The sequence below is a fragment of the Arthrobacter crusticola genome (assembly GCF_004357995.1).
GTDB classification, from domain to species: Bacteria; Actinomycetota; Actinomycetes; order Actinomycetales; family Micrococcaceae; genus Arthrobacter_D; species Arthrobacter_D crusticola.
Window position 1 is genome coordinate 398,857 of the sequence record NZ_SMTK01000001.1, and the last position, 113,419, is coordinate 512,275.

A 113,419-nucleotide genomic window follows, 5' to 3' on the forward strand; every position below is an offset into this window, starting at 1 on the left:
TCGGTCTCGTAGAAGAATTCGTACGGAAAGCCCAGAGGGTCCTCGACGCGGACGGAGTCGCCGATGCCCTTGGTGAACCCTTCGGTCCGGCGCTCGGTGCGGCAGCCAAGCTCCTTGTAGTAGGCCTCCGCGGCGTCCACCTCGGCAGGGGACTTCACGCGGTAGGCGAAGGCGGCGACGGCCGCCACCGGCCCCTGCCGCAGGACGAGGTTGTGGTGGATGAACTCCTCGAGGGAGCGCAGGTAGATGGTGCTCTCGTCCTCCTCGGTGACGTGGAGGCCGAGGACGCCGACGTAGAACTCCCGGGACCGCGCGAGGTCGGTGACAACGATCTCCATGTAGGCGCAGCGGACAATGTCGGGCGCCGGGAGGGTGGGGGTGGGGACGAAGTCGGTCATTGAGGTTCTCTCTTCTTCGAGCAGGTGAGGGAGGTGCGGAAGGTTCCGGGTTCAGCCTTCGTTGGCTGCGGAGGCCTCGATGTTTCCGAATTTTGGGGTGTGGACGGTGCCGAGGCTGATGTGGACCGCCTGCTGGTCGGTGTAGAAGTCGATGGAGCGGTAGCCGCCCTCGTGGCCCAGCCCGGAGGCCTTCACCCCGCCGAAGGGGGTGCGCAGGTCGCGCACGTTGTGGCTGTTGAGCCACACCATGCCGGCCTCGACGTTCTGGGAGAAGGTATGCGCCCGGGTGAGGTCCTGTGTCCAGATGTAGGCGGCGAGCCCGTACCGGGTGTTGTTCGCGAGCTCCAGGGCCTCGGCGTCGGTGTCGAAGGGGGTGATCGCGACCACCGGGCCGAAGATCTCCTCCTGGAAGATCCGTGCCTCGGGGGACACGTCGGCGAAGACTGTGGGGGCGATGTAGTTGCCCTCCGGCAGGTGCTCGGGGCGCCCGCCGCCGGCCAGCAGCCGGCCCTCGGTCTTGCCGACCTCCACGTAGGAGGCGACCTTCTCGAAGTGCACGGGGTGGACCAGGGCGCCGACCTCGGTCTTCGGGTCGTGTGGATCGCCTACGACGATGTTCCTTGCGCGGGCGGCGAACTTCCCGCAGAACTCTTCGTAGACCGGGCGTTCGACGAGGATGCGCGACCCTGCCGTGCAGCGCTCGCCGTTGAGTGAAAAGACGCCGAAGAGCGCCGAGTCGATGGCGGCATCGAGGTCGGCGTCGGCGAAGACGACGCAGGGGCTCTTGCCGCCGAGTTCCATGGACAGGCCCTTGAGGTTGGCGGCTGCGTTGCGGAAGATCGTCTGCCCGGTCGTGGTCTCACCGGTGAAGGAGATCAGCGGAACGTCCGGGTGTTTCACGAGCGCGTCCCCGGCCTCCTCGCCGAGGCCGTTGACGAGGTTGAACACCCCGTCGGGCAGCCCTGCGTCCCGAAAGATCTGCGCCCAGAGTGAGGCCGAGAGCGGCGTGAACTCGGCCGGTTTGAGGACGACCGTGTTCCCGGTGGCCAGGGCCGGTGCGAGCTTCCAGGATTCGAGCATGAAGGGGGTGTTCCAGGGGGTGATGAGGCCGGCTACGCCGATCGGTTTCCGGTTCACGTAGTTGAGCTGGGAACCGGGAACCTTCATGGCGTCGTCGAACTGTGCCACGACGAGGTCGGCGAAGAATCGGAAGTTCTCCGCTGCGCGCAGTGCCTGTCCCTTGGCCTGGGTGATCGGCAGCCCGGTGTCGAAGGTTTCGAGTTCGGCGAGGCGCGCTTCCTGCGCCTCGACCGCGTCGGCGATCCGGTTGAGGACCCGGGCGCGTTCGCGGGGCTTCATCGTCGGCCACGGGCCGTCGAGGAAGGCCTTCCGGGCGGCGGTGACGGCCCGGTCGACGTCCTCCTGCTGGCCAGCGGCCGCGGTGGCGTAGGTGCTGTTGGACACCGGGTCCAGAACGTCGAAGGTCTGCCCGCCGAGCGAGTCGACGAACTCACCGCCGATGTAGTGCTGGATATGCGAGGGCAGCCCTTCCGGGACGTGCCGGCCGAGTGCTGTGCTGCTGGAGGTCGTCATTGGGGTTCCTAACTGGAATCGGCGGCAGAGGACTGCGCGAGGTAGGCGTCAAGGGTGGCACTGCGGTGGAGGCGGGCGGCCTTCTCGATGGCGTCGGCACCGGCTTGCGACTCGATGAGCCTCAGCAGCGCTTCGTGCTCATCGACGGACTCGGTGGCGCGGCCGGGAACGAAGCGGAAGGTCGAGGAGCGCAGGGAGGCCAGCCGGTTCCAGCCGCGGTGCACCAGGTCGAGGATGTGCGGGTTGGGGCAGCGTTCGAAGAGGACGCTGTGGAACTCCTGGTTGAGCCGGGTAAAGCGTACCGGGTCGAAGTCCTTCAGGCAGGTGCGCATCTCCTCGTTCACGCCCCGGGCCCGGGTGATGTCAGCGGCCCCGAGCAGGGGTGAAGACAAGGCGGTGGCCGCGCCCTCGACGATGCTGAGGGTCTGCATCGTGTAGAGGTACTCGGTGGGGTCGATTCCCGCCACGGTGGCACCAATATTGCGCTCGAAGGTCACCAGGCCTTCGGCCTCGAGCCGGCGGATCGCTTCGCGGATCGGCACAACGCTCACCCCCAGGTCCCCGGCGATCCGCGCGAGCACCAGCCGGTGTCCCGGGGAGTAGGTGCCCTCGACGATGCGGGCCTTGATGAGCGCGTAGGCCTGCTCTGACTTGCTGCCGGCGGGCGCCGCAGGAACGGTTTCAGCCACGCTCGGCCGCCCACTGGTCATACCGGGCGCGCCAGGCGGCGTTCAGGGGGTAGAGCCCGTCGACGCTGTGGCCCTGTTCGACCATTTCGGCGATGAACGCCTCCTCGCGCTCCTGGGCGATTGAATCGTCGGCCAGTTCCCCGGCGAGCGCCGGGGGGATCACCAGGATGCCGTCAGCGTCCGCGACGATGATGTCGCCGGGCTGGACCGTGGCGCCGCCGCAGGCGATGGTGATGTCGGTGTCCCACGGGATGTGCCGGCGGCCGAGGACGGCGGGATGGGGATTCGCGTAGTAGGTAGGCATGTCCAGGGCGGCCACGGCGGAGACATCCCGGACCCCGCCGTCGGTGATGATCGCCGCGGCGCCCCGGACCTGAGCGCGGAGGGCCAGGATGTCGCCGACGGTGCCCGTTCCCTTTTCCCCGCGCGCCTCCATCACCAGGACCTCGCCCTCGTTGACGGAGTCGATGGCCCGCTTCTGCGCGTTGTAGCCTCCGCCATGGCCCGCGAAGAGATCCTCCCGGTTGGGCACGTACCGCAGGGTGCGGGCCAGCCCCACAATCCGCCGCCGGGGGCGGGTGGAGGTGAGACCGTCGATGCTGACATTGTTGAGGCCGCGCCTGCGGAGCTGTGAGGACAGGGTAGCCGTGGAGACGCTTTCGAGGGCTGCCTTCAACGCCGGGGTGAGGACCGGTTCCGGTGCCGGCAGGCCGGCGGCTTCGCGGGAGCCATATGCTTCCTCCCGCTGGAGGTCATCGGCTCGGGGGAGAGCACCGAAGTCCGCGAAGGAAACCGATCCCTGCTCGACGCGGGTGAGCAGCCGTCCGGAGGTCGGCCCGGTGCTCCCGTCCGCCGTCCGGGCGTCTGAGACTTCGACCTCGACGACGTCGCCGGGCGCGGCGACCGAGGCCCCCGCGGGGGTGCCGGTGAGGATGATGTCGCCCGGCTCGAGGGTCAACAGCTGGGACAGGTCGGCGATGAGCCGCGCGAAGGGAAAGAGCAGGTCCGCGGTGGTGTCGTCCTGGACCAGGGCACCGTTGTGCCAGGTGCGGATGCGCAGGGAGGCCGGATCGACCGAGTCCGCAGGAATGAGGCCGGGGCCGATTGGGGTGAACCCGTCGCCTCCCTTGGAGCGCAGGTTGGAGCCCTTGTCCGCGTACCGCAGGTCGTAGACGCCCAGGTCGTTGCTGGCGGTGACCCAGCCGACATGGTTCCAGGCGGCGTCGATGCCGACGCGGCGTGCCGGGCTCCCGATGATCAGCGCGATCTCGCCCTCGAAACCGAGGAGGTCACAGCCGGCCGGGCGTTCTACCGGGGATCCGCTGAGCGCCAGGGAGGACGGCGGCTTCAGGAAGTAGGAAGGCTGCTCCGGCCTGCGTCCCCGCTGGGCGGCCCGGCTCGGATAGTTCAGGTGCACGGCAATGACCTTGCGGGCCGCGGCCAGGGTGGATTCGGTGGCCAGTTCCAGGGGGCGCTCCTCAGGGAAGTACGAAATCGTATACGAAGCGTAGGAGGAGTCGAAGGGCGCGTCAAGGGGTGCGTCTGTTCCCGTCCCTCAGAATCGGCAGGGTCAAGGCCCGGGGCCGGCGTCCGGACCCCGGGCGTGCCGGTAGAACCGGGCCCTTGTCCGCCCACCGGCCCGGCAGTAGCATCAGCCGTACGATAGTCGAACGAGGCGTTCGATAATCGGACATTCACCACAACGAAGTGAGGAAGCCCGTGCAGTTCCACCACCACGGATACGTCTCGGGGGACCCCCGCATCCAGCCCGCGGCCGGCACCGGCATCGACCGCCCCGAAGAACTTCCCGATCAGGTCGACGTGCTGATTGTGGGCTCCGGCCCCGCCGGCATGATCACCGCCGCCCAACTGTCCCAGTTTCCCGGCATCACCACCCGGATCGTGGAGCGGCGGGACGCCCGGCTCGCCATCGGCCAGGCCGACGGCATCCAGGCACGCAGCGTCGAGACCTTCCAGGCCTTCGGCTTCGCCCAGCGGATCACCGAGGAGGCGTACCGCATCGTCGAGATGGCGTTCTGGAAGCCGGACCCCGCCGACCCGGCTCGCATCATCCGCACCGCCCGGCCCGAAGACGACCCGACGGTGATCAGCGAGTTCCCCCACCTCATCGTCAATCAGGCGCGCGTGCTCGACTACTTCGCGGAGTTCATGAGGAACTCGCCGACTCGAATGACCCCGGACTACGGCTTCGAGTTCGAAGACCTTGAGGTGACGGGCGACGGGGAGTACCCGGTGAAGGTGACGCTGACGCACACCGCGGGGGAGCTGGCGGGCACTCCACGGACCGTGCGGGCGAAGTACGTGGTCGGCGCAGACGGTGCCCGCAGCCGGGTGCGCCGGGCCATCGGCTGCACACTGGCCGGCGACCAGGCCCGGCATGCCTGGGGTGTCATGGACGCGCTCGCGGTCACCGACTTCCCCGACATCCGCCTCAAGTGCGCGATCCAGTCGGGTGGGGGCGGCAGCATCCTGCTTATTCCGCGAGAGGGCGGGCATCTGTTCCGCATGTACGTCGATCTGGGCGAGGTCCCGCCGGACGACAACGGCGCCGTGCGCCGGACCACCCTCGAGCAGATCATCGCCAAGGCCAACACGATCCTCAGCCCCTACACGCTCGATGTCCGCCACGTCGCGTGGCACAGCGTGTACGAAGTGGGCCACCGTCTCAGCGACCGGTTCGACGACGTCCTCCCCGACGAGGTGGGACTCCGCACGCCGCGGGTCTTCATCACCGGGGACGCATGCCACACACACAGCGCCAAGGCCGGCCAGGGCATGAACGTATCGATGCAGGACGGATTCAATCTCGGCTGGAAGCTCGGGCACGTGCTGGAGGGGCGCAGCCCCGAGGCCCTGCTGTCGACCTATTCCGCGGAGCGTCAGGTCGTGGCGAAGAATCTCATCGAGTTCGACAAGGAGTGGTCGACGCTCATGGCCAAGAAACCGGAGGAGTTTGAGGACCCGTCCGAGCTTGAGGACTTCTATGTGCGCACCGGCGAATTCCCAATGGGCTTCATGACCCAATACTCGCCGTCTCTCCTGGTCGCCGAACCCGTCCACCAGCACATCGCTTCCGGATTTCCGATCGGCAAGCGGTTCAAATCCGCGCCCGTCGTGCGGGTGTGCGACGGCGTTCCCCTGCACCTCGGCCACCAGGCGACCGCTGACGGCCGCTGGCGGATCTACGTCTTCGCCGACACGGCCGCGCCCGGGGCCGAATCCGGCGTGGCGGCGCTCGCCGACTGGATGGCCAATGCGGCGGAGTCCCCGCTCGCGGCCACCCCGCAGGGCCTCGACCCCGACGCGTGGTTCGACGTCGTGGTCATCCACCAGCAGAAGCACACCCGGATCGACATCGGGGACGTGCCGGGCGTCTTTCGGCCCCCGGTGGGGCCGTTCCGGCTCACCAACTACGAAAAGGTCTACGCGACGGACCCGGCAGCGGACATCTTCGACCTGCGGGGCATCGACCGGGCCGGTGCGGTCGTCGTCGTCCGCCCGGACCAGTACGTGGCGAACGTTCTACCGTTGGCGGCCACCGCGGAGCTGGCCGCGTTCTTCGCACCCCAGCTCCTGGCCCGCCCGGTCGGGAGCGCGTGAGCCGGATGGTCATCCGGGAGCCGGCGGTGTCCCCGGGCGTTACCGCCCCGAAGGCCGCGGCGTCGTCCACCTCCCAGACCCTCGCGCGCGGCATTCGGGTTCTCGAAGTGCTTGCCGATTCCACCTCCGGCATGACCGTTGCCGAGATCGCCGGCTGCCTGGGGGTCCACCGCTCCATTGCCTACCGGATTCTGCGCACCCTCGAGGACCACTCCCTTGTGTTCCGGGACGACGGTGGACGGTTCCGGTCCGGGCCGGGGCTGGCGGCCTTGGCCAGGGGGGTGGCGCGGAAGCTGCAGAGCGCGGCCCTGCCCGAGCTGACGGCCCTGTCGGCCTCCCTGCAGATGAGCGCCTTCATCGCCGTGTGGGACCGCCGCCAGTGCGTCACCCTGGTGGCCGTCGAACCGCCCCACGGCGAAGGAGCACTCGTGCAGCGGCCGGGCACCCGGCATTCCTTCACTGCGGGTGCACCGGGCATCGCGATCCAGTCGGCTCTGACCGAGGAGCAGTGGGAGGAACTGGCGCCCGGGGAGCCCTACCGGAAGGAGTCCCGGACGGCGGCGCGTACCGGCTTCGCCTACAGCCGGGACGAAGTGATTCCCGGCGTCAGCTCGATCGGGGCCCCGATCCGCGTCCAGGGGCAGCTTCCCGCCGCCCTCGCGGTTGTCTACCTGAGCAGCGAGGTGCCGGCTGAGCAGATCGGCGTCCGCGTCTCGGCTGCCGCGGCCGCCATCGAGAGCATTCTGAGGTAACCGACGTGCCGCCGGGCCCTGCGGGTCCGACCCGGACATCGAGGGAGGAACGCGGCAGTGGATCGACGCCGGGGAGATATCCGCGGGAACGCAGCCCGGCTTTGCCTTCCCGAAAGCAGGAATACCGCATAGGGAAAGTCGGTTTTCCATGGAAACCGGCCGGCTGGAGTCCTGTATTTCTCCTCGGATTTCCCTAGGCTAACGAATATGGCCATCCTTCACAGAGCAACGCTGCGCCCGACCAAATTGGAACTCCTCGCCGACTGGCTGCCCGCCCAGCCCTGGTGGAGGAACAACAGTGTCACCGACCTGCAGAAGGTCGCCTCGTTCCGGTTCGACGACCCGGACGGCGAGGTCGGCGTGGAAACCCTCCTCATCACCACCGGCCGGGAGGTGGTTCAGGTTCCCCTGACCTACCGCTCGTCACCCCTCGCCGGAGCGGAGTCAGGCTTCGTCGGTGCCATGGACCATTCGGTCCTGGGGCAGCGGTGGGTCTACGACGCCTGCGTCGACCCGGTCTACAGCGCAGTGGTGTCGGCGGCGCTGCTCGGCGGCCCCGGCCAAGCGGATGAGTTCGTCGACGCCGACGGCCGCCTTGAGCCGTCCCCGCTGTCCGCCAGCGTCACCGTACTCCGCGGCCTGCCCGTGGCGGATTCCGGCGCCCCCGACGTCGGCGGAGCAGGGATGAAAACCCATGTCCCCGGACGGGAATTCGACCTCATCCTGTTCCGGGTGCCCGACCTCTCCGGGCGCATGCAGGGACCAAACGCGCTGCTGGGCACCTGGCCCGGCCAGGAACCGCCCGTGCAGTTCCTTGCCGGCACTCCCCGCACGGGCTGATCCCGGGCGCGGCCCGGTCCATGCCCTCCTGCGGGATGCCCGGGGGAATGGATCTGCTCAATTCCTCGGCCGGGAAAAGGACGGGAAACAGGCGCCGTTACGGGTGGGACTGGACGCAATTGCTATATTGGCGGGCCTTCTGTACTTTTGGACGCACAGCGGTCTTCCGGGTGAAACTCAGACGATTCCCAGTTCTCTTTGAGTCCTTGCGCATCAAGACCGGTGGCCACTCTTTCGATCGGCGTCGGCGGGCTTTGCAACGCCCGTTTTTGGCGGCGCCGAATGGAGGGTGCCGCACGCTGGCACCGCGGGGTCGGCCCGCGGGGCATTTCCGGCTTCAGGAGAAAAAACAGTGATGACTTCAAGGAAATGGGCCGCAGCGGGCTCCGCGGCCGCCGTCTTGACCGGAGGGCTTTTCTTCGGCGCACCGGCGGCCACGGCCGCGCCGGGCGACGCCGGATGCCTAACGGCTGCGGGCGTCTTCAACTCGGCGCTGGCCGGGGCGGGAATCACCGCGGGGTCGGTGGCGCGGCTCGAAGCGGCTTCCGCTGCCATCGCGCAGGCAGAGGGGGCCTATTCCGCACTGGTCGAGGTCGCTGCGGCGGAAGCCGGGCCGGCCCTGGAAGCCGGTTTCCTCGAAGTCGACGCCGCCGTGCTGGCTCTTGAGGACGCGGAGGTGAAGCTGGCAGCGGCCGTGAAGTCCGCGGACCCCCAGGCGATCCTCGACGCTGAGGCCGCCGTCACTGTCGCCAAGGATCGCTTGGGTCTGGCCGAACAGGCCATTCCCGGCCTCGAGGCGGCCTTTGCGGCCTCAATCGATACTCCGGAGATCGCAGCGGCCCAGGTGGTCCTCGACCAGGCGTTCGCCGAGTTCGAGGTGGCCCTTACCGGGATCGACATCAGCGAGGCGACCATGACGACGCTCCTTGCTCACTTCAAGGCTTTCCTCGCCGCCTGTGAGGGTCAGACCGGCCTGCCGCCCGTCGTGGTCCCCCAACCGGTCCTTGCTCCGGCGGCTCCACCCGCCGCTGCGCCCGCTCCCGTCAGGACCAACGTCGGGTTGAACATCCAGACCGCCGCGGTCTCGACCCCCGAAGACAACGCAGGCACTGCCCTGCTGGCGGGCCTGCTCGCCGCGGGCATCGTCGTGCCGGCGGCTGCGGCCCTGCGGATCCGCAGCCTGAAGCGCAACAGCTAGCCTCAGCGCCGTCCCGGTGCCCGTGCTGGCACCGGGATGGCCTGGGCATTGCAGCTCCGCAGATGCCCGGCGTTTCAGCGGCTTCGGTGCTCCTTGATCGCCGCCTCGGCCGCGCCGATCAGCTGTCGAGCCGAGCGGTCCCAGGTGTAGGTGGCGGCCTGGGCCAGTCCGTCCGCCGAGGCCCGTGCCCACCGCCCGGCGGAGCCCAAGGAGCGGACGGCGTCGGTGAGGGCCGCAGGGTCGTCCGGGTCGACCAGGAGTGCCGCCCCGCCGCCCACCTCCCGAAAGATTGGGATGTCGCTGGCGATCACCGGGGTTCCCGCCGCCATCGCCTCGATCACCGGCAGCCCGTAGCCCTCGGCCTTGGACAGCGTAATCAGCGCCGTTGCGGTGGCCAGAAGCCGGTCGTACTCTTCATCGCTGACGCCATTGTGAAAAACGACCGTCGCGCCGGCCGGGACCAGTGCCTCAAGTTCGGCCCGGCGTTCGCTGGTGATCCTGCTGAGCAGGTGCAGCGTGTACTCCCCGAGCCCGGCCATTCCCGCGAGGATCGTTTCGACGTTCTTGTAGGGCATGAACGAGCCCATGTAGAGGAGGGATTTCTCCGGCTCGACCGCGGGATCGCGGACGACGGCGGCCTCCTGCGGGGCGTTTCCGACAATGTGGACGGGCCGCCGGGTCAGGGCGTACTCCCGGATCAGCGAGGCGGTGGTCTCCGAGATGGTCGCCACGACGTCGGCGCGGTTCAGCAGCAGCCGCTGCGGCCAGTAGGCCAGGTGGTAAAGGCGCCACAGCGCCCGCACCGGCAGCGGAAGGAAGGGCGGGGGCGCGGGATTGGTGTAGTAGATCAGGTCGTGAAGGGTCAGGATCAGGGGGTACTTCCGGCCCCAGGTCCCCATGGTCTGCAGGGGACTGACGACAACGTCGGGGCGCAGGCGGTTCACCGTGCGGGCCACCAGGAGTTCGGCGGGGGAGAGCGGGCTGTTGGCCAGGACGTAGGGCACCTCGGGAAGCAGTGCCAGCTGCCGCGGATCGCTGATGAGCATCGTGACCTCGGCCAGCTTGGCGACCGCACCGATCAGGCTTGCCCCGTAGCGGCTGATCCCATCGTGGTGGTCGGTCCGCGTGAAGCGCGCATCGATGAGGATTTTCACTGCCGGCCCTCCGTCAGGAAGGCCGTAATCAGGGCCGCTGCTTCGAGTGGTTTTTCATAGTGGACGAGGTGTCCGGTGCCGGCAAGAACCTCCAGCCGTGACCCCGGGATCATCGCCGCGAGGCGGCGCTGCCCTTCGAGGGACCCCAGGTCGTCAAGTTCGGCGGCGATCAGCAGGACCGGGCCCGTCAGGGCGGCGGCGCTGTCGCGCACCGTGGCGCCGATCGAGGCCCGAAAGGCCTCGAGGACCACCCTGCGCTCCGCGAAGGCGCTGAAGTAGCGGGCGTGCTGGTCGTGGATGTACGCGCGCAGCGCCCGGTCCCGGGTCTTGGCCATGAAGATGCTCATGACGCGCACGATCAGTGGGTTGGTCAGGAGTGCCAGGCCCGGCCGTTCGGGCAGGCGGGCACCGGCGGCGTAATACAGTTCCGCTGCCCGGGACGCCAGGCGGCTCGATCCCTCGAGGGCGGGTTCGCAGATGGGGTTAACCAGGATCAGGGCGGCGGTGCGGCCCGGGTTGTCCGCGGCGAACCGTGCCGCGATGACCGAACCGAAGGAGTGCCCAAGCAGGACCGTTGAGGGCCCGAGTCCCAGCGCCTCCAGGCTGTGGCGGACGAACCGAACGTAGGCGGAAACGTCGTGGGGACCGGCCAGTGCGTCCGAGGCACCGAAGCCGGGCAGGTCGGGCACGATCACGCGGTAGCCGGGCAGTCCCTCGACGATCCGCAGCAGCCCGTGGTGGTCGCCCCGGAAGCCGTGAACCAGGAACATCACCGGTGCCGCCTCATCCTCGGCGGCGGCCGGCCGGCCGGCGGGCCCGAGCGGTGCGAAGTCCCAGTACCGCTGGAGCTTTCCCTCCCAGGGCACTGTCCGTACCTGTGCGGTCCGCGGGGCAGCCGCCGCGGCCGGTTCGGCCGCGGCGGGCCCGGTCCCGGCATCAGGTCCGCGGCGCCTCACGAGTTCACCCGGTCGGGGTGGGAGCCGAACCGGTGGCCCCGCTCCAACCCGTCGAGGGCCGCCCGGCGGTCCGGGGTGAGGATGAAATCGAAGAGGTCGAGGTTGCCCTGAATCCGCTCGGCGCTGCTCGCCTTGGGGATGACGAGGTTTCCGCCGTCGAGGTGCCAGCGCAGGATCACCTGGGCCGGCGTGCGGTCCAGGTCCGAAGCGATACCAGTGATGACCGGGTCGGTCAGCACGTGGCCCCGCCCCAGGGGACTCCATGCCTGGGTGGCAATGCCATGTTCCGCGTGGAAGGCCCGGAGCTCGCGCTGCTGCAGGTAGGGGTGCACCTCGATCTGGTTCAGCGCAGGCACCACCCCGGTTTCGTCGAGGAGCCGCTCGAGGTGGGGCCGCTGGAAGTTCGACACCCCAATGGCCCGCACCCTGCCGTCCCGGTAGAGCTGCTCAAGCGCCCGGTAGGTCTCGACGTACAGCCCGCGCTCGGGCAGGGGCCAGTGGATGAGGTAGAGATCGAGGTACTCGAGGCCGAGGAGTTCGAGGGAGGAGTCGAAGGCCCGGAGCGTCGAGTCGTACCCCTGGTCCCTGTTGAAGACCTTCGTGGTGACGAAGATGTCGCTGCGCGTCAGTCCGCCGGCCAACGCCCGGCGCACCGCTTCGCCCACCCCTGCCTCATTGCCGTACATGGCGGCGGTGTCGAGGGTGCGGTAGCCGGCTTCGAGCGCCAGCGTGCAGAGGTCGGCGGTGTCGGCGGGGGGCACCTTGTAGACGCCGTACCCCACGGCATCGATCTCTACGCCGTTGTTCAGGGGAACTTTGGGGGCTCGTTGCATGGAACGACTCTACCGATCGGCGCGGGACGTGCCGGCCAGCCGCGCTGGAGCGCCGGGCTGCTCGTCGGCGGCGAGCTGCACCAGCCGGCGGGCGGAGGCCTCATCGAGGATCAGGTCCGTGGCGAGGCCCGCGGCCAGTGCCCCCCGCAGGCCATTGATCTTCGTCTCCCCGGACACCACGCAGATCCGGCGCCGGACCTCCCGGAGGCGGTCGAGGTCGGGCCCGGTGCTGCGCTGGTTGAGCAGGATGTCGCGGTGGCTGCCGTCCTCCCGGAAGAACATCGTGGCCACATCGCCCACCACCTCGTCCTCGGCGAGCTGCGCGAGATCCTCGTCGTCGAGGTATCCGCCGCTGTAGACGTGGCTGGGGATGCCGGCGTCGATCGAGCCGACGCCGAAGACCGCCACCGTCATCCGGTGCTGGAGGTCAAGGATGCGCCGCACGCTGCGCTCGTTCCACATCGCCCGCTTGGTTTCGGCGTGGTCGAAGAAGGCGGGCACGGGAAACTGCTCAACGCGGGCGCCGTAGGCCTGGCCGAAGCGCCGCAAAATCTCACTGGCATAGGTGATGCCGGTGGTCTGGGTGTTTCCGGCGCCGTTGAGCTGCACGATCGTGCTGTCGTGGATGTCCTTGCGGGTCAGGTGGTGGCTGACCGCGCTGAGGGTGGAGCCCCAGGCGACGCCGATGATCGCGTTGGAGTCCATCAGCGGGCTGATGGTGCGCGCCGCCTGGATGGCCACGCGCTCCAGTGCCTCGGAGTCGCTCACGCTGTCCGCGACCGGTACCACGTGCGCCTCCACACCGAAACGGCGGCGGATCTGCTGCTCAAGGACGGGCGCGCGCTCGGTGGGGTTGTTGACCGAGATCTGCACCAGGCCGGTCTGGCGGGCCAGAGACAGCAGCCGGGAGACAGTGGAGCGGGAGGTCCGCAGTTCCCGGGCGATGGCGTCCATCGTCAGGTCCTGCAGGTAGTACATCTGGGCCGCACGGAGGGCGTCCCTGGACCGGTGGCCGGCGCCCTCTTTGTCGGTGGAGGTGCGGCGGCGTCGGGAGGAATCACGGGATGGCACGTGTCCATTCTCACCCCCTTTCTGCACGTTTGTGCAATCTGGTTGACTGCTATTCCCAAACTTCAAAGAATAGGTCGGGCAGTCCCCCATCAGCAGCAATCTTTACGGTTACGGAGTAGTGCCTTAATGAATACCGTCGACAGCAACAGTGCCACCGGCAATGTCAGCGAACCGCGGACCGAGGTGAAAAAACTCCAGGAGCGCCCCCGAGCCTCGGTGCTCATCATCGGCGGAGGGATCAACGGCGTCGGCACCTTCCGCGACCTCGCGCTGCAGGGCGTCGACGTCGCCCTGGTCGAGCGCGGCGATTACTCCCAGGGGGCCTCGGGCGCCTCCTCCCACATGATCCACGGCGGCATCCGGTACCTCGAAAACGGGGAGTTCAGGCTGGTGCGCGAATCCGTCGTTGAACGCAACCGCCTCCTGCGGGTCGCGCCCCACTATGTGAAGCCCCTGCAGACGACCATCCCCATCTTCAGCACCTTCTCGGGCATCCTCGCGGCCCCGATGCGCTTCCTCACCCACAAGCAGGGAAAGCCCACCGAGCGCGGCGCCTTCCTGATCAAGGTCGGACTGAGCCTCTATGACTCCTTCTCCCGCGACGGCGGCTCGGTACCCCGCCACAAATTCGTCGGCCGGAAGAAGTCGCTGGCGCTTATGCCGGACCTGCGCCCGGACGTGAAGTACACCGCCACCTACTTTGACGCATCCGTTCACAACCCCGAACGTCTCACCCTCGACGTCCTGCGCGACGGCCAGCTGGCCAACCCGACAGCCCGCGCCACGAACTACGTCAACGCCATCGGCGCCTCCGACGACGGCGTGCTGCTGCGCGATGAACTCACCGGCGCCACGTTCACCTTCGAGGCCGACGTCGTCATCAACGCCACCGGTGCGTGGGTCGACGGCACCAACGCGGCCCTCGGCGCGGGAAGCTCCTTCATGGGCGGCACCAAGGGATCCCACATCGTCCTCGACTCCAAGGCGCTCCTCGAGGCAACCAACGGCCGTGAGATCTTCTTCGAGCACACCGACGGCCGCATCGTGCTGATCTACCCCATGGGCGACCGCGTGCTGGTCGGAACCACCGACGTCGACGCCGACATGAGCGTGCCCGCGGTGACGACCGACGAGGAGATCGACTACTTCTTCGACCTGGTCCACCATGTCTTCCCCACCATTCAGGTCGGCCGGGAGGACATTGTGTACAGTTTTTCCGGCGTCCGGCCGCTGCCGCGCCACGACGACACCTCGCCCGGTTTCGTGTCCCGCGACTACCGCATCGAGAAGCGCGAAGAGCAGCGCGGCGGCCGCAAGGTGACCACGCTGAGCCTCGTAGGCGGCAAGTGGACGACGTTCAGGGCGCTTTCCGAGCACCTCGCCAATGACACCCTTGCGGTGCTGGGGGCTGCCCGGAAAACGTCCACGGCCAACCTCGCCATCGGCGGCGGCAAGGGCTTCCCGGCCGGTGAACAGGCGGAAAAACAGTGGATTGCCGCCGCGGTCCGGCCCGGGTACGACGAGGAACGCGTCGGGGTTCTGCTCACGCGCTACGGCGCGCGTGCCACCGACGTGCTCGAGTTTGTTGCGCAGGGACAAGATTCCGTGTTCAGTTCCACTAAGGAACTAAGTTCGCGGGAGGTGGAGTACATGGTGCGCAACGAGCAGGTCGGTCATCTGATCGACATTCTGATCCGCCGCACCTCGCTTGCCTTCCGCGGTCTGGTGACCGCCGAACTCCTGGCCGAACTGGCCGCGGTGCTCGCACCGCTGCTGGGCTGGGACAAGGAGGCCGCGGCCGCCGAGATCCGCCACGCCGAGGCAGTCCTTGCCGACGCGCACCGGGTCGAGGTTCGAAGCTTGATCGCCTAGCGGAAGGTCCGCGGGGGATCGGCCCCACCGCCCTTGGGCGGTGGGGCCATCCAACGGCAGGTGTTGCCGGGGGAAGGGGGCCGCTCAGGCGGCGGCGCCTGCACACAAGTAAATACATACGAGGAGTCAAAGATGTCTCTTGAAGTATTTGTTGCCGAAACGTTCGGCACCATGATTTTGCTGTTGCTCGGTTGTGGTGTCGTAGCCAACGTCGCCCTGGCAAAGACAAAGGGCAATAACGGCGGGTTCCTCATGGTCAACTTCGGCTGGGGGCTCGCTGTCTTCGCAGGCGTCTTCGTCGCGGCCCTGTCCGGTGCCCACCTGAATTTCGCCGTCACCGTGGGCCTGTGGGTGAACGGGGACGTCGAGTCCTTCGCCTCGGGGGTCGACAAGAACTTCGGCAACGCGCTGGGGTACCTCGCCGCACAGATGATCGGCTCCATCCTCGGCGCCGTCGTGGCGTGGCTGGCCTACAAGCAGCACTTCGATGACGAGCCGGATCCCGCCAACAAGCTGGGTGTCTTCTCCACCGGTCCCGCCATCCGCTCCTACGGCTGGAACCTCGTCACCGAGATCATCGGTACCTTCGTCCTCGTCTTCGTGATCATCGCCTTCGGTTCGACGCCGAACGGGCTTGGCCCGCTGGCTGTGGCGCTCCTCGTCGTTGGCATCGGCGCCTCCCTTGGCGGACCCACCGGGTACGCCATCAACCCGAACCGCGACCTCGGCCCCCGCATCGCCCACGCCATTCTCCCCATCAAGGGCAAGGGCGGCTCCGACTGGGGCTACGCCTGGGTGCCGGTGGCCGGCCCCATCATCGGCGGCATCCTCGCCGGCCTGGTCGTCCAGCTGGTCGAGTTCCCCGCCCTCCCGGCGTAGGGTCACCGCCCGCCCGGTGCCGTCCGCACCGGGCACCATCCGACATCATCTCAACAAAGGAGTAGGAAATGTCGCAGTACGTTATCGCTATTGACCAAGGCACGACGTCGAGCCGGGCCATCGTGTTCGACCACAAGGGGGACATCGTCTCCTCGGGACAGAAGGAACACGAGCAGATCTTCCCGAAGGCGGGGTGGGTCGAGCACGATCCGGCCGAGATCTGGGACAACACCCGTGAGGTCATCGGCAGCGCCCTGTCCAAGGCGAACCTGACCCGCCACGACATCGCCGCGGTCGGCATCACCAACCAGCGCGAGACCGCCGTGGTGTGGGATAAGACCACCGGCAAGGCGGTCTACAACGCCATCGTGTGGCAGGACACCCGCACACAGAACATTGTCGATGAGCTTGCCTCAAACGGCGGTGTCGAGCGTTACAAGGAGAAGGTCGGCCTGCCCCTGGCCACCTACTTCTCCGGCACGAAGATCAAGTGGATCCTCGACAATGTCGATGGCGCCCGCGAGAAGGCCGAGGCAGGAGACCTCCTCTTCGGCAACACCGACTCATGGGTCACCTGGAACCTCACCGGCGGCACCGACGGCGGCGTGCACATCACCGACGTCACCAACGCCTCACGGACCCTGTTCATGGACCTGGAGACTCTCTCCTGGGACGAATCGATCCTCGCGGACTTCGGGGTTCCGCTGTCGATGATGCCCGCCATCAAGTCCTCCTCCGAGGTCTACGGCAAGGTCCACGGTTCCCAGCTGCTGCGCGAGGTTCCGGTGGCCGGCATCCTCGGCGACCAGCAGGCGGCGACCTTCGGCCAGGCAGCCTTCGCCAAGGGCGGTGCGAAGAACACCTACGGCACCGGCAACTTCATGATCGTCAACACCGGCGAGGAGATCGTCCACTCCAAGAACGGCCTGCTCACCACGGTCTGCTACCGCCTCGGGGACGCCAAGCCGGTCTACGCGCTCGAAGGATCGATTGCAGTCACCGGGTCCCTCATCCAGTGGCTCCGCGACAACCTCGGCCTCATCAAGAGTTCTCCCGAGGTGGAGCAGCTCGCGACGACGGTGGATGACAACGGCGGCGTGTACATCGTCCCGGCATTCTCCGGCCTCTTCGCCCCTTACTGGCGTGCGGACGCCCGCGGCGCGATTGTGGGGCTGACCCGCTTCGTGAACAAGGGACACATCGCCCGTGCGGCACTGGAGGCCACGGCCTTCCAGACCCGGGAGGTGCTGGACGCGGCCAACGCCGACTCCGGGGTGGACATGGAGGACCTCCGGGTCGATGGCGGCATGGTCGCCAATGACGCCCTGATGCAGTTCCAGGCAGACATCCTCGGCATCCCGGTCATCCGGCCCAAGGTCACCGAGACCACCGCGCTCGGTGCCGCCTACGCCGCGGGCCTCGCCGTCGGTTTCTGGAAGGACACCGACGAGCTCGCCACCAACTGGTCCGAGGACAAGCGCTGGAACCCCTCAATGGACGACGCCGAGCGCGACCGCCAGCTGCGCCTGTGGAAGAAGGCCGTCACGAAGACGTTCGACTGGGTCGACGAGGACGTTTCCTAGCCCGGGATCCCCGCGGCAGCGCAGGCGCCCGTCCACCAGCGGTACCGGTGGACGGGCGCTTCTGTGCTCCTGCAGCGAAACCGCCGGGAAGCCCACGGTTCTGCGCTAGAGTTGTTTCATGTCAACTCGGCGACTTCTTCCCTAGCCGCACGCGATTCACGTGCGGCGGCCCCTCCCTGGACGAGGGGCTTTTGTGTGTCCGGGCCGGAAACCGCGGCGGCCGGCATGCGGGAACAGACGACGATGCGGCAATCGCGAAGAATGACAGGACAGGGTCAAAGACAGTGAGCACACCTATCGAGGCTGGACAGCCCGACGAGAACACCTACGACTTCGCCGCTCTGGAGGCCCGCTGGCCGGCGGTGTGGGATGAGCTGGAATTGTTCAAGCCGCTCGACGATGGCTCACGCGAGCGCCGGTACGTACTCGACATGTTCCCCTACCCCTCCGGTGACCTGCACATGGGCCATGCCGAGGCCTTCGCCATGGGCGACGTCGCCGCCCGCTGGTCCCGCCTGCAGGGCTACGACGTGCTGCACCCGATCGGGTGGGACTCCTTCGGGCTCCCGGCCGAGAACGCGGCCATCAAGCGCGACGCGCACCCTGCCGAGTGGACCTACGCGAACATCGAGACGCAGGCCCATTCCTTCAAGCGCTACGCGATCAGCGCCGACTGGTCCCGGCGGATCCACACCTCCGATCCCGAGTACTACCGCTGGACCCAGTGGCTGTTTACCCGGTTCTTCAACAAGGGCCTTGCCTACCGGAAGAATTCGCCGGTCAACTGGTGCCCCAAGGACCAGACGGTGCTCTCCAACGAGCAGGTCATCAACGGGGCCTGCGACCGCTGCGGGACAATGGTCACCAAGAAGGACCTGAACCAGTGGTACTTCAAGATCACCGACTACGCCGACCGCCTGCTTCAGGACATGGACCAGCTGAAGGGCCACTGGCCCGAGCGCGTGCTGGCGATGCAGCGCAACTGGATCGGCCGTTCCGAGGGTGCCACCGTGCGCTTCTCCATCGAGGCCGCCGATGACCGGCCGGCTCACGACGTGCCGGTGTTCACCACCCGCCCGGACACCCTCTACGGGGCGACCTTCTTCGTCGTCGCCGCCGACACCCAGCTCGCCCTCGACCTGGTCACCGCCGAGCACCGAGGCGCTCTCGAGGAGTACCGGGAGCAGGTCAAGCAGCTCTCCGAAATCGAACGGCAGTCCACCGAACGCGAGAAGACCGGCGTATTCACCGGCCGGTACGCCGTGAACCCCCTCAACGGAGAGAAGCTGCCCGTCTGGGCCGCCGACTACGTGCTGGCCGACTACGGCACCGGCGCGATCATGGCGGTTCCCGCCCATGACCAGCGCGACCTCGACTTCGCCCGGGCGTTCAACCTGCCGGTGCGCACGGTCGTCGACACCGGCGCCGAGGACCCGGCGGCCACCGGAACCGCAACCGCCGGTGAGGGCGTCCTGGTCAACTCCGGAGAGCTGACCGGCCTGGACAAGCCCGCCGCCATCGCCCGCGCCATCGAACTGCTTGCGGCGCAGGGCACCGGCGAGCGGACGGTCAACTTCCGGTTGCGCGACTGGCTGCTCTCGCGCCAGCGGTACTGGGGAACCCCGATCCCCATCATCCACTGCGCCACCTGCGGCGAGGTCCCGGTGCCCGACGAGCAGCTGCCGGTCACCTTGCCCGAGGGCCTTCACGGCTCCCAGCTGAAACCGCGGGGCGTATCGCCGCTGGCCGCCGTCGAGGACTGGGTCAACGTGTCCTGCCCGTCGTGCGGCGGGCCCGCCAAGCGGGACACCGACACCATGGACACCTTCGTCGACTCCTCCTGGTACTTCCTGCGGTTCATCACCCCGGACCTGGAGACAGCGCCGTTCGACACCGACGCCGTCAACCGGTGGATGCCCGTCGGCCAGTACGTCGGCGGCGTCGAACACGCCATCCTGCACCTGCTCTACAGCCGGTTCTTCACCAAGGTGCTCTTCGACCTGGGCCTGGTGAACTTCACCGAGCCGTTCTCTTCCCTGCTGAACCAGGGGCAGGTCCTCAACGGCGGCAAAGCCATGAGTAAATCCCTGGGCAACGGGGTGGACCTCGGGGAGCAGCTCGACAAGTACGGGGTGGACGCCGTGCGCCTCACGATGATCTTCGCCTCCCCGCCGGAGGACGACGTCGACTGGGCCGATGTGTCGCCGTCGGGCTCGGCGAAGTTCCTGGCCCGCGCCTGGCGGCTGGGTGCCGATGTCGCCAGCGCCCCCGGCATCGACTTCGCCGCCGGGGACCGGGCGCTGCGCTCGGCCACCCACCGCACCCTGGCCGACGTGCCCGAGCTGATGGGCGCCAGCAAGTTCAACGTGGTCATCGCCCGGCTGATGGAGCTGGTCAACGCCACCCGCAAGGCCATCGACTCCGGCCCGGGCGGCAGCGACCCGGCCGTCCGTGAGGCGGCCGAGGCCGTGGCGGTGCTGCTGGGCATGTTCGCCCCGTACACCGCCGAGGATCTGTGGGAGCGGCTGGGCCACACCCCCGGGGTGGCCACCGCGTCCCTGCCGGCCGTGGAGCAGGACCTGCTTGCGCAGGAGTCCGTCATCGCCGTCGTGCAGGTGCAGGGCAAGGTCCGCGACCGGCTCACCGTTTCCCCGGACATCACCGAGGACGAGCTGCGGACCCTGGCCCTCGCCAGTGAGCAGGTCTCCCGGATCCTCGACGGCAGGGGCATCCGCACGGTCATCGTGCGGGCGCCCAAGCTGGTCAACATCGTGCCCAGCTGAGGATGGCCAGCGACGGACTCCCGGCCGCGGTCGTGACCGACTCGGCGGCCGGGTTCCCGCCGGGCTGGCTCGACGGCCAGGGGCGCGCCGGGGGAGTCACGGTGGTTCCCCTGCCGGTCCTGATCGCCGGTCAGATCTACAGCGACGGCGGCGACTCACTCGTCGAGCCCCTGACCATCGCGCTGGCGCAGGGCTCGGAGGTGCGCACGTCCCGGCCGTCGCCGGGCCAGTTCGAGCGCGCCTATCGGGCCCTCGAGGCCGAAGGCCATTCGGGCATCATCTCCATTCACCTCTCCGGGGCCCTGTCCGGCACGGTTGACGCAGCACGCCTGGCGGCCTCCTCGGTCGGCGTTCCCGTCGAGGTGATCGACAGCCGCACCGCCGGGATGCCGCTGGGCTACGCGGCCGTGGCCGCGCTGCAGTCCCTGCAGCAGGGGGCGAGCCTTGAGCGCAGCGCCGCCGCCGCGGCCATCGTCTGCCGCACCTCGGAGCTCTATTTCTACGTGCCGAGCCTTGACCAGCTGCGCCGCGGGGGACGGATCAGCGCCGCCGCGAGCTGGCTGGGCAATGTCCTCTCGGTGAAGGCGCTGCTGAGGATTCAGGACGGGCGCGTGGTCCCCGTGGAGAAGGTGCGCACGGCCGATCGGGCCCTTGACCGGCTCCTGGAAATCGTCCAGGGTGCCGCTGCGGCCCGGCCCGGTGGCAGCGAGATCACGGTGCACCATTTCGGGAACGACGACGAGGCTGCCGGGTTCGCCGCCCGGCTGGAATCCTGCCTGCCAGGGACGCCCGTTTCCCTGGCCCGCTGTCCGTCGGTCCTGGCGGCGCATGCGGGCCTCGGAGTGATGGCCGTGGCCGTGGTTCCCCGCCCCTTGTCTTCATAGCGCCAGCGCGGCCCCGTGTTCGGCCCAAGCACTCCCTTCCTCGGAGCTGGACTCGGCCGAGTCCCACTACCAGGTCGCGCTGATGGCACGAGAATTCAGTCTCAACAAAAGCTGATTGAGGAGCGACACCTCCTTGGAACCTCGATCACAGAATCTGGAGCGTCTGAGATTGGCAGGCCATCACTTTCACATCCTGGATTTTGGATTTTGGGTCGATCTTCCGGGTGAAACTCACAATGCGTCGGCTTTTGGTCATTGTTGGGGCCCGCTATCTCAGAAAATCTGCAGGCCTGCGCTATTCGAGTAGCCAAGCTTCTGAAAATCGTCCCGTGGCGGGGTTCGACTCGGAAGAGGCGACATGTGACAGCACTGGCCTAAGCTTTCCAAGGCGGGAATTAGATCTTCGGTGGCCTCTTGGATGCTCCGTGGTCTCTTCCGACAAAAAGGGTTGTGCTGCGGACCTGTCTGGGTGTTGTGCACACATTTAGGACCGGAGGCCATAGACCCGACGACCTAGATCGGTTTTCTGCCATGCACGCGTCGAGCGGCCACAGTGATGGCGTACCGGATCGTGACTACCACGCCGATGATTATTATTGAGACCGCAAGACCACGGGCCATGGCGGGTGACCACATCGACGGAAGAACGCTCAACGGGGCTGAGTCCATGCTCGCCAACCAGAAAACAGCCACTCCAAGGGCGCAAAGGCCCAAGCTCAAAGGGCCGGCGATGAACACCTTTGCAGGCCCGGTGACGGGGTCGACCAAACACAGAATTGTGCTCGGGGCCGCCCAGCAGCCCACTGTCGTCAATATCCACAGGAAATTAGCCTGGAATGCAGCTTCGGCTGTAGTGGTGGAACCGATGAACAGAAGCTGCGAGACCAGAAAGACGCTCCCCGCAAGTCCTGCCGCCAAGCCCAAAAGCAACGGAAATCTGAGCGTGTCGCCCTTCGCAGGAAGCGCGGGGCTCGAGGACGTGGCCGCGGGTGAAGGGTTCGGGAAATACATCCAGTCCCGAGGGACGCGTCGACGTGCCCTTGGTCCCAGGAGCGAAGCGAGGAAGGCCACGACAGTCAGCAACACTGCCAAACCAATTCCTGGCACTTCGTCGTAGCCATACTGGATCCACAGGTAGGCCCCCGGCCACCCCGCTTCCGTCAGCGCTAAGTCCAGACTGTCCCCGATCCAGGTTGCCACCAGAAAGATTGTGACGTTGAGCAGTACGGCGGGAAGCCAAAAGTGCCATGGACGAGTCACGAAAAGCGCTAGGGGTAGGCAGAGTGCTCCGAACGCGGCACATAGGAAAACGGTGCCGAGCCCTGCAATCATTGGGGCAAGCAACGTCATAGGGTGGAAGGAGGCGGCGACGTCCTGACCGATCCCCGCCAACGAGACAAGTTGTCCAAGTGTTAGGCCCACCGACACACCTACTGCCGTTTTGAAGGCTTTGCGCATCGTCCGCGAGCCGGCACCATCCGTTCCATGAGCCAAAGAATCAGCGAACTGAGATCTCCAGACATCCAGACCGACCGTCAAGCCCAACAGCGACCCCGTCACCGCCGCTGAAGTCCAAATTCCACCTAGTATCAGACCCGTTCCGGACAGGAATGGTGTCGCACTGAAAACCACAAGTGGACCCAGAACTCCAGCATGGAATCCCGCGGAAAGCGTTTGGAGTAGGCTGCTATCCGCTGCCAAGTGTGGCGACTCAAGGATAGCGAGCCGTTCGGACCGCATCGGGTGACGCATGCGCAAGCCTTGAAGCCAGTTGCGAGAAGTGCCGGCGCTCAGCAGGCCAAGACTGGACCTGACGGCGTCGAGTGATGTTGGCTCCGCCGCAGCTCGAAGATCCGCGTCGTGCTCGCGTGACCTGAGCAGGGCGGCCGCTACGATCTCCACAACGACCGCAAGCAAGGCCGCTCGCCAAAGATAGTGGGGGAGGAGGGAAGGGCCTTCCCACAGGGCCCCCAGTACTGGGAACAGAAGGACCAGCAGCGCGACATACCAAGCGCTACGCGCCATCCAGGCCAGTTCGACGTCCCGGTGCCGGATGTGCGCAAACTCGTGGAGCACTACCCCATCCGCTGGCCCTGGCCTTACCAACATGCCCACGACCTTCGGTGGAAGCGCCATGGCGGGGGAGCCGGGCCTTCCGAATGAAAAGGCATCACCCATCCTGGCGGGTCCGATGTACAGCCTCGGCATCCGGGGCAAACCTGCGAGCGAAGCCAACTGGGTGGACCGCTCCACCACCGCCCGATGCTTCGGCATCGGCAACTCAAGCGAACGACGGCGTTTGATCAAAGAGGGGAGAGCATACAGGACCGAGATGGCGAGCCCTGCCACCAGGACGGCGCCGGCAAATGACCACGAGCCGCGCCTGAATTCCACAGGTGCCATGCATATTTGGAACTGAACAACATCCACGGCTGAACAGCTGTTAAGAGCCTGAACCCACTGTCTCCCCAAGAATAGATTGTGCATCCATGAACCCACGAATAGTCCAACGGCGAGGAGGGCGGCAATGAGGAGGAAGTACAACCCCGTGGTCGGTGCCGGAAATGCAAGGAGATTGACACGGCGAGCCGTGACCATTGATGCTGAAGGCTTCTTTTCCACACTTTCACCCCTTCAATAGGGTTTCCAGGCTAAAGAAGAGCTATTTGCCAAGCACCCCAATGATGGCGCTGCCCAACAAGACAGCTTTGTCCTCGTCGAGCCCCAATCGGGTGGCCTGCTCCCTAGCAGCCGCAAAAATTTGAGCCCGTTGTTCCTTCGTAAGCTCCACACCATCAGGTGGAGAAGCCTGGTCGGTACCTACCCGCAACATTCTTTTCAGGGCCCCCGAGATCGCGGGGCTGGCCACATCTTTGGCCACGTCGCGCAGCAGGTCGCCGATCAGGTCAACGACAAATTCGGCCATTGCCAAGGCGAAGGGGGTCAAGAGAGCCAGTTCAAGGCCGAACCCTACTGCTTCATCCTTCTTATTAAGCATTAGGGTCGTTTGTGGATCCTCGTAGTATTCCTCGGCGACCTCGTCGAAAGTCAGCAACTCATCGGGGGCCGCACGATCAATGACGAGCCGAGCCAACTGCGTACTCAACTCGCGTAGTTCTTGGGTTTGCTGGTCCGTTCGTGGCTCTCCCATGGGTACTCCCTTGATGAGATTCAGCCAGCCTGTAGGCATCTATAACAAGAGCTATCCTCCCGCTAATAGGGAGTGACTACAAGTAATTTGGGAGGCCCTCTGCACGCGCCGAGGAGCTGGGGCGGGCCAGGTATGCATGACTCGCAGCCTATCCTTTTGAACCGGTCATCGTTCTGTCTTGTCAGACAATCTCCAGCGAGCTGTGGGCGGTCTGGGTAGCCTCGTCCATTACCCTGTTCCCCGAGACCCGCCGGTGGGCAGGGATGGGACCAGGACCCAGTTCTATTGGCATCCGTCCCTGGTGCGGGCTGTTCCCCTCTGCTCGCCTTTAAGAGCCACCGGCACCGACCGAGGTGGCGTTCGTTCATGGATTTACTCCCGCCACCAGGCGTTCAGATGGGAAACTTACCTAACGAGGTCTCGGACTGGTTCCAGGCAAAGGACGGCCGTCAGGTGGTGGGCGCGAGTTGATGAACACAAGCGCCTAACGGTATCCGCGTCAGGGTATAAGCCAACCCGACTACGGATCGTGTATCCAGCTGCTCTTGTAGCGCCTACCTGGAGCCGAGCACCGTGCGAACGCAGGAGAGTAGCTAACAAGGGCCGCTTTGAGATTCGAGGCCAGGGAAATATGTAACTGGAAGAACCCCCTAAGTGAGGCGCTTACAGGGGTAAGGGGTCGTTCAAGGGGGAGCACTGATGGCAGCACATATGGAGTACATCCAGACGGACAACGGCAGGAACCTCACAGACCAGGTAAACCGGCTAATCCGCAGATTTGAGACTGGCCAAGTCAGCGTCCAAGTCGTCACTACTGTGGTGTCCGACCCGCGCACCCAGGGCGGAACCAAGCTCATCTACGAGGCTTACATTATTCATCCGGCCTAGGGTAGTGAGCAATCTCTTCTAGATCCCCGTTGTGCCACCTCTTCCAGCGGGTACCGGCCGAGTCGGTAAAAGTCGCATACGCGCCATCGACCTTATCCGCTAGGTGGCGAAAGCTGTCAAAGGTGTGGGGCAGAATTGACTGGAAGTACTTCTGGCCGACCTCCCGGCGGGTCCTGTCGAGTACAACTGCGGCTATGCCGAAAACAGCGAGTTCTCCGTCATTGCGGACCTCGATTTGTACGCGGTCCGGAGGGTTTGTTCCTGGAGCCACATAAGCTGGCTTGAAAGGAACTATCCGGACCGTCACAGCTTCCGCTTGCGCACGGCGCTTGGATTCCAATTCGGCGTGCCTGTCACGTACTTGCCGCTGGTACGTCAAGGCTGCAATCAGAAGCGCGCCGCCTGTCAGCGCCGCGCCGAGCGCTGTAGCCACAGCTCCCCAGAACGTCGAGATGGCACTTAGCCACTCCGCTGCATTTGCCTGTCCTGCCGTTGGACCTTGCAGCAGAGCTGATATGGAAGCTACGCCGGCGATAATGCCCAGCATGACGGCAACGCTGCCCAAGACAAGGGCCATGTTCTTCCACTTTAGAAAACGGCTCCAATGCCCTTTGAGAGTCTTCTGCAACGCCCTTAGCATGGACTCGGCGGGTGGCGTATCGGCTTCAGTCATCTACCGGCTCGTGGACTTGAGGAAGACATTCCAGCTCTTGTCATTTCCCTTGATTGAAGAGCAAGCGAACTGCATGGGGATGGTGTCGCCCTTGTCCGGGTTCGTGTATACGCCCGTGGTGTCGAAGCTGCCATCAGATTCCTTATACGTCGAGACTGTCTTAGCTGCTTTGACAACGGCCGTCGGGAGCTTCTGCTTTAGCCGCTGTTCGCAGACGTCGTTCGCATCCTCGGCGTCCGTTTCCAACTGGTTGGCTACGGCTTGTTCGGCAGCCGCGGCAATCTCCGCCTTCTTCGAGGCCTCGGCGACGGCTGACGCTTCCGCAGCGGCCTCCTCGCTTGCCCGGATGGCCTGGGAGGACACGGCGATGGCGATGATGGCCAGGAGGACGACTATCACGGAGCCAGTGATGATGAGCAGCTTGTTGCGGTTGGCAGGCGGTTTCACTTCAGGCGTGGCTTCAGTAGACATAGGTGCTTCTTTCGAGTGCTAGACGGGCTGAGTATGGGGGCCCAGTCAGCTTTCCCCCAGCAGCGCACCTTGCCCGTAGGTTATACGACCGCCACCAGAAGACGAAGTAGGGCACAAAAGACCACCCGGTGGAGATGGGCGATCAAACCAACGGGTGCCAATGATTTGTATTCACTTTAGCATGATAGGCCGTGATGGAATATGACTGTGCAAATTGCCAGTGCATAAATAGGCTATTTAGAGTCAAAATATGAAACTATGACCACTCCTCGCCCGTGGCTCATAATACGTTCATAAGCAAGGCGATCAACAAGAACCGAACGAAGACGTTATACCAATTCACCCTCCTGGCGTCCTGCCCGCGGGCAGTTGCAGTCCGGGTGGGTGGTCACCGTTGCCCGGGTGGGCAGCACCGCGCCCCTCGCGCAGATGCCTCGGGTGCTGGGGACGTCTGGCGCCCGTGCTCGCGGCCGCGTTGTCCTCACTTGTCGTGGTGGGCGGTGGCTGCAGTGACGCGCCCTCGGGCCTTGGCGTAATGGCCGTGGCCGTCGTCCCCTGTCCGTTGTCCACATAACGCCAGCGCGGCGCTCGTCCGCCCGGGACCCCTGCCTATCGTGGCCTATGCCGAGACACCGCTGGGCCACCGCCGCTCCCTTCCTTCCCCTTCCGCCGCCCCCCGGTGGGGGTGGTAATGCAGTCGGTACCTTTCTGTCGAGCCGAGCGCGGCGCGCGGTCGCTTTCGGTGGAGATGGCACCCCAGAGTCGGGGCCGGTGGCCGGCACCGTGGGGGAGGCGTCGGGCAGCGCGGCGGCCTCGGCCGCCCATAATCCCGCCGCTGTGGTCGATGTCGTCACCACCGTGCCCGATGCTGCTGTCGGTGCTTCTGCCGGCCTGGGCGGCCCGCGCGGCCGCGGCAGCCCGGGCGACCTGGCCGAGGCCGACTTCGAGGCATCCCCGCCAACCCGCCGGTGGGCCGCGGCCCGTGGGGCGTCCTTGGTGTTTTTGGCCCTGGCGCTGACCTTGGGTGCCGGACTGTTTTTCGTCCGCAGCGAGTCTACGCCTCCGGTCGCCACCATCCCGCTCTCGGCCGAGGAGCAACGGTCAGGATCCGGGGTGGAGAGAGAGCGGGGTAGGCAGGCAGCTCCCGGCTCCGCAACGGAATCGACCGCGCCGGGCTCGGAGCCGGCCGACGGGTCTGCGTCAGGGACCGCCGGATCGGAAGGTGATTCTGCCGGCGGCAGCGGGATTGAGATGCCCTTGGAAGGGGGTGACGCGGCTGCCGACCCGGGCGGCGTCTTCGTGCATTTGACAGGCGCGGTGGCGTCGCCGGGGGTGCGGGAGGTTCCGCAGGGTTCGAGACTGTTCCAGGTGCTTGAGCTAGCCGGAGGCGCAACACCGGACGCGGACCTTGCCAGAGTAAATCTGGCCGCCGTCGTGGTGGACGGAGGCCAGGTCCACGTGCCGAGGAAGGGTGAAGCGGTTCCGCTGGGGCCACCGGCCGGCTCTGGCGGTCCGCTCACGGGCGGCCGGACGCCGGGTGGTGGATCGAGTGGAGCGGGCACCGGGGGCACCGGTACCGGGATGCCCGCAGGGACGGTGAACCTCAACACCGCCGACGCACCTGCCCTGGAGTCGCTGCCCCGCGTGGGCCCGGTCCTCGCGGAGCGGATCATCGCGTGGCGGACCGAGCACGGCCCGTTCGCGCGGGCCGAGGATCTCGACGCGGTCCCGGGCATCGGGCCCGCCCTGCTCGAGGCGATGCTGCCCTTCGTGGTGGTGGGGTGACGAAGCGTGCACTTCCGGTACCGCTGGCCTTCCCCGGCATCGACGCATCGACTCCGGACGGTTCCGCCTCTGAAACCCGACCTCCCGACCGACTTCCGCCTGGCCCCGGCCGCCGCCGCGGCATGGACGGCCGCAGCGCTGGCGACCGGGCTGCCCGCGGAGGAAGCCGCAGCCGGGGGAGCCCTGCTCGCCTGTGTCGGACTGATGCTCGGTCTGCTGTGCGTGGCGTACCGCGGGCGGGCCGCCGTGGCGCTGCTGGTCCCACTTCTCCTGCCGCTGGCCGCGGCGGGCCTGGCCATGCTGGCGGCCGCCGGAAGCCTTACGAGGTTCACTGGGGGTCCTGTCGACGAGGCTGCCCGTGCCAAGGCCTTCGCAACCGTCATCCTCCGCCCCTCCAGCGATGCCGTCCCCGTTCGGGGGGACTACGGGGAAGCGCGCTTCGTCCTGCGCGCCATCGTGACCGCGGGTTCCTCCTCCGGGCGCTCCTTCACGGCCGCATCCCCGGTCGTGGTGTTCGGGGACGGGCAGTGGAAGCAGATCGGCAGGGGCGATACGGTGCGGTCGGTGGGGAGGCTGCGCTCTCCGGACCAGCCCGGCAGGGAGGTGGCGGTGTTCCTTCCGGCCGCTCCACCCGTGGTGCAACCTGCCCGGGGCGCGGAGGACTACACGCGGCACCTCCGCCACAAATTCAGCAGCCGGGCCCTCGCCCGTGGAATGGGGGACGGTGGGCTGCTGCCAGGAATGGCAATCGGTGACCGCACGGTGCTCGATGACCGGCTCGGGGAGGCAATGAAGGCCACCGGGCTAACCCACCTGACGGCGGTATCCGGCACGAACTGTTCCTACGTGCTGGCCTTTGCTTTCCTTGCTGCCCGCGCCGCCCGGCTGCCCCGGCCCGCCGCAGCCGGTGCTGCACTCGTCGCGCTGGGCGCCTTTGTCTTCCTCGTCCGTCCGGAACCGAGTGTGCTGCGCGCCGCGGTCATGGGAGCCATCGGGGTTCTCGCTGTCCTGACCGGCCGGGGCCGGATGTCCCTGCCGCTGCTGTTCCTGGCCGTGATCGTGCTCCTGGCGGCCGACCCGTGGTTGCACTCCTCCTATGCCTTCCTGCTGTCGGTGTCGGCCACAGCGGGGCTGATCCTCATCGGGCCGCTCCTTGCATCGCGTTTCGCGGCGGTCCTCCCGGTCTGGGTTGCCCGGCTGCTTGCGGTGCCGGTGGCGGTTCAGCTGGTCTGCACGCCGCTGCTCGTGATGCTGCAGCCGTCCCTGTCCGTCTATGCGGTGCCGGCCAATCTCGCCGCGGCGCCGGTGGTGCCGTTCGTGACGATCGCCGGAATGCTGGCGGTGGCCGCCCTGGCCGTATGGCCGCCGGCCGCGGAACCACTCCTGGCGGTCGGGCAGCTGGGCTCCGGGTGGGTGGCCACCGTGGCCAGGGTGGGAAGCGGCGCGCCCTTCGCGCAGGTGCCCTGGGTTCCGGGGGTGCCCGGCGCCCTCCTCGCTGCCGCGCTGTCTCTGCTGATCGTGCTCGGCGTCGCCGCCAGAGTGCACCCGAAGCGTGCATCCAGGCCGCCCCCGGTGGCCGTCCGGTACGGGCCGCCGCGCTGTGTCTGGTGGCCGGATGCTCCCTGGGGGCCGCCGGAGTGATCCTGCTCAGGCCACCTACGGGCGGTCCGGCGGGCTGGGTGGTGGCCGGATGTGACGTCGGGCAGGGCGACGCCTTCGTCATCAATACCGGGCCCGGGCGCGCTCTGGTCATCGATACGGGCCCCGATCCCGGCGCGATGGATGAATGCCTCTCTGACTTGGCGGTCACGGTGGTGGACCTGCTGGTGGTCACCCACCTCCACGAGGACCATTACGCGGGAGCAGCCGGTGTGTTCGAGGGACGGCAGGTGAAGGGGCTGGGCTATTCATCGGGTGAACCGACCCTGCCCCGTGAACTGGGTGCCCTCGCCCGTACCGCCGGGCTTGAACCGGCGCGCATCGCCGCCGGAGATGTCGGCCGGGCCGGGGGAGTGAAGTGGGAAGCGCTGTGGCCGCCGCCGACCGGGGGTACCTCCGCCGGCGCGCCGGGCGGGACGGGGTACGGCAACGAGAATGACGCCAGCGCCGTGCTCCTCGTGGAGATCCCGGGTCCCGAGCGCCCCGCAACCGCGTTGTTCACCGGCGACATTGAGCAGGAGGCCTCCCTGCGGCTGCTCTCCGGGCGCCCGGAGCTGGCCCGGGCCGGGGTGGACATCCTCAAGGTCCCGCACCACGGCGCCCGGAACGGCGGCACGGCGATCATCAAGGCGCTGCGCCCCGGCCTTGCCCTCATCTCGTCGGGGGAGGGCAACGACTACGGGCACCCGCACCCCCAGGTGGTGGCCGACCTGCGCCGGCAGTCCGTCTACGCGGCGCGCACCGACCGGCTCGGCACCTTCACCGTCGCCCTCGGAACGGCCGGCCTGGAGGTGAGGCCCATGGCCGACTGAGTAATCGACTGGCGGCCGGGGACGGCTTGGACAGCTTTGCCGGAGGTCGGCGGCATGGCACAGTGGGTCGGTACGCAGTTCGAGCAGGAATGAAGGTTTCGTGGCCACCAAGTCAAGCAGCAGCCGCCCCCCGGGGAAATCCCAAACGGTGTCCTGGCGGGAGGCGCGCCCTGCGCCCGTCGTCCTGCTCAGCGGGCCGGAGGACTACCTGGCCTCAAAAGCCTCCGAGCTGATCCGCACCCAGGTGCGCACCGCCCAGCCCGGTGCCGAACTCGTCACCCTCGATGCCGCCGCCTATGGTGCCGGCAGTCTGGGGCTGCAGTCCAGCCCGTCGCTGTTCGGGGACTGGAAGGTCATTGAGGTCGCCGGACTCGCCTCGATGAATGATGACTTCCTTCAGGATGCCCTCGCCTACCTGGCCGATCCGGCGCCGGACGTGGTGCTGGTGCTGCGGCACAGCGGCGGCAACCGCGGCAAGAAGCTCCTTGACGCCATTGCCGCGAGCGGCGGAGTCAGCGTCGACTGCCAGCCGCTGAAGAAGGACGCCGACAAGGCCGACTTCGTCTCGGCGGAGTTCCGGCTCGCCCGGCGCAGGATCGATGGCGATGCCGTCCGTGCCCTGGTCGCAGCCGTTGGGTCGCAGCTCTCCGAACTCGCCGCGGCATGCCAGCAGCTGATTGCCGACACCGTCGGGGATGTCACATCGGAAGCGGTGGAGAAGTACTACGGAGGACGGGTCGAGGCGACAGGCTTCAAGGTCGCCGACGCCGCCCTCGCCGGGCGGACGGCGCAGGCCCTGTCGATGCTGCGCCATGCCCTGGCGACGGGGGCCGACCCCGTCCCGCTGGTGGCGGCCCTCGCCATGAAGGTCCGTGCCGTCGCGAAGGTCCACGGGGCGTCAGGCTCCTCCGCACAGCTGGCGCGGTCGCTGGGCATGGCCCCGTGGCAGGTCGACCAGGCGCGCAGGGAAGCCCAGCGGTTCTCCTCGGAGTCCCTGGCACGGTGCGTGCGCGCCCTCGCCGACGCCGATGCCCAGGTCAAAGGCGGGTCGCGGGATCCGGTGTACGCGGTGGAACGCGCCGTCACCATCATCGCCCTCGGGGACCGCTGAGCGCCGGAGACAGCCCGGCGCAGTCCGTCCGGTAGGACCCCGAAATCCCCCGGCGGCCGCTGTGCCGCGCCGTTATTCGCCGGGGCGGTGACTGAGCAGGACCCGTGGTGGGCCGGACTCCTAGCGGGTCCGACTCTCAGTGGTCAGGGCCGTTAACGACCTGTGGCCGGTCCCGAGGGACCGGCCACAGGTGTAAAAACCTGGGGAACGCTTAGAGCGCGTTGACCTTCTTGGAGATGGCCGACTTGCGGTTCGCTGCGTTGTTCTTGTGCAGCACACCCTTGCTGACAGCCTTGTCGAGCTTGCGGCTGGCAGTCTGCAGTGCGGCCGCGGCGGCGTCCTTGTCAGAGGAATCCAGGGCGGTGGTTACCGCACGGATCGCCGTCTTGAGCTCGGACTTCACCGAGTTGTTGCGCTGCCTCGCCTTTTCGCTGGTGAGGATGCGCTTCTTCTGGGACTTGATATTTGCCACGTATGAGAACTTTCTTTGTATTGCGGACTGGTCGTGAGGGAATTTCGGTCCAACCATGAACTGAGCGGCGTGGGGATACCGTGTGGCGATTGGTCCAAAGTGCCCGTCGACCTGCGCGGACACACAGCTAGCTATCTTAGCAGAGTTCGACCGGTCCTGCGGTGGGCGCGGCCCGGCGGGCCGCGTCAGGTGCGCGGGATGCTCCCGACGACGGCGTCGAAAGCGGCCCTCGGCAGTACGGCGCCGTTGCGCCGGATGGCCGCCGGCTCAATGCGGAGGATCCGGTCCACCCGCACCTCGCTCGGGCGGCGCTTCGGATCCCAGGGTCCGGTGCCGATGTCCACGTACCGTGCGTCGGCGGAGCGCGCGTTGTTGCGGTCCCGCGAGGTCAGGGCCAGGCCCAGAAGGTGCCGTCTGTCCCGCCCGATCAGGAGGACGGGACGGTCCTTGCCCTGGCTCGGGTCCTCCTCGTAGGGCACCCAGGTCCAGACAATCTCGCCCGGGTCGGGTCGGCCATCAGGCCGCGGCGAGTACGTGAAGCGACCCCGGGCAGGAATCCGCCGCGTGGACACGGGGCCGCGCGCGCCCGCCGGCGTCGTCGTGGGGGAGGACGCACGCCGCAGCAGGCGCGCTGCCGCCCGGGACCATCGGAGCAGTGCGAAAGCATCGATTCCCATGGATCCACAGTAGCGGGGCCCGCCGGTTGCCCCGGGTGCCGCGTTCGGCCGGTAAGGACAGGGCGTGGGACACTAGTAGGGCAACGGATACCCGACGACGATCGGTCCCTTGTCAACCGTCCCGCAAGAGTGAGGAACCCACGTGTCACCCATGGCCCGCACCGCTCCGGTGCCCGCCGCCACTGATCCGGCGATCATTCGGAACTTCTGCATCATCGCTCATATCGATCATGGGAAGTCCACGCTGGCGGACAGGATGCTCCAGCTCACCGGCGCGGTGGAGCAGCGTGACATGAAGGCCCAGTACCTGGACCGGATGGACATCGAGCGTGAGCGTGGCATCACGATCAAGTCCCAGGCCGTTCGGCTCCCGTGGGAGGTCGACGGCACCGCCTACGCCCTGAACATGATCGACACGCCCGGGCACGTCGACTTCACCTATGAGGTCTCCCGCTCACTGGCGGCCTGCGAGGGCGCGATCCTACTCGTCGACGCGGCGCAGGGCATCGAGGCGCAGACGCTCGCGAACCTGTACCTCGCGATCGAAAACAACCTTACGATCATTCCCGTACTGAACAAGATCGATCTGCCGGCTGCGCAGCCGGAGAAGTACGCGGCGGAACTGGCGAGCCTCATCGGCGGGGAGCCCGAGGACGTGCTGATGGTGTCCGGGAAGACCGGCGTCGGCGTCGAGGCCCTGATGGACAAGATCGTGCGCGACCTCCCGGCGCCGACCGGGGACCCCAACGCACCGGCCCGTGCCATGATCTTCGATTCGGTGTACGACACCTACCGCGGCGTCGTGACCTACGTGCGGGTGGTTGACGGGAAGCTCAGCCCCCGCGAACGCATCCAGATGATGTCGACCAGAGCGAGCCACGAGCTCCTCGAGATCGGGGTCAGCTCCCCGGAGCCCAAGCCGTCCAAGGGACTCGGCGTGGGCGAGGTCGGCTACCTGATCACCGGTGTGAAGGATGTCCGCCAGTCCAAGGTGGGCGACACCGTCACCAACCTCGCGAAGCCTGCGGCGGAGTCGCTGGGCGGCTACCAGGACCCGAAGCCGATGGTCTTCTCCGGTCTCTACCCGCTCGACGGCACTGACTATCCGGTGCTTCGTGACGCCCTCGCGAAGTTCACCCTCAACGACGCCGCCCTAGTCTACGAGCCCGAGACGTCCGCGGCGCTGGGCTTCGGATTCCGCGTCGGCTTCCTCGGCCTGCTGCACCTTGAGATCACGCGCGAGCGCCTCGAGCGTGAGTACAACCTCGATCTGATCTCCACGGCGCCCAACGTCGAGTACGAGGTCACCCTCGAGGACAAGCGCGTCCTGAAGGTCACCAACCCCAGCGAGTACCCGGCGGGCAAGATCTCCGAGGTGCGCGAGCCCATGGTGTCGGCGACCATCCTGGCGCCGTCGGAATTCATCGGCGCCATCATGGAGCTGTGCCAGCAGCGGCGCGGCGTGCTCGGTGGAATGGACTACCTGTCGGAGGACCGCGTCGAGATCCGGTACCGGCTGCCCCTGGCCGAGATCGTCTTCGACTTCTTCGACCTGCTGAAGTCCAAGACGCGCGGCTATGGGTCGCTCGACTGGAAGGCCGACGGCGACCAGGTGTCGGACCTCGTGAAGGTCGACATCCTCCTGCAGGGCGAGCAGGTCGATGCCTTCAGCGCCATCACCCACCGCGACAAGGCGTACGCCTATGGCGTCATGATGACGGGCAAGCTGCGCGAGCTCATTCCGCGCCAGCAGTTCGAGGTGCCCATCCAGGCAGCCATCGGATCGCGCATCATCGCCCGGGAAAGCATCCGGGCCATCCGCAAGGACGTCCTGGCCAAGTGCTACGGCGGCGACATCACCCGAAAGCGCAAGCTTCTCGAAAAGCAGAAGGAGGGCAAGAAGCGCATGAAGATGGTCGGACGGGTCGAAGTACCCCAGGAGGCCTTCATCGCGGCCCTGTCCTCCGATGAGTCGAAGGACAAAGCCAAGAAGTGATGTTTGGAAACACCCCTTCCACCCGGGGGGGATCCGGTGCCTAGCGCACTGCCCCTCGGACTCCCGGCGCCGGCCGACGGAGTTCTGCCGGAGCAGGCGCGGGAGGGCGCGGCCCAGCGGAATTTCGGACTCTATGTCCACATTCCGTTCTGCGCCGTCCGCTGCGGCTACTGCGACTTCAACACCTACACCGCCACCGAGCTGGGTGGAGGCGGTTCCCAGGACCAGTACGCCGGGACCGTCCACCAGGAGCTCGCCCTCGCAGGCCAGGCGCTTGACGCCTCGGGTGTGCCGCGGCGGCCGCTCTCGACCGTGTTCTTCGGCGGCGGGACCCCGACCCTGCTTCCGGCTGAGGACCTCGCCGGTATCCTCTCCGCGGCCGTGGCGCAGTGGGGCCTGGTCGAGGGCGCGGAGGTCACCACCGAGGCGAACCCCGATTCGGTGACCGAAGAGTCTTTGCGGATCCTCGCGGCGGCAGGTTTCACGCGGGTGTCCTTCGGCATGCAGTCGGCGGTTCCGCATGTCCTAAAGGTCCTCGACCGGACCCATTCGCCCGAACGGGTTCCGCAGGCCGTCGAATGGGCACGGCGCGCCGGCCTGAAGGTCAGCCTTGACCTGATCTACGGCACGCCGGGGGAGTCCCTCGAGGACTGGCGGCATACGCTGACCACGGCCCTGTCCTACGGACCGGACCACATCTCCGCCTACGCCCTCATCATCGAGGACGGGACCAAGCTCGCCGGGCGGATCCGCCGCGGCGAAGTGCCGCCGATCGACGACGACGACCACGCCGAGAAGTACGCCCTCGCGGACGAACTGCTCACTGCCGGCGGCCTTCGGTGGTACGAGGTCAGCAACTGGGCCCGTACCCCCGCTGACGAATGCCGCCATAACCTGGCGTACTGGCGGGGAGACGACTGGTGGGGTGCAGGACCAGGCGCACACTCACACGTCGGTGGCGTCCGCTGGTGGAACGTGAAGCATCCACGGGCCTACGCCGCCGCGCTCACGCCCGGTACGTCCCCAGCCGCTGGCCGCGAGGTGCTGAACGATCACGACCGGTACGTCGAGGACGTCCTGCTGAGGGTTCGGCTGCGCGAAGGACTGGGCATCGACCGGCTCGAGCCGGCGGGACGGCAGGCGGTTGCGGGGCTCATCGCCGACGGCCTCATTGAAGGGGCGGACGCCATCCGCGGCCGGGTGCGCCTGACGGGCAGCGGACGGTTGATGGCCGACGCCGTTGTACGCCGCCTCCTGCCCGACTAAGAGCGCAGGGATCTTCTGATGCCTGACCGTGTGCGCAGCGGCATTTCCTGCGGGCGCTGTGGGGTGGTGCCCGACGCTCCTGCCCACTGACCATCCCTGGTGAGTGGGCAGGTACGGCCTCAGCCAGAAAGCGGAACGCTCAGCGCAGCGGGCGCAGGTTCAACGCGTACCGGTAGGGCCTTCCCCGGTTGACCTGGATGCCGGCAGTCACCGAGAACACCGCAATACCGACCCAGATCAGCGCGTTGACGACGGCGAACACCCCGCCGATAACGGGCAACAGGGAAAGCAGCCATGCCACGAAGGCAAGAATTGTGGGGGGAAGCGTGAAGTTCAGCGCTTCCTTCGATTCCTGGGCGGTAAAGGGGCCGCGGTCCTTGAAGATCAGGTAAATCACGAGCGACGGCACAAACCCGAGAATGCCGCCGAAATGCGCCAGCGTCGCGAACTGCCGGTCCTGGGAGGCCGTGAGGGGCAGGGCCGTGGCGGGCGCCCCTTCAAATGCGGACCGGTTTCCGCCAGTTCCGGAGTTCTGGGGTTGATCGGCAGTGTTTGGCAACGAGTTTCTTCCTTTGCAGCGCGGCGGGTTGACCCCAGGACTTCCTCTAAGGGTACTTGGTGGGGTGTGCCCGCGGCATCAGGATTCGGGGGAGTCGGCGGTGAGGAAATCGATCACTTCCTCGACCCGGCCCAGCAGGGACGGTTCGAGGTCGGCATAGGACTTCACACTTCCGAGAATCCGCTTCCATCCGTGGGCGACGGCGGCCTGGTCCGAGGAAGGCCAGCCGAGACCGGCGAGAATCCCCGTCTTCCAGTCCTGTCCCCGGGGTACCAGCGGCCAGGCGGCGAGCCCCAGCGCACCGGGCTTGACCGCCTGCCACACATCCACATAGGGGTGGCCCACAATCAGGACATTGCCCCGGGCGCCGGGCAGGGCCATCGCCTCCTGGGCGATCCGCGACTCCTTCGTTCCGGGGAGGAGGTGGTCCACAAGGATCCCGAGCCGCCGCTGCGGACCGGGATCGAAGGCCCTCACCGCCCCGGCCAGGTCGTCGACACCGTGGAGGGGTTCGACGACGATTCCCTCGAGCCGCAGGTCCTCGCCCCACACCTTCTCCACCAGCTCGGCGTCGTGCTGGCCCTCGACCCAGATCCGGCTCGCCCGGGCGACGCGGGCCCGGGCGCCTTCAACCTTCACGGAGCCGGAGGCGGTCCGCGTCGGGGGCTTCGCCGGTGCGGCCGTGGGGGCGACGACCTTGACCGGGGCGCCGTCGACGAGGAACCCGTGCCCCAGCCGGAAGGTCCGGCGCTTGTCGCGGCGGTCTTCGAGGACCATTACATGCAGTCCACCGGACTTCTCCACCCGGACGACGGCGCCCACGAAGCCGCTCTGGACGTCTTCGAGGACGAGGCCGGGCTCCGCCGGAACCTCCGGCAGGACGGTGCGTTTGGGGGCAGAGATGTCCTGGGCCCCCCAGGCGAAGTCGGCCACCCTGATCTCGCTTCCGTGTGCGCCGACGCACAGTTGCTGCCGGTCTTTCCAATGCTAACAATCGTCCCGAACGTACTAGACTTAGCACTTAGGTGTGTCGAGTGCTAACCAAGGATGGGGCGCTCCGCCCAATTTCAACGCGACTGCGGAGGTGAACGAGATGAGCGAACCACGACGCCTGGAAGTGCTGCAGGCCATTGTTGAGGACTACGTGCATACCCGGGAACCGGTCGGGTCGAAGGCCCTGGTGGACCGGCACCGGCTCGGCGTCTCCTCGGCGACCATCCGGAACGACATGGCCGTGCTCGAGGAGGAGGGGCTGATCACCGCACCCCACACCAGCTCGGGACGCATCCCCACGGACAAGGGCTACCGCACGTTCGTTGACCGCATCTCCGAGGTGAAGCCCCTCTCGGCGGCCGAGAAGCGGGCCATCCAGACACTCCTTGAGGGCGCCGGCGACCTGGACGACGTCATGGACCGCACCGTGCGGCTCCTGGCGCAGCTGACCAATCAGGTGGCCGTGGTCCAGTTCCCGCGGCTCGGCGGTGCGGCCGTTCGGCATATTGAATTCGTGCTCCTGGCGCCCCGGCAGATCCTCGTGGTGCTGATCGCCACGAACGGCACGGTGCAGCAGCGGGTCGTCCCCGTCTCCTCCCCGATCGAGGAGGCCGAACTGGCCGAGCTCAAGCAGCGGATCCTGTCCCGGGTGGCCGGGGTGGCACTGTCCTCCCTGCCAAAGGAGCTCGCCTCCGCCGCCGCCGTCCTGCCCCCGGCCCTCAGTGCCGCCGGAGCGGCGCTCATCTCCACCCTCGAGAGTCTCGCCGGAATGAGCCGTGAGGACCGCATTGTGATGGCGGGGACAGCGAACCTGGCCCGGTCCACAGTAGACTTTCCCCTCAGTATCGGACCGGTGCTTGAAGCCCTCGAGGAGCAGGTGATCATGCTTCGGCTGCTCTCGGAGATGGAACAGGACGCCCGCGGCATCTCGGTCCGGATCGGCAGCGAAAACCCCTACGGAGGTCTTTCGGAGGCGTCGGTGATCGCCACCGGCTACGGGCCGGACGCCACGGCGAAGCTCGGCGTCCTCGGTCCCACCCGGATGGACTATCCGGGAACGATGGCGGCGGTGCGGGCGGTCGCGAGATACCTGTCGCGGGTCCTCGCCGAATAGCCGAATAGCAAACAAGGCCGGATAACCAGGCCGGAAAGCAAGGGTTGACGACGTCGGCGGGGCCCGGGAGCCGGGCACGGCAGGTGCGTCGATCAGCCGAACAGCGTGTTCTACAGGAAGAGATGTGCAGGAGTGAGTAATCACTATGAGGCGCTCGGTGTGTCGCAGGGCGCGAGCAGCGAGGAAATCAAGAAGGCCTACCGGAAGCTTGCGCGCAAGCTCCACCCGGATGTGAATCCGGGCCCGGATGCCTCCGAGGAGTTCAAGCGCGTCAGCCACGCCTACGAGGTGCTTTCCGACCCGCAGAAGCGGCGGGTCTACGACACCACCGGCAATGAGAACGGAACCGACAATGGCTTCGGCTCGGGCTACTCCGGCTCCGGATTCGCCTTCCAGGACATCTTCGAGACCTTCTTCGGCGGAGGAGGCCCCAGCGGCCCCCCGTCGCGCACCCGCCGGGGCCAGGACGCGCTGATCAACGTGCGGATCGACCTCAAGGACGCGGTCTTCGGCATCAACAAGAAGATCGAGGTCGACACGGCGGCCGTCTGCGGCACCTGTGACGGGACCTGCTGCCAGCCCGGCACCTCTCCGCAGACCTGCGACATCTGCGGCGGCTCCGGCCAGGTCCAGCGGGCCGTGCGCTCGATTCTCGGCCAGGTCATGACGAGCGCGCCTTGCGGCACCTGCCAGGGTTTCGGCACCGTCATCCCCAACCCGTGCCATGAGTGCAAGGGCGAAGGCCGCGTCCGTGCCCGCCGCAGCCTGACCATCAAGATCCCGGCCGGCGTCTCGACCGGCACCCGGATCCAGCTCAGCGGCCAGGGCGAGGCCGGCACCGCCGGCGGCCCGCAGGGCGACCTCTACATCGAGATCCGGGTCAACACCGACAGCACCTTCCTGCGTGACGGCGATGACCTCCACGTCACCATGAGCGTCCCCATGACGGCGGCCGCCCTGGGCACCGCGGTTAACCTCAACACCTTCGACGGGGAGCAGGAGCTGGCGATCAAGCCGGGCACCCAGTCCGGGGAGGTCCTCACCCTCCGCGGCCTCGGCGTGACCCACCTGCGCGGGCAGGGACGCGGGGACCTTCAGGTCCACCTCAACGTGGAGACCCCGCGCAACGTCGACGCCGCGCAGGAGGAACTGCTGCGCCGCCTCGCCGAGCTGCGGGGCGAGGAGTCGACCGAGGGCCAGCTGGCCAGCAGCGGCTCCGGTGTCTTCGCCCGGCTGCGGGAGCGGCTGGGGAACCTGTAGCAGTGACCTATCCGCTGTTCTTCGGTGAGCCCGCCGCCGTGCGGTCCGCCCGCGTGGGCTCGGTCTTCGTCCTCGGCGGCGACGAGGGGCGGCACGCCACCACGGTGCGCCGCCTCGCCCCGGGCGAGCGGGTCGACGTGGCCGACGGCGCCGGCTTCCGGCTCCGGGGCACGGTGACCGACGGGAGTGCGGGCACGCTCGCGGTCCGCGTCGAGTCCGCCGAACAGGAGCAGGCTCCACGGCAGCAGCTGGTGCTGATCCAGGCGCTGGCGAAGGGAGACCGTGATGAGCAGGCCATCGAGGCCGCCACCGAACTCGGCGTCGATGCCGTCGTGCCGTGGCAGGCCGAGCGGAGCATCGTGAGGTGGCGGGCGGAAAAGGCCGTCAAGGGGCAGCGGAAGTGGGAGGCGGTCGTCGCCGGTGCGGCGAAGCAGTCCCGGCGGGCGTGGGTTCCCGAGGTGCATCCGATGCTGGACTCGGCCCGGCTCCCCGCCTGGTCCGCACGCTTCGACCGGGTGTTCGTGCTCTCGGAAACCGCAGGGGAGGGCCTGGCCCGGCTCGCGGCCGGCCCCTCCCAGGGCGGGACGACGGCGGTCATCGTCGGACCCGAGGGCGGGATCAGTGAGCGCGAACTGCTGGCCCTGCAGGAGGCAGGAGCGGCCGCCGCCCGGCTGGGGCCGCACGTCCTGCGGTCCTCCTCGGCCGGCCCCGCGGCGCTCGTGCTGCTGAACCACGTGCTGGGCCGCTGGTAGGGGCGCATCAGCCCCGGTGGATCACTTGATCTCGATGGTCTTGGTGTCGGCGTATTCCTCGGCGCCGCCCGCGTCGAGGCGGAACACCGCGATTTCGTAACGCCCGGGGGGCAGCGCGACCGTGAACTCGTATTCGCCGGTGGTGCCCGGGGAGCTGTCCAGTTCGGCCTTGCCTTCCTTCACCGTTGCCCCCGGCACGCGCTGGCCCAGTGCGGGCATGACCCCGCCCTTGAGCCTGTCGAGAGAGGTGATCCGCCAGTTCAGGGTGGACGAATCCGACCACCCGGAGCCTGACACAACGACCGTCGAGGGGTCACGGACGTCGCCGTCCTGCGGGTTGGTGATCCACACCGGCGCGACCAGGGACGGATCGCGGCGCAGTTCGCCGTCGAGAGCCGCCCCGGCAGGGCCGCTGGAGCCTGCCTTGCCGTCGACGAGCAGCACCACGCTGCTCGTCTCCCCGGCGCCGATCAGGCCGGCATTGGCGGCCGCGGCCGTGGCGGTGAAGACAAGCTGCTGGATGGCCAGATGGGCCCGTGAGCTGTGGAGTCCCGGCCGGAACGCGTCCGCGGACAGGTCGACGGTAATGACGTTCCGCGCGGAGATCGACGTCGTCACCATGGAGGCGGGCTCCCAGAGGCTGTGGAAGTCGGGGTCGAAGGGGCGGCCGGCGGTCATCAGGCGCACCGCGTCGGCGATGGGGTCCCCGACGCTTCCCGGTGCCGCCTCACCGGTGAACTCCCGGTACAGCAGGGCCGATCCGCTGCTGTCTCCCACCCAGTACACCGGCAGGATGCCATCGGATCCGATCTGTTCGCCGGAGCCGCTGCCCGCTTCGGCGGGGGGCCCGGCGGGCAGGACGTTCGAAGACCCGGACTGCGGGGGAGCCGGAGGGTCGGGTGTGCAGGCCGGCAGGAGCAGCACGCTGGTGCACAGCAGGACGCCGGCCGCGGGAACGAGGAGGCCGCGGAGGCCAAGGCGGCTCCGCCGAAGGGGATCCCGTTTATTCATGCTGGGTCCTCCTTCACCGATCGGTATGCCGTGCGCCGTTCCGGTGAAGCCGTTGTGCGGCACGGACTGCGGGTTGCTGCGCCGGTTCCTGCGGGGACGGCGTGTACGTCAAGCGTTGCACAGCGGAAGGCCGCCGATGCCTCTGAGTCGGTCCATTGCGAGGACTGAAACAGGATCGATACCTAGATGTTGTGGAGTTGGTATGTTCGCTCCGGGCGGCGCCCCCGGCGCCCCCGCCCGGCGCGCAAAAAGGCCACCGCCGCCACACCATGACGTAAGATTAGGGGGCGGGCGAGTGTGCTCCGCCGGAGCTGGGACACCGGAACCGGCGGGATGCGGACCCCGCGGCAGGGGCGGAATCCATACAGCGCGGGGCACCAGCAGCCGTGGCGGACGACAGCGACAAGGGGCGATTGAAGGCCGTACGGCCGTACTATGAGCGAATCTTCAACCGGCATAAACGCAGCGGGGCTCGATACGAGGGTGGTGCATTTCGACTCCGGTGAACAGATGGTGCAGGCCCTGGGTACCAACGACGAAGCGCTCAAGCTGATTGAGGCGACCTTCCCCGGGATCAACCTCCAGGCCCGCGGCAACGAACTGTCGATCACCGGACCCGCAGCCGACGTCCTGCGCACCGAACGGCTGATGTTCGAGGTCCGCACCATGGCCCTCAACAACACCGTGGTCAACCCGCAGGTCCTCGAACAGCTCATCACGATGCTTCGAACCCAGAGCGCGGGCCGGCCCTCGGATGTGCTCTCCATGAACATCCTCTCCTCGCGCGGACGGACGATCCGGCCGAAGACCCTGAACCAGAAGAGCTACGTCGACGCCATCGACCGCAACACCATCGTGTTCGGCATCGGTCCGGCAGGCACCGGCAAGACCTACCTCGCGATGGCGAAGGCGGTCCAGGCGCTGCAGCAGAAGGAAGTCAACCGGATCATTCTGACGCGCCCGGCCGTCGAGGCGGGGGAACGGCTCGGTTTCCTCCCGGGAACGCTCAACGACAAGATCGATCCCTACCTGCGCCCGCTCTACGACGCCCTTCACGACATGATGGACCCCGACTCCATCCCGCGGCTCATGGCCGCCGGCACCATCGAGGTCGCGCCCCTGGCCTACATGCGCGGACGGACCCTCAATGACGCGTTCATCATCCTCGACGAGGCGCAGAACACCACCCCCGAGCAGATGAAGATGTTCCTCACCCGACTGGGCTTCGGATCGAAAATGGTCGTCACCGGCGACATCACCCAGGTCGACCTTCCCGGCGGCACCAAGTCGGGCCTGCGCATCGTCAACGACATCCTCCGGGGGGTTGACGACGTGTTCTTCAGCGAACTCGACGCCTCCGACGTTGTCCGGCACCGCCTCGTCGGCGACATCGTCAGTGCCTACAGCAGATGGGACGAAGCGCAGACGGCCGAGCGCGAGGCGGCCGGCGACGGCGCGGCGACCGCGGTGCGCCGCGCGAGGGCGGGGACAAAATGAGCATCGAGGTCAACAACGAGTCCGGTGTCGCGGTCGACGAGGAATCGCTGGTCCGGCTCGGAAACTTCCTGATCGACAGCCTGTTCGTGCACCCCGACGCCGACCTGTCGATCATCCTGGTCGACACCGAGGCGATGGAGCGCCTGCACATCGAGTGGATGGACGAACCCGGCCCCACCGACGTGCTCTCCTTCCCGATGGATGAGCTGCGCCCGGGCACGCCGGGCCGCATCACCCCGGCCGGGGTGCTCGGCGATGTCGTGCTGTGCCCGGAGGTTGCGAAGGCGCAGGCCGCCGCCGCCGGCCACTCCACCCAGGAGGAGCTGCTGCTCCTGACCACGCACGGCATGCTCCACCTGCTCGGGTATGACCACGCCGAACCCGAGGAGGAGAAGGAGATGTTCGGCCTGCAGCGCCAGTTCCTCAGCGACTTCCTCGGCCGGCAGGCTCCCCGGGAGACCCGGGCTTGATCATCGGGATCCTTGCCGTCATGGCGCTGGTTTTCCTGTGCGTGGCGGCGCTCGTGACCGCTGCCGAGGCGGCCTTCACCTACCTGCCGCGGCACGAGGGAGAGGCGCTCGTCCAGGACTCGCGCAGCTCGGCGCTGCGGGGGATCCTCGCCTCGCCCGCTGCACACATGCACGCGCTGCGTTTCTGGCGGGTCTGGTTTGAAATGGCCGGAGCGGTGGCCGTGGCCATCCTCTTTCACGATGTGCTGGACAACGTGTGGCTGGCCGGCCTGCTCGCCACCGCGGTGATGGCCGCCGTCGGGTTCGTCCTCGTCGGTGTCTCGCCGCGCCAGTTCGGGCGCGCCCACGCCACCGCCGTCGTGCAGTTCACCGCCGGTTTCGTGGCCTTCCTCTGCGGTATCCTCGGCCCGGTGCCGCGCTGGTTCGTGGCCATCGGCAGCCTCGTGACACCCGGCGCCCCCCGCGACGAGGCGGCGTTCTTCACCGAGGAGGAGTTCCGCGAAATGCTCACGCGGGCATCCGACGCCGAGATGATCGAGGACAGCGAGGCCGAGCTGATCCATTCGGTGTTCGAACTCGGGGACACCAAGGTCCGCTCGGTGATGGTTCCGCGTACCGACATGGTCTCCCTGGAGAGCGGCTCGAGCCTCGATGAGGCCCTGTCCCTGTTCCTCCGCTCCGGGTACTCCCGGGTGCCCGTGATCGGGGAGGACTCCGATGACATCCGCGGGATCCTCTACCTCAAGGATGTGGTGGCCGAGCTGCACGGCCGGGCCCCGGGGCGGCAGAGCCCCACAGTCGACGGCATCTGCCGGGAGGCGCGCTACGTCCCCGAGTCCAAACCGGTCGGGGACTTCCTGCAGGAGCTGCAGCGGGAGTCCACCCACGTGGCCATCGTCATCGACGAATACGGTGGAACCGCCGGGCTGGTGACCCTCGAAGACCTGATCGAGGAGATCGTCGGGGAAATCGTCGATGAGTACGACTCGGAGGTGCCCGAACAGGAGCAGCTTCCGGACGGGGAATACCGCGTCAGCGCCCGCATGGGCATCGACGACCTGGGCGAGCTTTTCGGCGTCGAACTCGAGGACGAGGAGGTCGACACGGTCGGCGGACTTCTCGCGAAGACGCTGGGGAAGGTGCCGATTGTCGGCAGTGAGGTCACAATTGAAGGTATCGGCCTGCGGGCCGAGCGGCTTGAAGGCCGGCGGAACAGGGTTTCACACATCATCGCCTTCGCGCGGGACGAGAACCGCGGCGGGGAATTGCAGATCGACGAACAGGAAACGGCGGAAGAATATGAGCGGCGATAAGCACCGGGCGGGATTCGTATCCCTGGTGGGACGGCCGAACGCCGGAAAATCAACGCTGACCAACGCGCTGGTGGGGCAGAAGGTCGCGATCACCTCGGCCAAGCCGCAGACCACCCGTCACACCATCCGCGGGATCGTCACGCGGAAAGACTCGCAGATCGTCCTCGTCGACACTCCCGGCCTGCACCGTCCGCGGACCCTGCTCGGCCAGCGGCTCAACGACCTGGTGGCGGACACCCTCGCCGAGGTTGACGCCGTCGGCTTCTGCATTCCCGCCAATGAGAAGATCGGGCCCGGCGACCGGTTCATCGCCCAGCAGCTCGCCCGGCTCAACCGCAAGCCCCTCATCGCTGTCGTCACCAAGACGGACCTCGTCGACCGCGCAGCGCTCACCGAGCAGCTCCTGGCGGTGGCGGCCCTTGGCACCGAGGTCGTGGGCCCCGAGGGCTGGGCCGACGTCGTCCCGGTGTCGGCCGCCGACGGGTACCAGGTCGACACCGTGGCCGACGTTTTCAGCGAGCACATGCCCGAGTCGCCCGTGCTGTATCCGGGCGGGGAGCTGACCGACGAGCCGGAGGCGGTGATGATCGCCGAGCTGGTCCGGGAGGCCGCGCTCGAGGGGGTGCGGGACGAACTGCCCCACTCGCTGGCCGTCGTCGTCGAGGAGATGATCCCCCGGGAGGGCCGCAGCGAGGACAACCCGCTGCTGGACATCCACGTCAACCTCTATGTCGAGCGCCCCTCCCAGAAGGCGATCATCATCGGCAAGGGCGGCGCCCGGCTCCGGGAGGTCGGCACGAACGCCCGGCGCGGCATTGAGGCGCTGCTCGGCACGCGGGTCTACCTCGACCTGCACGTCAAGATCGCCAAGGACTGGCAGCGGGACCCGAAGCAGTTGGTCCGGCTCGGATTCTGACCGGGCACGTCCCGGCCTAATCTCTCGTTGGTCCTGAAAGGACCACTGGTGGCGCACGGCGCCGCCCGTACTATTCTGAGCCCAAGGAGGCTGTATCCGTGAGTGAACAAAGCGGCTCGTCGGCGCCGGGTCCTGCCGGTCCGCCACCCGGCCGGCACCTGCGCCGGTCCACGGGCCGGCGGGCCCTGCAGGCGGCGGCCTTCTCACTTTCCGCGATGCTCCTTGCGGCGGCGGCCTTCGCCGCGGTCCAGGTCTTCCGCCTGCAGTCCAACGTGGAGACGCAGCCGTTGAACCTCGGCGCCGATCAGGAGGAGAAACTGCCCGTCGACCTGAGCACCGACCCCGTGCAGATCCTCGTCCTAGGCAGCGACACCCGCACCGGGAACAGCGGCGAGTTCATCGGGGGAGAGGACCTCTCCTCCGGCAGCGGCAATTCGGACGTGATGCTGCTGGTGAACCTCTCAGCCGACCGCTCGAGCGTCTCGGTGGTCAGCCTCCCTCGGGACCTCCTGGTTCCCCTGCCCAGCTGCGAGGACCCCGAGACCGGTGAACCGTCCCCGGCCATGGATCTGGGCCAGCTGAACTCCGCCCTGGAGTCCGGCGGGCCCGGCTGCACCGTCGCGGCGGTCAATGAGCTCACCGGGCTCAGCGTCGACCACTTCATGAACGCCGACTTCAATGCCGTGAAGGAGCTGTCCAAGGCCGTCGGCGGCGTCGAGGTCTGCGTCACGGAGCCCGTCGAGGACGAATACTCCGGGCTGAGCCTGCCCGCCGGCACCAGCGAGGTGGAGGGCGACCAGGCCCTGGCGTTCCTGCGGACCCGCCACGGCTTCGGCGACGGCGGGGACGAGGGCCGCATCCGCGCCCAGCAGTCATTCATGGCCTCCCTGGCCCGGAAAGTCCAGGAAGAGGGAACCCTGACCAACCTGCCCCGGCTCTACTCGATCGCCGAAACCCTCACGAAGAACCTCACCGTCGACGAGGGTCTGTCCCAGGTCACCGAAATCCTCAAACTGGCCGACCGCGTGAAGAACGTGGACCTGGCCGACATCGCCTTCGTGACCGTTCCCACGATCCCGTGGGATCAGGACCCGAACCGGCTGGTCCTGGATCCCGAACCCGCCGAGGAGCTGTTCGCGGCCCTGCGCGAGGACCGCAGCCTCACCGGCCCGGAACCCACGGCCTCAGCCTCACCGGAGGCCGGGACCGCCCCCGCCGCCCCGCCGGCGTCACCGGCCGCCCCCGAGGCCCCGGCGTCGCCGGAGGCTCCGGCGTTCGACCCGGCCTCGGTGCCCCTGCTGGTGGTCAACGGCACCGACAATCCGGACCGGGCCGCGGAACTGCAGCAGATCCTCCGCGGCGAGGGCTACACGCTGGCCAATACGCTGCAGTCGACCGAAATCCCCTCCACCCAGGTGCTCTACGGGCCGGGGTACGAAGCGGCGGCGGCGGAACTCGGGACCCGGTTCGGCATCGCCGACGTCCAGCTGGTGCCCAGCGCCGCGGTCACCGGCATCGAACTGTCGGTCGGCGCCGACTTCGCCTCAGGGTCGAAGGTCGCCTCGGCGGGCCTCGACAACGGACTGAAGGGCCAGACGGCGGAGCAGGCCACCTGCCAGGCGGCCTCCGGCCTGTAAGTACGCGAGAACGCCCGGTGCGCGGCACCGGCCCCCGGGGCCGGTGCCGCGCACTGTCACCAGATGCGTACCCGCTCCTCCGGCTCGAGCCACAGCCCGTCCCCGGGCCGGACCGAGAACGCGTCGTGGAACTCATCGAGGTTGCGCACCACCTGGTTGCAGCGGAACTCGTTGGGGGAGTGCGGGTCGACGGTGATACGACGGGCCGCCTCCTCCGGGCGGATCTTCTGGCGCCAGCACCGTGCCCATGAGGCGAAGAACCGCTGGGTCCCGGTCTGCCCGTCGATCACCGGGGCGTCCTGTCCGCCGAGGCTCAACCGGTAGGCGGTGTAGCTGATGCCCAGGCCGCCGAGGTCGCCGATGTTCTCGCCGAGTGTCAGCTCCCCGTTGACGTTGAGGTCCGGTGCCTCGGTGGGGGACAGCGCCGCGTACTGGTCCACGAGCCGCGAGGTGAGGGCGTCGAACGCGGTCCGGTCGGCGTCGGACCACCAGTTCTCCAGGGCCCCCCGGCCGTCGAACTGGGAGCCCTTGTCGTCGAAGCCGTGGCCGATCTCGTGGCCGATCACGGCCCCGATCGCCCCGTAGTTGTCGGCGGGGTCGGCGTCGAGGTCGAAGAACGGCGGCTGCAGGATCGCCGCGGGAAACACGATCTCGTTCATCGTCGGCATGTAGTAGGCGTTGACCGTCTGCGGGGTCATCAGCCAGGCTCCACGGTCGATCGGACCGCCCAGCCGGTTCAGCTGGCGGACGTGTTCGAACTCGTAGGCCCGGCACACATTGCCGTAGAGGTCCCCGGCCTCGATCACGAGCGGACCGTAGTCGATCCATTCGTCCGGGTAGCCGATCTTGGTGGTGAACAGTGAGAGCTTTTCCTGGGCCCGGGCGCGGGTCTCATCGGTCATCCACTCCAGTGAGTCGATGCTGAGTTCGTAGGCCTTGATCAGGTTCCCGACGAGCTCAAGCATCTTCTCCTTGGCGTTCCCGGGGAAGTGGCGTTGAACGTACTCTTGGCCGACCGCTTCGCCCAGTGCCCCCTCGACCAGGGACACCGCGCGCTTCCACCGGTCCTTCAGCTGCGGGGTGCCCCCAAGGTGGGTGCCGTAGAAGGCGAAGACGGCATTGACGAAGCGCTCGTCGAGGTAGTCCGACGCGTGCAGCAGCACCCGTGTCGTCAGCCAGTCCTTCCAGGTTGACAGCGGGACCTCGGCGAGGGCGGTCTCAACCGCTGCAAGGTAGGCTGGCTGGGAGACCACCAGCTCCGCGGCCAGGGCCGGATCGCCGGTCACCGTATCGAGCCACGGCCCGGTGAAGGGAGCCAGCTCGGCCGCCCCGGCCAGGGTGGAGAGGTTGTAGGTCTTCTGCGGGTCGCGCCGGTCCACGGTGCTCATCGACGCGGCCGCGAGGCGGGTCTCAAGGGTGAAGACGCCTGCCGCAGCGGCACCCGGGTCGGCGGTGCCGGCCAGGCCGAGCAGCGTCTCCAGGAGCTCCGTGTACTTCGTCCGCGATTCGGCGAAGCGCTCCTCGCGGTAATACGACTCATCGGGCATGCCAAGTGCCGACTGGTAGAGGTGCAGTAGGTAGCGTTCCGGGTTTCCGGCGTCGTTGCTCACGTAGGGCGCGGCCAGGCCCTGCACGCCGCTGCGCGTCAGCTCGGCCGAGAGGCGCACGAAACCGCCGATGTCGGTCACGGCCTCGATCCGGGCGAGCCGCTCCTGCACCGGGGTGATGCCCAGGGCCTCGACCCGGTCGGTGTCCATGAAGTCGGCGTACAGGGTGCCGATCTTCACCAGCGGGCCGTCAGCGTCGGAGGCGGAGGCCGCGGATTCGACAATCCCGCGCACCGCGAGCTCGGCGGCGTCGGCCAGCTGGGTGAAGACCGCCTCCCGCGAGCGGTCTGCGGGTATCTCCGTGTTCCTCAGCCACTCGCTGTTGACGAACCGGAACAGGTCGTCCTGTGCGCGGACGGGGTCCTTTGCGGCGTGTTCTTCGCTGCCGGCGGGCATCATCGCTACTCCCTCTTCTGAATGTCAGGCGGTGCGGCACCTCCGGGGCGGCGGGCCGGCCATACGGCGGCGGAGCCGTTCCCCGGAGGCGCCGGACGCCCCTTAAAGCCATCCTATGCGCCGTGCTATCGTGAGATTGTGCGCGCAAAGACGACTCTTCTTATGTGCCGCGGCGAGGCCTCCTAGGACTTTCGAGCTACAGGCCAACCCTCGCTGCGGTGTCTGTGTTGCCCGGCCGCCAGCCTCTAAACGGTTCAAGAGAAAAGGCCCATCGTCATGCAAAACGCACAGCTGAGTTCGGGAATGCCGTTCTGGAAGTACACCCCGTTCCAGGACCAGATCACCGTCGAACTCCCCGACCGCACCTGGCCGGACAAGGTCATCACCAAAGCCCCGCGCTGGTGCGCGGTGGACCTGCGGGACGGCAATCAGGCCCTGATCGACCCCATGAGCCCCGAGCGCAAGCACAAGATGTTCGACCTGCTGGTCAAGATGGGCTACAAGGAGATCGAGGTCGGATTCCCGTCGGCGTCGCAGACCGACTTCGACTTCGTCCGCCAGCTCATCGAGGGCGACCGCATCCCCGACGATGTCAGCATCCAGGTCCTCACCCAGGCGCGCGAGCACCTGATCGAGCGGACCTACGAATCCCTCGAGGGCGCCGACCGGGCGATCGTTCACCTCTACAACTCGACCTCGATCCTGCAGCGGCGGGTGGTGTTCAACCAGGACCGCGACGGCATCGTCGACATCGCCCTCATCGGCGCGCGGCTGTGCAGAAAATTTGAGGAGAGCCTGAAGAACACGCTGGTCACGTACGAATACTCGCCGGAGTCGTTCACCGGGACCGAACTCGAGTTCGCCGCACGCATCAGCAACGAGGTGGCCGCGGTGTTCGAGGCCTCGGCCGACCGCCAGATGATCCTGAACCTGCCGGCCACCGTGGAGATGGCCACCCCGAACGTGTACGCGGACTCCATCGAATGGATGAGCCGCAACCTGGAGAACCGCTCCAACATCATCCTCTCGCTGCACCCGCACAACGACCGGGGCACCGGCGTGGCGGCGGCCGAGCTCGGCTATCTCGCCGGCGCCGACCGCATCGAGGGCTGCCTGTTCGGCAACGGGGAGCGCACCGGCAACGTCGACCTGGTGACCCTCGGCATGAACCTCTACAGCCAGGGCATCGACCCGCAGATCGACTTCTCCGACATGGACGCCGTGCGGCGCACCGCCGAATACTGCAACCAGCTCTCCGTGCCCGAGCGCTCCCCCTACGGCGGGGACCTGGTGTTCACCGCCTTCTCCGGCTCCCACCAGGACGCCATTAAGAAGGGCTTCGAGGCCATGGATCGCGACGCCGCGGCCGCCGGCGTCAGCGTCGACGAGATCCCGTGGGCCGTGCCCTACCTGCCGATCGACCCGAAGGACATCGGACGCAGCTACGAGGCCGTGATCCGCGTGAACTCCCAGTCGGGCAAGGGCGGGGTCGCATACCTGCTGAAGCACGAGCACAGCCTCGACCTGCCGCGGCGGGCGCAGATCGAATTCTCCGCCGTGGTGCAGCGGCGCACGGAGACCGTCGGCGGGGAGATCAGCGGTTCCGAACTCTGGACGGTCTTCCAGGACGAATACCTGCCGGCCCGGGCCGACGGCGGCACCCGCTGGGGCCACTACGAACTCACCTCCGTCAATACCGACACTGCCGGGGACGGCTCCCTGAAGCTCACCGCCACCCTGATGGTCAACGGCGTGCAGCAGCGTCGCTCGGCCGACGGCACCGGGCCGATCGACGCGCTCCTCGACATCCTCGGGCAGGACGGGGTGGACGTGCGGGTCCTCGACTACACCGAGCACGCCCTGTCGGCCGGCGGGAACGCACGCGCCGCGGCATACGTCGAGTGCGCCGTCGGCGGGCGGGTGCTGTGGGGCGTCGGCATCGACGCGAACACCACGATGGCGGCGCTCAAGGCGGTCATCTCCGCCGTCAACCGCGCCGTGCGGGACAGCGCCTAGGGCCCTTCCTCCCCGGTTGGTGGGAGACTTGGAGTATGTCCAAAATGTCAGCGTCCCGTACCTACCGCGCCGAAGGCGTGGTACTGCGGACCTACAAGCTGGGGGAGGCGGACCGCATCATCGTGCTGCTCACCCGGGAGCACGGGCAGGTGCGGGCCGTCGCCAAGGGCGTGCGGCGCACCAGCAGCAAGTTCGGCTCCCGGCTTGAGCCGTTCATGGCGGTGGACCTGCAGCTGGCCTCCGGGCGGAACCTCGATGTGATCACGCAGGCGCAGACCAAGGGCGCCTACGGGCACGGCATCGCGGCCGACTACGGGCGCTACACGGCGGCGGCCGCCATTGCCGAGACGGCCGAGCGCCTCACCGACACCGACGGGGAGGCCGCCAGCGCCCAGTACGGTCTGGTCGCCGGGGCGTTTTCCGCGCTCAGCCGCGGGCTGCACCCTTCGGAGCTGATCCTCGATTCCTACCTGCTGCGCGCCCTGGCCACAGCGGGCTGGGCGCCGAGCTTCACCGACTGCGCCAGGTGCGGAGAACCCGGCCCGCATTCGGCGTTTTCGGCGCCGCTCGGCGGGGCCGTATGCTCCGCCTGCAGGCCGCCCGGGTCGGCGTCGCCGGCGCCCGGCACCATGGAGCTGCTGGCAGCCCTGCTGTCGGGGGACTGGACCTCCGCCGATGCCTCCGAGAACCCCGCCCGCCGTGAGGCGGCCGGGCTCGTGGCGGTGTATCTTCAATGGCACCTTGAGCGGGCCGTGAAATCCCTTCGACATGTGGAGCGTGTGTGACCCCGAACCGAACCCCTTCCCCCTCGCCGACGGCGCCCTGGCCGCACCCGAGCGGGGCGCGACCCCCGCGCCTGCCCGCCGAGCTGGTGCCGCGGCATGTCGCCATCGTGATGGACGGGAACGGACGCTGGGCCAACGAGCGCGGCCTGCCCCGCACCGAAGGGCACCGGGCGGGGGAGGCCGCGCTGCTCGACGTCATGGCCGGGGCCATCGAGATCGGTGTCCAGCACGTGTCGGTGTACGCCTTTTCCACCGAGAACTGGAAGCGCTCCCCGGAGGAGGTGCGCTTCCTGATGGGCTTCAGCAAGGACGTGCTGCGCCGGCAGCGCGACCAGCTCAACGAATGGGGTGTGCGGATCCGGTGGGCCGGACGGCGACCGCGCCTGTGGCGCTCGGTGATCGCCGAGCTCGAAGAGGCCGAGGAGCAGACCCGGGACAACTCGACGTGCACGCTCACCATGTGCGTCAACTACGGCGGCCGGGCGGAGATCGCCGACGCGGCGCGGGCCATCGCCGAGGAGGTCGCCGCGGGAAACCTCCGGGCGTCCTCGGTGAACGAGAAGACCATCCAGCGCTTCCTTGACGAACCCGACCTTCCCGACGTCGACCTCTTCCTGCGCACCTCCGGCGAGCAGCGGCTCTCGAACTTCATGCTGTGGCAGTCCGCCTACGCCGAAATGGTTTTCATGAACACACTGTGGCCGGACGTGGACCGGCGGACCCTGTGGCGGGCGATCGAGGAGTATGCCTCCCGCGACCGCCGCTACGGAGGCGCCGTCGACGCCGCCGCGGGCATGCCCGCCTGACCCCGCCTGGCCCCGCCTGCCTCCGGCCAGCACGCCTTACCCCGCCCGGCCCTCACCGCCGCGTGGCCGGGCCACCGCACCGCAGCCAGCGGTCGAGTTCGGCATAGACCTCCGCGCGCACCTCCGGGCGGGACAGCAGGACGTCGTGGAGCGCGCCGTCGAACCGTGAAAGAGAGACCCGGCGGCCCAGGCCGGTGGCCCGGCGGACCATCACCGACACGTCGAGGATGCTGTCCGCTTCAAGCATTGCCGCACTCCAGGTGGGGCTGACCGCCGAGCGGGCCGAGGCAAGCACAAGTACCGGCGCCTCTAGGGACAGGCCCCGGGCGACCGCCGCGTGTCCGGAAAGCACCGCGGTGAGCCACCCGGCCCGGATCGGGAAGCCGAACTCCGGGCGCCACCGCCGGTCCAGGTTCCACTCGCCGTCGGCCTCAGCGCTGATGCTCCGCCAGTAGTAACCGAACTCGGGCAGGCGCAGGCGCGCTTTGGGGCGGAACCTCACGAGCGGTTCGAGCAGGCCCTGGGTGGTGTTGCGGAACAGCGCGCTGCCCTGGGTGTCGAGCCAGGGGCTGTTGAGGATCAGGGAGGCGACCCGGCCGGGATGCCGGTCCGCCCACAACACCGCCGTGAGGGCACCGGTCGAGTGCGCCATCAGGTTCAGCTCCACCGCCGCGCCGGGCCCGTGGCGCGCCTGGATCTCCTCCTGCACTGCAGCAAGGGCCGCGTCGAGATCCGAGTCGTACTCCCGGAGGTCGCGCACGTACCCCGGCGTCTGCCACTCCCGCAGGCTCCTGCCGTACTTGCGCAGGTCCAGGGCGAAGAATTCGATACCCCGCTCCGCGCAGAACTCGGCCAGTTCGGTATGGAAGAAGTAGTCGCTCCACCCGTGAAGGTAAAGCAGGGCCGGAATTCGCCGCGGCTCCGCGGGCCGACCGGAGGCCCGGGCCAGCGCCGCCCCGAGGGCCCGGCGGAGGCGGACCACGGGCCGGCGTTCGGGCGCACCGCGGTAGGCGACAAGGGTCGCGCAGCAGGGCCCCTCTTCGTCCGGCTCAAGGTCGAGCGTAAGCCTGCTGTAGGCCGGGCCGAGGTGGTCGGGCTCCCACGTTCTCTCCATTGCCCCCGGTTCTTCCGAAAAGTCCCGCCCGAGTTGTTCGGGCGGCTGTCCTCATGGGAACTTTAGAGCATGCAGATCTATCCGGCCTTCTTCCGCCTCGCCTTCTCCCGCATGGACGCGGAGCGCGCGCACCGGATCGGCTTCGGGCTGATCCGGCTGGCGGACCGGACGCCGGCCGGCTGGCTGGTGCGGCGCTACTGCAGCCCGCACGCCGACCTGCAGACCACCGCCTTCGGCGTCGTGTTCCCCTCACCCTTCGGCCTGGCCGCCGGCTTCGACAAGGGCGGCCACGGCATTTCGGCGCTGACGGCCCTCGGTTTCGGGCACATCGAGGTCGGAACCGTCACCGGCAGGGCCCAGCCCGGCAATCCGAAACCGCGCCTGTTCCGCCTCGAGGCCGACCGCGCGGTCATCAACCGGATGGGCTTCAACAACGACGGCGCGGCGGCCGTGGCCCCCCGGCTCGCCGCGGCACGGACCCGGCTCGAGCGCACCTACCGCTCGAACCGCCCCATCATCGGTGTGAACATCGGCAAGACCAAGGCCGTCGACCTCGCCGACGCCGTCGGCGACTTCCTGCTCAGCACCGAGGCGGTGGCGCCGGCCGCGGACTACCTCGTCGTCAACGTCAGTTCGCCCAACACCCCCGGCCTGCGGCTGCTGCAGAACGTCGAATCGCTGCGCCCGCTCCTGAACGCGGTGCGTGCCAGGGCCGACGAGGCGGCGGGCCGGCATGTACCCCTGCTCGTGAAGATCGCACCGGACCTGATGGACTCCGACATCGACGACATCGCCGCCCTGGCCCTCGATTTGAAGCTCGACGGGATCGTGGCCACCAACACGACCATCACCCGCAGCGGACTCACCACCGATGACGCCACCGTGATGTCCAAGGGTGTCGGCGGGCTGAGCGGAGCGCCCCTGAAGCAGCGCTCCCTCGAGGTGCTCAAGCGCCTCCGTGCCGCCGCCGGGGAGGACCTCGCCATCGTGTCGGTCGGCGGGGTGGAGACCGCCGGGGATGTCCTTGAACGGCTCGACGCCGGCGCCACCCTGGTCCAGGGCTACACCGCGTTTCTCTACGAGGGCCCGCTGTGGGCGGCGCGGATCAACCGCGGGCTCGCCCGGGCCTTCCGCGGCCGCCGGGACTAAACACCGCCCGGATCACACCCAGCCGGGATCAGCCTCCGGTGGGATTGAACCCGCGGCATTAAATGGCGGCGCCCGGCCCCTTCAGGGACCGGGCGCGGGCAGGGGATGCGGTCCGGGCGCTGGGCGCCGGACCGGAACCTGCCGGACTGCCGGCTAGACGGGGTAGTCTCCGCGCTTGACCTGCGGCTTGGGCAGCCGCAGCCGGCGCAGCTGCAGGGCGCGCGTCACCCCGTACCAGAGGTCACCCGCGTTCGGTGCCCCGAACTTGGCCGTGAGGCGCTTCTTCAGCGTGCGGCGCAGGAAGAAGCAGTCGACGATCACGGCCATGATCAGCACCCAGAACCCGAGCAGCACGGCGCTCTGCACTGCGGCGGTCTGGATGAAGCTGAGTACGACGAAGATGAGCGCGGCAATCATGAGGAACTCGCCAAGGTTCCAGCGGGCGTCGACGAACTGCCGGATGTAGCGGCGGTTCGGGCCCTTGTCCCGCAGCGGGAGGTACCGCTCCTCGCCGGTGTTCAGGGCCTCCCGGATCCGCAGGCGCTGCTCGGCGGCGGCGTTGCGGTTCTGGGTGCGCGCCGCCCGGCGGTCCTCGGGAACCAGCGGCCGTTTGCGGGCGGCCTGCTGGACGCTGCGCTTCGGGGTGGGCGCACCCTTGCCGGCGCTGCGCTGGCGGTCCTCCCGCTCGCGGCTCGCGCGGTCAATGACATCCTGGGCCACGGGGGCGTCTTTCTTTCGTCCAAACACCCCCTCAGGATACCTGTCGGAGGGCCCCGACCTGTACGGGCAGCCGCCCACCGGCGCGCACCCGGGGACGTCCGCCCGGGGCTGCGGCGCCGGCAGGAGCGTGTGTAGGGTCGAGACATGACTTCTCCCGAACCGGCCAACCCGCCGTCCTCCCTCTCCGACCACCCGGTGGAGGAGCTGCGCCGCAGCGTCTCCGCAGCCTTTCCCTCCACCGTCGAGCAGCTCAAAGCCCTCGTAGGCATCCGGGGCATCGCCTGGGAGGCCTTTGACGCGAGCGAACTCGACCGCAGCGCCGAGGCGATCGCCGCGCTGATCCGCGACTCCGGCGTCGAGGACGTGCAGATCCTCCGCGTCGACAACGACGGCGTCCCCGGCGGGCCCGCCGTCGTCGCCCGCCGCCCGGCGGCGCCGGGCCAGCCGACGGTGCTGCTGTACGCGCACCACGACGTCCAGCCCCCGGGCGATCCGGACCTGTGGGAGAGCGATCCCTTCACCGCCGTCGAACGCGACGGCCGCCTTTACGGCAGGGGAGCGGCCGACGACAAGGCAGGCGTTATGGCCCACGTCGGTGCCCTGCGCGCGCTCACCGAGGTGCTCGGCGACCGCTTCGGCGTCGGGGTCACCCTGTTCATCGAAGGGGAGGAGGAGGCCGGTTCGCCGACCTTCCGAACCTTCCTTGAGACCCACCGCGACCTGCTGGAGGCCGACGTCATCGTGGTCGCGGACTCAAGCAACTGGAAGGTCGGCGTTCCCGCCCTGACCACCAGCCTGCGCGGCCTCGTCGACGGCACCATCGAGGTCCAGGTGCTCGACCACGCAGTCCACTCCGGCATGTTCGGCGGACCCGTGCTCGATGCGCCCACTCTTCTGGCGCGGCTGATCGCCACCTTCCACGACGACGCCGGCGACGTCGCCATCGCCGGCCTGGCCGGCGGCGACTCCGCCACCGTCGACTATCGGGAGGAGGACTACCGCGCGGACAGTTCCGTCCTCGACGGGGTGCAGCTGGCCGGCACGGGATCTATCGCCTCCCGCCTGTGGCACAAACCCGCCCTGTCGATCATCGGCATGGACATGCCCAGCGTCGCGCTGTCCTCCAATACCCTCCTGCCGCGGGCGCGCGCCAAGTTCAGCCTCCGGCTGGCACCCGGGCAGGACCCGGAGCAGGCGATGCAGGCCGTCCGGGCCCACGTCGAGGCTGCCGCGCCCTTCGGCGCCCGCGTCACCTTTACCCCCGGCGAGACCGGCAGCCCATTCTCGACCGACACCTCCGCCCCCGCGGCGCGGCTTGCCCTCGCCGCGCTGGAGGAGGCCTGGGGCGTGGAGGCCGTGGAGGCGGGAATGGGCGGTTCCATCCCGTTCATCGCCGACCTGACCGAACTGTTCCCGTCAGCCCAGATCCTTATCACCGGCGTGGAGGACCCGGATTCCCGGGCCCACAGCGCCAACGAATCGCTGCACCTTGCCGAGTTCGAGCGGGCTGTGCTGGCCGAGGCGCTGCTGCTCGCCCGTATCAACGCGGGCGGCCTCACCGGCGCCTGACCGGACCGCCCCTGCACCTCCGCCGGACGCACGTGGCTGCGGCGGAGGAGCAGGGGTGTCCCCACTCACGTGGCTCCGGTGTTAACCGCGCGGGATGCGCGGCGTACCATGGAAGGGACTCCAGAACGCCGCAAGCGGTGTTCAGCAACGGATCCAGGCTAGGAGAGACACCATGAGCACCACCACGCCAGAGACCACCACGGCCCCCGACGAGACGACGGCTTCCCTTCCCGAGCACGAAGTGCAGCTCTCCGACGTCGCCGCAGGCAAGGTGCGCAGCCTCCTGGAGCAGGAAGGCCGGACCGACCTCCGCCTCCGCGTGGCCGTCCAGCCCGGCGGCTGCTCCGGCCTGATCTACCAGCTGTACTTCGACGAGCGGGTCCTCGACGGCGATGCCGTCCGCGATTTCGACGGCGTCGAAGTAATCGTTGACAAGATGAGCGTTCCTTACCTTTCCGGTGCCTCGATCGACTTCGAGGACACCATCTCCAAGCAGGGGTTCACCATCGACAACCCGAACGCGGGCGGATCCTGCGCCTGTGGTGATTCCTTCCACTGACCTGCGGTTTTGGGGGGGCCCGTGGTGCGCTGAAAGGCGCGCCACGGGCCCTTTCGCATGTCACACGATGGCTTCGACGGCGGGTAAGCTCTACAGTGAGTAGTAAAACTGGAGGGGCACCCCGAACTGCATCAGATCGCGGGTGGCAACGCACGTAGAAAAGGATGGTCCGTCTGTGAGTTCGCAGGACCGAACCGGCGGCAAGAGCGCCAGGATCGCAAAGATTTCCAGCATTTCGCTGGCCGGGGCGCTGTTGCTGTCCGGTTGTTCAACGGAAGCCCAGAATGGCTGGCTGCCGGGGGACAGGAACACCACCAACCACACCGGGCTGATCACCGACCTGTGGGTGAATTCATGGATCGCGGCCCTCGTGGTCGGTGTCATCACCTGGGGCCTCATCATCTGGTGCATGGTCGCCTACCGGCGCCGGCGCAACGACACCGGCTACCCGCGCCAGCTCAGCTACAACCTGCCGCTCGAGATCTTCTACTTGACCATCCCGCTGTTCATGGTGCTGGTGTTCTTTTACTTCACCCAGCGCGATCAGGGCATCATCGACACCCGCGTTGAGGACCCCGACGTGATCATCGACGTCCGCGGCAAGCAGTGGTCCTGGGACTTCAACTACGTCAAGCAGGACAAGTACTCCACTGGAGTGCAGGCCGAGCTGACCGGCGAGCCCGGCATCCCGGACAAGCTGCCCACCCTCTACCTGCCGGTCAACAAGAGCGTGGAGCTCCAGCTGCGCGCCCGCGACGTCCAGCACTCCTTCTGGGTGCCTGCCTTCCTGCAGAAGCGCGACCTCTACCCGGGCCGCGTCAACTACATCAACCTCACCCCCACCCAGGAGGGGACGTTTGATGGAAAGTGCGCCGAACTCTGCGGCCAGTACCACTCGGAAATGCTTTTCAACGTGGCAGTCGTCTCCCAGGAGGAGTTCGACGCCCGGATGGAAACCCTCGAGGACGGCCAGCTCGGCGACGAGTATGACCGCGACTCCTACCCGGACACCGACCCCGACTTTGACCCTGCCAGGAGCAGCTGATGTCCACCTACGAATACACCCTTGAGGAAGCTGGCACAGTAGCCGCTCCACGCGTCGTACCGCGCTCCAAAGGCCGCATCGTCGTCAACTGGATCACCTCGACCGACCACAAGACCATCGGGTACATGTACCTGATCGCCTCCTTCGTCTTCTTCTGCTTCGGCGGGGTCATGGCGCTGGTAATCCGGGCCGAGCTGTTCGAGCCCGGCCTGCAGATCCTGCAGACCAAGGAGCAATACAACCAGCTGTTTACGATGCACGGCACGATCATGCTGCTGATGTTCGCCACCCCGCTGTTCGCCGGGTTCGCAAACGTCATCATGCCTCTGCAGATCGGCGCACCCGACGTCGCCTTCCCGCGCTTGAATGCGCTGGCGTTCTGGTTCTTCCTCTTCGGCAGCACCGTCGCCGTCTCGGGCTTCATCACCCCGCAGGGCGCCGCGTCCTTCGGCTGGTTCGCGTATACGCCGCTGTCCAGCACGACGTTCTCGCCGGGTGTCGGCGGTGACCTGTGGGTGTTCGGCCTCGCACTGTCGGGCTTCGGCACCATCCTCGGCTCAGTCAACTTCATCACCACGATCATCTGCATGCGCGCCCCGGGCATGACCATGTGGCGGATGCCGATCTTCACCTGGAACACCCTGGTCACGGCCATCCTCGTCCTCATGGCGTTCCCTCCGCTGGCCGCCGCCCTGTTCGCCCTCGGTGCTGACCGCCGGTTCGGTGCCCACATCTTCGACCCTGAGAACGGTGGCGCCATCCTCTGGCAGCACCTGTTCTGGTTCTTCGGACACCCCGAGGTGTACATCATCGCCCTGCCGTTCTTCGGCATCGTCTCGGAGATCTTCCCGGTCTTCAGCCGCAAGCCGATCTTCGGCTACAAGGGCCTCGTATACGCGACGATCGCCATCGCCGCCCTTTCGGTCACCGTGTGGGCCCACCACATGTACGTCACCGGTGCGGTGCTGCTGCCGTTCTTCGCCTTCACCACGATGCTCATCGCGGTGCCAACGGGCGTGAAGTTCTTCAACTGGATCGGCACCATGTGGCGCGGGTCTATCACCTTTGAGACCCCGATGCTGTGGAGCCTCGGCTTCCTGGTGACGTTCCTCTTCGGCGGCCTGACCGGCATCATCCTGGCCTCGCCTCCGCTGGACTTCCACGTCTCGGACACCTACTTCGTGGTCGCCCACTTCCACTACGTGGTCTTCGGCACCGTCGTCTTCGCAATGTTCGCCGGATTCTACTTCTGGTGGCCCAAGTTCACGGGCAAGATGCTCAATGAGCGCCTCGGCAAGATCCACTTCTGGCTCCTGTTCCTCGGCTTCCACGGCACCTTCCTGATCCAGCACTGGCTGGGCGTCATCGGCATGCCGCGGCGTTACGCGGACTACCTGCCCGAGGACGGCTTCACCGCGATGAACCAGTTCTCCACCATCGCCTCGTTCGTGCTCGGTGCCTCGCTGATCCCGTTCTTCTGGAACGTGTACATCACCTGGCGCACCGGCAAGAAGGTCGAAGTGGACGACCCCTGGGGCTTCGGCGCCTCGCTGGAGTGGGCCACCTCCTGCCCGCCGCCGCGCCACAACTTCACCTCGCTGCCCCGCATCCGCTCGGAACGCCCGGCGCTGGACCTGCACCACCCCGAGCTCCAGCAGCAGCACACCGACGAATCCGCCGCCGGCAAGGTGCTCGGCTCCGCAGCCCGGAAGGACGCCACCCAGTGAAAATTGAGACACGCCTCTTCTCCCTCCTTGCGCCGTTCTTCTTCCTGGTCGGGACCGTCTACGGGGTCCTCGTGGAATGGCAGGAACCCGTCGGGTTCCTCGGGCTGTACCTGACCGGTGGCCTGGCGATCATGATCGGGTTCTACCTCGGCTTCACCGGCAAGAGGGTCGGTATGCGGCCGGAGGACCGGCTCGACGCCGAGATCCACGAAGGCTCCGGCGAGCAGGGGCACTTCAGCCCCTGGAGCTGGTGGCCCCTGTTCCTCGGCCTGTCGGCCGCGGCCGGATTCCTCGGGCTGGCAGCCGGCTGGTGGATCCTCTACATCGGCCTTGGCTTCACCGTCATCGCCCTGGTCGGCTGGGTGTACGAGTACAGCCGCGGGGCACACGCCCACTAAGCTCCCAACCCCGCAGAACCCGAAGGACCCGCACCCCGGTGCGGGTCCTTCGGCGTTTCCGGACACCGCCGCCGCGGAGGAATTTCGATAGACTCGGAACCACCTGGCGATCGGCCGCCGGGCCCTGGACCTACCACCATGGAAAGCTGGCGATTGTGGCGGCGACCGCTCCCAAGCTCCTAGGGGTGCCGGCCCTCGATGAGGCCTCACCCGTGGCCAAGCACGTGCAGCTGCGCGAAATCCTGAGGGCCTACATCCTGGAGCGGGCCGCGCCCGGCTCGCCGATTCCGTCCGAGCGCCAGCTGTCCATGCACTTCGGAGTCGCCCGGATGACGGTGCGGCACGCCATCGATGCCCTGGTCGCCGAGGAGGTCCTGGAGCGGATCGTGGGCTTGGGGACGTTCGTGGCCCATGCGAAGGTCGACCTGCAGATGAAGCTCACCTCCTACAGCGAGGAGATGCTCCGCCGTGGCATGGTGCCGGATGCCCACGTGCTCAGCTTCGAGCAGATCGGCGCCACGCCCCTGATCGCGCGGGAACTGCAGCTCGAGCTCGGGCAGCCGGTGGTGCGGTTCCGGCGGCAGCTGCTCGCCGATGGCGAGCCCATGAGCGTCGACGAGAACTTCATCCCGGCGCACCGGGTGAGGGGGATCCTCGACGATCCTCCGCCGGCTTCCCTCTACAACGTCCTGAGCGAGAAGTACGGGCTGGTCATGGAGTGGGGGGAGGACACCATCGAGGCGACGGCGGCCTCACCGTCGATCGCACGCCTCCTGAACGTGGAGATGGGTGCACCGCTGCTTAAGATCCAGCGCCACGCCTACGTGGCCCGAGCCATGGTGGACTACTCCGTGTCCTACTACCGGGCCGACCGCTACAAGCTCTGGGTGCCGCTGCAGCGACCCGGAGCACGCACGCCCCGGGCCTACACCTCCAACAGGCTGCGCTAGGCCTCCATCGCTCTCACGGGGGCTCCTCGCGTCCTCCCGCGGGCTCCTCGCGTTCTCCCAGGGGCTCCTCGCGTCCTCCCGCGGGCTCCTCGCGTTTCTCCCAGGGGCTCCTCGCGTCCTCCCGTGCGCCGGGGACTCCGGGACGCGCCGGGCCGCCAGTCGCGCGTCCTGGCGCCCCGATACTCCCCGCCGAGTTGGCACCTAACCACGCTTAGAACGCGTGGAAGCGTGGTGATCTGCACTTTCGACGTCGTGCGGGCCCATTGGGTAGCAATGAGGGGCTTCGACGTCGTGCACGCTCCTGCGTCGCGGTGTGGGGTTTCGACGTCGCCGGCGTCGGCACCCCGACGTCGGGCGGCGACGGGTCGCGCAGGGGAGCGCTGGCAAAGCAGCATTCCCGCCGAGTTGGCACCTAACCACGCTTAGAACGCGTGGAAGCGTGGTGATCTGCAGTTTCGATGTCGGGAGGACGCAAAAGGGCCCGGACAGCGATTGCTGTCCGGGCCCTCCCAGGCTGGCGGTGCGGCCGGCCTAGTGGCTTGCGATCGACTCCCGGTCCTGGGCGTCTGCAATCTCACCGTGGTGGCCGGCATGCGATGCGTGCAGTTCCGACGGAGTGACCGGGGCGACCCGGTCCTCGAAGAAGAACCGTGAGGCACGGCTGCGCAGCTTCTCCGAGCGGCTGACGTGGCCGTTGGCGTCCGCGACGGGGGCGTAGGCCTCCGGGGACTCGAAGCTGACCAGCTGGTAGCGCTTGTAGTCATCGACCGGCTCGTGCACCTCGATGAATTCGCCATGCGGCAGGCGGACAATGCGTCCGGTCTCCCGGCCGTGCAGGGCGATCTCGCGGTCCTTGCGCTGCAGGGCCAGGGCCACGCGGCGGGCAATCATGAAGCCGATGATCGGGCCGACGACCACGAGGATCCGCAGCCAGTAGGTCACGTCATTCAGGGAGACGAGGAAGTGCGTGGCGATCAGGTCGGAGCTGGCCGCTGCCCACATCGTGCAGTAGAACACGACGCCGGCGACACCGACTCCGGTGCGGGTCGGGGCGTTGCGGGGCCGGTCGAGCAGGTGGTGTTCCCGCTTGTCCTTGGTCACCCACGACTCGATCCAGGGCCAGGCGAGCATCAGCGTGAAGACGATGCCGGCCGGCACGAGCGCCGGGAAGAGCACGTTCAGCGAGAGCGTGTTGACGCCCCAAGGGAAGGGAATGTTGAACTCGAAGTCGAAGTTCGGACCCAGCGTGCCCGGCATCAGGCGCAGCGCGCCGTCGACCCAGCCGATGTACCAGTCAGGCTGTGTACCTGCCGAGACGGGGGAGGGGTCGTACGGGCCGTAGTTCCAGATCGGGTTGATCGTGAACGCTGCGGAGATGGCGGCGATGATGCCGAAGACGATGAAGAAGAATCCACCGGCCTTCGCGGCGTACACCGGGCCGACGGGGTAGCCGACGACGTTGGTGTTGGTGCGTCCCGGGCCGGGGTACTGGGTGTGCTTGTGGATGACCACCATGAACAGGTGGATACCGATCAGCAGCAGGATGACGGCAGGGATCAGGAGGATGTGGAGGACATAGAGGCGTCCGATGATCGCGGTGCCGGGGAACTCTCCGCCGAAGAGGAAGAAGCTGATGTAGGTTCCGACCACCGGGATGGACTTCACCACGCCGTCGATGATGCGCAGGCCGTTCCCGGAGAGCAGGTCATCGGGGAGCGAGTAGCCGGTGAAGCCGGCAGCCAGGCCCATGATGAGAAGCGAGGTGCCGACGACCCAGTTGAGCTCGCGGGGGCGGCGGAACGCACCGGTGAAGAAGACGCGGAGCATGTGCACGGCGTTGGCGGCAACGAACAGCAGCGCCGACCAGTGGTGCACCTGGCGCATGAAGAGGCCGCCGCGGACGTCGAAGGAGATGTCCAGGGAGGACGCGTAGGCCACCGACATCTCCACACCACGCAGCGGCAGGTAGCTGCCTTCGTAGTGGGTTTCGGCCATCGAGGGGTCGAAGAAGAAGGTGAGGAAGGTCCCCGAGATCAGCAGGATGACGAAGCTGTACAGCGCCACCTCGCCGAACATAAAGGTCCAGTGATCGGGGAAGATCTTCCGGCCGAACTCCTTGACCATGCCCGATCCGCCGACCCGTGAGTCGACGAAGTTGGTGACCCGTCCGACGCGGGTTTTTGGTTGGTAGGCGTTGATCGCGCTTGAGCTGCTCATGGTCAGCCTCGCTCCCAGAAACTAGGTCCTACGGGTTCTTGGAAATCGCTCGTGGCGATGAGGTAGCCCTCATCGTCAACATCGATGGGAAGCTGGGGGAGCGGTCGTGCGGCCGGGCCGAAGATGACCTTGCACTCTTGTTCGAGGTCAAAGGTCGACTGGTGGCACGGGCACAGCAGGTGGTGGGTCTGCTGTTCGTAGAGCGCTACCGGGCAGCCAACGTGCGTGCAAATCTTGGAATACGCAACAATTCCGTCGTATCCCCAGTCCTCCCGGCCTTCCGAGGGGTTCAGGGACTCGGGGTCGAGGCGCATCAGCAGGACAACAGCCTTCGCCTTCTCCTCGAGCTTGTTCTCGGCCTCATTGAGGCCTTCCGGGATGACGTGGAAGGCCGAGCCCACGGTGACGTCCGAGGCCTTGATCGGAGTTCCGCTGGGGTCACGGGTGAGGCGCATGCCGGCGTCCCAAAAGGTGTGCTTCAGGGAATTACCGGGCAGCGGGCCGAGGTCGCGGAAGATTGCAATGGCGGGCAGCGGGGCCAGGAGCGCCGCACCGATGAGGGTGTTGCGGATCAGCGGGCGGCGCTTGATGCCGCTCTCGTCGAGGATCGTACCGACGATCTGCTCGGCCTCGGCGCGGTCCTTCTCGTCGGTGACGGCGTGGCGCTCCTCGGTCAGCTCGTGGTCCGGCATGAGCGTCTTGGCCCAGTGGACGATCCCGACGCCGATGCCCAGCATCGCGAAGGCCGTTCCGAGGCCGAGGGCGAGGTTCTGCATCCGCAGCCGCTCGATGGTGTCGTTCAGCGGAATGAAGAAGTAGGCAAAGAAGAACAGGAGCGTGCCGAGTACGGAGATGAAGAACAGGAGGGCAACCTGCCGCTCCGCCCTCTTCTCGGCCCGTGGATCCGTGTCCGCAAGCCGCGGGCGGTGCGGCGGGAGGCCGGGGTTGGTGAACGTGTCGACCCCGCCCTGGCCCGGCGTAGCTACGGTGACCGACGTATCCGGGCTGCCGTGACTATTGTCGGCCATGATCCCTCTCATCCTTCTTTAGATGCTTCAATGTGCAATTCGTGTAAACCGGGGTGCTGGATGGGTCCAGCGGATCAGGACGACCGCGAGGTCAGCCAGACCGTGAAGGCGATGACGACGCCCAGGCCGGCGACCCAGATGAACAGGCCTTCGGAGACCGGGCCCAGGGAGCCGAGGTCGGCTCCGCCCGGGGAACCCTGCTCTTCGATGGTCTTCAGGAACGCGATGACGTCCCGCTTGTCCTCGGGGGAAATGTTCGCGTCGTTGAAGACGGGCATGTTCTGCGGGCCGGTGACCATGGCCTCGTAGATGTGCTTCTCGCTCGAGCCTTCAAGTGAGGGGGCGAACTTGCCGCGGGTCAGGGCGCCGCCGGCTGCCGCAGCGTTGTGGCACATGGCGCAGTTGACGCGGAAGAGCTCTCCACCGTTGGCGGGATCGCCTTCGGAGGCGTCGAGGATTTCCTCGTCGGGGATGGCCGGGCCGGCGCCCAGGGTGGCGACGTAGGCGGCGAGCTGGCGTGTCTGTTCTTCGGTGAACTGAACCGGCTTGACCTGTGCCTGCGGGCCGTCCATCTGAAGCGGCATGCGTCCGCTGCCGACCTGGAAGTCAACCGAGGCGGCACCGACGCCGACGAGGGAGGGGCCCGCCGAGGAGCCCGAGGCACCCAGGCCGTGGCAGGAGGCGCAGTTGGCGGCGAAAAGCTTTTCGCCTTCCTCGGCGTCATTCGCGGAGAAGGACTCGGTCTGGGCCTGCGCCTGGTTGGCTGAGCTTGCCGCGGAGTAGATTGCTCCGACCATGAGCAACGCCATCAGCAGCAGTGCAATTGCTGCTAGGGGGTGGCGCCGCCTCTGAGATAGTGCCTTCACGCGATGGTTCCTGTCTTCTGTGATGCCATGGCTGCTGTGCTTCCTCGTCGAATTCTACCTCTAGTAGAAAAGTCTACCGCAGGAGCCTACTTGAGGAAGTAAATAATGATGAAGAGTCCGATCCAGACCACGTCGACAAAGTGCCAGTAGTAAGAGGTGACGATGGCCGACGTCGCCTCGAAGTGGCCGAAGCGGCGGGCCGCGTAGGCGCGCCCGATAATCAGCAGGAACGCGATGAGCCCGCCGAGCACGTGGAGGCCGTGGAAGCCGGTGGTGATGTAGAAGGCCGAGCCATAGGCGTCCGAGGAAAGCGACACACCCTCGGAGACGAGCTTGGCGTATTCATAGGCCTGCACGGCGACGAAGATGCCGCCAAGGACGAAGGTGAGGAGGAACCACTCGACCATTCCCCAGCGGCCGATGGAGAAGAGCCCTCCGGTGCGGCGCGGCTGCAGGCGCTCGGCGGCGAAGACCCCGAACTGGCAGGTGACGGAGCTGGACACCAGGATGATGGTGTTGATCAGCGCAAACGGCACGTTGAGCTTCTCGGATCCCTCGGCCCACATCTCGCCTGAGGTGGACCGGAGCGTGAAGTACATGGCAAAGAGGCCGGCGAAGAACATCAGTTCGCTCGAGAGCCACACCACGGTTCCGACGGAGACCATGTTGGGGCGGTTGAGCGCGGGATGTGGGGCGGCGCTTGGGGCTTGGGTCGCAGATGTCACGAACTCATTATGGCTCTAAAAGTTCCCACTTCACCAACGCCTGAGGGCTTGCGGCGCGTCCAAATCGGTGTCCAAGGCCGCGTGATCCGCATAACGGCGCGGAAGTAGGAGGGTGATGACTTTCTACAATTCGTAGATAACCTAGGAGTGTGACCACTACTTTGCGCGCTGACGAGGCCAAACAGTCATGGCCGCCGCTGTTCTCAGCCCTCATTTCGGGGAGGGATCTGACCCCTGCGGAAGCTGGCTGGGCGATGGAAAACATCATGTCCGGCGAGGCGACCCACGCGCAGATCGCGGGTTTCCTGCTCGGCCTGCGCGCAAAGGGGGAGTCTGTCGGCGAACTCACCGGGCTCGTGGAGGCGATGCTCGGGCGCGCCCGGCGGATTACGGTGACCGGCCCGGCCCTTGACATCGTGGGAACCGGAGGCGACGGGCTGAACACGGTCAATATCTCCACCATGGCGTCCCTGGTGGCCGTGGGCGCCGGGGCGAAGGTGGTGAAGCACGGCAACCGGGCGGCGTCGTCGTCCTCCGGGGCCGCTGACGTGATCGAGGCGCTCGGCGTCCGGTTGGACCTGAGCCCCGAGGATGTGGCGCAGTGCGCCGAGGAAGCGGGGATCACCTTCTGCTTCGCCCAGGTCTTCCATCCGTCGATGCGGCATGTTGCGGTGCCGCGGCGCGAACTCGGCGTGCCGACCGCCTTCAACTTCCTTGGGCCGCTGAGCAATCCCGCCGGAGTCCAGGCCCAGGCCCTTGGCTGCGCCGACGCGCGCATGGCGCCGCTGATGGCCGGTGTCCTCGCCGCCAGGGGTGTGCGGGCGCTGGTCTTCCGCGGCAGCGACGGCAGGGACAAGCTGACGACGAGCGGGTCCTCAACCATCTGGGAGGTGCGCGGGGACCGGATCACCGAGCAGGTGGTGCATCCCGGGGACTTCGGCGTCGCCGAAACCGGTGTCGACGCCCTCCGCGGCACCGATGCCGCGGGCAATGCGCAGATCGTGCGGCGCCTGCTCTCCGGCGAGGAGGGTCCGATCCGCGATGCCGTGGTCCTCAACGCCGCAGCCGGCCTCGTGGCGCTCGATGAGGACCACGAGGGGCCGCTGGTTGACCGTCTCCGGGCCGCCACCGTCCGGGCGCGCGGGTCCATTGACTCGGGAGCCGCACGGGCCGCCCTTGAACGCTGGGTCGACGTCAGCGCCTCGCTCTAAGCGCCCTCGCCCTCATCAGGGGCAGCGGTCGGCGCGAGGATCTGGGCGTTAACTGATGCGCCCGGGGCGGTGTCAGCTGTCAAAGCCGAGGGAGAAGGCGGCGTCCAGGTCGTGCTTGGAGTAGGACCGGAAGGCGATCTGCGTCGTCGTTGACTCAACTCCCTCAACCTTCGAGAGGCGGTCGGCGATGACGTCGGCGAGGTCTTCATGGCGGGACACCCTGGCCATTGCGATGAGGTCCCATTCGCCGGTCACCGAATACACCTCGCTGATGCCTTCGATTTCGGAAATTTCCTGCGCGCACTCGGGGATGCGCGCGGAATCCGTCTGAATGAGGACAAAAGCGGTGATCATGGTCGGCCTTTCCACTGAGATGGGTACTTCCTCACCGTACCGCCTGGTTTCCGCGGCCGGAGCGGGCACGCCCGCGGCCCCGCACGGCGGCGCTCACCAGCAGCCGCGGCAGGAGCAACAACGAACCCAGCACCACGAGGGTGACTACCTGGAAGCTCAGGGCCACACCGCCCCCGGTGAGGAACCGCAGCAGCAGGCCGCCGGCCGCGGTCGTGATCCAGATTCCAACACCCGTCGGCCACAGGCGCCGCGGCGTCCGCCAGGCGCGCAGGCCTAACCATCCCGCGACGCAGGCGACGACGAAGGGCGCCGCCGTTGCCGCGATTCCCGCCGCACTCAGGCCGTGCTCGTGGGTGCTGCGGCCGGAGACCGCGAAGAGGATGATCGCGGCGACGTCGACCGCCAGCCAGGGCCAGAGCCCTTGCGTGGGTCGGGGTGTCGGATGCTGGGATGCCATAGGACAACTTTAAGGCCTCCTCGGGTCCGGGCAGTGCGCTAACCGGCCAGTCCCGCCAGTGCGAAGATCGCTGCGGCGATGACGAAACCCATCACGCCGATCAGGGTTTCCATGACGGTCCACGTGGCAAGGGTGGTCTTGACGTCCATGCCGAAGAAGCGGCCGACGAGCCAGAACCCCGAGTCGTTGACGTGGGAGACGACCACCGATCCGGCGGCGACGGCGATGACCAGCGCGGCCAGCTGCAGGCCGTTGAACCCCGCATCGGCCACAGCCGGTGCGATGAGCCCCGCAGTGGTGGTGAGGGCGACCGTCGCGGATCCCTGGGCGATGCGCAGGATCGACGAGATCATGAAGCCGGCGACGATGAGGGGGATGCCCACCCCGCCGAGCACGTCGGCGAGGGCCGCGCCGATCCCGGAGGTGCGGAGCACCCCACCGAACATGCCGCCCGCGCCGGTGATGAGGATGACCGAGCAGACAGGACCCAGAGAGGATTCGAGGAGTTTCTCGAGGTTGCTCCCGGTCGTGCCCCGGCGCCGGCCCAGAACGAACATGGCGACGAGGACCGAGATCAGCAGCGCCACGGGAGTCTCGCCCAGCGCGCGGAGGATCTGGTACCAGGAGGCGTCCGCTGCGGAGGCAGGCAGCAGGCCGCCTGCGGCGGCAGTGTTCAGGCCGGTGTTGAGGAAGATGAGCACCAACGGCAGCAGGAGCACGCCGACGACCGTGCGGAAGCGCGGGGGATGGGCGTCGGCCTCTGCGTCCGCGTGGCCGAGCAGTTCCGGAACGGGAAGGACAAGTTTCCGGCCGGTCCGCAACCCGTACAGGTAGGCGGCGACGAACCAGGTGGGAATTGCGGTGATGAGTCCGGCGATGACGACGAGGCCGACGTTCGCTTCGAAGAACGTTGATGCGGCGACCGGGCCGGGGTGGGGCGGCAGGAAGATGTGCATCACGGAGAACGCGCCGGCCGCGGGGAGGCCGTAGCGAAGGACGCCGCCGCCAAGGCGGTGGGCGACGGCGAAGACGACCGGCAGCATCACCACGAGGCCGGCGTCGAAAAAGATCGGGAAGCCGAAAATCAGGGACGCCAGACCGAGCGCGAAGGGAGCCCGGTGTTCACCGAATCTGCCAATGAGGGAGTCGGCGAGCGATTTGGCGCCCCCGCTCGTCTCGACGATCCGCCCCAGCATTGCGCCCAGACCTACGAGCAGCGCGACCGTGCCCAGCGTTGTGCCGAAGCCGTTAATGAGGACCGGCACCACCTGGTCCGCCGGGATGCCCGTGGCAAAGGCGGTTCCAAGGCTGACCAGGATGAGGGCGAGCAGGGCGTGCAGGCGCAGCTTGATGATGAGGAACAGCAGGACCGCGATGGCCGCGGCGGCGATGAGCAGCAGCGGACCTGCGCCGAGTGTTTGGGTCCATCCTTCGATCTCCATGAATTTCCTTCCAATCACCTGAGGCGGGTTGTACCGGGCAGGGCGTGGCGCTGCGGGCCGGATTGAACCGGCAGCCTGCGCGTCGGTTGATCCTACCGTTAGGCAGCCGCTGTCTCCGGCGTATGTCCTGTGTCGGAAAATGCCTGTCCGCCGACGGGAGCGGGCCGGACCAGGGGTCCGAAGCGGGGATGCTCCGGGGGCGGCATCCGATGGCCCATGGCGGGGAAAAGCGAATAGAGCCGGCGAATGTATCTGCGAATGTATTGATGAAGTGCAGGTGCAGGTGTTCAATGATCCCAGTGCTCCACGGTCAGTGGATCCGTCAACGACGACGGCCCTGTCGAGCACCGGCCGGGCCTTACCGCCCGCGCCGACCTCGACCGAAGGAGGCACGATGCTCAATCGACGACTGACCGCCGGGTCAGTGCTCATGACGGCCCTGCTGGCCGTCACCGGCTGCACCGGCTCCGGGGAAACCTCGGAGGACGACGGCGCCCTGATCGTGTGGACGACGGAGGACGTCGCTGAGCGGGTGGCGACCCAGCAGGCGATCATGGACCGCTTCACCGAAAGCACCGGCACGGACGTCGAGCTCGTCGCGATCGCCGAGGACCAGCTCTCATCGGTGCTTTCGTCGTCCGCGGCGGCCGGGGAGCTGCCCGACGTGATCGGAGCCCTGTCCCTGAATGGAATGAACCAGCTGTACACCGACGGCCTGCTGGACACCGGCGCGGCAGCCGACGTCGTCGAGGAGCTGGGAGCCGACACCTTTTCGGCCCGCGCGCTCGAGCTGACGTCCGCCGAGGGCGAGCAGCTCTCGGTACCCAGCGACGCGTTCGCGCAGCTGCTCTACTACCGCAAGGACCTCTTCGAGGAGGAGGGCCTGGACGCGCCCGACAGCTACGAGGCCATCGAAGCCGCCGCCAAGGCCCTCGACGCCGAGGGCATGGCCGGGATCGTGGCCGCAACGGCTCCCGCCGACTCATTCACCCAGCAGACCTTCGAGCAGATCGCCCTGGCCAACGGGTGCGAGCTGGTCGATTCCGAGGGGGAGGTCACCCTTGACAGCAGCGAGTGCGAGGAGGCCTTCAGCTTCTACGGGAACCTCATCCGTGACTACTCCGTTCCGGGAAACCAGGACGCCGACACCACCCGTGCCAGTTATTTCGCCGGCGAGGCGGCGATGACCGTATGGTCCTCCTTCATGCTCGACGAGCTGGCCGGGCTGCGCAACGATGCCCTGCCGACATGCCCCGAGTGCGGGGACAACCCCCGGTTCCTTGCCGAGAACACCGGGATCGTCAGCGCGATCCAGGGCCCGAGCGGTGAAGAACCCGCGGGGTACGGGGAGGTCGTCTCCTGGAACATCCTCAACGACGCCTCGGCCGACGCTCAGGACCTGGTGACGTTCATGATGAGCGAGGGCTACGAGGACTGGCTCGGGGTGGCACCGGAGGGCAAGCTGCCGGTGCGCCTTGGAACCGCCGACGCTCCCACCGAGTACGTTGACGCCTGGCAGTCCCTCGAGGCGGGGGTGGAGACCCGGGCGCTGCTCTCCGATATCTATCCTGCCGAAACCCTGCAGGCGCTGACGGAAAGCACCGACACCTTCAAGCGCTGGGGCATTCCCCAGGGCCAGGGAGCCCTGGCCGCAGCCGTGGGCGGCCAGTTCATCGCCCCCCAGATCGTGGCCCAGATGATCAGTGCGGGCAGCAGCGGCGCGGACGCCGCGGCACAGGCCCAGGAGGAGGCCGAGGGTCTCAAGGCCGACCTGGGTCAGTAGCATGCCACCACCTGCGCGGACGCCGTCCGGTATCCGCCCGCTGTAAGGAGCGCCATGTCCGCACTTCCCCTCAGGCCACCCCGACGACGCACCCTGTCCCAGCGCGACGCCCGCACCGGTATTGCCCTGATGTCGCCCACCCTGGTCATCGTGCTCGCGGTCGTCGTCGTGCCGCTGCTGTGGTCGATCCTGATCGCGTTCCAGCAGCTGAAACTGCTGGAAATCGGCACCGCCAACCCGCTCCGGTCCCTGACCCTGGCGAACTTCGAGCGGGTCTTCGCCTCCGGCCGGCTCTGGGCGAGCCTTGGCACCACGCTCGTCTACACGGCCGGGTCGGTCCTGCTGTCCATCGGCATCGGGCTGCTCGCGGCAATGGCCGTGCGCCGGCCGTTCCGGGGACGGAACTTCGTGCGGGCTGCGTTCCTGCTGCCGTACGTGGCCCCGGTTGTGGCGGTGACCTTCGTGTGGCGCACCATGCTCAACCCTCAGTTCGGCATCGTGAACGAGGTGGGCCAGTCCACCTTCGGGTGGGCCGACCCCATCCCGTTCCTTTCCGAAGCGCAGCGCACGGTGGAGTTCCTCGGAGCGCAGTTTCCGATCCCCACCGCGCTGCTGACCGCCATCGCCTTCGAGGGCTGGCGGTACTTTCCCTTCGCCTTCCTGTTCCTCATGGCCCGGCTTGAGGCACTGTCCTCGGAGTCGGAGGAAGCGGCGCTCGTGGACGGGGCGAGCCCCCTGCAGACCTTCCGTTACATCATCCTGCCCCAGCTGATGCCGGTCATCGCGCTGCTCGCGGTGCTGCGCACCATCTGGACGTTCAATGAGTTCGACGACATTTTCCTGCTGACCGGCGGAGCCGCCGGCACCGGGGTTGCCAGCGTCCGGGTGTATGAGTTCCTCACCGTCCAGCGCAACGTTGGTGCCGCCGCGGCCCAGTCGCTGGTCCTCGCGGTGGTGCTCGTCCTGATGCTGGCCGTCTATATGTTCATGATGCGCAGGAGGGGAGAACGGCTGTGAGCGCACCCACCACACCCGGCACACAGACAAGCACGGCACCGGCGCCGCGGCCGCCGGAGGTTCAGCGGGTCCGGGCCTCCCGCCGGCACCAGATCGAACGGCGCAGCCTGCGTATCCTGCGGTGGGTGGTCATCATCGGCCTCCTCATCGTCACCCTGCTGCCCTTCTACTACATGGTGCTGCTCTCCCTCCGGCCGATCGAGGCGCTGCTGCGCAATCCCAGCTCGCTCATCATTCCGCCGGCGGAGTTCACCCTGTCCTCCTACCAGCAGGTGCTCGCGTCAACCGCTGCCGGCGGCCAGGGCTTCGGGCGGTTCATCGCCAACAGCGCCGTGGTCGCGGTAAGCGCGGTCATCATCTCCCTGATCGTCGCCGTCCCCGGGGCCTACGCGATCGCCCGCCTGCCGTTCTTCGGCCACCGGCAGGTCAACGCGCTCTTCCTCGCCGCGTACCTGTTCCCCGCCATCGTCATGGCGATCCCCCTCTTTGTGCTCTTCACCCGGGTGGGCCTGCGCGGATCCCTGGTGGGCCTGATCCTTGTGTACATCGCGCAGACGGTGCCCGTGGCGATCTACATGCTCCGCAACTACCTCGACACCGTACCCGTCGCCGTGGAGGAGGCAGGGCTCGTCGACGGGCTCACCCGGATCGGGGTGCTCCGGCGCATCAGCCTGCCCCTCGTGATGCCCTCGATCATGGCCACCGGGCTGTTCATCTTCATGATCGCGTGGAACGAATTCCTCTTCGCGCTGCTGTTCCTGGTCGAACGGCGTGAGAGCTGGACCGTTTCCCTGGGCCTTTCACAGCTCTCGGGCAGTGCGGAGATTCCCACGACGGTGCTGATGGCCGGCTCGGTCGTCCTGACCCTGCCGATTCTCATCCTGTTCTTCTCGACGGAGCGGCTGCTGACCGGCGGGCTCACCGCCGGTGCCGAGAAGGGCTGACCCGCGGCGGCGCGAACCAGGCGGTGCCGACCCTGCGGCCGGAAATGGTCCGAGGCCGCAGTCCGATGAACCGGGTCCGGAGGCCTCCCGCTCAGGGCTCCTCCGTGGACCGGCCCCACAGGGTCTTCAGCAGGTCCTCGTCATCGACCTGCTCAGGGCGTCCCTGCGCGAGCACCGTCCAGCCGGCCATGGCCTCGGCCTGCACATCGTCAACCTGGAGGGCGGATGAACCGAGCGGTGCACGCCCGAGGTCGCCCTCCTCGGATGTCCTGAAGTAGATCCCGCCGTCGTGGACAAGATAGTTCACCGGGAAGATGTAGAGCGACCCCTCCTTCATGAACCCGATGCGGCTGGTCCGCCGCGTGGAAAGCAGCGCCCAGCATTCGTCGGGGGAGAGCGCAGCAGAGGCGTGGAGGGCTCCCTGTGCAGTCCCGGCCTGGGCACTTCTCCGGCCCCGTGCCCGGCTCCTCGGGGCCCATCCGAAGGCCTGCGGCGCCAGGGGCCGTTGGACCCTGTGCGTCCCGGCGGTCCGGTGGGACGCTCGGGGCAGCGCGGGCACCGCCGCTGTCCGGGGTGCCCTTCGGCGAGGATTGGAAGGAAACGACGATGACGGCGCTGCAGAGCCCACGAAAGGAGACGCCGGGGCGCCGCGCGGAGCCGCCGGCACCGGGACCCGGACCCGCGGGCGGGGCGGTTGGGGTGCCGGTCCATGGGTGAGGTGCTCCCGCTCGTGGTCGGCTTCGACGGGTCTCCGGCCGGGCGGGCCGCGGTGGAATGGGCCGCACGCCGCGCCGGGTCACTGGGCAGGCCCGTGACGCTGGTCCATGCGGTCAATGAGTACTGGATGACACCTCAGTCCGGGAGCTACGGTGCGGTGATTGCTGCGGCACGTGATCTCCTTGAGGACGGGGTGCGCCTGTGCGCTGCGGCCGCCCCGGGAGTCCTGGTGCGGACGCACACCCACAGCGGGGACGTGGTCCGCGTCCTCAGTGATTTCTCCGAGGCGGCGGAGATGGTGGTGCTCGGCTCCGACAAGAGCGACCCGGCCTCCGGCCAGCTCATCGGTGCGGTGAGCCAGCAGGTCGCCGTCATGAGCCTTTGCCCGGTGGCCGTCATCCCCGTCCCCGACGGCGTTGAACGCGCCGGCGTGGTGGTGGGCACCGACGGGTCCCCCGAAGCCGTGCAGGCGGTGGACACGGCTGCCCGGGAGGCGGCACGGACCGGCCAGGACCTGCTGATCCTTGCCTCCTGCGCCGTGCCGTCGTCCGAGACCTGGGCGGAGCGGCCCGGCGGAGAAGCCTTCGAAGCCATTGTGGAAGAGCACCGGAGGCTCCTTGACCGCGCCACCGCCGCGGTCAAGGCGGACTTCCCCGGGGTGCGCGTCCGGGTCCACCTGGAAACGGTGGAACCGGCGGCGGAAGCGCTGCTGCGCGCCGCCGCCACCTCCCAGCTGCTGGTGGTGGGAAGCCTGGGACGGGGCGGGCTTCGACGCATGCTGCTCGGCTCGGTGAGCCACAGGGTCCTGCTGAACCTCACCTGTCCGACGCTCGTCACCCGCCCGGCGGTGCCGGTCCCTGCCTGACCCGCCGCGCTACTCGTCCCGCGCGGCTCTGCGCGAGGCGGCCTGGGGTGCCACGGCGATGGTGAACCTGCGCCCGGTGACGCCGTCCGGAGTGACCCGCACAAAGCGGTCCTTCCGCCCGGACTCCCAGGGGTGGACGGGCAGGTCGATGGTGTCAAGCAGTTCCCTGGTGGTCGAGATGGTGCGTGCGATGCCCTTGACGACCACACTCCAGGCCTTCGCTCCGCTGTCGTCGAGTCCGTCGGCTTGAACCGCGATGGGCGCCTCGTCAATGGCCGCACGCGCCTTGGTTCCCTCGGAGGTTCGAAAGACCACGGTGCCGTGATCGACCTGGATGTTGACCGGGAAGATCTCGGGCTGGCCCTCGACGCACAGGGCCAGCCGGGCCACCGAGGCGGTGCGCAGGAGGCGCCAGCACTCGTCGGCTGGAAGGACTTCGGTCTGCTCAGCTGCGGGTTCCATAGGGCCAGCCTAGGAGCCCGGCCACCGGTTGGACAGGGCCGGATTTCCCCTCGTTCGACGTCGGGCACGCGGCGGACCGAAAGATCCGGAAGGGTGCACCGAGGCGCAGGCCCAAAGCCCTTTACAACGAAGGGCCGGGGCCTCGATGCTTGGAGGATCGAGCGTGACACGGTTACCGGGGTGCAGGAGGAACCATGGCAGGGAAGGCAGGCGGGAAGGCCCGCGCGGAACATCCCCAAGCGGGCCGTGAGAGATCCACCCCGGCGGTGGCGTCGTGAACGGCTCCGCGCTCCCGGTCCTCGTGGGATACGACGGCTCCGATGAGGCGGCCACGGCCGTCCGGTGGGCCGCCCGGTACGCCCAGCGCAGCGCGCTGCCGCTGACCGTGGTGCACTGCTGGATCTGGCCGCTGTTCACCCACAACCTCGGCCCTGTCCGGGGCGTGGAGGGCAGCGGTCTGCGCCATGCTGCGGAGGCGGCCCTCGAGGAAGGTCGGGAAGTTGCGGCGGAGGCAGCGCCCGGCCTGGTGGTTGAAACCCGCCTGGTGACCGGGTATCCCGCCGCCGTGATGACGACCCTGTCCCGCAATGCCTCAATGGTGGTCTCCGGCAGCCGCGGGCTGGGCGGTTTCCTGGGCCAGCTGGTGGGTTCGGTCAGCCTGCACCTCGCCGCCGGGGCCCACTGCCCTGTGGCGGTGATCCGCCAGGCCGCGGCGGAGGGCGCGCCCGTCGTGTCCGCCGTGGACGGTTCAGACGAAAGCCTGGGGGCCCTGGTCCTGGCCTGCCACATCGCCTCCCAGCAGGGTGCGGTGCTGGAGGTCGTCCATGTGGGGCAGGACCTCCCGGCCTCGCTGCTGCGCCGGCGCACCCAGCCGGCGCCGCAGGACGAGTCGATTCTGCGTCGGGCCGTCGATCTGGCGCACGCAACGGAGCCCGAACTCACCATTAAGGAGGTGCCGCTGACAAGCCGCTCGGTGCCCGGAAGCCTGCTGAAGCTGACCGGCGATGCCTTCTGCCTCGTCCTCGGCGCCAAGGGCGTCGGTGGTCTCGGTACCCGCCTCGGCTCGACCGTCCATGCAGTGCTTCACCACTCAAAGGGGAACGTCGTCATCTGGCGGAACACTGCGGCTCCGGTCGCGGACGCCACGAGCGATGCCGGGGAGGCACAGCGGTAGGAATCCCGCCTGCCGGAGTGTGACGAGCACGGGTGGCACCCCCGCCGATTTGTCTGGCACGGACGGTGCTGATGGACAGGGCTCAGGCCGGCTGCAGGCCCAGTCGGGTCGTGGCCCTGGCGATCTCATCGAGCACGGCCGACGCCTGGCGGTCCGGTGCCCTCCTGTCCACCAGCCCGCCCGCCTCGTCGAACGCCGCGTAGGCGTTGGCCAGGATGACCTGCTCGCGCAGTGGCACCATGCCCAGTTCGACGACGACCTGCCGCAGTTGCTCGACCGCCCGGATGCCGCCTCCCGGGCCTCCGTAGCCGACAAAGCCCACCGGCTTGCCGTTCCACTCGTGGTACAGGTGGTCCAGAGCGTTTTTAAGCACCGCGGGGTAGCCGTGGTTGTACTCCGGAGTGACCAGGATGTACCCGTCGGCCCGGGCGATCTTGGCGCCCCACGCCCGGGAGGCCGGGTCCGGTGACGGCCCGAAGGCGGGAGGTACGGCCGCGTTGAAGAACGGCAGCGGCCAGTCGGCGAGGTCAACGAGCTCCGTCGTGAAGTCGGTCCGGGCCCGGGCATGGTCCATAAACCATCGGGCCACTTTCCCGCCGACCCTGCCCTGCCGAGTGGAACCGAGGATGATCTGCACATGTGTCATTTGAGTCCTCCGCAGGGTCGATTCAACGACAAGTAGTTCTAGTCTCCCACCACTGTTGAAGTTGTCAACTATCTATTTCGCCAAGTACCGTGCTTTCATGCCGACGCGCCAGGAATCGACCTTCGAACTCGTCAAACTCGTGATCCGCCTCGGCGAACGCATGCGGCAGCACTATGCCCGGCGGGCCGACGAGTTCGACCTCACGCCGACGCAGGCCCAGGTGCTGCGCGAACTGACCGCGGGCCCCGCGCCCATGGGTGAACTCGCCGTCCGGCTCTCGTGCGATGCCTCCAACATGACCGGCGTCTCGGACCGGCTGGAAGCCCGCGGCCTGCTGGAACGGCTCCCGTCCCCCGGGGACCGGCGGGTCAAGGTGTTGTCCCTCACCGATGACGGCCGGGCGCTCCATCGCAACCTGTGGACCCGGCTCATGGAGAACTCTCCCGTTGCCGAGGGGCTGAGCGAAGCCGAGCAGGAGACGTTGAAGACGCTCCTGCAGAAGCTCGAGCGCACCGGCGCGTAGGCTGCCCGTGTCCCTTCCCGAAGATCACCAGGATCACAGAATGATGCCCCAACGGCCGGTCCTTGATGCTTTCGGGATCTCGGGCCCCCTGAGGAAACTGGAAGGGGGAAAGGGCTCCGCCTGGCTGGCGGACGGCCTTGTCCTCAAGCCTCGGGACCTGCTTCCCCAGGAACTTGAGTGGCTGGACACGCGGGCAAGGGAACGCAGTGACGGCGGGCCGGTCCGGCTGTCGCTGCCGGTACGGAGCAAAGCGGGGAATCTGCTTGAGGGAGGGTGGATGGCCTACGGCTACCTCCCGGGCGAGCATTCGCGCGGCAGGTGGCGGGAAAAGGCCTCCGTGGCGCTCGCCTTCTCCGACCTCTTCACCGGTGAACCACGTCCACCGTTCCTGGATGAGCGGGACCACGCATGGGCCGAGGCCGACCGCATCGCGTGGGAGGAGTCTCCGGTGGTTGGTGGGCGGGTAATCCCGTACGTTCCCCGGCTCGTTGCCGCGCGGCGACCGGTCGACGGCGTGCCCTGCATCATCCACGGCGATCTGACCTGCAATATCCTGGAGGGCCCGGGCGGGGTGCCGGCAGTCATCGACCCGACCCTCTACTACCGGCCGGTGGACTATGCGGTTGCGATTATCGCCGTAGATGCTGTGTGCTTCGAGGGTGCGTCCCTGTCGTTGTTGGAGTCGATGTCGCCGGGACAGGGGTTTCCCCAATATCTTCTTCGCGCACTGCTCTTCCGTATCGTCACCGACGCCCTCAACGGCCGGCCGGAGGCGGCCTTCGGCGCCTACCGTCACGCCGTCGAGCGCGTGCTCGCCCTGGCGGCTTCCCGTTAAGTCCCTTCCGTGCCGCATGCTGCGCTCGCAGACTCCCGTGGCGTGCCGCCCGTCACCGATAGCGGGGTTCAGATCGCTGGGCCCTATCCGGCCGTTTTCCGGCAGTACGGTCCGGAGGCGGACATCAGGTGCGGGACAGCGGGCCGGGGTGCCGGACCATGCGCAGATCGAGGACACCTCCCTCGCGCTTGCTGCCGCCGTCGAGTTCAAAGCCGTGCTTCCGGTAGAACGCCTGCGCCCGCGGGTTCCGCTCGGCGACCCACAGCGTCGTTCGTTTGTCCGGGTCGATCACGGCGTGCAGCAGGTCTGCGCCCGTCCCGGAACCGTGGTGTTCCGCGAGGAGATACAGCACGTATAGGTGCATGAGATCCGGCTTGTCATCCGAGGGCCCCGCCATCGCGAGACCGACGAGCGGCCCGTGGTGTTCGGCGACAGCAGTGCGGTGGGCGGCCCACCGCTGGTCGGTGAGCGTGTTCAGCCACTGGCGTTCGCGGGCAGCGGGGAAGCCCGGATCGTCGAGCACCGCATCCGGCACGAGGCCGCGGTAGGTCTCCTGCCACGACTCAACATGGACCCGCGCCATCGCCTTGATATCCTCGACGCGCGCAGCACGGACGGTAATCCCGTTGGGCATACGAGGAGCATAGGAGGAAACCGCGGAAAGATCGGGGTGCTCTGCGCCCCGGCGCGGCGGCCGCGTGGGAAGCCCCGGCAGGAGCCCCGGGAATCCCGGGGCTCCTGCCGGAAGTCCGGCGCCCGAAACAGCGGTCCCGGCTAGCTGGCTAGGAAGCGCAGCAGGATCTCGTTGATCTCCGCTCCGTGCGTCCACAGCATGCCGTGCGGCGCGTCCTCGATCTCGACGTACTCCGCGGAGGGGAGGCGCTTGGTGAACTCCCGGGCGGTGGCGTCGATCGGGAGGATGCGGTCATCGGTGCCGTGAACGATCAGGGCCGGGACGGTGACCTTCTCAATGTCCGGGCGGAAGTCGGTGAGCCACGAGTCGACGACGGCGAAGGAGGCGTACCAGGACGCGCCCGAGGCGACATTCCAGGCGTTGCGCAGGGCTTCCTCGCTCAGGCGGTTGCCAAGGAAGTTGTCCGTGTTGAAGAAGTCGTTGTAGAAGTTCGTGAACCAGGCGTACCGGTCCTCGGTGGCGGCGGTGCGGATGCCGTCGAAGACAGTGGAGGGAACGCCCGTGGGGTTGTCGTCGGTCTGGAGCAGGAACGGCTCCAGGGATGCGAGGAACACAGCTTTGGCGATCCGGGCCTCCCCGTAGGTGCCGATGTAGCGGCCCACCTCACCGCTGCCCATCGAGAAGCCGACGAGAACGACGTCGCGCAGGTCCAGGGTCTCAAGAACGGTGTTGAGGTCGGCGGCGAAGGTGTCATAGTCGTACCCCGTGGTGGGCTTGCTCGACCTGCCGAATCCGCGGCGGTCGTAGGTGATGACGCGGTACCCAGCGTCCAGGAGGGCGGCTGACTGCTTCTCCCAGGAGCCACCGTCGAGCGGATAGCCGTGAATCAGCACGACGGGCTGCCCGCTTCCGTGGTCCTCGTAGTAGAGCTCGATGTCCGTGCTGTTTTCGGTGCCGACCTTTATGAGACCCATCTTTTTTTCCTTTTCTAACCATCGGAGAACGCTCGTTCTCTCTCGATATCCATCACTGTATAGAACGAGCGTTCTCATTTCAACTAGGATGGATTCATGAATTCCTCCGAAGCCCGGTCCCGCATCGTCGCGACCGCCGATGCGCTCTACTATTCGCGGGGCATTCAGGCCGTCGGCATGGATGAACTCCGGACGGCCGCCGGCGTGTCGCTCAAAAAGCTCTACGCGGAGTTTCCCTCGAAGGGCAGTATCGTCATGGCCGTCCTTGAACGCCGGCACCAGGCGTGGGAGGACGGGCTCGACGCCAGGGTCCGCCAGGCGCCCACCCCTCGATTGCGGCTCCTCGCCATCTTCGACTATCTGTGCCAGTGGTTCGGGGAGGATACCTTCCGCGGCTGCGGATTCATCAATACGTTCGCTGAGCTTGGTGCGATCAGTCCGGAGGTCGCCGCCTACGCCCGGGAACACAAGGCGGCGTTCCAGCACTATGTCGCCCGGCTCGCAGAGGAAGCTGGTGCGCCCGCCCATCTGGCTCCGCAGCTGTCCATCCTTGCGGAGGGAGCGCAGACGACTGCCGCCATCGCAGGCAGCGCCGACGCGGCCCTGCAGGCGCGCTCGGCGGCCGAGGTCCTCATCGACGCCGCCCTTTCCTCCCGGGCCCCCGCAGCCGGTTAGGCGCTGCTTCCGCTGCATCACCCACACCGGCGGTCGAATGCAGGCGCCCATGGTGCCCTGACACCGGCTCCGGCGGTCTCACCCCCGCAGGGCGGCCGCCTCTCCCGCCCAGCGGGCATAGCGTGCCCAGGGATCGTCAACGCCCGCCGCGAGCGCACGGATGTGTTCCTCGAGCGCCGGCGCGGGCTCAAACCATTCGGAGCGGTTCAAGCGCCAGCGTGCGAACTGCTCATGGCGCCGGCGCTCGATGAGCCGGTCTCCCCGTTCAAACGCCAGCACTTCGTCATGCCAGAGCCGCGCGAGCCGCTGGCGTGGGTTCGCCGTCGTGCCGATCTTGATCCGGTTCTGGAAGCGGATGTAGTAGACGACGTCGACCCTCGGAGGCGGCAGGTCCCCGTCGAGGACGTCCCCGACGCGCCACTCACAGGCTGCACAGACCCAGCCGGAGGGGTACTTCACGCCGATCCGTGACCCGCACGCCAGGCAGGGGCCGGGCAGTACATCGGTGCGGCCCAGTTCGGTGTCCGCCCAGTCCAGCACCGCCGCCACGTGGGCCGGGCAGAGCGGAAAAGGGGAGTTGTCCACGGGCCGGCCGCAGGGGCGTCCGTCCCCGCCGGGGAGCACACAGGAGCGGTTGCTCCGCCCGGAGTCGTACATGCGTTCGATTCTGTCGCCCGTGGCCCCTGTGCGCAAGGCGGAGCGGGGCGCCGCGCAGGGTCACCACTCGACGGTGGGTACGCCGCTGGCGAGCCCGGGTCCGGCATCGTGACTTTTCCGATTGTCAGGAACATGCGGGGGAGTTCCGCGCCGGGTCCGCGGCGGCCCTGGCCGTGTCACACTGGCGCATGAGACTCAAGCAGTACCCGCTCCGCGCAGTGAGTGAGCACGAGCTGAACAGGTTGGATCGAGGCGTCTGGCCGGCGACTCTCGCCCCGGTTCGCCAGTTGCTCGACGAGGGGCTGGACCTTGCACCGGCCACCGTACTGGTGGGTGAGAACGGCTCGGGCAAGTCCACGATCATTGAAGCGCTCGCCCTGGCGTACGGGCTCTCCGCTGAGGGAGGATCAACCGGTGCACGGCACAGCACGCGCGCATCGGAATCCGCGCTCGCCGAGCATCTGCAGCTGATTCGAAATGCAGGTGCGGCCCGGCGCGGATACTTCCTGCGCGCCGAGACCATGCATGGTTTCTACAGCTACCTCGAGGCAAACCCAAGTCTTTATCGGCCCGACCTCACCTTCCACGAAATGTCCCACGGGGAATCCTTCCTGCAGCTTGTTGGGGACCGTTTCAAGGGTCCCGGACTATGGATTCTGGACGAACCGGAATCGGCGCTGTCGTTCTCGGGATGCCTGGCGTTGTTGGGCATGCTCAAGGACAAGGTCGCCACGGGCAGGTCTCAGGTGGTCATGTCCACCCACTCACCGCTGCTCGCGGCGCTGCCGGGCGCACGGATCCTGGAACTGGGAGAGTGGGGCTATCGCCGTCGGGAGTGGGACGAGCTCGAACTGGTAATCAACTGGCAGCGGTTCCTCACCGCTCCGCAGCGGTATCTACGGCACCTCTGAAGGTGGTCGGACTACGAGGGCGTCCGCTTCCGCCTGTCCCGTTTCCTGCCGGCCCGGGTCAGGAGCGTTTTCTCGTTGGAGGGCCACTGGCCCCGGGCGGCCAGCACATCGGGCGCGGCGTGGGTGGCGGGCCCGCGCGGTCAGTCCGAGGCACTGGGTGACGCGGCCCGCCCTTGCGTACACATCGACCCGCCTCCCCTCGATGGTCAGCCAGGCGCCTCTATTGAAGACACCACCGCCCCGCCCACCGATGTCCGACACCTCGCCGGGCCATCCGACGACGCGCAGGTCCTCAGGGTGGAAGCGGCCGCGGTAGTCCAGGCCGAGATCACAGTCGCGATGCTCGGTGTGGGTACCCTCCGCGCGGGAGCCGCCCAATGCCACGGCGTGCACCCCCGGCAGGGAGGCGAAGGTGGCCACGACCGACCTGAGAAACGCGGAGTCATCCATGCCCATGCCCGCCGTCTAGGCAGCCGCGGTCGGCCCTGCCGAGGCCCCCGTCGTCCACCCGGTCAGAAGCGGGCCGAGAAGCCGCCGTCGGCGAAGAGGAGCTGCCCGGTGATCCAGCGCCCTTCCGGGGAGATGAGGAAGGAGACGACGCCGGCAATGTCCGCTGGGGTGCCGAGGCGGCCCAGCGGGTGCTGGGGGGTCAGGGTGTTGCGCAGGTCCTCGTTCATCCAGCCCGTGTCGATGGGGCCCGGGCTGACGACATTGGCTGAGATGCTGCGCGGGCCGAATTCGCGGGCGGCGGAGATGACGATGCGGTCCAGGGCTCCCTTGGAGGCGCCGTAGGGCAGGTTGCCGGTGGTGTGGTCGCTGGTGAACGCGATGATGGCCCCGCCGGTGGGTGGTGCCTGCCGGGCAAAGGCGGCGATCAGCAGCAGGCTGGCGCGGGCATTGACCGCGGTGTGAAGGTCGAAGCTCTCCGCGGTGGTGTCCAGAATCCCCGTTTCCACGTCGTGGGCGTGGCTGAGGATCAGGGCGCTGACCGGCCCGCGGTCCCGGGTGACGGCGGCGAAGAGTTCGTCGGGGCCGGTGGGCTCGGACAGGTCGCAGGGGTAGTCCGTGGTGTCCCGGTCGCTGGTGGCGACCTCCCATCCCTCGGATTTCAGCCGGGGCACAATCCCTGCGGCGATGCTGTTGCTGCGGGCGGCTCCGGTAACGAGGGCAAGAGGCATGCCTTCTACCGTAGTCCACGGCGTGGACCACCGGCAGGGCCGAGGTGACGCAGGCGACGCCGCGCCCTTGCGCCCGGTGATCCCCCTGTGCCTATAGTTGGTCCATGTTCCTGTGATCCTCGTTCTTCTCCTGCGCCCGCGGCGCATGCCCGGCAGGAGGTCGATCGACGTCGAGGATCCCCATGAGCGCTTCGTCATCTTCCCGCCCAACCCGCGCCGTTGCGCATCTCCGGGTTGAGGGCATCTCAATTTCCTTCGGTGCCCGGCGCGTGCTTACCGATGTCTCATTCACGGTCCCGGCCGGCCGGACCGGTGTCATCGGGGACAACGGATCGGGCAAGACAACCCTGCTGCGCATCCTTGCCGGCCTGCTGCCGCCCGACCGGGGGACGGTGTCGGTGACGCTTCCCGGTGTCGACCGGCCGCGCATCGGGCTGCTGCACCAGGAACCTCCCTTCGGGCCGGCAGCATCGATCGCCGAAGCGCTGGAATCCGCTGTAGCCCCAGTCCGCGCGGCGGCCGACGCGGTCACCGCCGCGGGGCTGGCCCTTGCACGGCGCCCCGATGATGAGGCGGCGGCCACCGTATACGCGGAGTCGCTGGAGGCCGCGGAGCGGATCGGCGCTTGGGATGTCGATGCCCGCATCGCGGCCATGGTGGCGGGTCTTGGCCTCGCGGATTTGCCGCCGGACGCGGAAACGGGACAGCTCTCCGGGGGGCAGCGCTCACGGCTGTCCCTCGCCTGGCTGCTGCTGAGCATGCCCGACGTGCTCCTGCTGGATGAGCCGACAAACCACCTCGACGACAACGCCGCCGGCTACCTGCGCAACCTGCTGGTGTCGTGGCCAGGGCCGGTGCTCATCGCCAGCCACGACCGGGCGTTCCTTGACGAGGTGGTGACGTCGCTTCTCGACCTTGATCCTGCGCCGTTGCCCCACGCTGTGGCTGGACCCCTGGTCGGGGACGGCGATGGAGCGGCCATCGGCGCGGTGCGGTTCACGGGCACGTACACCGGGTATCTTCACGCCCGCCTCGATGCCCGGGAACGATGGGCCCGCCAATACCGCGACGAACAGGCGCAGCTCTCGCGGCTGCGAGCCGCGGCCCCGTCCAACTACGTGGTGGGACACGAGGACTGGTCGCCGCGGTCCGAAGCCCGCAGTTCGGCCAAGTTCTACTCCGACCGGAATGCCAAGACGGTTTCCCGGCGGGTCAACGACGCGAGGGCCCGCCTTGAGGTCCTTGAGGAGCGGCAGATCCGCAAGCCGCCCAGGGAACTTCGCTTCCAGGGACTCACCGTGGGCGGGGGATCCGGGTCGGGGCGACAGCGCACGGGGCCGGTCCTCACCGTTGCGGGGGCCGCCGTCGCCGGACGCCTCGGTGCCACCTCGCTGGCGCTCAGAGCGGGGGAGAAGGTGCTGATCACGGGACCCAATGGATCGGGCAAATCCACGCTGCTGCTCCTGCTCGCCGGAGCGCTTCTCCCTGATTCCGGAACCGTGGCGGCGGCACCCTCCCTGCGGACCGGCCTCCTGGCCCAGGATGTCGACCTGCCCGACCCCCGCGGGCGCGGCCCCGGACGCACCACCCGGCGGGCCTACGAGGATCTCGTGGGGGAGGCGCGTGCCGAACAGGTTCCGCTGAGGACCTTTGGCCTGATTGCACCACGGGACGAAAACCGGCCCGTTGCGGCGCTCAGCGTGGGTCAGCAGCGCCGGCTCGCGCTGGCCGTGCTGCTTGCCGACCCGCCCGATGTGCTGCTGCTCGATGAACCCACCAACCATCTCTCCCTTGTTCTTGCCACGCAGCTGGAGGCGACGATCCCGGACTATCCGGGCGCCGTCGTCGTCGCGTCCCACGACCGGTGGCTGCGCCGCACCTGGAAGGGGAACCAGCTCAGCCTCACCGGGGTGCGGTGACGCTCACGGCCACAGTGCGATGGCGAGGACCCCGGCGGCGAGGAGGAGGAGCGCAAGGGCCGCGGGGATGGACCGCCTGAGGGTGCCCGTGGAGAAGCGGTCGTAGACGGACTGAAGGCGGTCCCGGACCTTTCCGCCGTGCGCCATGCCGAGCGCCAGGAGGATCAGGCAGGGAATGCAGTACACGATCGAGTATCCCGCGAGAACCAGCAGGCCCGCGGCCAGCCCGGTGTCGGCGTCGATGAGGCGCTCTATGGCAATGAAGTAGGGGAAGGCGTTGGGAAGGTCGGCGCCGGTCATCAGCACCCCAAGGGGGAAGGCGGTCCCGACGCCGAACCAGGACGGCAGGTTGACGCCCTTCCGCGGGCGGTCCTTGAACCGTCGGATGCCTGCTGTGAAGAGGGCGGCCGCGGCGATGAGGAACACAATCCGCCGCAGCCAGATGAGGCCGTCCCCCACCGTGCCCGCGGCCGCATCGGCGCCGAGGAAGATCGCGGCTCCCAGCACGGCAACGGTGCTCATGGCGCCCAGGACGAAGGTGATGGCCGAGGCCAGCGGCCGCGTGCGCACCGTCAGAAGGATCAGGGTGATGGCCACGATCGTGACGGGATTGAAAGAGTCCGCGATCGCGAGCCCGGCGATGGCGGCGATCAGCCCCCCGCTCATTCCCGCCCCGTCCTCGGTTTCAACCACTCGAGCACCGACTCCAGGGGCGGCAGCCGGTCGCCGGTCACCGAATTCATGACCATGCCGTCCCCCAGTAGCCGGATTGCGGCCGCCGCCACCGGGTCGCCCACCTCCTCGGCGATCAGGGCTTCCCACCGCTGGGTCGCCTCCGCCGAGCGCCTGAGCAGGACCTGCGTGGTGGATCCGGAGTCGGTGAAGGACACCAGCAAGGCCCGGTACAGGTCTGCGTCCTCGCGTGACATGGACAGCCGAAGCCACGTCTCGGTCACGTTCCCGCGCTCGGCTGCGGCGGCCAGTGCCTCGTCCATCGCCTCGATTGCCTCGGCTGCGATGCCGTCAAGGAGTGCGGCCCTTGAGCGGAAGTGATGCATGAGTCCGCCCTTGGAAACTCCCGATGCCGCGGCGACGGCGTCGAGGGAGGGGACGGAACCTGCCTCGATGGCAAGCCTGCGCGCGGTTTGGAGGATGCGCTCCCTATTGCTCATGCAGGAACTCTAGCACACTACCGACCGACTAGTCGGTCTTTTTCATGATGGCTTAGGACTACCCTCTGGGCCGTGGCCGCGGCGTGCGTACCTCGATCGCTCCCCGTCCTGTAGCGCCTGCCGCGGGTGACTGCGGATACTACGACGGGGCAGGCGATCAGGGCCGGCACGACGAGGTAGGGCCCGGCGTGAGGTTCCCTCCGTCCAGATGGGGGATGGACAGGGCAGCGGTCGCGGTGACGAGGAGGACTAGGGCCGCCGCCAGCGCTACGGGGTGGAAACGCGTTTCAGAACAATCAGTGGGGTGACGTAGTGCTCGGTGACATAGCCGCCGAGGGTGCGCACGGCCTGGGCGGCCTCCTCGACCTCCCCCGCGCTCCAGTTGCTGAAGGTGCTAAAGAGGCCGTGGATCTGATCGGCGCCAAGCTCGATACTCCATGCGAAGGTATCCGTTGACGCTTCTGCGAACAGTCCGTCCGCGGTCAGCTCCTTCACCCACCCCGCGGTGTCCAGTTCATCGGGGCCGGGCCGGGCCGGAGCCCCGCGCCGTCGCCCGACAATTTGCCCGGTCCGCTCCCGGAACGGCGTCCTGACGGCCGGGTTGCCGAAGGCCGTGCGCCACACGGCGAAACTGCCGCCGGGTGCCAGGGCGCGGTGCAGCTTCGGCAGGACGATCTCAAGGTTCAGCCAGTGCACGGAGGTGGCCGCCACGGCCAGATCGAAGCCGGCCTCCGGCAGTTCGGCCTCCTCCGCCGTGCCGGCCAGCACCGTGACCTGGGGCAGTCGTTCCAGCAGCCGCCCGGCGAGGTTTGGGCCGGGCTCAACGGCCGTCACGCTCAGGCCGGCGTCGACCAGGGCCACCGTCGCCTGTCCAGAGCCGGCGCCCAGCTCAAGGGCGCGCGTGCCCGGCAGCAACAGGTCCAGGTCGCGCAACCGGTTCCACAGAGCGTCCGGATAGGGCGGGCGGTACTTCTCGTACACTTCGACCCGTCGGTCAAAGTGCATCGGATCAACCATGGTCTCCCGCCCTTCCAGGCACATTGTCCATGGCGCCCGCCGTTCCGTCGGTGTATTTTGTCGGCAGTGATACTCCAATTGTCTCTGTGAGCCAGAGTTCAGGCGACTGTCTGTCGCTCCCTGCAGGAGCGGTGATTCCGTGTGTCCCGGAGGGGGCCCCGCAGCGGGTTCCCCACGCCCCGGCCCCTTACCGGTTCCACCCCTGGAGAATTTCATGGGCACTGCACCAACACCCGCCACGGACTCCCCGTCCGTCCTCGACCGGAACTCCCTTCACCCGGACTGCACCAACTGCTTCGCACTCTGCTGTACCGCCCTTGGCTTCTCGCGGTCCGCGGACTTCGCCGTCGACAAGCCGGCCGGATCGCCATGCCGGAACCTCGCGGCGGATTTTTCCTGCACCATTCATGGGGCACTCCGGCCGCGTGGCTTCCGCGGCTGCGCCGTCTTTGACTGCTTCGGGGCGGGCCAGCGTGTCTCCCAGGACCTCTTTGGAGGCATCAGCTGGGCTGCCGAGGCGGAGTCGGGGCGGAACATGTTCGCGGCGTTCAACACCGCGCGGCAGCTCCACGAGATGCTCTGGTACCTCATAGAGGCGCAGGACCGGACCTTCGACCCGGAGGCCCGGCAGCGGGCTGGACGGCTCAGAATGATGATCGAGGCCGCACTGGGCAGCGGCGTGCAGCGGCTCCTGGGGTTGGATGTCAAGGAAGTGCATGCCAGCGTCCGGGCGGTCCTGATCGACATCAGCGAGGAAGTGCGGATGTCCTACTCGGCAGCCGGCCGGGAGCACCTCGATGCCGGGCTGGCGCCGGGTGCGGACCTGATCGGCAGGAATCTCCGGTCGAGGCGGCTGTGCGGCGCGGACCTCCGCGGTGCCTACCTGATTGCGGCGGATCTGCGGTTCAGCGATCTCTCCGGAGCCGACCTGCTCGGAGCCGATCTTCGCGACGCCCGCCTGGACGGCGCGGACCTCTCGCGGTCCCTGTACCTGACCCAGGGCCAACTCGACGCCGCGGGAGGCAGCCGGGCCACCCGCCTCCCGGCCGACCTGACGCTGCCCGGCCACTGGGAGGGCGGCTGAGGGAGATGGATGTGCGGGGACGGATGCTGCCCGGGCCGGTTCCGGCCCTTATTGCCCGGCTTCGTACCCGATGAGCCAGTGGAGTCCGTGACGGTCGATGACCTGGCCATCCGAAGCACCCCACGGCTTCGGTGCCAGCGGATCGACGACCACGCCGTCGGCTGCGAGCCGATCAAACCAGCCGTGGAGCACGGCCGGTTCGGCTGCGCCAAGCAGGGAGAGCATGACCCCTTCCATCCGAACACTCTTCTCACCCGCTGCAGCATCGGATCCGGCCAGAGAGACCACGCCGCTCAGCACTCCATGCGCTATGGCTTCCGCCGGCCCGTCGGTTCGGCCGAAGTCCTCGAAGGTGTGAAGGGAGAGTTCGCCGCCGAAGATTCCGGCATAAAAGCCGAGTGCGTCGCGCGCGGTGCCGGGAAAACTGAGGTAAAGCTGCGGGGCCGTCATGGGCACAGTGTACAAAGCCGTTGCTGCCGCGGTGCCTGCGCGGGGCCGTTCCTACCCGCGCTGAAAAGCCGGCGGAGTGTGACTTGCGCGCTCGGTCTCGTCTGACGCCCCGCCCACAGCGGCCCGCTCCCCATCCCCGTGCGGTGCGGCGTAAGGTTGGTCGTGTCGCGTAGCAGCGGGCGTGTCCGTCGCGATACGCCCGCAGCGGGGCTGACGACGCGTGGCTTGACCAGCGATCGGAGGAGTTCTGATGGCGAACCCTGAAGCGGCCCTTGAGTCCGAGCGCCGGTTCTCCGCGCTCCTCGACACCGTCGTGTTGGAAAGCACGGATGTCTTGGACTTTCTGACAGACCTCGCCGTCCTGGCCGTGAAGCAGCTTTCCCCAGCAGGCATGCCGCTCGAATCAAGCACCACGCTGATCCGACCGCGCAAGGCCGGGACCGTCGCCAGTAGCAGCCCGCGTGCCGCCCGGATGGATGAGTTTCAGTACCGAGTGGGTAACGGTCCGTGCCTCGAAGCGGCCAGAACCCGGCGGACCGTCTACGTCGGCGACCTCGAGAGAGACACCCGCTGGCCCGAATATCGGGAAGCCACCGCTGGCAGCGGGATCCGCTCGGTTCTCGGGGTGCCCATTGCCCTCGACGGGGAGGCCGCGGCAAGCCTGAACCTCTACTCGGCCCTCCCGGACGGCTTTGACGAGCAGGCGCGTGAAGCCGCGGGATCATTCGCACGGCAGGCGTCCCGCACCCTGAGGCTCGCCGTGCGCATCGCGGCCCTGACGGATACGGCCCAGAACCTTCGGGCCGCGATGCAATCGCGTACCACCATCAACCTCGCAGCCGGGATCGTTATGGCCCAGAACGGGTGCAGCCACGAGGCGGCGATTGAGATCCTGATGAAGGCCTCGAATATCCGCAATACCAAGCTCCGGGAGGTCGCCGCCGCGGTGGTTGCTTCCGCCGCGGAAAAGGGCCGCTGACCGGCCGCCTTTGATCGTTTCCCTCCGGCGCGAACCCGCATAGGGTGAAGCACATGGACCCGAGTGAGCAGTTCGAGGCGGAGCGCCCACGCCTGGTCCGCATCGCTGCCGGCCTGCTCGATGATCGCGCCGAGGCCGAGGACATGGTTCAGCAGGCCTGGCTGCGGTTCGACGGCACGGGGGCCGAAATCGACAGCCTGCCGGCCTGGCTCACGGTGGTGACGACGCGGCTGTGCCTGGACCGTCTCCGCGCCAAGGTTCCCCAGCCCACCGAACCGATGGAGCTGCCCGAGACGCAGTACGCGCCGGACCCGGTCGAACAGGTGGTGCTGGCCGATTCGGTCGGGGTCGCCCTGCAGGTCGTCCTCGAGCACTTGTCGCCTGCGGAGCGGGTGGCGTTCGTGCTGCATGACACCTTCAGCGTGGACTTCCACACCATTGCGTCCGTTCTCGATGTCTCGTCGATGGCCGCCCGCAAGCTGGCCTCACGGGCGCGGTCGAAGGTGTCGGCGGTCGCGCCGCGGGGGACCCCGGCCGACTGGGAGGTTGTCGATGCCTTTTTGGCCGCCGCCCGCGGCGGCAACTTCGCGCGCCTTGTCCACCTCCTGGCACCCGACGTCCTGGTCACCGCCGATGCCGAGGCCATCGCGGCCGGCACTCCCCACCGGCTGGAGGGCCGGGATGAGGTCGCCGCGATGTTCGACGGCGCGGCCAAGGCTGCCCTGCCGGTCTTCCTTGGAGACCGGCCCGGGGCTGCCTGGTTCAACCGCGGCCAGGCCCGCGTGGTCTTCGACTTCACCATCGCGAACGGGGTGGTCCAGGGAATCACGTTCCGCGCCCAGCCGGAGGTTCTGGCTTCGCTGACGCGGCGAGACGCTGCTGTGCGGCGGTAGCGGGACGGCCGCTCCGGAACTGCCGGTGCCCGGTGGTCACATCAGCGGCGCTGCATCCGTCATAGAGGTAGGACTCGCGATGCGGTCCCGGATTCGACCCACAAGTGCAGAAGGAACCCGCGATGAAAACCATGACCTGCAAGCAACTCGGTGGCCCTTGTGACCTGGCGCTGAGCGGAGACACCGCCGATGACGTCATTCAGGCCCAGGACCGGCACCTCCGGGAGGCCGTGAAGTCCGGCGACTCGGCCCACCAGGAGGCGCACGAAGCAATGAAGGGCCGGTGGAGGAACCCGATCAGGGGGATGGGGTGGTACCGCGACACCAAGAAGGCCTTCGCATCGCTGCCGGAAGCCTGATTTCCCCGAGCACCGGGGTGGCCCGACCGGGGCTGGCCGGAACGGCCGGGACCGGCTTCCGCGCCGGTCCCGCCCCCGGCGTCCCGCACGGGGGTTGGCCGCGGGCCCTTCTCCGGGCGAAGATGAGGAAGTCACCGGAATGATCCCCCGGGGAGCGGTTCGACGGTCATCGGCACGGAAGCGCCCGCGTGTTCAAAGGTGTTGGATCGCCCAGCCCGAAACGAGGAGTCAGTTCATGCACCGCAGCCGCTTGTCCACGATCCTGATCGACGCTCCGGCCGACCAGGCCGGTGCAAGCGCGAGCTTTTGGTCAAGCGCGCTCGGGGTGCCCGCCCAGAGTCCGCCGGGGGAACCGCAGTTTCAGACCCTGGAGGACTGCGTGCCGAATCTTGTGGTCGCGGTACAGTCCGTTGAGGACACCGCCCGCTACCACCTGGACATCGAGACGGATGACGTCCCGGCGGAGGTGGCCCGGCTGACGGCACTGGGCGCCGTGGAGGTCTCCAGCTGGCAGGGATGCCACACCCTGCGTGCTCCCGGCGGCCACCTGCTGTGCGTCATTCCGGTCCACAGCGACGAGGAGACGTTCAGGGCCCTTGCCCGCACTTGGTGACTATGAAGCGGCGGCAGCGAGGTGGTCGAAGAACCGCGACTTGTCCGTTTCGACGTCCGCACTGGTCCGCTTCAGAAGGTTGTACTGCTCCCGTGCAGCAGCGTTCTGTCCCATCCGTTCCCAGGACCGCACAAACCGCAGGTCGTGTTCTGAATCAACGACCGTGACTGCTACCCCGACCGAAGGGACGGAGGCCCTTTCGAAGACGGCGAACCAAGGGGTCCAGATCTCACTCCGCGCAGCAGTGAAGAGGCACGGAAGGCGGGAAACCGCCACAGCGAAGTCATCCGCCGTGACTCGGAGGTGAAGGTCGATATCCCCTTTGGTCAGGAGGCCCGCCAGGCTGCTACCGCCGGTGAGGAAGAGGTCCCCGGGTATTCCATCGGCGATCAATTTCCTGCGCTCCTCGTGAAGGGCGGCAAGTGCCTGTTGGACGGATTCCGGGGTGGTGAGTTGCCAGCGGGTCACGGCGTTTTCCTTTCGGGCGTGCATCCGCGGACGGGAGCCGCGGGGCTGCACGATAGGTCGGTTTCTCCAATTCTGCCCGGTCCGTAAGCGGCAGGACCCAGCTCCACAGCGGCCGGTTCCAGCCCGAACCACTTCCGGCACGTCGGCGGGGGAATCTGAAGGCAGGGCAAATCGCTCGCCGGCCGCGAGCTGCGACCGGCTCTTCCGCGGCAGTCTGGCGGAACGGGGTGCAGTTCGGTAGCGTAAGCAGACAGGGAAGGAAGTACCCGCCGCGCCGCTGGGGTGGGCGGACTCGGTAATCTGAGAAGCGTGTGAAAAGGTCTCAATTTCATGAATGCTCAGGCGCTCAATCCTGTCCGTACTGGTGCCCGGCCGAGCGCCGGCTGACAATCCGTGGACACGACGAAAATTCTGCCGCCCCGCACTTCGAAACCGTACCCCGGCCGGCGGCGGGTCCCCGACTCCACTACGGCACCGCAGGGGGAGGGGACGTCCTCCGGCCGGACCGCTTCCAGGCCGGCGGCGAGGGGCCGCTTCCACCGGACGGTCGGCCTGGTCATTGCCGTGCTGGCGGCCGCAGCCGCGGCCTCGTTGTGGGCAGCGGTGGCCATCGGGGGGCCGTCCCGGGTGGAAGGTCCCGCCAGCGGCGTCATCCTGGGGTTGTGGCGCGTGCTGTACAACACGGACACGCCCCCGGTTCGCGTGCTGGCCACCGCCACGGCCCTGGCGGTGCTCCTGGCGGCCGGCGTCGCGCTGCTTGAACAGCGCATCGCGACGCGGTCGCGGCGTTCGGCTAACCCGGTCAGCACCCCGCTGGCACCGCGCATCGTGATGGCCGCGACGCGCGGGGCCTATTCCGGCCCGGTCAGCGTCACCGTGCTCATCCCGGCGCACAATGAGGAGGCCTCGCTGCCGGCCACCATCGCCTCGCTCCGGACCCAGTCCCACCCCCCGGAGCGGATCATCGTGGTTGCAGATAACTGCACCGATGCCACGATCGCACTGGCCCGCCGTGCCGGAGTTGAGGTGTTCGAGTCGGTCAACAACAGCCGGAAAAAGGCCGGTGCCCTGAATCAGGCGCTCACCTGGATTCTTCCCGCCCAGGGCCCCAACGACGTCGTCATGGTCATGGACGCCGATACCCGGATTGATGACGGATTCCTTGCGGCAGCCGTGCAGCGCTTCACGGATGACCGCGCCCTAATGGCGGTCGGCGGCCTGTTCTACGGCGAGCTGGGACACGGACTGCTGGGCCAGTTCCAGCGCAATGAGTACATCCGCTACAGCCGACAAATCCGGCGCCGGCGCGGACGGGTGTTCGTGCTGACCGGGACGGCGTCGCTCTTCCGTCCTGCCGCATTGAGAACCGTCGCCGAGCAAAGGGGGGTCTCGATCCCCGGCACCAACGGGGACGTCTACGATACGGCGGCCCTGACCGAGGACAATGAGCTGACAATCGCCCTGAAGTCTCTGGGCGCGCTGATCATTTCCCCGCACCAATGCACTGTTGTCACCGAGCTCATGCCCACCTGGTCCATGCTGTGGGCTCAGCGGCTGCGATGGCAGCGCGGGGCCCTTGAGAACATCGGCGCCTACGGCGTAACGCCGCAAACCCTGCGGTACTGGGTGCAACAGCTCGGCATCGGGTACGGGGTCCTTGCCCTTGGCTCCTACCTGCTGCTCGGAGTCCTCATGGTGCTTTCCCTCGATGAGTGGGTCTGGTTTCCGTTCTGGCTGGGCCTTGGCGCCCTGTTCATGGTCGAACGGGTGTGCACGGTCTGGAAGGGCGGCTGGCGTGCCCGCCTGCTGGCCGCGACGCTGCTGCCCGAACTCTGCTTCGATATGTTCCTCAATATCGTCTACGTCAAGGGCATCATCGATATCTCGCTCGGCCGGGCCGCGGACTGGAAGCACGTGCCACACACCAGCGCAGTGGACGAACAGGAGACGGCATTGTGATTAGTTCACTGCGCGTTCCCAGCGGGCTTGTCTTCCCGGAATCGATCCTGCACAGCGAGCTGTTCGCCGTTCTGGCCACCTTCGTGGCCATCAACACGGTCATGTACGCTGCACTGGCCATCGTGAAGGTACTCCCGAAACTCTACCCACCGGCGTGGCTGCGCTCCCGGAGGGAACGCAGCGAAACCCGCAGCATCCACCCCGACATGCCCTCCTGACCGGGCGCCGCTCAGGCAGGGCCGTCCGGGGCCAACTCCACATTGTAGGAGCGGATTCTTGCCACCCGCCCCTGGGCGAAGTCGTAGATATCGCATGAGGCCACCCGGCTCAGGCTGCCATCAGCACCGGCGTACCGGGCGACGCTGTCCACGATGACGGATTCACCGGCGACCATGACCCTAAACTGCTCGAAGTCGGTGTGCACGTCCGTGAGGTCCTCGGTGAGGGATTCACAAATGCGCACCACTGCGGGCTTTCCGTGGACGTCTTCGCCTCCGACCAGCTCCCAGTCGATGTCATCATTCAGACGGGGAATGGCATCCTCAAATTTGTGGCCCGAGAACGCCCTGGCCACCGTCTCCATATCCATCTGCATTGCGCCGCCCTTCCACGCCGTCCGAGGACACCTTGGCCAGGGTCCTTTTCCCATTGAACTCCCCGACCTGCCCTGCAGGCTACGGTTCTGTGGCTCGGGACTTCACCCGCGTCGTTGCTCAACCTTCGCCTAGCTGTTTGGGCGGATCGGCACCACAGGATTCCATTCGGCCGCTTATTCTTGCCGTCCCACGATGAGGAGCTGAATGCTTGAGTGGCGGGTGGTGCGCCGAGAGGCTGCAGCCGTTCAGCCCGTTCCGATGCCGGGTGGGCAAGGGATTTTCAAGGGGATGCAGTGAGGCTTTTGCTGGTGACCGCGGGGACGCGAGGCGACGTCGATCCTTTTGCAGTGCTCGCCCGCAGGGCACTGCGGGCAGGGCATGAGGTGCGCCTTGTGGTTCCCGACAATTCCGGTGTGGATACCTCAGGCATCGATACCGCCAGTCTGGGCGTCGATTACAGCCGGTGGATCGAGCACCAGGGGGTTTCCCTTGGTGCCGCGCTTCGCTCGTACCGTTCGGTTGTGCGCCCGGCCATCCGCCGCGTCATGATCGAGTCGGCGAGAGCGGTTCTTGAATATTCCCCCGACGTGCTGGTAGCGCACCCGAAGATCCTCTCGGCGCCGCTGGTTGCCGAGGCACTGGGCATTCCCTTCGTGTGGGTTGAAATGGTGCCGGTGCTGACCCCGACGCGCGCGTTCCCCGCCGCGGGAACCGTCAGTCGAAACATGGGCCCGCTCAACCGGTTCACCTACCGGGCTGTGGCCGGGGGCGCGGCCATGTTCCGCCGGGATCTAGGCGAGGTGGCGAAGCTCGTAGGCTTTCGAGGTGGCCGCATTGCGCCGCCAGCGGCAACGCTTATGCCTATCAGCCCGGCGATCCTGCAGCGCCCTCCGGACTGGCCGGCCACCGTTCACCTCACCGGACCGTGGCGCACACCCGCTGCCGGGCTGGTCCCGGACCATGTGGCCGAGTTCATGGCGGGCGGGGAATACGTCTATGCCGGTTTCGGTTCGATGGCTGCCGGGGATCCTGTCGCCCGCGCCCGCGAGGTGGTGGGCGGTATCCGCAGGACCGGAGCGCGTTCCCTTATTGCCACCGGTCTCGGCGGCCTGTCCGTCCCCCCTGAGGTGCTCGGTGACGATGTGCTCGTGATGCATTCGGTAGCCCATGACGTTGTCCTGCCCCTGGCGCGGGCAGCCGTGCACCACGGCGGGATCGGGACCGTTCAGGCAGCTCTGGCAGCCGGCACCGTTTCGGTCATCGTGCCGTTCATCGCAGACCAGCCCTTCTGGGGGGCCCGGGTTCATAAGGGCGGACTCGGCCCTTCACCCATTCGACAGCGTGCTCTTACCTCGGGGCGCCTTGAGGCGGCCCTGTCCCAGGCTGGGGAGTACCGGCCAGCGGTGCAACGGGCGGCACGCGTCATGGCGGCGGAGGACGGGCCGGCCGCTGCCGTCGACATTATTGAGACACTTCACCGCTGAGCTTTATCGGCGGGTTTATCGGCGACTTCAACCGGGCCGGGACGGCGCGCGGGTTCACGGAGGGGCGTCGTCGGCGTCCACGTCGCCACGGAGAGCCAGACCGCGCAGGTACAGCGGGTCACCGGCCACTTCGAAAGGGCATTGCCCAACGGCGAAACCCAACGCCTGGAACCCCTGCCCACGTTCGGGTGCCTCCCTCGGCCGGAGCGGCCGTGCCCCTAGCGGTCTTGGAGACAGGATCTGCAGCGGTGCGCCGACCGGTCCGCTGGTCCGTCCCCGCAACTGCTGAAACCGGAACCCCGAGTCCTGGAGGGCGAGGTATCCCGCCCTCCAGCCGCTGTTTGGAGCTATCCCTGCCTCGTCGGGGTAGCGAACGACCGCTTCGATGACTCCCCGGGCAATATTGGCCTCGATGCGGCGCAGCCGGCGTTTCCGCCCGGCCCGGCGCACCAGCAGGGCCGCAGCCATTGCCGGCACCACGGCAACCGTCGCCGCGGTCCACGGGCCGAGCTGATCGCGAAGCATCGTCCAGGGAAGAAGCACAGCGCCGCAGAACCAGTAAGGCGAGGAAGCCCAGAGCTTCTCCCAAATGCCTGGAGGCAGCAGAGTGGCGTCGGCGTTCATCAGGTGAGCTTAGACGAAGCCCCAACGCCCAAGGGGTGCTGATGGACTGCGCTCCGCGGTGCTTCCGTGGAGACGGGCTCGGTGGCTCTCCGGGCCGCCCCGATCACGGCTGACTAATGATCCTCGGGTTCCACCTGGCGGGTGTCCTGGTCCTTTCTCGGAACGGTGATCACGAACCAAATGATGCCCAGGTAGAACGAGGTGCCCGCAACCACGGCCGGTACCGGACCGAAGGCGGCGTCGACCAGCAGGGCTATCGGCGGTGGGAAAACCAGAAAAAGCAGGCGCCATGTCGTCAGTTCGCGGCCGGTGATATTCCAGTTCCGCTCATTCGACCGTCCGTTCGGGCTCCTCATCTCTGGAGACTACATTTCGCCGGACCCGCCCGCTGCGACGTGGCGCGAAAAAATGCCACGGGGATCGTAGGCCGCGCCCACCTCAGCGAGCCGGGCGCGGATGTCGGCGGGCCAGGAGCTTACGGCCGCCTCGTCTGCAGGCTTCGCCTGAAAATTGATCAAGGTTGTGTCCGACAGCCATGGAGCGAGACGACTGGTGATGCCCTCCATCGCCTGGGGCAGGACCGATTCGAACAGGCTCGGATCGGGAAGCCCGGCCAGCAGGAGCGAGTAATCCGAGCTGCGTCCGCCAACAGCGCTGCCCTCGGGCACGTCGCGGCGGGTGGCACCGCCGAGATGGCGGACCTCGGCCGCTACCACCGGGACGTCCACATCGGGACCAACGGCACCCAGGAGCGCCGCGGCGAAACCGGCGTCGGCGTGGGTCAGCAGCCGCTGGACATTGCCGTCCCAGAGGGGGATCGGGTCATCCGGGTCATTGTGGATCGAGCCGATGTCTGCGGCCGCCATGTCGCTGACAGCATCGATGAGTGCCGGTGCAACGCCGCGCAGAGGGGCGAGCAGCCGCTGGCCCTCCGACGCCGCGCCGACATACGCCACCCGGAGGTGCAGCGCTGTCTTCCCTCGCAGCGGTTCCGGAATGAACTCAAGCGGCGGGAACCGAACAATGGCCGCGGACGACGTGAGTTCCTCCGGCACGGTCTGCGTCCATTCAAGCCACGCCGTGAACACCGCTCCGACATGTTCGGGGGCGAAAAACATCGAGCCGCCGTAGAGGGTTTTTAAAGGCACGAGTTCGAGTTCCATAGCAGTGACCACGCCGAGGCCGCCCTTACCGCCCCGCAGCGCCCAAAAGAGGTCGGGGGAGTGCGTGGCGTCGGCGTGGACCAGGTCACCCTCGGCCGTGATGACACGGAAGGCTCGGACCCAGTCGGAGGACATCCCGAAGGTCCGGGCGAGCGGCCCGACGCCCCCGCCGAGGATGTAGCCGATCGCTCCGACGCCGGTTGACGATCCCACGACGGGAGCCAGTCCGTGCGTGGCCGCGGCGGCAACGACGTCACTGACGCGATGGCCGGCCGCGACCGTAGCTGTCCGCGCATCGGCATCCACAGCCACCTCCCCCGCGAGCCGGGAGGTCGTCAGCATCAGCCCCTCCGTCACATCGACGTAGGATCCGTGGCCAGTCGCGAAGACAGTGAGGGGCAGGGAGTTCTCCGTGGCGAAGCGGACGGCGGCCGCCACGTCGGCCTCGGAGTCGGCCCCGACGACGAGGTCCGGATCGTGCTTGACGAGCACGTTGTAGGCGGCAACCTCCGCGGCCAGGGCGTCGTCGCCGCGCGCAAGCACCGGGCCGGAGATGAGAGTTCGCAGTTCATTGAGCTGGTGGACTGATACTTCTGCCATGGGTGGGCCTTTCACGGGATACGAGGGAAGGTTCGGGGTGGGGTGTTCGGATGGGTGTCGGTCGCCTGGCCACCGCGTTGGCTGTCGGTGCGCGGAATCAGCTGGACGTGGACGGCGGGTTTCAACCTTGAGGACGGCTCTGAAGCGGCGGCCGTCACCATGGCCGTTTTATGGCGTGGGCATCCTGCTGAGCCGGCTTCCCTCCGGCGACAGGCTCGCAACGATTTCTTGTCTAAAGGTTCAATTATACAGATAGTTTCCGCGGAAGGTTTCGCGGGGTGCCAGCTGGCCATCAGGCTCAGTAAAGCGACCGGAGTGGGGCGGGCGGGCCCAGAAGGGCCCCGCCAGATGCCTATGCCGCTTCGGCGTCCGAACTCGCCTGCGCGTCGCTGCGTACGATGACGCCGATCACGTCGTTGAAGGCCTCGGTGGAACTTGGGTGGGTGTAGATCGAATCCTGCAGCTGTGTCGCCGTGGTTCCGCTGCGCATCGCGAGGGAGACCACATTGATCATTTCCTGCGAGTCGACGCTAAGCAGGGCGGCGCCGAGAATCAGGTCCGTGTCGAGGTCGATGATGAACTTCATGATCCCCCGCGTCTCTTCGACGATGTAGGCCCGCGGCATGGCGAAAATCTCGCCCACGTTCTGGCTGCCCACCTTGATGCGGTGGCCGGCGGCCCGCGCTTCCCTCTCGGTGAGGCCGACCGTCGCGAGCGGCGGTGAAATGAAGAGCGTGCGCGGTACGGAGTGGCGGTCTGCAGTGCTGCGCTTTCCCTCGCCGATCAGCTGGTCGAGCACAATGCGGGCGTCATCGAGTGAGACGTAGGTGAACTGAGGGCCGCCGTTGACGTCGCCCAGGGCGAAGATGTGGCGCTGGCTTGTGCGGAGGTGCTCATCGACGACGACGGCGCCCCGCGGCGTGGTGCTTACGCCGGCGGCTTCAAGACCGAGGCCCTTCGTTGCCGGTGCGCGGCCGGTGGCGGGGAGGACCGCGTCCGCTTCGACAGAGAACTGCTCGCCGTTGCTCTCGTAGGTGACGACCGCACCGTCTCCGCCGTCTCGGATTTCGAGCACGTTGGCGTTCGTGACGATGTTGATGCCCTCGTTCTCGAAGATGCTGATGGCGGTCCGGGCGACGTCATCGTCCTCACGCCGGAGGATCTGGGATGTCATTTCGAGGATCGTCACTTCGGAGCCGAACGTCCGGTAGACGGCGCCGAGTTCAAGGCCCAGGTATCCGCCCCCGATGATGACGAGGTGGGCCGGCAGGTCCGTCCGGTGGATGAGGTCGGTGCTGGTGATGACATGGGCGCTGTCCCGGATGCCCTTGATGTCCGGAATGATCGGCTCCGAGCCGGTATTGATCAGGATTGTGTCGCCCGTGACGGTCACGTGGCGGCCGTCGACGTCGACGCTCACGGTGTGCGGGTCGACGAATGTTCCTTTGCCGGTGAGGATCGTCAGGGAGTCATGGGCGTCGAGCACGTCGTAGTTGATGTCACGGAACGATGAGGTGAGCTGGTGCACGGTGGTCACCGAGCGGCGGTACCAATCTCCGGGGGAGTCCTCTTCCCGACGATTGTGCGCGTGGTAGACCAGCGCCTTGGTGGGCACGCAGCCGACATTGGGGCAGGTACCGCCATACATCAGGGGCGACTGCTCGATGAGGACAACCCGTCTGCCGAGATGCCCGAGCGTCGACGCAGCGGTCTTCCCGCCCTTGCCGAAACCGATCACGATGACGTCCGCGGCGATGGTGCTCGGTGTGGTGTTCATGTTCCAAGGATGGTCCTGTGCAGGACGTAGACTCCAGCACAATGCAGCTTATTACTGCCCGAGCTGTGTGGTTGAGCTAAGAATAAGGCGGGCCCTCGGGGTCATTCCACCTGGAATTTGAATCCGCGGTGGGTTCCGACGAACCCGAGCCGTTCGTAGAAGCGGTGGGCATCCTCGCGGGCCTGGTCGGAAGTGAGCTGTACGAGTGCGGCCCCGGTTGTTGCTGCCGCTGTAGTGATGACCCAGCGCATCATCGCCGAACCAATGCCGCTGGAGCGTTCGACGCTGCAGACACGCACAGCTTCCACCAGAAGCCGGGTCGCGCCGCGGCGGGAGAGGCCGGGAATGCGGGTGAGCTGCATCGTGGCGACGGGCTCGTCGACCTCGTCTACGACAAGGAGGACCTCGTTGGAGGAGTCCGACATCAACTCCTTGAGCGCGGGAAGATACGCCGCGGTGTCCAATTCCTCCGCCCGGTCACCCCGGGCCGCGCTGATCGAGTCATCGGCGAGGAGAAACATGAGCGCGCCGAGGTCACTCTCAGCAACCCGCCGGAGCGTGAACGTTCGATGGTTGGTGCGAAGGACGTCGGGAAGGGTCAAGGCTCTGATCACAGCCTCAGCATTCCATGGACAAGGCAATGCCACTTTCTACCCAGTGAGACCTATACGAACGCGGCGTGACCTAGGCATTCCACGTGGGCCGAGTGCTAGCGGGTACGGGCCATCAGTCTGGCCGGGTCGGCCGGCGCGGTGAAGCCGAACTGGGCGTAGAGCTCGTGAGCGTCGTCAGTCGCCAAGAGGATCCGGTTCAATCCCAGCGCTTCAAGATCATTCACGACGCCGGCCGTCAGCATCTTGCCGATTCCTTGTCCCCGTACTTCCGCCGCGACAAACACGTCGCAGAGCCAGGCGAACGTGACGCCGTCGGTGATGACACGGGCGTATGCGACCTGTTCCCCGGTCTCGGCGTCGTACACCCCATAGTTCCGGGATGCATCTATAGCCTCATCCTGGGTCCGGCGGGACCGGCCCGTGGCCCAGTAGGACTGCTCGCTGAGCCACCGGTGGACGCGGGCGCGGTCGATCCTGCTGGCAGCCGTCGAAAAGAGGAAATGATTGCTCATGACAACACACTAGAGGGGCATTGTCAGTCGCCGTACGGGCCGGTGCGGGGCTGCGGGCGCAGGAGGGAAACCGTCAGGGGCGCAGGATGAACCGAATAGGCCAAAGTTTTGGCTGTCCTCTGCATAGACTCACCAAATGAATACGAGTCGGATTGCGATCGACTGGGCCGTTGCACGCGAAAGCAACCGTGCCAACTGGGAAGACCGGGTGCCCCTGCACGAAGAGGCATACGGGATCCGGCAGTTGGATGATCCCAACCATCTGACCTCCGTCGTCCGCACGGACCTGGCGGCGCTCGCACCCTTCCTCCCGGGTGGAACGGTCTCCGGCCTGGACGTGTGTCATCTGCAGTGCCATATCGGTACCGACACGCTTTCGTTGGCGAGGGCAGGCGCCCGGGTCACCGGCGTGGACTTCTCCCCGGCAGCCCTGCGATCCGCAGCCGATCTGGGGGACCGGCTCGGCATCGAGGCGACCTGGGTCGAAAGCGACGTTCTCGAGGCCCGCGCGGCTGTGGCCGGTGACTACGACCTTGTGTACACCAGCATTGGAACCATTAACTGGTTTCCCGATCTGGACCGGTGGGCAAGCCAGGTGGCAGGGCTCCTGCGGGATGGAGGATCGTTTTACATCAGGGATGGACACCCTGCCCTCTACTCCATCGATGAGCACGCCGACGGGTTGCAACTCCGCTACCCGTACTTCGGCAACGGCCAAGCGCAGCCCTGGGACGACGCGTCCACCTATGCCGGGGACGGCAAGGTGGACCACCCGCGGACATACCAGTGGGCGCATCCCTTGTCCGAAATCATCAACTCCCTTATCGGGACGGGCCTTCGGATACTTCGCGTCGACGAAGGCACAATGTTGCCGTGGAGATTCTCTCCCCGCATGGTCGAGGTGCCCGGCGGATTCGCATGGCCGGACGGCGAGCGCGACCTCGTGGCGTGCACGTTCACGATCATCGCGCGGAAGCCGTGAGGTTCACATTGCTCCAGTGAACTGGTCCAACCTCACCGCAAGACTCGGCTCCGCGCGCCGTCGTCACCCCGGAAGGCGGAGCTCGAACATGCGCGGAGAAGTACCGGCCGCTCCGTGCCCGTGCCCGTGCGCAGACCGCGCTCGCCGACCCTGAGAATGAGCACGCGATGGCCGGTTGACGCCACCAGCAGCCCTTCCGTGTTAAACCGAACTGTCCGCAGGCTTGTCGGCCGCGTCGCGTGATGACTTGAGCACTATCGATCGCGGGCTTACCGTGAGGATCATGTATCTGGAGAACATCGTCATGGACGCAGCCGAGCCGCAGCGCCTGGGCCGGTTCTGGGAAGCAGTGATCGGTGGCGAGCGGCTCACCGACGACTCTGACGCTTTCGAGACGCGGCTGGCGGTCGAGGGTGGACCGGTGCTCGACCTGTGCTTCCAGCGCGTCACCGAACCTCACTCCAATCAAACTCCCCGGCTCCACCTGGACCTCGTCGGTGGAGCGCGTCAGGACGAAGAGGTTGATCGGCTGCTCGCGCTGGGCGCACGACACCTCGACATCGGCCAGGGCGACGTGCCGTGGGTGGTCCTTGCAGACCCCGAGGGGAATCCCTGCTGCGTTATGGAGGACCGGGATGAGTACGTCGGCACCGGGCCGATTGCAGCGCTTCCGCTGGACTCCGCCGACCCGAACCGCGACCTGGAGTTTTGGTCCTGGCTGACCGGTTGGACCCAGGGGCCCGGCACGTCCCTCCGCCACCCTTCGCTGCGGGGACCCATCCTTGAGCTGTGCCCCGAAGTGCTTCCCAAGGGACCGGCAAAGAACCGGCTGCACCTCGATCTTCGGCTGGAGGCCGGGGACGACCCGGAGGCGGTCGCGGCAGGCATCGCGAATCGCGGCGGCCGGGAACTCCACCCGGGCTGGGGTGACCTGCCGTGGCGGATCTACGCGGATCCGTCGGGTAACGAGCTGTGCGTACTGCCGGCGCGCTCGTAGGGCGCGGCCGCACTGAGCCGTATCCAGCCCTGGGGCCGGCCGCTCCCTGCCGACTTCAGTGGCACAATCTGATCACCGACCCGGCAGGCAGAGGAGCAGGAGCAGCATGAAGATCATGGACACGGCAACCCGGCTCGTCCTCTGTCTTACGACGGCGGTGCTCCTGACCTCCTGCACCGGCACCGGTGACAGCCCCGCTCCAACCCTTACCGGCGAACCTGCCGCGCCGACGTCGCCGGTCCAGCCCCCGTCCACTGCCTCGCCCACACCTGCCGGCGTCGCAGGGCCTGCGGCGGAGCCCGGTCAGGCCACCGGCTCGGCCGCTGCCCGGATCGTCACGGACGGTCTTGCCGCCCCCTGGTCCGCCGTTCTTGTGGACGGGGTGGCGCTGGTCAGTGAGCGTGACAGCTCCCGGATCCTCGAGATCGCGGCCAATGGCACCCAGCGCGTCGCCGCGACCATTGAGGGTGTCACGGGCACGGGGGAGGGGGGCCTGCTGGGTCTGGCCGTGGATGGTGAGCGGCGGCTCTACGTGTACTCAACAGCGGACGACGGTAACCGCATCCAACGGTTCCCCATCACAGGGGCTCCCGGATCATTGGAACTTGGCGAAGCCGAAACCCTCCTCAGCGGCATCCCATCGGCGAGCATTCACAACGGCGGGCGCCTGGCCTTCGGGCCGGACGGCATGCTGTATGCCACCACCGGAGACGCCGGGCAGCGGAATGTCGCGCAGGACCGGTCGTCCCTGGGCGGGAAGATCCTTCGGATGGAGACGGACGGAGGTGTCCCGGACGACAACCCCTTCGCGGGCTCCCTCGTCTACAGCTACGGCCACCGGAACCCGCAGGGACTCACCTGGGACGACGCCGGCACGCTTTACGCGGCCGAGTTCGGGCAGAACACCTGGGATGAACTGAACGTCATCACGCCCGGATCGAATTACGGATGGCCGATCGTCGAAGGCATCGCGGAGTCGGAGGCATTCACCGACCCCGTGCAGCAGTGGACGCCGGAAACGGCCAGTCCCAGCGGTATCACCCATGTCAACGGGACGATCTTCATCGCAAACCTCCGCGGGCGGGTATTGCGTGCCGTACCGGTCGAGGACCCCAGCATGTCGGCCGAACTCTATGCCGGCGAATACGGTCGGATCCGGGACGTCATTCCCGGGCCCCAAAACACCCTATGGATCCTCACCAGCAATACCGACGGTCGCGGCAGGCCTGGCGCCGACGATGACCGCCTCATTAGTATTCCGCCGGATCTGCCCTAGGGCCTGCTTCGGCCCTTTCGGTGTCTCGCACGGATCACCCGGATCCATTGGGAATCAGGGATTACGGCCCTGGAGCGCGGGTAGCACCTGTTGTTAGACGCCTGGAGTTCCAGAAGGCAACGGCTTCGATTGCGCCGATGGACCCGATCAATACGAGTGGGCTCTTCAGGACTGCGCCCAGTAGGGCGAAGCCTGCATCCGCTACGGGTTCTGACGACAGGAATAGCGACGCCATGTCGATCGCCAACGCAATCACGTAGCCGGTATAGAAACAGACCCGGGTGGCACGGGATCCGCGGCTACGCCCAAAGGCCCTCGCCGTGAACTCGTAGACTACGTATTTGAGTCCGATGATGCTGGCAGCGAACGTTCCAACGAAGAGGAAATCGACATCCTCAGGGAATTTTCTGATCTGGACATTTGCCGGACCCTCGTAAACCCCCGCTGAATGAAACCAGAAGCCCGCCAGATGGGCTACGGCGGCCAGAATGACCACGGCGCCGTACCGTAACGCCACTCCACGCAATTCCTGTCGGACGGCCATGGCGCCGGTATGCCATTGTCGGTCCGTAGAGAGCGTCCTTCAGCCTCCGGTCCTCACCGGCGTGATTGACGGCTCACTATTTCGTTGATCCAGATCGGCGCAAAGGGTGAGGTGCAGTTCGGCGGGGTCGGATAGTCCTTCAGCACTTCGAGCCGCTCCCCAATGGAAATTGCGCGGGTTCGGAAATTCTCGTGTGCGATACCGATCTGGGCCAGGGTGTGGTTCATCGCCCACTGCAACCGGTCGGGAGCCTCTCTCATCTCCGCCTCGATGGTGTCGAGCAGCCCGCCCAGATCGAGCCCTTCCGGTTTCTTCACCACCCGCTCGCTCGTGAGGGCCCATCCCGCGCTGGCGACGCCCGGATCTGCGTCGTCGATCCATTCGACGCGGAGCTGCTCGGCGTACGGACTCACCTTCACCACATAATTGACGAACCAGTCCTGAACCTTCGGAGCGTCGGCCTCGCGCAACATTGCGTCCAACTCATCGCGCCCAAACTCCTTCGGCCGGCAGATGAGAAGTGCCAGCAGGCGGGCTGCCGTGTCACCGGTGGCCCATAGCTCACGGGACAGATCGTGCTGGGTCTTCAACCGCTTGGCGATGCCCCGCAGCTTGCTGAGATTCACCCCGTGGTCATCGCCGTGCTTTTCGTTCACCGCGCGCATCCGTGGATCCTCGAGAGAGGCAAGTTCGGCCAGCACATCGTCCGCCGTCGTTCCCGTCATCCGTGCCTCCATCTGTTGTCGTGGTCGCCAGTCCCCGCCCTGAACACCTTCGCGACCGTCGTCCGGCTTACGGTCTTTATACTGACCGATCCCCTGACAGAGCATCATGCCGGGCATCAAAATCCTCACATCGTCAGTTCGCAATACCGTCCTGTTGGCTCACCATCGACACGGAACTCCAGACGCAGTGTCTGGGCGGATCGAGGCGGGGCCGGCACAAACACCCACATTGCATCCCACTCGGTACTGTCGCCGGCCACTTTGCCTCCTGCCTGCCGGTACTGGGTGCCAACCTCATCGGTGAGATGGGTGGTGATGCGCTCGAACACGGCGATGCCCGGCATCACTGGTGGAGCTTCAGTGGCTTCAGGTCCTGAAGCGCCTCCGCGGGCGGCCCAGTCCCCGCGTTGCCAAAGGAACCGGGTATCCCGGGCCATGGTCTCAGGTCCGCGGACTGCGCTGAGGAAAAGGTTAACGCTCGGTTCGCCGGCGCCCATTCCAACAAAGCCCGGAGCGGTTCCTTGCACCACCCCGGCGAAGCGCACATCGATGCTGTCGACAGTAGCCACCACGAGGTCATGGGAAGCGTAGGTGAGTGCCTTCATGAGGTCACCCTAGCGGCCATTGTTCACAAGCAGGGGGCAGCAAGACCTCACGAATATCAATGCAGGGACGGCCACGCTTCCCCGACAGGGTGTCCCGGTGCTCACGCCGGGGGGTTTCTGACTGAGGCATACACCAGCATGTCTCGGCGCACTCCGGCGATTTCCTGATGACTGCGCAGGAGTCCTTCGCGCTGGAACCCGGCGTGTTCGGCGCTGCGGATCGAGGCGGTGTTCCACGGCTCAATGTAGAGCTCAACCCGGTGCAGTTCTGGAATGGTCCAGGCGAAATCGAGAAGTGCCAACAGCGCGCGGGCGGCAATCCGGCGGCCGCGCTCTCGGGGGATCACCCCGTAACCGGCCTGGGCGCGTCCCTTGTTCAACTCCTGCGTGCACAGGCCTATCTGTCCCACGCAGCGGCTGGTCGCGGCGACGGCGATGGCAAAGGAGAATCCCGTTCCCTCGTTATGGCGCTGTCGCTGGCGTTCGACCCACGCCAGGGCCTGCTGATGCGACGCGTGGGCGGGCAGGGTACCAGTTGTGGGGACGTAGGCGTCGCGGGATAGTTCCACGGCCATCCCGGCGTCGGCATCGCGGAACCGGCGAAGGAGCACACCCGCGTGCCGTGGGTCATCCACGGGCCACGGCGGTGTCTCGAGAGGGGCTTGCACTGTCTCAGCCGTAGTGAGCCGTGATCGTGCGGTCCAATCCGTTCATTGTCATGTTGCCACCGTAGGGCAGGATCCACTGTGGGCGGGTATGGCCGAAGGGGACTCCGACGCAGATGACGGCCCCGGGGTTGTAACGGGTGATCTGTTCAATGACGGCGTCCCGCTGGGCCGCCCTGAGGCGGGAGCGCTCCGCCGCACCGGGCCGGAGCTCGAAGCTGCTGGTGGGGGGTCGTGCGACGAGTACCGCGTCGACGGCGTCGAGGATGCCGCGTTCACCGAGCGCACGGACCCACCGTTTCACCCAGTCGGCAGGCGGGAGCTCCTCGCTGGTCTCCAGGAGGAGGATGGCCCCGTGGAGGTCCTTGACCGGCGGTAGGTGGTCGGCCAGAGCGAGCTGGTCGAGGACTTCGAGGCATCCGCCCCAGGTCCTGCCCGACACGACCTGCTTCGGTCCGGCCCAGACCCAGGGCTCAGTCGGTTCCCTCTCACCGAACTCGACGAGGGCTCGCGGATCCCGCCAGTCCTGGCCAAAGTCCTCCGATTCTCCTGGATCGGTGATCGTGAGCTCGCCGCCGGCCATGAGAGCGGCTTGCAGGGAGGCAAGGTGGACCTCGTCTATGCCGGGACCGGGCCCGAGGTGGACCTGGGTGGAACCGCCGTAGAAACCGCCGATTCCATGCGACCAGAGCCAGTTCAGCAGATTGGTGTTGTCGCTGTAGCCGAGGAAGAGTTTGGGGTCGGCTCGCGCGAGGTCGGCGTCCAAATGCGGGATGACGGTGATCTGATCGTCGCCGCCGACCGTGGCGAGGATGGCCCTGATGGTGGGGTCAGCAAAGGCCGCGTTGAGATCGGCGGCACGGTCCTCAGCGGATGCACCGAGCCGGCGGGTCGTCGGGAACTCCACGGGTACAAGGCCGGTCACCGCCGCGAATCGGGTCATTGCCTGTTCGTGGACCGCGGGGGCGAATCCGGGAGCAGCGAATGACGGCGAAAGGACCGCCACCCGGTCGCCCTTACGGAGCTTCGATGCCGCTTTGGTGGGTCCCCATATATTCATCCCGCCAGTCAAGCACACCGGCAATGTTCGCGGCTGCAACCGTGCGGCGGGTGCACCCGGGCAGGTGTGCCCTTCTCCTGCTGTGTCGACGACAGACTTCCAAGAAGGATGGGCAGCTATCCGCGCGACCTCGTCAGCCAGGTCAGCGCGAAACCGGCGATGGCGGAGACGCCGGCGAAAGATGCTTCAAGTGACAGCCAGAACTCCGGAAGGGCGATCAGCAAGCCAAGGAGAGCCACGCCCGCAGTGCAGTCCAGTGCGGCTCGCCAGGGGTAGCGTGAGTAATGATCGAGCAGGAGCAGAGGCAAGGGCAGGAAACGAGCAGGTAGGCCCAGGGATTTAGCCGTGATTTGATTCCCAGGACCGACCATCCGACAGCCGCATACATGGCACCGTAAATCAGTCCAAGCGACCTATCGGTATCGGGAGCGCCGACCTGGGCGACGTGAAACAGCAGGAACATGCCGATGCTTTGAAGGATCGTCGCACCAACAACCCGGCGCTGCACTTCATCGGCTGCGGTGGAGGCGGCATTCCGTTCTCGCGGCGCGCCTGTTGATGCATACCGTGTAGCTGGCCCCATGTGCTCATCATTCGACGTGCCGGTCGAGGGTGAGCCCTCGACAACCCGGTCCTCACGCGTCAGATCGATGCGGGAAGCCGCCCGAGATAGCAGGGAATGACTCGGACAGTTCCCGGTCGTCAACAATGCGCGTCAACGTGCTTCTCCCCAGGGCGCTCATTCCCGGATTTGACCGCTGGTAGTACCAGACCAGGCCCATTGCCTGCTGGAAGGCCCAGGCTGCCCCACGCCTCCACTCAAGATCGGTGCAGGCCAGTTCCCGGCGGAACCAGGCCCGGCCCTCTGCGCCGAGCAGGTGCCATACGGCGACAAGATCGAGTGAAGGGTCCGCAGGAGCGAAACCGCCTCCATCGACGACCCCGACCAGCCTCTCGCCCTCGACCAGGAGGTTCCCGGGAATCAAGTCACCGTGCGTCATGACGTCGGGGCCGGCGGTCGGCAGGAGTCGAAATTCAGCCCAGAGGGCACGGAGCCGATCGAGCGGAAGCAGGCCTTCGCTCCTGCGGAAACAAATGCTCATCCAGTCATCGGAATCCTGCAGATTTCCGCCGCGGCCAGTACCGGCGAAGTGGCGCCCTCCGGTGTCGGCGCTTCGGAGGGCGTGTACGAGGTCCGCGAGATCGTGGGCAAAAGCTCTGGAGTTGGCCAGACCGCCGGGTGTTGCCACCTGCCCTGGCAGCCAGGTCTGCACCGACCACGGCAGGGGGTAGCCGTGGTCGGGAGCGCCCTCGGCAATGCGCACGGGTGTTGGAAAAGGACAACAGGCGGTCAGCTCGCGCATGGCTGCTGCTTCTCGCGTCAGTTCGGCCCGCATGTCGGTCGCGTCCACCGAGCGAAGGGGGAAACGCGCGGTGAGGTGGGGGCCGATCCGAACGATGGCGTTGACCGTCCCGTCCGTCCGGACACGGCGGATATGCTCGTGGCGCCAACGGGGGAACTGCTCGACGATCAACCTGCGAGCAGCTTCCTCGTCAAGGAGCAGTTGGTCATCGTGCATCACCATGCAGTCGACCCTAGCCGATCCCCAGGCGGCCTCCTCAGCCCCTTCCTCCGGCCGATCCTAACCTTCCCGACGTGCGGCGGAACCCCGGCGATGAGCAGTGCCGCGGGACCGCGTCATTAGCGCAGGATGAGGTTCGGGTGGAGTGAAGTCCATCCCAGCTCGGCGTACTCCTCGACGTCGTAGCCGTCTGGCGCAAGCAGCACTTCAACGTCCGGGGTGGTGACACCGACAGCGGGCGTCAGCGCGCCTTCGATGTATCCACCGCAACCGATGACTGCCTGACCGTCCTGATCGATGATCAGACAGATGGTCCGCTCCAAGCCATCGGCGGGCCGGGCAACGTAATAGGAACGTCCGTCCTCCTCGGCCAAGAAGCGTATGGTCTCCCGGGCGACCACGCCCTCCGTGTTGAGGGATGCGGGCTGGTCCTTGTCAACGGGCGCATTCTGGAGCACCGAGAACGCCGGGGTCGTACTGCAGCCGGTCAAAACCCCGACGAGGGCAAGTGCCCCCACCGCCCGTACCAGTCCGCGCCCGTTCACTGACTTCCCCCTGATGCCACTAATTCGCCGCGCATCCCCGAACGCGGACGCGCTGGGGCTACGCTGACCCAATCACGGCCACATCGCGAGGGAAACTGCTTGCTGGTCCCGGGTGGATGATCGTTACAGGACCGCAACCGTCCGAGGCAGCTTCGTCCCGGCCCCGGCAAACCGGCGGACGCTCAGGCTCAGGTATGTGGGGCGCAGGGCCATCGGAGTCACTCCCGTTGTCAACCCGACCGTTCCGGTGAGGCTGAGGCGCAGACACCCAGTGAACCGCGCGGTCCCCGCCCCGCGGGGATAGACCCGGTTGTCCTCCTGCCCATTTCCAGCGATGCGCGCCCCGCCTACCGTTGATAAGTGCCTCCACTTCCACCAGACGCTTCGATCCAGGCGTGCGCGAGCAGTCCTTGGGCTCCGATGAGGTCCAGTCCTTCTGCGGCTGCTTGTCGCGCCAATTCCTCGGCTGCCCTGATGAGTGGTCCGGTGGCGGTGTGGCCGGGGTTGACGCGGGTTCCTGCTGCGCGGGCCGTGCGGATGAGCCCCATGCTTTCGAGCTCCTTGTAGGCCTTTGCGACAGTTCCGGGCGCAACTCGGAGGTCAGCGGCCAGTTGCCGCACGGGAGGCAGCCGTGAATCCTGTTGCAGTTGCCCGGTGCGTATTTGCGCCGCCAGCTGGGAGCGTATTTGCTCGGCAGGCGACAACACCGATGAAGCATCGACGCTGATCATCGTGCCGGTACCGCATGCGGACCCGCGATCTTTCGCGCAATGGACCGCATGCTTGTCGTGACGGTGATGGCTTTGACCAGGAGGACGGCGGCCGCGACAGCGACCACGAGCGAAGCGAGGATCAGGATCAGAGCGAGGGTGTATCCCGGCTCGACCGCTATCGTGCTTGGTGCGACCGTCAGATCGGCTGTCGGGACGGGATCCCGGTGGGACGAACGCAGAACGCTTCCCGCCACTGCCGCGAGCCCAGCGATGTGAAAGGCGAGGGCGGAGCTCGAAGCGGCCATCACGAAGGTTGTCTTCAGCATCCGAAGTAGCCCATCGGCACCGAACAGGTCCATGGACGGCGGCCGCGCGGTCGAAGCTATCCGACGGAGAGACCAGCAAACGACCGAAATCGTCAGGATGGTGCCGACGATGACGGGGATTCCGTAGTACCAGCCCGGGAACGGGCCGCTGGCGGAAATGGTGTACTGCACGTCGATGATCTGCCCGTTCTCCACCCCCCAACCGGCTAGGCTCCGCCTTTGGAACACCCGGTGCAGGCCGTTCTCGTCAGTGGCCGAGAAGACGCCGGTCAACACCAGACAGAGCATGAGCATGATTGCGGAGGCCAAAGGCAGGGCAAACACCCACTGCCGGGCGAACGATGTCGCGCTTCGCGGCTGAAGCTCGGCCACAGTGCGCCCGCTTTCAAC

111 protein-coding genes (2 of these 111 running past the window's edge) are annotated in these 113,419 nt (G+C 67.4%); 55 read left to right on the forward strand and 56 right to left on the reverse strand.

Going from position 1 to position 113,419, the window contains the following annotated elements; all coding sequences use genetic code 11:
* The 4 genes in view from hpaD to E2F48_RS01875 are tightly spaced (at most 51 nt apart) and all read right to left on the reverse strand, a layout consistent with a single transcriptional unit that may run on beyond the window.
* A protein-coding gene (hpaD, locus tag E2F48_RS01860; RefSeq protein ID WP_133402301.1) for a 3,4-dihydroxyphenylacetate 2,3-dioxygenase crosses the window boundary here: on the reverse strand, positions 1–398 show its beginning. It extends 679 nt beyond the left edge of the window; only the first 398 of its 1,077 coding nucleotides appear in the window; the start codon lies at positions 396–398; its stop codon lies off the left edge, out of view.
* Positions 399–449: 51 nt separating this feature from the next.
* Complete coding sequence (hpaE, locus tag E2F48_RS01865; protein ID WP_133402302.1) at positions 450–1,991, reverse strand: 5-carboxymethyl-2-hydroxymuconate semialdehyde dehydrogenase; 1,542 nt, start codon at positions 1,989–1,991, stop codon at positions 450–452.
* Between the two features lie 8 nt (positions 1,992–1,999).
* The gene (locus tag E2F48_RS01870; RefSeq protein WP_185149769.1) at positions 2,000–2,701 is read right to left on the reverse strand and encodes a GntR family transcriptional regulator; all 702 of its coding nucleotides are present in this window, start codon (positions 2,699–2,701) and stop codon (positions 2,000–2,002) included.
* Positions 2,673–4,097: a fumarylacetoacetate hydrolase family protein gene (locus tag E2F48_RS01875; protein WP_425455738.1), complete on the reverse strand. Its 1,425-nt coding sequence runs from the start codon at positions 4,095–4,097 to the stop codon at positions 2,673–2,675. The genes E2F48_RS01870 and E2F48_RS01875 overlap by 29 nt, the downstream gene beginning before the upstream one ends.
* A 302-nt stretch (positions 4,098–4,399) precedes the next feature.
* Here E2F48_RS01875 and E2F48_RS01880 point away from each other — a divergent pair, with 302 nt between their 5' ends.
* From E2F48_RS01880 to E2F48_RS01895, 4 genes are all read left to right on the forward strand, one after another.
* A complete protein-coding gene (locus E2F48_RS01880) occupies positions 4,400–6,301 on the forward strand; it encodes an FAD-binding monooxygenase (protein ID WP_133402305.1) in 1,902 nt (633 codons plus the stop codon).
* A 5-nt stretch (positions 6,302–6,306) separates the two neighbouring features.
* Positions 6,307–7,053 carry an IclR family transcriptional regulator gene (locus E2F48_RS01885; protein ID WP_133402683.1) on the forward strand — a complete coding sequence of 249 codons (747 nt, stop codon included), beginning with the start codon at positions 6,307–6,309 and terminating at the stop codon, positions 7,051–7,053.
* Positions 7,054–7,260: 207 nt separating this feature from the next.
* Positions 7,261–7,893: a CG0192-related protein gene (locus E2F48_RS01890; RefSeq protein ID WP_133402306.1), complete on the forward strand. Its 633-nt coding sequence runs from the start codon at positions 7,261–7,263 to the stop codon at positions 7,891–7,893.
* A 355-nt stretch (positions 7,894–8,248) separates the two neighbouring features.
* Positions 8,249–9,091: a hypothetical protein gene (locus tag E2F48_RS01895; RefSeq protein WP_133402307.1), complete on the forward strand. Its 843-nt coding sequence runs from the start codon at positions 8,249–8,251 to the stop codon at positions 9,089–9,091.
* Positions 9,092–9,165: 74 nt separating this feature from the next.
* On the opposite strand, the gene E2F48_RS01900 is transcribed toward E2F48_RS01895, so the two are convergent.
* The 4 genes from E2F48_RS01900 to E2F48_RS01915 all read right to left on the reverse strand — a co-directional run bounded on the left by E2F48_RS01900 (position 9,166) and on the right by E2F48_RS01915 (position 13,012).
* On the reverse strand, positions 9,166–10,245 hold the full coding sequence (locus E2F48_RS01900) for a glycosyltransferase family 4 protein (protein ID WP_133402308.1): 1,080 nt from the start codon (positions 10,243–10,245) through the stop codon (positions 9,166–9,168).
* Positions 10,242–11,111: an alpha/beta fold hydrolase gene (locus E2F48_RS01905; RefSeq protein WP_246018474.1), complete on the reverse strand. Its 870-nt coding sequence runs from the start codon at positions 11,109–11,111 to the stop codon at positions 10,242–10,244. The genes E2F48_RS01900 and E2F48_RS01905 overlap by 4 nt, the downstream gene beginning before the upstream one ends.
* A gap of 86 nt (positions 11,112–11,197) precedes the next feature.
* Positions 11,198–12,034, reverse strand: a complete 837-nt coding sequence (locus E2F48_RS01910) for an aldo/keto reductase (RefSeq protein ID WP_133402309.1) — start codon at positions 12,032–12,034, stop codon at positions 11,198–11,200.
* 9 nt (positions 12,035–12,043) lie between these two features.
* Positions 12,044–13,012 carry a sugar-binding transcriptional regulator gene (locus E2F48_RS01915; protein WP_133402685.1) on the reverse strand — a complete coding sequence of 323 codons (969 nt, stop codon included), beginning with the start codon at positions 13,010–13,012 and terminating at the stop codon, positions 12,044–12,046.
* Between the two features lie 219 nt (positions 13,013–13,231).
* Between E2F48_RS01915 and E2F48_RS01920 the strand changes: the two genes are divergently transcribed.
* The 5 genes from E2F48_RS01920 (at position 13,232) to E2F48_RS01940 (ending at position 21,106) form a co-directional block, all read left to right on the forward strand.
* Positions 13,232–14,977 carry a glycerol-3-phosphate dehydrogenase/oxidase gene (locus tag E2F48_RS01920; RefSeq protein ID WP_133402310.1) on the forward strand — a complete coding sequence of 582 codons (1,746 nt, stop codon included), beginning with the start codon at positions 13,232–13,234 and terminating at the stop codon, positions 14,975–14,977.
* Positions 14,978–15,109: 132 nt separating this feature from the next.
* Positions 15,110–15,856, forward strand: a complete 747-nt coding sequence (locus E2F48_RS01925) for an MIP/aquaporin family protein (protein ID WP_133402311.1) — start codon at positions 15,110–15,112, stop codon at positions 15,854–15,856.
* A gap of 68 nt (positions 15,857–15,924) precedes the next feature.
* Positions 15,925–17,439 carry a glycerol kinase GlpK gene (gene glpK / locus E2F48_RS01930; RefSeq protein ID WP_133402312.1) on the forward strand — a complete coding sequence of 505 codons (1,515 nt, stop codon included), beginning with the start codon at positions 15,925–15,927 and terminating at the stop codon, positions 17,437–17,439.
* A 284-nt stretch (positions 17,440–17,723) separates the two neighbouring features.
* Positions 17,724–20,222: a leucine--tRNA ligase gene (gene leuS, locus E2F48_RS01935; protein WP_133402313.1), complete on the forward strand. Its 2,499-nt coding sequence runs from the start codon at positions 17,724–17,726 to the stop codon at positions 20,220–20,222.
* Positions 20,223–20,224: 2 nt separating this feature from the next.
* Entirely contained in the window at positions 20,225–21,106 is an 882-nt protein-coding gene (locus E2F48_RS01940; protein WP_133402314.1) for a DegV family protein, read from the forward strand.
* 513 nt (positions 21,107–21,619) lie between these two features.
* On the opposite strand, the gene E2F48_RS01945 is transcribed toward E2F48_RS01940, so the two are convergent.
* The 4 genes from E2F48_RS01945 to E2F48_RS01960 form a co-directional block, all read right to left on the reverse strand.
* On the reverse strand, positions 21,620–23,728 hold the full coding sequence (locus tag E2F48_RS01945; RefSeq protein WP_133402315.1) for a M48 family metalloprotease: 2,109 nt from the start codon (positions 23,726–23,728) through the stop codon (positions 21,620–21,622).
* Positions 23,729–23,768: 40 nt separating this feature from the next.
* Positions 23,769–24,257: a hypothetical protein gene (locus E2F48_RS01950; RefSeq protein WP_133402316.1), complete on the reverse strand. Its 489-nt coding sequence runs from the start codon at positions 24,255–24,257 to the stop codon at positions 23,769–23,771.
* A gap of 871 nt (positions 24,258–25,128) precedes the next feature.
* Positions 25,129–25,818, reverse strand: a complete 690-nt coding sequence (locus tag E2F48_RS01955) for a hypothetical protein (RefSeq protein ID WP_133402317.1) — start codon at positions 25,816–25,818, stop codon at positions 25,129–25,131.
* Positions 25,819–26,289 (reverse strand): hypothetical protein, encoded by a 471-nt coding sequence (locus E2F48_RS01960; RefSeq protein WP_133402318.1) that lies wholly within the window; start codon positions 26,287–26,289, stop codon positions 25,819–25,821.
* Between the two features lie 771 nt (positions 26,290–27,060).
* Here E2F48_RS01960 and E2F48_RS17540 point away from each other — a divergent pair.
* From E2F48_RS17540 to holA, 4 genes are all read left to right on the forward strand, one after another.
* Complete coding sequence (locus tag E2F48_RS17540) at positions 27,061–28,074, forward strand: ComEA family DNA-binding protein (protein WP_246018475.1); 1,014 nt, start codon at positions 27,061–27,063, stop codon at positions 28,072–28,074.
* A gap of 6 nt (positions 28,075–28,080) precedes the next feature.
* Entirely contained in the window at positions 28,081–29,715 is a 1,635-nt protein-coding gene (locus tag E2F48_RS01970; RefSeq protein WP_133402319.1) for a ComEC/Rec2 family competence protein, read from the forward strand.
* Complete coding sequence (locus tag E2F48_RS01975) at positions 29,712–30,545, forward strand: ComEC/Rec2 family competence protein (RefSeq protein ID WP_165968664.1); 834 nt, start codon at positions 29,712–29,714, stop codon at positions 30,543–30,545. Before E2F48_RS01970 ends, E2F48_RS01975 begins: the two co-directional genes overlap by 4 nt.
* Positions 30,546–30,645: 100 nt before the next feature.
* Complete coding sequence (gene holA / locus E2F48_RS01980; protein ID WP_133402321.1) at positions 30,646–31,656, forward strand: DNA polymerase III subunit delta; 1,011 nt, start codon at positions 30,646–30,648, stop codon at positions 31,654–31,656.
* A 211-nt stretch (positions 31,657–31,867) separates the two neighbouring features.
* Here holA and rpsT read toward each other — a convergent pair whose 3' ends face one another.
* Together rpsT and E2F48_RS01990 are read right to left on the reverse strand one after the other, a co-directional pair.
* Positions 31,868–32,128, reverse strand: a complete 261-nt coding sequence (gene rpsT, locus E2F48_RS01985; protein WP_120165482.1) for a 30S ribosomal protein S20 — start codon at positions 32,126–32,128, stop codon at positions 31,868–31,870.
* A 185-nt stretch (positions 32,129–32,313) separates the two neighbouring features.
* On the reverse strand, positions 32,314–32,805 hold the full coding sequence (locus E2F48_RS01990) for a type II toxin-antitoxin system PemK/MazF family toxin (protein ID WP_133402322.1): 492 nt from the start codon (positions 32,803–32,805) through the stop codon (positions 32,314–32,316).
* Between the two features lie 142 nt (positions 32,806–32,947).
* On the opposite strand from E2F48_RS01990, the gene lepA reads away from it, so the two are divergent.
* Positions 32,948–34,801 carry a translation elongation factor 4 gene (gene lepA, locus E2F48_RS01995; RefSeq protein ID WP_185149770.1) on the forward strand — a complete coding sequence of 618 codons (1,854 nt, stop codon included), beginning with the start codon at positions 32,948–32,950 and terminating at the stop codon, positions 34,799–34,801.
* Between the two features lie 36 nt (positions 34,802–34,837).
* Positions 34,838–36,067, forward strand: coding sequence for a radical SAM family heme chaperone HemW (gene hemW, locus E2F48_RS02000; RefSeq protein ID WP_133402323.1), 1,230 nt, complete (start codon positions 34,838–34,840; stop codon positions 36,065–36,067).
* A 139-nt stretch (positions 36,068–36,206) separates the two neighbouring features.
* Here hemW and E2F48_RS02005 read toward each other — a convergent pair whose 3' ends face one another.
* Both E2F48_RS02005 and E2F48_RS02010 read right to left on the reverse strand, forming a co-directional pair.
* A complete protein-coding gene (locus E2F48_RS02005; protein WP_133402324.1) occupies positions 36,207–36,626 on the reverse strand; it encodes a DUF4870 domain-containing protein in 420 nt (139 codons plus the stop codon).
* Between the two features lie 78 nt (positions 36,627–36,704).
* Positions 36,705–37,559: a DUF3097 family protein gene (locus tag E2F48_RS02010; protein WP_133402325.1), complete on the reverse strand. Its 855-nt coding sequence runs from the start codon at positions 37,557–37,559 to the stop codon at positions 36,705–36,707.
* Positions 37,560–37,719: 160 nt separating this feature from the next.
* Between E2F48_RS02010 and hrcA the strand changes: the two genes are divergently transcribed.
* From hrcA to E2F48_RS02025, 3 genes are all read left to right on the forward strand, one after another.
* Positions 37,720–38,733, forward strand: coding sequence for a heat-inducible transcriptional repressor HrcA (gene hrcA, locus E2F48_RS02015; RefSeq protein ID WP_133402326.1), 1,014 nt, complete (start codon positions 37,720–37,722; stop codon positions 38,731–38,733).
* Between the two features lie 132 nt (positions 38,734–38,865).
* Positions 38,866–39,993 (forward strand): molecular chaperone DnaJ, encoded by a 1,128-nt coding sequence (gene dnaJ, locus E2F48_RS02020; RefSeq protein ID WP_133402327.1) that lies wholly within the window; start codon positions 38,866–38,868, stop codon positions 39,991–39,993.
* Positions 39,994–39,995: 2 nt separating this feature from the next.
* Positions 39,996–40,745: a 16S rRNA (uracil(1498)-N(3))-methyltransferase gene (locus E2F48_RS02025; protein ID WP_133402328.1), complete on the forward strand. Its 750-nt coding sequence runs from the start codon at positions 39,996–39,998 to the stop codon at positions 40,743–40,745.
* Between the two features lie 21 nt (positions 40,746–40,766).
* On the opposite strand, the gene E2F48_RS02030 is transcribed toward E2F48_RS02025, so the two are convergent.
* On the reverse strand, positions 40,767–41,756 hold the full coding sequence (locus E2F48_RS02030; RefSeq protein WP_133402329.1) for a GerMN domain-containing protein: 990 nt from the start codon (positions 41,754–41,756) through the stop codon (positions 40,767–40,769).
* Positions 41,757–42,191: 435 nt separating this feature from the next.
* Here E2F48_RS02030 and E2F48_RS02035 point away from each other — a divergent pair, with 435 nt between their 5' ends.
* The 5 genes from E2F48_RS02035 (at position 42,192) to E2F48_RS02055 (ending at position 47,589) form a co-directional block, all read left to right on the forward strand.
* Positions 42,192–43,253: a PhoH family protein gene (locus E2F48_RS02035; protein WP_133402330.1), complete on the forward strand. Its 1,062-nt coding sequence runs from the start codon at positions 42,192–42,194 to the stop codon at positions 43,251–43,253.
* A complete protein-coding gene (gene ybeY / locus E2F48_RS02040) occupies positions 43,250–43,723 on the forward strand; it encodes an rRNA maturation RNase YbeY (protein ID WP_133402331.1) in 474 nt (157 codons plus the stop codon). The genes E2F48_RS02035 and ybeY overlap by 4 nt, the downstream gene beginning before the upstream one ends.
* A gap of 20 nt (positions 43,724–43,743) precedes the next feature.
* Positions 43,744–45,036: a hemolysin family protein gene (locus E2F48_RS02045; RefSeq protein WP_425455744.1), complete on the forward strand. Its 1,293-nt coding sequence runs from the start codon at positions 43,744–43,746 to the stop codon at positions 45,034–45,036.
* Positions 45,023–45,952: a GTPase Era gene (gene era, locus E2F48_RS02050; protein WP_133402333.1), complete on the forward strand. Its 930-nt coding sequence runs from the start codon at positions 45,023–45,025 to the stop codon at positions 45,950–45,952. Before E2F48_RS02045 ends, era begins: the two co-directional genes overlap by 14 nt.
* Positions 45,953–46,050: 98 nt before the next feature.
* Positions 46,051–47,589 (forward strand): LCP family protein, encoded by a 1,539-nt coding sequence (locus tag E2F48_RS02055; RefSeq protein WP_133402334.1) that lies wholly within the window; start codon positions 46,051–46,053, stop codon positions 47,587–47,589.
* A gap of 56 nt (positions 47,590–47,645) precedes the next feature.
* On the opposite strand, the gene E2F48_RS02060 is transcribed toward E2F48_RS02055, so the two are convergent.
* A complete protein-coding gene (locus E2F48_RS02060) occupies positions 47,646–49,595 on the reverse strand; it encodes a M13 family metallopeptidase (RefSeq protein ID WP_133402335.1) in 1,950 nt (649 codons plus the stop codon).
* 273 nt (positions 49,596–49,868) lie between these two features.
* On the opposite strand from E2F48_RS02060, the gene leuA reads away from it, so the two are divergent.
* Genes leuA through E2F48_RS02075 form a run of 3 tightly spaced genes read left to right on the forward strand, consistent with a single transcriptional unit; the run spans position 49,869 to position 53,199 of the window.
* Positions 49,869–51,608: a 2-isopropylmalate synthase gene (gene leuA / locus E2F48_RS02065; RefSeq protein WP_133402336.1), complete on the forward strand. Its 1,740-nt coding sequence runs from the start codon at positions 49,869–49,871 to the stop codon at positions 51,606–51,608.
* A 35-nt stretch (positions 51,609–51,643) separates the two neighbouring features.
* Complete coding sequence (gene recO / locus E2F48_RS02070) at positions 51,644–52,393, forward strand: DNA repair protein RecO (RefSeq protein WP_133402337.1); 750 nt, start codon at positions 51,644–51,646, stop codon at positions 52,391–52,393.
* Positions 52,390–53,199, forward strand: coding sequence for an isoprenyl transferase (locus E2F48_RS02075; RefSeq protein WP_133402338.1), 810 nt, complete (start codon positions 52,390–52,392; stop codon positions 53,197–53,199). The genes recO and E2F48_RS02075 overlap by 4 nt, the downstream gene beginning before the upstream one ends.
* Before the next feature lie 52 nt (positions 53,200–53,251).
* Here E2F48_RS02075 and E2F48_RS02080 read toward each other — a convergent pair whose 3' ends face one another.
* Positions 53,252–54,313, reverse strand: coding sequence for an alpha/beta hydrolase (locus tag E2F48_RS02080; protein WP_133402339.1), 1,062 nt, complete (start codon positions 54,311–54,313; stop codon positions 53,252–53,254).
* 69 nt (positions 54,314–54,382) lie between these two features.
* Between E2F48_RS02080 and E2F48_RS02085 the strand changes: the two genes are divergently transcribed.
* The gene (locus E2F48_RS02085; protein WP_133402340.1) at positions 54,383–55,462 is read left to right on the forward strand and encodes a quinone-dependent dihydroorotate dehydrogenase; all 1,080 of its coding nucleotides are present in this window, start codon (positions 54,383–54,385) and stop codon (positions 55,460–55,462) included.
* A gap of 153 nt (positions 55,463–55,615) precedes the next feature.
* Here the strand turns inward: E2F48_RS02085 and E2F48_RS02090 are convergent, their stop codons facing one another.
* Entirely contained in the window at positions 55,616–56,209 is a 594-nt protein-coding gene (locus tag E2F48_RS02090) for a DUF3043 domain-containing protein (protein ID WP_133402341.1), read from the reverse strand.
* 117 nt (positions 56,210–56,326) lie between these two features.
* Between E2F48_RS02090 and E2F48_RS02095 the strand changes: the two genes are divergently transcribed.
* The 6 genes from E2F48_RS02095 (at position 56,327) to E2F48_RS02120 (ending at position 62,430) form a co-directional block, all read left to right on the forward strand.
* A complete protein-coding gene (locus E2F48_RS02095) occupies positions 56,327–57,751 on the forward strand; it encodes a dipeptidase (RefSeq protein WP_133402342.1) in 1,425 nt (474 codons plus the stop codon).
* 172 nt (positions 57,752–57,923) lie between these two features.
* A complete protein-coding gene (locus E2F48_RS02100; RefSeq protein WP_133402343.1) occupies positions 57,924–58,310 on the forward strand; it encodes a HesB/IscA family protein in 387 nt (128 codons plus the stop codon).
* Positions 58,311–58,485: 175 nt separating this feature from the next.
* The gene (gene ctaC / locus E2F48_RS02105; RefSeq protein WP_133402344.1) at positions 58,486–59,355 is read left to right on the forward strand and encodes an aa3-type cytochrome oxidase subunit II; all 870 of its coding nucleotides are present in this window, start codon (positions 58,486–58,488) and stop codon (positions 59,353–59,355) included.
* A complete protein-coding gene (gene ctaD, locus E2F48_RS02110; protein WP_133402345.1) occupies positions 59,355–61,082 on the forward strand; it encodes an aa3-type cytochrome oxidase subunit I in 1,728 nt (575 codons plus the stop codon). The genes ctaC and ctaD overlap by 1 nt, the downstream gene beginning before the upstream one ends.
* The gene (locus E2F48_RS02115; protein WP_133402346.1) at positions 61,079–61,480 is read left to right on the forward strand and encodes a cytochrome c oxidase subunit 4; all 402 of its coding nucleotides are present in this window, start codon (positions 61,079–61,081) and stop codon (positions 61,478–61,480) included. Before ctaD ends, E2F48_RS02115 begins: the two co-directional genes overlap by 4 nt.
* Before the next feature lie 185 nt (positions 61,481–61,665).
* A complete protein-coding gene (locus E2F48_RS02120; RefSeq protein WP_133402688.1) occupies positions 61,666–62,430 on the forward strand; it encodes a GntR family transcriptional regulator in 765 nt (254 codons plus the stop codon).
* 531 nt (positions 62,431–62,961) lie between these two features.
* On the opposite strand, the gene qcrB is transcribed toward E2F48_RS02120, so the two are convergent.
* From qcrB to ctaE, 4 genes are all read right to left on the reverse strand, one after another.
* Positions 62,962–64,647 carry a cytochrome bc1 complex cytochrome b subunit gene (gene qcrB / locus E2F48_RS02125; RefSeq protein WP_133402347.1) on the reverse strand — a complete coding sequence of 562 codons (1,686 nt, stop codon included), beginning with the start codon at positions 64,645–64,647 and terminating at the stop codon, positions 62,962–62,964.
* Between the two features lie 2 nt (positions 64,648–64,649).
* The gene (qcrA, locus tag E2F48_RS02130; RefSeq protein ID WP_133402348.1) at positions 64,650–65,675 is read right to left on the reverse strand and encodes a cytochrome bc1 complex Rieske iron-sulfur subunit; all 1,026 of its coding nucleotides are present in this window, start codon (positions 65,673–65,675) and stop codon (positions 64,650–64,652) included.
* A gap of 74 nt (positions 65,676–65,749) precedes the next feature.
* Positions 65,750–66,541 carry a cytochrome bc1 complex diheme cytochrome c subunit gene (qcrC, locus tag E2F48_RS02135; RefSeq protein WP_133402349.1) on the reverse strand — a complete coding sequence of 264 codons (792 nt, stop codon included), beginning with the start codon at positions 66,539–66,541 and terminating at the stop codon, positions 65,750–65,752.
* Positions 66,542–66,627: 86 nt separating this feature from the next.
* Entirely contained in the window at positions 66,628–67,266 is a 639-nt protein-coding gene (gene ctaE / locus E2F48_RS02140; protein WP_425455742.1) for an aa3-type cytochrome oxidase subunit III, read from the reverse strand.
* A 149-nt stretch (positions 67,267–67,415) separates the two neighbouring features.
* Here ctaE and trpD point away from each other — a divergent pair, with 149 nt between their 5' ends.
* Positions 67,416–68,477: an anthranilate phosphoribosyltransferase gene (trpD, locus tag E2F48_RS02145; protein WP_185149771.1), complete on the forward strand. Its 1,062-nt coding sequence runs from the start codon at positions 67,416–67,418 to the stop codon at positions 68,475–68,477.
* 72 nt (positions 68,478–68,549) lie between these two features.
* Here the strand turns inward: trpD and E2F48_RS02150 are convergent, their stop codons facing one another.
* Genes E2F48_RS02150 through E2F48_RS02160 form a run of 3 tightly spaced genes read right to left on the reverse strand, consistent with a single transcriptional unit; the run spans position 68,550 to position 70,730 of the window.
* Positions 68,550–68,831: an Lrp/AsnC family transcriptional regulator gene (locus E2F48_RS02150; RefSeq protein WP_120165513.1), complete on the reverse strand. Its 282-nt coding sequence runs from the start codon at positions 68,829–68,831 to the stop codon at positions 68,550–68,552.
* Between the two features lie 31 nt (positions 68,832–68,862).
* Positions 68,863–69,288, reverse strand: a complete 426-nt coding sequence (locus tag E2F48_RS02155) for a DUF3054 domain-containing protein (protein ID WP_133402350.1) — start codon at positions 69,286–69,288, stop codon at positions 68,863–68,865.
* A 38-nt stretch (positions 69,289–69,326) separates the two neighbouring features.
* Positions 69,327–70,730 carry a GntP family permease gene (locus E2F48_RS02160; protein ID WP_133402351.1) on the reverse strand — a complete coding sequence of 468 codons (1,404 nt, stop codon included), beginning with the start codon at positions 70,728–70,730 and terminating at the stop codon, positions 69,327–69,329.
* A 394-nt stretch (positions 70,731–71,124) separates the two neighbouring features.
* Here E2F48_RS02160 and E2F48_RS02165 point away from each other — a divergent pair, with 394 nt between their 5' ends.
* The 3 genes from E2F48_RS02165 to E2F48_RS02175 are packed head-to-tail and all read left to right on the forward strand — an operon-like array spanning position 71,125 to position 74,474.
* Positions 71,125–72,513: an ABC transporter substrate-binding protein gene (locus E2F48_RS02165; protein ID WP_133402352.1), complete on the forward strand. Its 1,389-nt coding sequence runs from the start codon at positions 71,125–71,127 to the stop codon at positions 72,511–72,513.
* Between the two features lie 54 nt (positions 72,514–72,567).
* A complete protein-coding gene (locus tag E2F48_RS02170; protein WP_133402353.1) occupies positions 72,568–73,530 on the forward strand; it encodes a carbohydrate ABC transporter permease in 963 nt (320 codons plus the stop codon).
* Positions 73,527–74,474 (forward strand): carbohydrate ABC transporter permease, encoded by a 948-nt coding sequence (locus E2F48_RS02175; protein ID WP_246018476.1) that lies wholly within the window; start codon positions 73,527–73,529, stop codon positions 74,472–74,474. Before E2F48_RS02170 ends, E2F48_RS02175 begins: the two co-directional genes overlap by 4 nt.
* A 91-nt stretch (positions 74,475–74,565) precedes the next feature.
* Here the strand turns inward: E2F48_RS02175 and E2F48_RS17700 are convergent, their stop codons facing one another.
* A complete protein-coding gene (locus tag E2F48_RS17700; protein WP_133402354.1) occupies positions 74,566–75,141 on the reverse strand; it encodes a pyridoxamine 5'-phosphate oxidase family protein in 576 nt (191 codons plus the stop codon).
* 42 nt (positions 75,142–75,183) lie between these two features.
* On the opposite strand from E2F48_RS17700, the gene E2F48_RS02185 reads away from it, so the two are divergent.
* Positions 75,184–76,056, forward strand: coding sequence for a universal stress protein (locus E2F48_RS02185; RefSeq protein ID WP_133402355.1), 873 nt, complete (start codon positions 75,184–75,186; stop codon positions 76,054–76,056).
* Between the two features lie 9 nt (positions 76,057–76,065).
* On the opposite strand, the gene E2F48_RS02190 is transcribed toward E2F48_RS02185, so the two are convergent.
* Entirely contained in the window at positions 76,066–76,518 is a 453-nt protein-coding gene (locus tag E2F48_RS02190) for a pyridoxamine 5'-phosphate oxidase family protein (RefSeq protein WP_133402356.1), read from the reverse strand.
* A 274-nt stretch (positions 76,519–76,792) separates the two neighbouring features.
* Here E2F48_RS02190 and E2F48_RS02195 point away from each other — a divergent pair, with 274 nt between their 5' ends.
* Complete coding sequence (locus E2F48_RS02195; protein WP_133402357.1) at positions 76,793–77,692, forward strand: universal stress protein; 900 nt, start codon at positions 76,793–76,795, stop codon at positions 77,690–77,692.
* Between the two features lie 82 nt (positions 77,693–77,774).
* Here E2F48_RS02195 and E2F48_RS02200 read toward each other — a convergent pair whose 3' ends face one another.
* Positions 77,775–78,338, reverse strand: a complete 564-nt coding sequence (locus E2F48_RS02200) for an NADPH-dependent FMN reductase (protein ID WP_133402358.1) — start codon at positions 78,336–78,338, stop codon at positions 77,775–77,777.
* 97 nt (positions 78,339–78,435) lie between these two features.
* Between E2F48_RS02200 and E2F48_RS02205 the strand changes: the two genes are divergently transcribed.
* The gene (locus E2F48_RS02205) at positions 78,436–78,861 is read left to right on the forward strand and encodes a MarR family winged helix-turn-helix transcriptional regulator (protein ID WP_133402359.1); all 426 of its coding nucleotides are present in this window, start codon (positions 78,436–78,438) and stop codon (positions 78,859–78,861) included.
* A 40-nt stretch (positions 78,862–78,901) separates the two neighbouring features.
* Positions 78,902–79,696, forward strand: coding sequence for a TIGR02569 family protein (locus tag E2F48_RS02210; protein WP_133402360.1), 795 nt, complete (start codon positions 78,902–78,904; stop codon positions 79,694–79,696).
* A 124-nt stretch (positions 79,697–79,820) separates the two neighbouring features.
* On the opposite strand, the gene E2F48_RS02215 is transcribed toward E2F48_RS02210, so the two are convergent.
* Together E2F48_RS02215 and E2F48_RS02220 are read right to left on the reverse strand one after the other, a co-directional pair.
* Positions 79,821–80,330 carry a GNAT family N-acetyltransferase gene (locus E2F48_RS02215; RefSeq protein ID WP_221411598.1) on the reverse strand — a complete coding sequence of 170 codons (510 nt, stop codon included), beginning with the start codon at positions 80,328–80,330 and terminating at the stop codon, positions 79,821–79,823.
* Between the two features lie 140 nt (positions 80,331–80,470).
* Positions 80,471–81,304: an alpha/beta fold hydrolase gene (locus E2F48_RS02220; RefSeq protein ID WP_133402361.1), complete on the reverse strand. Its 834-nt coding sequence runs from the start codon at positions 81,302–81,304 to the stop codon at positions 80,471–80,473.
* A gap of 96 nt (positions 81,305–81,400) precedes the next feature.
* Between E2F48_RS02220 and E2F48_RS02225 the strand changes: the two genes are divergently transcribed.
* The gene (locus E2F48_RS02225) at positions 81,401–81,979 is read left to right on the forward strand and encodes a TetR/AcrR family transcriptional regulator (RefSeq protein WP_133402362.1); all 579 of its coding nucleotides are present in this window, start codon (positions 81,401–81,403) and stop codon (positions 81,977–81,979) included.
* Positions 81,980–82,057: 78 nt separating this feature from the next.
* On the opposite strand, the gene E2F48_RS02230 is transcribed toward E2F48_RS02225, so the two are convergent.
* Complete coding sequence (locus tag E2F48_RS02230) at positions 82,058–82,636, reverse strand: GIY-YIG nuclease family protein (RefSeq protein ID WP_133402363.1); 579 nt, start codon at positions 82,634–82,636, stop codon at positions 82,058–82,060.
* 188 nt (positions 82,637–82,824) lie between these two features.
* Here E2F48_RS02230 and E2F48_RS02235 point away from each other — a divergent pair, with 188 nt between their 5' ends.
* A complete protein-coding gene (locus tag E2F48_RS02235) occupies positions 82,825–83,547 on the forward strand; it encodes an AAA family ATPase (protein WP_133402364.1) in 723 nt (240 codons plus the stop codon).
* Between the two features lie 512 nt (positions 83,548–84,059).
* On the opposite strand, the gene E2F48_RS02245 is transcribed toward E2F48_RS02235, so the two are convergent.
* Positions 84,060–84,725 carry an SDR family oxidoreductase gene (locus tag E2F48_RS02245; RefSeq protein WP_133402365.1) on the reverse strand — a complete coding sequence of 222 codons (666 nt, stop codon included), beginning with the start codon at positions 84,723–84,725 and terminating at the stop codon, positions 84,060–84,062.
* Between the two features lie 182 nt (positions 84,726–84,907).
* Here E2F48_RS02245 and E2F48_RS02250 point away from each other — a divergent pair, with 182 nt between their 5' ends.
* Positions 84,908–86,644, forward strand: a complete 1,737-nt coding sequence (locus tag E2F48_RS02250; protein WP_133402366.1) for an ABC-F family ATP-binding cassette domain-containing protein — start codon at positions 84,908–84,910, stop codon at positions 86,642–86,644.
* Positions 86,645–86,647: 3 nt separating this feature from the next.
* Here the strand turns inward: E2F48_RS02250 and E2F48_RS02255 are convergent, their stop codons facing one another.
* From E2F48_RS02255 to E2F48_RS02265, 3 genes are all read right to left on the reverse strand, one after another.
* Positions 86,648–87,310: a GAP family protein gene (locus E2F48_RS02255; protein WP_133402367.1), complete on the reverse strand. Its 663-nt coding sequence runs from the start codon at positions 87,308–87,310 to the stop codon at positions 86,648–86,650.
* Positions 87,307–87,816, reverse strand: coding sequence for a TetR/AcrR family transcriptional regulator (locus tag E2F48_RS02260; protein ID WP_133402368.1), 510 nt, complete (start codon positions 87,814–87,816; stop codon positions 87,307–87,309). The genes E2F48_RS02255 and E2F48_RS02260 overlap by 4 nt, the downstream gene beginning before the upstream one ends.
* A 267-nt stretch (positions 87,817–88,083) precedes the next feature.
* Complete coding sequence (locus E2F48_RS02265) at positions 88,084–88,821, reverse strand: class I SAM-dependent methyltransferase (RefSeq protein ID WP_246018478.1); 738 nt, start codon at positions 88,819–88,821, stop codon at positions 88,084–88,086.
* Between the two features lie 226 nt (positions 88,822–89,047).
* On the opposite strand from E2F48_RS02265, the gene E2F48_RS02270 reads away from it, so the two are divergent.
* Positions 89,048–89,917 carry a pentapeptide repeat-containing protein gene (locus tag E2F48_RS02270; protein ID WP_133402370.1) on the forward strand — a complete coding sequence of 290 codons (870 nt, stop codon included), beginning with the start codon at positions 89,048–89,050 and terminating at the stop codon, positions 89,915–89,917.
* A 48-nt stretch (positions 89,918–89,965) separates the two neighbouring features.
* Here E2F48_RS02270 and E2F48_RS02275 read toward each other — a convergent pair whose 3' ends face one another.
* Entirely contained in the window at positions 89,966–90,367 is a 402-nt protein-coding gene (locus tag E2F48_RS02275; protein WP_133402371.1) for a VOC family protein, read from the reverse strand.
* A 250-nt stretch (positions 90,368–90,617) separates the two neighbouring features.
* On the opposite strand from E2F48_RS02275, the gene E2F48_RS02280 reads away from it, so the two are divergent.
* The 4 genes from E2F48_RS02280 to E2F48_RS02295 all read left to right on the forward strand — a co-directional run bounded on the left by E2F48_RS02280 (position 90,618) and on the right by E2F48_RS02295 (position 93,211).
* Positions 90,618–91,346, forward strand: a complete 729-nt coding sequence (locus tag E2F48_RS02280; RefSeq protein ID WP_133402372.1) for a GAF and ANTAR domain-containing protein — start codon at positions 90,618–90,620, stop codon at positions 91,344–91,346.
* A gap of 53 nt (positions 91,347–91,399) precedes the next feature.
* Entirely contained in the window at positions 91,400–92,239 is an 840-nt protein-coding gene (locus tag E2F48_RS02285) for a sigma-70 family RNA polymerase sigma factor (RefSeq protein WP_133402373.1), read from the forward strand.
* A 122-nt stretch (positions 92,240–92,361) separates the two neighbouring features.
* Positions 92,362–92,598 carry a DUF1059 domain-containing protein gene (locus E2F48_RS02290; RefSeq protein WP_133402374.1) on the forward strand — a complete coding sequence of 79 codons (237 nt, stop codon included), beginning with the start codon at positions 92,362–92,364 and terminating at the stop codon, positions 92,596–92,598.
* Positions 92,599–92,833: 235 nt separating this feature from the next.
* Positions 92,834–93,211 (forward strand): VOC family protein, encoded by a 378-nt coding sequence (locus tag E2F48_RS02295; RefSeq protein WP_133402375.1) that lies wholly within the window; start codon positions 92,834–92,836, stop codon positions 93,209–93,211.
* On the opposite strand, the gene E2F48_RS02300 is transcribed toward E2F48_RS02295, so the two are convergent.
* Positions 93,212–93,679, reverse strand: coding sequence for a hypothetical protein (locus E2F48_RS02300; RefSeq protein WP_133402376.1), 468 nt, complete (start codon positions 93,677–93,679; stop codon positions 93,212–93,214).
* Positions 93,680–94,072: 393 nt separating this feature from the next.
* Between E2F48_RS02300 and E2F48_RS02305 the strand changes: the two genes are divergently transcribed.
* Both E2F48_RS02305 and E2F48_RS02310 read left to right on the forward strand, forming a co-directional pair.
* The gene (locus E2F48_RS02305) at positions 94,073–95,638 is read left to right on the forward strand and encodes a glycosyltransferase family 2 protein (RefSeq protein WP_246018479.1); all 1,566 of its coding nucleotides are present in this window, start codon (positions 94,073–94,075) and stop codon (positions 95,636–95,638) included.
* On the forward strand, positions 95,635–95,856 hold the full coding sequence (locus E2F48_RS02310; protein ID WP_246018480.1) for a hypothetical protein: 222 nt from the start codon (positions 95,635–95,637) through the stop codon (positions 95,854–95,856). Before E2F48_RS02305 ends, E2F48_RS02310 begins: the two co-directional genes overlap by 4 nt.
* A gap of 11 nt (positions 95,857–95,867) precedes the next feature.
* Here E2F48_RS02310 and E2F48_RS02315 read toward each other — a convergent pair whose 3' ends face one another.
* Entirely contained in the window at positions 95,868–96,233 is a 366-nt protein-coding gene (locus E2F48_RS02315) for a nuclear transport factor 2 family protein (protein WP_165968665.1), read from the reverse strand.
* Positions 96,234–96,527: 294 nt separating this feature from the next.
* On the opposite strand from E2F48_RS02315, the gene E2F48_RS02320 reads away from it, so the two are divergent.
* A complete protein-coding gene (locus tag E2F48_RS02320) occupies positions 96,528–97,718 on the forward strand; it encodes a glycosyltransferase (protein WP_165968666.1) in 1,191 nt (396 codons plus the stop codon).
* A gap of 54 nt (positions 97,719–97,772) precedes the next feature.
* On the opposite strand, the gene E2F48_RS02325 is transcribed toward E2F48_RS02320, so the two are convergent.
* The 6 genes from E2F48_RS02325 to E2F48_RS02350 all read right to left on the reverse strand — a co-directional run bounded on the left by E2F48_RS02325 (position 97,773) and on the right by E2F48_RS02350 (position 103,008).
* Positions 97,773–98,342, reverse strand: coding sequence for a hypothetical protein (locus E2F48_RS02325; RefSeq protein ID WP_133402379.1), 570 nt, complete (start codon positions 98,340–98,342; stop codon positions 97,773–97,775).
* 113 nt (positions 98,343–98,455) lie between these two features.
* Positions 98,456–98,698: a hypothetical protein gene (locus E2F48_RS02330; protein WP_133402380.1), complete on the reverse strand. Its 243-nt coding sequence runs from the start codon at positions 98,696–98,698 to the stop codon at positions 98,456–98,458.
* A 9-nt stretch (positions 98,699–98,707) separates the two neighbouring features.
* Positions 98,708–100,105, reverse strand: a complete 1,398-nt coding sequence (locus E2F48_RS02335; RefSeq protein WP_133402381.1) for an FAD-binding oxidoreductase — start codon at positions 100,103–100,105, stop codon at positions 98,708–98,710.
* 352 nt (positions 100,106–100,457) lie between these two features.
* Positions 100,458–101,882, reverse strand: coding sequence for a dihydrolipoyl dehydrogenase family protein (locus E2F48_RS02340; protein WP_133402382.1), 1,425 nt, complete (start codon positions 101,880–101,882; stop codon positions 100,458–100,460).
* A gap of 101 nt (positions 101,883–101,983) precedes the next feature.
* Positions 101,984–102,496 (reverse strand): GNAT family N-acetyltransferase, encoded by a 513-nt coding sequence (locus E2F48_RS02345; RefSeq protein ID WP_246018481.1) that lies wholly within the window; start codon positions 102,494–102,496, stop codon positions 101,984–101,986.
* Positions 102,497–102,591: 95 nt separating this feature from the next.
* Entirely contained in the window at positions 102,592–103,008 is a 417-nt protein-coding gene (locus tag E2F48_RS02350) for a GNAT family N-acetyltransferase (protein WP_133402383.1), read from the reverse strand.
* Between the two features lie 136 nt (positions 103,009–103,144).
* Between E2F48_RS02350 and E2F48_RS02355 the strand changes: the two genes are divergently transcribed.
* The 3 genes from E2F48_RS02355 to E2F48_RS02365 all read left to right on the forward strand — a co-directional run bounded on the left by E2F48_RS02355 (position 103,145) and on the right by E2F48_RS02365 (position 106,263).
* Positions 103,145–103,990, forward strand: a complete 846-nt coding sequence (locus E2F48_RS02355) for a class I SAM-dependent methyltransferase (RefSeq protein ID WP_133402384.1) — start codon at positions 103,145–103,147, stop codon at positions 103,988–103,990.
* A gap of 247 nt (positions 103,991–104,237) precedes the next feature.
* The gene (locus tag E2F48_RS02360) at positions 104,238–104,987 is read left to right on the forward strand and encodes a VOC family protein (RefSeq protein WP_342772571.1); all 750 of its coding nucleotides are present in this window, start codon (positions 104,238–104,240) and stop codon (positions 104,985–104,987) included.
* Between the two features lie 106 nt (positions 104,988–105,093).
* Complete coding sequence (locus tag E2F48_RS02365; RefSeq protein WP_246018482.1) at positions 105,094–106,263, forward strand: PQQ-dependent sugar dehydrogenase; 1,170 nt, start codon at positions 105,094–105,096, stop codon at positions 106,261–106,263.
* A 61-nt stretch (positions 106,264–106,324) separates the two neighbouring features.
* Here the strand turns inward: E2F48_RS02365 and E2F48_RS02370 are convergent, their stop codons facing one another.
* The 10 genes from E2F48_RS02370 to E2F48_RS02410 all read right to left on the reverse strand — a co-directional run.
* A complete protein-coding gene (locus E2F48_RS02370; RefSeq protein WP_133402385.1) occupies positions 106,325–106,759 on the reverse strand; it encodes a hypothetical protein in 435 nt (144 codons plus the stop codon).
* A gap of 101 nt (positions 106,760–106,860) precedes the next feature.
* Complete coding sequence (locus E2F48_RS02375; protein ID WP_133402698.1) at positions 106,861–107,532, reverse strand: DNA alkylation repair protein; 672 nt, start codon at positions 107,530–107,532, stop codon at positions 106,861–106,863.
* Positions 107,533–107,657: 125 nt separating this feature from the next.
* Positions 107,658–108,137, reverse strand: a complete 480-nt coding sequence (locus E2F48_RS02380; protein ID WP_133402386.1) for a hypothetical protein — start codon at positions 108,135–108,137, stop codon at positions 107,658–107,660.
* 101 nt (positions 108,138–108,238) lie between these two features.
* The gene (locus E2F48_RS02385) at positions 108,239–108,805 is read right to left on the reverse strand and encodes a GNAT family N-acetyltransferase (protein WP_246018483.1); all 567 of its coding nucleotides are present in this window, start codon (positions 108,803–108,805) and stop codon (positions 108,239–108,241) included.
* Positions 108,806–108,809: 4 nt separating this feature from the next.
* The gene (locus E2F48_RS02390; RefSeq protein ID WP_133402387.1) at positions 108,810–109,862 is read right to left on the reverse strand and encodes a S66 family peptidase; all 1,053 of its coding nucleotides are present in this window, start codon (positions 109,860–109,862) and stop codon (positions 108,810–108,812) included.
* Positions 109,863–109,978: 116 nt separating this feature from the next.
* On the reverse strand, positions 109,979–110,101 hold the full coding sequence (locus tag E2F48_RS17705; RefSeq protein WP_281274781.1) for a hypothetical protein: 123 nt from the start codon (positions 110,099–110,101) through the stop codon (positions 109,979–109,981).
* Between the two features lie 396 nt (positions 110,102–110,497).
* Positions 110,498–111,448, reverse strand: a complete 951-nt coding sequence (locus tag E2F48_RS02395) for an aminoglycoside phosphotransferase family protein (RefSeq protein WP_185149772.1) — start codon at positions 111,446–111,448, stop codon at positions 110,498–110,500.
* Positions 111,449–111,564: 116 nt separating this feature from the next.
* Positions 111,565–111,990 carry a hypothetical protein gene (locus tag E2F48_RS02400; protein ID WP_133402388.1) on the reverse strand — a complete coding sequence of 142 codons (426 nt, stop codon included), beginning with the start codon at positions 111,988–111,990 and terminating at the stop codon, positions 111,565–111,567.
* Positions 111,991–112,337: 347 nt separating this feature from the next.
* On the reverse strand, positions 112,338–112,721 hold the full coding sequence (locus E2F48_RS02405; RefSeq protein WP_133402389.1) for a GntR family transcriptional regulator: 384 nt from the start codon (positions 112,719–112,721) through the stop codon (positions 112,338–112,340).
* A protein-coding gene (locus E2F48_RS02410) for a hypothetical protein (RefSeq protein ID WP_133402390.1) crosses the window boundary here: on the reverse strand, positions 112,718–113,419 show its 3' portion. 324 nt of this gene lie beyond the right edge of the window; the window shows 702 of its 1,026 coding nt (coding positions 325–1,026); its start codon lies off the right edge, out of view — the gene reads right to left on this strand; it ends in the stop codon at positions 112,718–112,720. Before E2F48_RS02410 ends, E2F48_RS02405 begins: the two co-directional genes overlap by 4 nt.

Coding starts and splice junctions, on each gene's coding strand:
- hpaE (WP_133402302.1), bottom strand. CDS start 1,991: ATGACGACCTCCAGCAGCACAGCACTCGGCCGGCACGTCCCGGAAGGG.
- E2F48_RS01870 (WP_185149769.1), bottom strand. CDS start 2,701: ATGACCAGTGGGCGGCCGAGCGTGGCTGAAACCGTTCCTGCGGCGCCC.
- E2F48_RS01885 (WP_133402683.1), top strand. CDS start 6,307: ATGGTCATCCGGGAGCCGGCGGTGTCCCCGGGCGTTACCGCCCCGAAG.
- E2F48_RS01890 (WP_133402306.1), top strand. CDS start 7,261: ATGGCCATCCTTCACAGAGCAACGCTGCGCCCGACCAAATTGGAACTC.
- E2F48_RS01895 (WP_133402307.1), top strand. CDS start 8,249: ATGACTTCAAGGAAATGGGCCGCAGCGGGCTCCGCGGCCGCCGTCTTG.
- E2F48_RS01910 (WP_133402309.1), bottom strand. CDS start 12,034: ATGCAACGAGCCCCCAAAGTTCCCCTGAACAACGGCGTAGAGATCGAT.
- E2F48_RS01915 (WP_133402685.1), bottom strand. CDS start 13,012: ATGTACTACCTGCAGGACCTGACGATGGACGCCATCGCCCGGGAACTG.
- E2F48_RS01920 (WP_133402310.1), top strand. CDS start 13,232: ATGAATACCGTCGACAGCAACAGTGCCACCGGCAATGTCAGCGAACCG.
- E2F48_RS01925 (WP_133402311.1), top strand. CDS start 15,110: ATGTCTCTTGAAGTATTTGTTGCCGAAACGTTCGGCACCATGATTTTG.
- glpK (WP_133402312.1), top strand. CDS start 15,925: ATGTCGCAGTACGTTATCGCTATTGACCAAGGCACGACGTCGAGCCGG.
- E2F48_RS01940 (WP_133402314.1), top strand. CDS start 20,225: ATGGCCAGCGACGGACTCCCGGCCGCGGTCGTGACCGACTCGGCGGCC.
- E2F48_RS01950 (WP_133402316.1), bottom strand. CDS start 24,257: ATGGGAGAGCCACGAACGGACCAGCAAACCCAAGAACTACGCGAGTTG.
- E2F48_RS01955 (WP_133402317.1), bottom strand. CDS start 25,818: ATGACTGAAGCCGATACGCCACCCGCCGAGTCCATGCTAAGGGCGTTG.
- E2F48_RS01960 (WP_133402318.1), bottom strand. CDS start 26,289: ATGTCTACTGAAGCCACGCCTGAAGTGAAACCGCCTGCCAACCGCAAC.
- E2F48_RS01990 (WP_133402322.1), bottom strand. CDS start 32,805: ATGGGAATCGATGCTTTCGCACTGCTCCGATGGTCCCGGGCGGCAGCG.
- hrcA (WP_133402326.1), top strand. CDS start 37,720: ATGAGCGAACCACGACGCCTGGAAGTGCTGCAGGCCATTGTTGAGGAC.
- E2F48_RS02030 (WP_133402329.1), bottom strand. CDS start 41,756: ATGAATAAACGGGATCCCCTTCGGCGGAGCCGCCTTGGCCTCCGCGGC.
- E2F48_RS02035 (WP_133402330.1), top strand. CDS start 42,192: ATGAGCGAATCTTCAACCGGCATAAACGCAGCGGGGCTCGATACGAGG.
- ybeY (WP_133402331.1), top strand. CDS start 43,250: ATGAGCATCGAGGTCAACAACGAGTCCGGTGTCGCGGTCGACGAGGAA.
- E2F48_RS02045 (WP_425455744.1), top strand. CDS start 43,744: ATGGCGCTGGTTTTCCTGTGCGTGGCGGCGCTCGTGACCGCTGCCGAG.
- era (WP_133402333.1), top strand. CDS start 45,023: ATGAGCGGCGATAAGCACCGGGCGGGATTCGTATCCCTGGTGGGACGG.
- E2F48_RS02060 (WP_133402335.1), bottom strand. CDS start 49,595: ATGATGCCCGCCGGCAGCGAAGAACACGCCGCAAAGGACCCCGTCCGC.
- leuA (WP_133402336.1), top strand. CDS start 49,869: ATGCAAAACGCACAGCTGAGTTCGGGAATGCCGTTCTGGAAGTACACC.
- recO (WP_133402337.1), top strand. CDS start 51,644: ATGTCCAAAATGTCAGCGTCCCGTACCTACCGCGCCGAAGGCGTGGTA.
- E2F48_RS02080 (WP_133402339.1), bottom strand. CDS start 54,313: ATGGAGAGAACGTGGGAGCCCGACCACCTCGGCCCGGCCTACAGCAGG.
- E2F48_RS02085 (WP_133402340.1), top strand. CDS start 54,383: ATGCAGATCTATCCGGCCTTCTTCCGCCTCGCCTTCTCCCGCATGGAC.
- E2F48_RS02095 (WP_133402342.1), top strand. CDS start 56,327: ATGACTTCTCCCGAACCGGCCAACCCGCCGTCCTCCCTCTCCGACCAC.
- E2F48_RS02100 (WP_133402343.1), top strand. CDS start 57,924: ATGAGCACCACCACGCCAGAGACCACCACGGCCCCCGACGAGACGACG.
- ctaD (WP_133402345.1), top strand. CDS start 59,355: ATGTCCACCTACGAATACACCCTTGAGGAAGCTGGCACAGTAGCCGCT.
- qcrB (WP_133402347.1), bottom strand. CDS start 64,647: ATGAGCAGCTCAAGCGCGATCAACGCCTACCAACCAAAAACCCGCGTC.
- qcrA (WP_133402348.1), bottom strand. CDS start 65,675: ATGGCCGACAATAGTCACGGCAGCCCGGATACGTCGGTCACCGTAGCT.
- E2F48_RS02150 (WP_120165513.1), bottom strand. CDS start 68,831: ATGATCACCGCTTTTGTCCTCATTCAGACGGATTCCGCGCGCATCCCC.
- E2F48_RS02155 (WP_133402350.1), bottom strand. CDS start 69,288: ATGGCATCCCAGCATCCGACACCCCGACCCACGCAAGGGCTCTGGCCC.
- E2F48_RS02160 (WP_133402351.1), bottom strand. CDS start 70,730: ATGGAGATCGAAGGATGGACCCAAACACTCGGCGCAGGTCCGCTGCTG.
- E2F48_RS02165 (WP_133402352.1), top strand. CDS start 71,125: ATGCTCAATCGACGACTGACCGCCGGGTCAGTGCTCATGACGGCCCTG.
- E2F48_RS02170 (WP_133402353.1), top strand. CDS start 72,568: ATGTCCGCACTTCCCCTCAGGCCACCCCGACGACGCACCCTGTCCCAG.
- E2F48_RS02185 (WP_133402355.1), top strand. CDS start 75,184: ATGGGTGAGGTGCTCCCGCTCGTGGTCGGCTTCGACGGGTCTCCGGCC.
- E2F48_RS02190 (WP_133402356.1), bottom strand. CDS start 76,518: ATGGAACCCGCAGCTGAGCAGACCGAAGTCCTTCCAGCCGACGAGTGC.
- E2F48_RS02200 (WP_133402358.1), bottom strand. CDS start 78,338: ATGACACATGTGCAGATCATCCTCGGTTCCACTCGGCAGGGCAGGGTC.
- E2F48_RS02205 (WP_133402359.1), top strand. CDS start 78,436: ATGCCGACGCGCCAGGAATCGACCTTCGAACTCGTCAAACTCGTGATC.
- E2F48_RS02210 (WP_133402360.1), top strand. CDS start 78,902: ATGATGCCCCAACGGCCGGTCCTTGATGCTTTCGGGATCTCGGGCCCC.
- E2F48_RS02215 (WP_221411598.1), bottom strand. CDS start 80,330: ATGCCCAACGGGATTACCGTCCGTGCTGCGCGCGTCGAGGATATCAAG.
- E2F48_RS02220 (WP_133402361.1), bottom strand. CDS start 81,304: ATGGGTCTCATAAAGGTCGGCACCGAAAACAGCACGGACATCGAGCTC.
- E2F48_RS02225 (WP_133402362.1), top strand. CDS start 81,401: ATGAATTCCTCCGAAGCCCGGTCCCGCATCGTCGCGACCGCCGATGCG.
- E2F48_RS02230 (WP_133402363.1), bottom strand. CDS start 82,636: ATGTACGACTCCGGGCGGAGCAACCGCTCCTGTGTGCTCCCCGGCGGG.
- E2F48_RS02235 (WP_133402364.1), top strand. CDS start 82,825: ATGAGACTCAAGCAGTACCCGCTCCGCGCAGTGAGTGAGCACGAGCTG.
- E2F48_RS02245 (WP_133402365.1), bottom strand. CDS start 84,725: ATGCCTCTTGCCCTCGTTACCGGAGCCGCCCGCAGCAACAGCATCGCC.
- E2F48_RS02250 (WP_133402366.1), top strand. CDS start 84,908: ATGAGCGCTTCGTCATCTTCCCGCCCAACCCGCGCCGTTGCGCATCTC.
- E2F48_RS02255 (WP_133402367.1), bottom strand. CDS start 87,310: ATGAGCGGGGGGCTGATCGCCGCCATCGCCGGGCTCGCGATCGCGGAC.
- E2F48_RS02260 (WP_133402368.1), bottom strand. CDS start 87,816: ATGAGCAATAGGGAGCGCATCCTCCAAACCGCGCGCAGGCTTGCCATC.
- E2F48_RS02265 (WP_246018478.1), bottom strand. CDS start 88,821: ATGCACTTTGACCGACGGGTCGAAGTGTACGAGAAGTACCGCCCGCCC.
- E2F48_RS02270 (WP_133402370.1), top strand. CDS start 89,048: ATGGGCACTGCACCAACACCCGCCACGGACTCCCCGTCCGTCCTCGAC.
- E2F48_RS02275 (WP_133402371.1), bottom strand. CDS start 90,367: ATGACGGCCCCGCAGCTTTACCTCAGTTTTCCCGGCACCGCGCGCGAC.
- E2F48_RS02280 (WP_133402372.1), top strand. CDS start 90,618: ATGGCGAACCCTGAAGCGGCCCTTGAGTCCGAGCGCCGGTTCTCCGCG.
- E2F48_RS02285 (WP_133402373.1), top strand. CDS start 91,400: ATGGACCCGAGTGAGCAGTTCGAGGCGGAGCGCCCACGCCTGGTCCGC.
- E2F48_RS02290 (WP_133402374.1), top strand. CDS start 92,362: ATGAAAACCATGACCTGCAAGCAACTCGGTGGCCCTTGTGACCTGGCG.
- E2F48_RS02295 (WP_133402375.1), top strand. CDS start 92,834: ATGCACCGCAGCCGCTTGTCCACGATCCTGATCGACGCTCCGGCCGAC.
- E2F48_RS02315 (WP_165968665.1), bottom strand. CDS start 96,233: ATGCAGATGGATATGGAGACGGTGGCCAGGGCGTTCTCGGGCCACAAA.
- E2F48_RS02325 (WP_133402379.1), bottom strand. CDS start 98,342: ATGAACGCCGACGCCACTCTGCTGCCTCCAGGCATTTGGGAGAAGCTC.
- E2F48_RS02330 (WP_133402380.1), bottom strand. CDS start 98,698: ATGAGGAGCCCGAACGGACGGTCGAATGAGCGGAACTGGAATATCACC.
- E2F48_RS02335 (WP_133402381.1), bottom strand. CDS start 100,105: ATGGCAGAAGTATCAGTCCACCAGCTCAATGAACTGCGAACTCTCATC.
- E2F48_RS02340 (WP_133402382.1), bottom strand. CDS start 101,882: ATGAACACCACACCGAGCACCATCGCCGCGGACGTCATCGTGATCGGT.
- E2F48_RS02350 (WP_133402383.1), bottom strand. CDS start 103,008: ATGAGCAATCATTTCCTCTTTTCGACGGCTGCCAGCAGGATCGACCGC.
- E2F48_RS02355 (WP_133402384.1), top strand. CDS start 103,145: ATGAATACGAGTCGGATTGCGATCGACTGGGCCGTTGCACGCGAAAGC.
- E2F48_RS02365 (WP_246018482.1), top strand. CDS start 105,094: ATGAAGATCATGGACACGGCAACCCGGCTCGTCCTCTGTCTTACGACG.
- E2F48_RS02375 (WP_133402698.1), bottom strand. CDS start 107,532: ATGACGGGAACGACGGCGGACGATGTGCTGGCCGAACTTGCCTCTCTC.
- E2F48_RS02380 (WP_133402386.1), bottom strand. CDS start 108,137: ATGAAGGCACTCACCTACGCTTCCCATGACCTCGTGGTGGCTACTGTC.
- E2F48_RS02390 (WP_133402387.1), bottom strand. CDS start 109,862: ATGAATATATGGGGACCCACCAAAGCGGCATCGAAGCTCCGTAAGGGC.
- E2F48_RS02395 (WP_185149772.1), bottom strand. CDS start 111,448: ATGGTGATGCACGATGACCAACTGCTCCTTGACGAGGAAGCTGCTCGC.
- E2F48_RS02405 (WP_133402389.1), bottom strand. CDS start 112,721: ATGATCAGCGTCGATGCTTCATCGGTGTTGTCGCCTGCCGAGCAAATA.